Origin of the sequence: Prevotella melaninogenica (assembly GCF_018128065.1) — a bacterium.
In the GTDB taxonomy this organism is placed as follows: domain Bacteria; phylum Bacteroidota; class Bacteroidia; order Bacteroidales; family Bacteroidaceae; genus Prevotella.
This window is the reverse complement of sequence record NZ_CP072359.1, coordinates 1,325,775-1,441,117: the sequence shown is the minus strand read 5'-3', so window position 1 is coordinate 1,441,117 and position 115,343 is coordinate 1,325,775. Positions and strand designations below refer to the sequence as shown.

At 38.8% G+C, this 115,343-nt stretch carries 85 protein-coding genes and 3 pseudogenes (2 of these 88 cut by a window edge); 46 read left to right on the top strand and 42 right to left on the bottom strand.

What is annotated here, in order from left to right; translation table 11 throughout:
* The 5 genes from ftcD to J5A56_RS05760 all read right to left on the bottom strand — a co-directional run.
* Positions 1–1,250, bottom strand: the 5' portion of a protein-coding gene (gene ftcD, locus J5A56_RS05780) for a glutamate formimidoyltransferase (RefSeq protein WP_021670651.1). The gene continues 454 nt to the left of window position 1, outside the view; only the first 1,250 of its 1,704 coding nucleotides appear in the window; the start codon lies at positions 1,248–1,250; the stop codon falls past the left edge of the window.
* Positions 1,251–1,520: 270 nt separating this feature from the next.
* Positions 1,521–4,076, bottom strand: a complete 2,556-nt coding sequence (locus J5A56_RS05775; protein ID WP_021670650.1) for an ATP-dependent helicase — start codon at positions 4,074–4,076, stop codon at positions 1,521–1,523.
* A gap of 55 nt (positions 4,077–4,131) precedes the next feature.
* Complete coding sequence (gene mtgA / locus J5A56_RS05770) at positions 4,132–4,821, bottom strand: monofunctional biosynthetic peptidoglycan transglycosylase (RefSeq protein ID WP_021670649.1); 690 nt, start codon at positions 4,819–4,821, stop codon at positions 4,132–4,134.
* A gap of 610 nt (positions 4,822–5,431) precedes the next feature.
* Positions 5,432–7,486, bottom strand: a complete 2,055-nt coding sequence (gene htpG / locus J5A56_RS05765) for a molecular chaperone HtpG (RefSeq protein ID WP_021670648.1) — start codon at positions 7,484–7,486, stop codon at positions 5,432–5,434.
* Positions 7,487–7,645: 159 nt separating this feature from the next.
* Positions 7,646–9,097, bottom strand: a complete 1,452-nt coding sequence (locus J5A56_RS05760) for an aminoacyl-histidine dipeptidase (protein WP_021670647.1) — start codon at positions 9,095–9,097, stop codon at positions 7,646–7,648.
* Positions 9,098–9,174: 77 nt separating this feature from the next.
* Between J5A56_RS05760 and J5A56_RS13445 the strand changes: the two genes are divergently transcribed.
* The 3 genes from J5A56_RS13445 to J5A56_RS05750 all read left to right on the top strand — a co-directional run bounded on the left by J5A56_RS13445 (position 9,175) and on the right by J5A56_RS05750 (position 12,230).
* Positions 9,175–9,369, top strand: coding sequence for a hypothetical protein (locus tag J5A56_RS13445; protein ID WP_036918585.1), 195 nt, complete (start codon positions 9,175–9,177; stop codon positions 9,367–9,369).
* Positions 9,370–9,396: 27 nt separating this feature from the next.
* Entirely contained in the window at positions 9,397–9,999 is a 603-nt protein-coding gene (locus J5A56_RS05755) for an OmpH family outer membrane protein (protein ID WP_021670645.1), read from the top strand.
* Positions 10,000–10,349: 350 nt separating this feature from the next.
* Positions 10,350–12,230, top strand: coding sequence for an IS1634 family transposase (locus J5A56_RS05750; protein ID WP_211815446.1), 1,881 nt, complete (start codon positions 10,350–10,352; stop codon positions 12,228–12,230).
* A gap of 681 nt (positions 12,231–12,911) precedes the next feature.
* Here the strand turns inward: J5A56_RS05750 and nrdD are convergent.
* Positions 12,912–15,071: an anaerobic ribonucleoside-triphosphate reductase gene (nrdD, locus tag J5A56_RS05745; protein WP_021671614.1), complete on the bottom strand. Its 2,160-nt coding sequence runs from the start codon at positions 15,069–15,071 to the stop codon at positions 12,912–12,914.
* A gap of 497 nt (positions 15,072–15,568) precedes the next feature.
* Here nrdD and J5A56_RS05740 point away from each other — a divergent pair, with 497 nt between their 5' ends.
* Both J5A56_RS05740 and J5A56_RS05735 read left to right on the top strand, forming a co-directional pair.
* Positions 15,569–16,258 carry an HAD family hydrolase gene (locus J5A56_RS05740; RefSeq protein ID WP_021671613.1) on the top strand — a complete coding sequence of 230 codons (690 nt, stop codon included), beginning with the start codon at positions 15,569–15,571 and terminating at the stop codon, positions 16,256–16,258.
* An 80-nt stretch (positions 16,259–16,338) separates the two neighbouring features.
* Positions 16,339–16,539 carry a hypothetical protein gene (locus tag J5A56_RS05735; protein WP_021671612.1) on the top strand — a complete coding sequence of 67 codons (201 nt, stop codon included), beginning with the start codon at positions 16,339–16,341 and terminating at the stop codon, positions 16,537–16,539.
* 1,757 nt (positions 16,540–18,296) lie between these two features.
* Here J5A56_RS05735 and J5A56_RS05730 read toward each other — a convergent pair.
* The 9 genes and pseudogenes from J5A56_RS05730 to J5A56_RS05690 all read right to left on the bottom strand — a co-directional run bounded on the left by J5A56_RS05730 (position 18,297) and on the right by J5A56_RS05690 (position 30,582).
* Positions 18,297–19,109: a hypothetical protein gene (locus J5A56_RS05730; RefSeq protein ID WP_021671609.1), complete on the bottom strand. Its 813-nt coding sequence runs from the start codon at positions 19,107–19,109 to the stop codon at positions 18,297–18,299.
* Positions 19,110–19,262: 153 nt separating this feature from the next.
* Positions 19,263–20,243 (bottom strand): CapA family protein, encoded by a 981-nt coding sequence (locus J5A56_RS05725; protein ID WP_021671608.1) that lies wholly within the window; start codon positions 20,241–20,243, stop codon positions 19,263–19,265.
* Positions 20,209–22,721: pseudogene (locus J5A56_RS13920) on the bottom strand (DUF3160 domain-containing protein). The gene J5A56_RS05725 and the pseudogene J5A56_RS13920 overlap by 35 nt, the downstream one beginning before the upstream one ends.
* Positions 22,722–22,752: 31 nt before the next feature.
* Positions 22,753–23,322 (bottom strand): hypothetical protein, encoded by a 570-nt coding sequence (locus J5A56_RS05715; protein WP_021671606.1) that lies wholly within the window; start codon positions 23,320–23,322, stop codon positions 22,753–22,755.
* Positions 23,323–24,577: 1,255 nt separating this feature from the next.
* A complete protein-coding gene (locus tag J5A56_RS05710) occupies positions 24,578–26,707 on the bottom strand; it encodes a YgiQ family radical SAM protein (RefSeq protein ID WP_021671605.1) in 2,130 nt (709 codons plus the stop codon).
* 85 nt (positions 26,708–26,792) lie between these two features.
* Complete coding sequence (locus J5A56_RS05705; RefSeq protein ID WP_021671604.1) at positions 26,793–27,122, bottom strand: hypothetical protein; 330 nt, start codon at positions 27,120–27,122, stop codon at positions 26,793–26,795.
* A gap of 39 nt (positions 27,123–27,161) precedes the next feature.
* Positions 27,162–29,750, bottom strand: coding sequence for a fibronectin type III domain-containing protein (locus J5A56_RS05700; protein WP_021671603.1), 2,589 nt, complete (start codon positions 29,748–29,750; stop codon positions 27,162–27,164).
* Positions 29,750–30,310 carry a 1-acyl-sn-glycerol-3-phosphate acyltransferase gene (locus J5A56_RS05695; RefSeq protein ID WP_021671602.1) on the bottom strand — a complete coding sequence of 187 codons (561 nt, stop codon included), beginning with the start codon at positions 30,308–30,310 and terminating at the stop codon, positions 29,750–29,752. Before J5A56_RS05695 ends, J5A56_RS05700 begins: the two co-directional genes overlap by 1 nt.
* A complete protein-coding gene (locus tag J5A56_RS05690) occupies positions 30,310–30,582 on the bottom strand; it encodes a hypothetical protein (RefSeq protein WP_021671601.1) in 273 nt (90 codons plus the stop codon). Before J5A56_RS05690 ends, J5A56_RS05695 begins: the two co-directional genes overlap by 1 nt.
* 265 nt (positions 30,583–30,847) lie before the next feature.
* Here J5A56_RS05690 and J5A56_RS05685 point away from each other — a divergent pair, with 265 nt between their 5' ends.
* Both J5A56_RS05685 and J5A56_RS05680 read left to right on the top strand, forming a co-directional pair.
* Positions 30,848–32,491: a diphosphate--fructose-6-phosphate 1-phosphotransferase gene (locus J5A56_RS05685; RefSeq protein ID WP_021671600.1), complete on the top strand. Its 1,644-nt coding sequence runs from the start codon at positions 30,848–30,850 to the stop codon at positions 32,489–32,491.
* Between the two features lie 470 nt (positions 32,492–32,961).
* Complete coding sequence (locus tag J5A56_RS05680; protein WP_021671599.1) at positions 32,962–33,792, top strand: glycoside hydrolase family 25 protein; 831 nt, start codon at positions 32,962–32,964, stop codon at positions 33,790–33,792.
* Here J5A56_RS05680 and prmA read toward each other — a convergent pair.
* Complete coding sequence (prmA, locus tag J5A56_RS05675) at positions 33,716–34,585, bottom strand: 50S ribosomal protein L11 methyltransferase (RefSeq protein ID WP_021671598.1); 870 nt, start codon at positions 34,583–34,585, stop codon at positions 33,716–33,718. The two genes, J5A56_RS05680 and prmA, sit on opposite strands and share 77 nt — an antisense overlap.
* A 169-nt stretch (positions 34,586–34,754) precedes the next feature.
* Here prmA and J5A56_RS05670 point away from each other — a divergent pair, with 169 nt between their 5' ends.
* Positions 34,755–35,801: a hypothetical protein gene (locus J5A56_RS05670; RefSeq protein ID WP_021671597.1), complete on the top strand. Its 1,047-nt coding sequence runs from the start codon at positions 34,755–34,757 to the stop codon at positions 35,799–35,801.
* A 42-nt stretch (positions 35,802–35,843) separates the two neighbouring features.
* Positions 35,844–37,457, top strand: a complete 1,614-nt coding sequence (locus J5A56_RS05665; protein ID WP_021671596.1) for an OmpP1/FadL family transporter — start codon at positions 35,844–35,846, stop codon at positions 37,455–37,457.
* A gap of 270 nt (positions 37,458–37,727) precedes the next feature.
* Here J5A56_RS05665 and sucD read toward each other — a convergent pair whose 3' ends face one another.
* The 4 genes from sucD to J5A56_RS05645 form a co-directional block, all read right to left on the bottom strand.
* Entirely contained in the window at positions 37,728–38,600 is an 873-nt protein-coding gene (gene sucD / locus J5A56_RS05660) for a succinate--CoA ligase subunit alpha (protein ID WP_021671595.1), read from the bottom strand.
* A gap of 12 nt (positions 38,601–38,612) precedes the next feature.
* Positions 38,613–39,752: an ADP-forming succinate--CoA ligase subunit beta gene (gene sucC, locus J5A56_RS05655; RefSeq protein WP_021671594.1), complete on the bottom strand. Its 1,140-nt coding sequence runs from the start codon at positions 39,750–39,752 to the stop codon at positions 38,613–38,615.
* 71 nt (positions 39,753–39,823) lie between these two features.
* Entirely contained in the window at positions 39,824–40,888 is a 1,065-nt protein-coding gene (gene buk / locus J5A56_RS05650; RefSeq protein ID WP_021671593.1) for a butyrate kinase, read from the bottom strand.
* Between the two features lie 27 nt (positions 40,889–40,915).
* A complete protein-coding gene (locus J5A56_RS05645; RefSeq protein WP_021671592.1) occupies positions 40,916–41,821 on the bottom strand; it encodes a phosphate acyltransferase in 906 nt (301 codons plus the stop codon).
* 149 nt (positions 41,822–41,970) lie between these two features.
* Here J5A56_RS05645 and J5A56_RS05640 point away from each other — a divergent pair, with 149 nt between their 5' ends.
* The 5 genes from J5A56_RS05640 (at position 41,971) to J5A56_RS05620 (ending at position 49,139) form a co-directional block, all read left to right on the top strand.
* Positions 41,971–43,362 carry a toxin-antitoxin system YwqK family antitoxin gene (locus J5A56_RS05640; protein WP_021671591.1) on the top strand — a complete coding sequence of 464 codons (1,392 nt, stop codon included), beginning with the start codon at positions 41,971–41,973 and terminating at the stop codon, positions 43,360–43,362.
* 492 nt (positions 43,363–43,854) lie between these two features.
* Positions 43,855–45,771, top strand: coding sequence for a polysaccharide biosynthesis protein (locus J5A56_RS05635; RefSeq protein WP_021671590.1), 1,917 nt, complete (start codon positions 43,855–43,857; stop codon positions 45,769–45,771).
* 35 nt (positions 45,772–45,806) lie between these two features.
* Positions 45,807–46,928: a nucleotidyltransferase family protein gene (locus J5A56_RS05630; protein WP_021671589.1), complete on the top strand. Its 1,122-nt coding sequence runs from the start codon at positions 45,807–45,809 to the stop codon at positions 46,926–46,928.
* A gap of 226 nt (positions 46,929–47,154) precedes the next feature.
* On the top strand, positions 47,155–48,237 hold the full coding sequence (locus J5A56_RS05625; RefSeq protein ID WP_021671588.1) for a PCMD domain-containing protein: 1,083 nt from the start codon (positions 47,155–47,157) through the stop codon (positions 48,235–48,237).
* Positions 48,238–48,359: 122 nt separating this feature from the next.
* A complete protein-coding gene (locus tag J5A56_RS05620; protein ID WP_021671587.1) occupies positions 48,360–49,139 on the top strand; it encodes a porin family protein in 780 nt (259 codons plus the stop codon).
* Between the two features lie 90 nt (positions 49,140–49,229).
* Here J5A56_RS05620 and pyrF read toward each other — a convergent pair whose 3' ends face one another.
* The 6 genes from pyrF to J5A56_RS05590 form a co-directional block, all read right to left on the bottom strand.
* Positions 49,230–50,057, bottom strand: coding sequence for an orotidine-5'-phosphate decarboxylase (pyrF, locus tag J5A56_RS05615; protein WP_021671586.1), 828 nt, complete (start codon positions 50,055–50,057; stop codon positions 49,230–49,232).
* Positions 50,058–50,168: 111 nt separating this feature from the next.
* Positions 50,169–51,281, bottom strand: a complete 1,113-nt coding sequence (gene prfA, locus J5A56_RS05610; protein ID WP_021671585.1) for a peptide chain release factor 1 — start codon at positions 51,279–51,281, stop codon at positions 50,169–50,171.
* Between the two features lie 18 nt (positions 51,282–51,299).
* Positions 51,300–52,271 (bottom strand): hypothetical protein, encoded by a 972-nt coding sequence (locus J5A56_RS05605; protein ID WP_021671584.1) that lies wholly within the window; start codon positions 52,269–52,271, stop codon positions 51,300–51,302.
* A 6-nt stretch (positions 52,272–52,277) separates the two neighbouring features.
* Positions 52,278–53,441 carry an AIR synthase-related protein gene (locus J5A56_RS05600; protein WP_036919503.1) on the bottom strand — a complete coding sequence of 388 codons (1,164 nt, stop codon included), beginning with the start codon at positions 53,439–53,441 and terminating at the stop codon, positions 52,278–52,280.
* A 582-nt stretch (positions 53,442–54,023) separates the two neighbouring features.
* The gene (locus J5A56_RS05595; protein ID WP_021671582.1) at positions 54,024–55,292 is read right to left on the bottom strand and encodes a DUF5103 domain-containing protein; all 1,269 of its coding nucleotides are present in this window, start codon (positions 55,290–55,292) and stop codon (positions 54,024–54,026) included.
* Entirely contained in the window at positions 55,289–55,735 is a 447-nt protein-coding gene (locus tag J5A56_RS05590; RefSeq protein ID WP_036919500.1) for a hypothetical protein, read from the bottom strand. Before J5A56_RS05590 ends, J5A56_RS05595 begins: the two co-directional genes overlap by 4 nt.
* A gap of 172 nt (positions 55,736–55,907) precedes the next feature.
* On the opposite strand from J5A56_RS05590, the gene galE reads away from it, so the two are divergent.
* From galE to J5A56_RS05570, 4 genes are all read left to right on the top strand, one after another.
* Complete coding sequence (gene galE / locus J5A56_RS05585) at positions 55,908–56,945, top strand: UDP-glucose 4-epimerase GalE (RefSeq protein ID WP_021671580.1); 1,038 nt, start codon at positions 55,908–55,910, stop codon at positions 56,943–56,945.
* 570 nt (positions 56,946–57,515) lie between these two features.
* Positions 57,516–58,109 (top strand): TetR/AcrR family transcriptional regulator, encoded by a 594-nt coding sequence (locus J5A56_RS05580; protein WP_021671579.1) that lies wholly within the window; start codon positions 57,516–57,518, stop codon positions 58,107–58,109.
* Between the two features lie 78 nt (positions 58,110–58,187).
* On the top strand, positions 58,188–58,934 hold the full coding sequence (gene fabG / locus J5A56_RS05575) for a 3-oxoacyl-[acyl-carrier-protein] reductase (RefSeq protein WP_021671578.1): 747 nt from the start codon (positions 58,188–58,190) through the stop codon (positions 58,932–58,934).
* 213 nt (positions 58,935–59,147) lie between these two features.
* Positions 59,148–59,819 carry an RluA family pseudouridine synthase gene (locus J5A56_RS05570; protein WP_021671577.1) on the top strand — a complete coding sequence of 224 codons (672 nt, stop codon included), beginning with the start codon at positions 59,148–59,150 and terminating at the stop codon, positions 59,817–59,819.
* A 34-nt stretch (positions 59,820–59,853) separates the two neighbouring features.
* Here the strand turns inward: J5A56_RS05570 and mltG are convergent, their stop codons facing one another.
* Entirely contained in the window at positions 59,854–60,888 is a 1,035-nt protein-coding gene (gene mltG / locus J5A56_RS05565; RefSeq protein ID WP_021671576.1) for an endolytic transglycosylase MltG, read from the bottom strand.
* A gap of 159 nt (positions 60,889–61,047) precedes the next feature.
* Here mltG and J5A56_RS05560 point away from each other — a divergent pair, with 159 nt between their 5' ends.
* Entirely contained in the window at positions 61,048–61,692 is a 645-nt protein-coding gene (locus J5A56_RS05560) for an HAD family hydrolase (protein ID WP_021671575.1), read from the top strand.
* A gap of 245 nt (positions 61,693–61,937) precedes the next feature.
* On the opposite strand, the gene rlmH is transcribed toward J5A56_RS05560, so the two are convergent.
* The 4 genes from rlmH to J5A56_RS05540 are packed head-to-tail and all read right to left on the bottom strand — an operon-like array spanning position 61,938 to position 64,376.
* Complete coding sequence (rlmH, locus tag J5A56_RS05555) at positions 61,938–62,408, bottom strand: 23S rRNA (pseudouridine(1915)-N(3))-methyltransferase RlmH (RefSeq protein ID WP_021671574.1); 471 nt, start codon at positions 62,406–62,408, stop codon at positions 61,938–61,940.
* 1 nt (position 62,409) lies between these two features.
* Positions 62,410–62,973 (bottom strand): Maf-like protein, encoded by a 564-nt coding sequence (locus J5A56_RS05550; RefSeq protein ID WP_036919496.1) that lies wholly within the window; start codon positions 62,971–62,973, stop codon positions 62,410–62,412.
* A gap of 11 nt (positions 62,974–62,984) precedes the next feature.
* Positions 62,985–63,503 carry a KdsC family phosphatase gene (locus tag J5A56_RS05545; protein ID WP_021671572.1) on the bottom strand — a complete coding sequence of 173 codons (519 nt, stop codon included), beginning with the start codon at positions 63,501–63,503 and terminating at the stop codon, positions 62,985–62,987.
* A gap of 60 nt (positions 63,504–63,563) precedes the next feature.
* Positions 63,564–64,376 carry a Rossmann-like and DUF2520 domain-containing protein gene (locus tag J5A56_RS05540; protein ID WP_021671571.1) on the bottom strand — a complete coding sequence of 271 codons (813 nt, stop codon included), beginning with the start codon at positions 64,374–64,376 and terminating at the stop codon, positions 63,564–63,566.
* A gap of 131 nt (positions 64,377–64,507) precedes the next feature.
* On the opposite strand from J5A56_RS05540, the gene kdsB reads away from it, so the two are divergent.
* Positions 64,508–65,248 (top strand): 3-deoxy-manno-octulosonate cytidylyltransferase, encoded by a 741-nt coding sequence (gene kdsB, locus J5A56_RS05535; protein WP_021671570.1) that lies wholly within the window; start codon positions 64,508–64,510, stop codon positions 65,246–65,248.
* A gap of 554 nt (positions 65,249–65,802) precedes the next feature.
* On the opposite strand, the gene rho is transcribed toward kdsB, so the two are convergent.
* Together rho and J5A56_RS05525 are read right to left on the bottom strand one after the other, a co-directional pair.
* Positions 65,803–67,779 (bottom strand): transcription termination factor Rho, encoded by a 1,977-nt coding sequence (rho, locus tag J5A56_RS05530; RefSeq protein ID WP_021671569.1) that lies wholly within the window; start codon positions 67,777–67,779, stop codon positions 65,803–65,805.
* 331 nt (positions 67,780–68,110) lie between these two features.
* Complete coding sequence (locus tag J5A56_RS05525) at positions 68,111–69,628, bottom strand: DUF4301 family protein (RefSeq protein WP_021671568.1); 1,518 nt, start codon at positions 69,626–69,628, stop codon at positions 68,111–68,113.
* Between the two features lie 143 nt (positions 69,629–69,771).
* Between J5A56_RS05525 and J5A56_RS05520 the strand changes: the two genes are divergently transcribed.
* The gene (locus J5A56_RS05520; RefSeq protein WP_021671567.1) at positions 69,772–71,982 is read left to right on the top strand and encodes a RelA/SpoT family protein; all 2,211 of its coding nucleotides are present in this window, start codon (positions 69,772–69,774) and stop codon (positions 71,980–71,982) included.
* 402 nt (positions 71,983–72,384) lie between these two features.
* Here the strand turns inward: J5A56_RS05520 and J5A56_RS05515 are convergent, their stop codons facing one another.
* The gene (locus J5A56_RS05515; protein ID WP_021671565.1) at positions 72,385–73,257 is read right to left on the bottom strand and encodes a helix-turn-helix domain-containing protein; all 873 of its coding nucleotides are present in this window, start codon (positions 73,255–73,257) and stop codon (positions 72,385–72,387) included.
* A gap of 204 nt (positions 73,258–73,461) precedes the next feature.
* On the opposite strand from J5A56_RS05515, the gene J5A56_RS05510 reads away from it, so the two are divergent.
* The 5 genes from J5A56_RS05510 to J5A56_RS05490 are packed head-to-tail and all read left to right on the top strand — an operon-like array spanning position 73,462 to position 79,449.
* Entirely contained in the window at positions 73,462–74,733 is a 1,272-nt protein-coding gene (locus J5A56_RS05510; RefSeq protein WP_036919534.1) for a TolC family protein, read from the top strand.
* Positions 74,734–74,753: 20 nt separating this feature from the next.
* Positions 74,754–75,770 (top strand): HlyD family secretion protein, encoded by a 1,017-nt coding sequence (locus J5A56_RS05505; RefSeq protein WP_021671563.1) that lies wholly within the window; start codon positions 74,754–74,756, stop codon positions 75,768–75,770.
* A gap of 15 nt (positions 75,771–75,785) precedes the next feature.
* Positions 75,786–77,264: an ATP-binding cassette domain-containing protein gene (locus J5A56_RS05500; protein ID WP_021671562.1), complete on the top strand. Its 1,479-nt coding sequence runs from the start codon at positions 75,786–75,788 to the stop codon at positions 77,262–77,264.
* A 34-nt stretch (positions 77,265–77,298) separates the two neighbouring features.
* The gene (locus tag J5A56_RS05495) at positions 77,299–78,357 is read left to right on the top strand and encodes an ABC transporter permease (RefSeq protein ID WP_021671561.1); all 1,059 of its coding nucleotides are present in this window, start codon (positions 77,299–77,301) and stop codon (positions 78,355–78,357) included.
* 6 nt (positions 78,358–78,363) lie between these two features.
* Positions 78,364–79,449 carry an ABC transporter permease gene (locus tag J5A56_RS05490; RefSeq protein ID WP_021671560.1) on the top strand — a complete coding sequence of 362 codons (1,086 nt, stop codon included), beginning with the start codon at positions 78,364–78,366 and terminating at the stop codon, positions 79,447–79,449.
* Positions 79,450–79,863: 414 nt separating this feature from the next.
* On the opposite strand, the gene J5A56_RS05485 is transcribed toward J5A56_RS05490, so the two are convergent.
* Positions 79,864–81,012, bottom strand: a complete 1,149-nt coding sequence (locus tag J5A56_RS05485; protein WP_021671559.1) for a penicillin-binding transpeptidase domain-containing protein — start codon at positions 81,010–81,012, stop codon at positions 79,864–79,866.
* Between the two features lie 256 nt (positions 81,013–81,268).
* Entirely contained in the window at positions 81,269–81,979 is a 711-nt protein-coding gene (locus tag J5A56_RS05480; protein WP_211815503.1) for a glycoside hydrolase family 25 protein, read from the bottom strand.
* Positions 81,980–82,147: 168 nt separating this feature from the next.
* Here J5A56_RS05480 and J5A56_RS05475 point away from each other — a divergent pair, with 168 nt between their 5' ends.
* The 8 genes from J5A56_RS05475 (at position 82,148) to J5A56_RS05440 (ending at position 92,406) form a co-directional block, all read left to right on the top strand.
* Complete coding sequence (locus J5A56_RS05475) at positions 82,148–83,092, top strand: serine O-acetyltransferase (protein ID WP_021671557.1); 945 nt, start codon at positions 82,148–82,150, stop codon at positions 83,090–83,092.
* Positions 83,093–83,145: 53 nt separating this feature from the next.
* Entirely contained in the window at positions 83,146–84,693 is a 1,548-nt protein-coding gene (locus tag J5A56_RS05470) for a THUMP domain-containing class I SAM-dependent RNA methyltransferase (protein WP_021671556.1), read from the top strand.
* A complete protein-coding gene (locus J5A56_RS05465; RefSeq protein ID WP_021671555.1) occupies positions 84,683–86,893 on the top strand; it encodes a S9 family peptidase in 2,211 nt (736 codons plus the stop codon). The genes J5A56_RS05470 and J5A56_RS05465 overlap by 11 nt, the downstream gene beginning before the upstream one ends.
* Positions 86,894–87,016: 123 nt before the next feature.
* Positions 87,017–88,285, top strand: a complete 1,269-nt coding sequence (gene purD / locus J5A56_RS05460) for a phosphoribosylamine--glycine ligase (RefSeq protein WP_021671554.1) — start codon at positions 87,017–87,019, stop codon at positions 88,283–88,285.
* Between the two features lie 85 nt (positions 88,286–88,370).
* Entirely contained in the window at positions 88,371–89,315 is a 945-nt protein-coding gene (locus tag J5A56_RS05455) for a hypothetical protein (RefSeq protein WP_021671553.1), read from the top strand.
* A complete protein-coding gene (locus J5A56_RS05450; protein WP_021671552.1) occupies positions 89,288–89,740 on the top strand; it encodes a YqaA family protein in 453 nt (150 codons plus the stop codon). The genes J5A56_RS05455 and J5A56_RS05450 overlap by 28 nt, the downstream gene beginning before the upstream one ends.
* Before the next feature lie 431 nt (positions 89,741–90,171).
* Positions 90,172–91,839, top strand: a complete 1,668-nt coding sequence (locus J5A56_RS05445) for a formate--tetrahydrofolate ligase (RefSeq protein WP_021671551.1) — start codon at positions 90,172–90,174, stop codon at positions 91,837–91,839.
* Positions 91,840–91,971: 132 nt separating this feature from the next.
* Positions 91,972–92,406, top strand: coding sequence for a hypothetical protein (locus J5A56_RS05440; RefSeq protein ID WP_021671550.1), 435 nt, complete (start codon positions 91,972–91,974; stop codon positions 92,404–92,406).
* A gap of 19 nt (positions 92,407–92,425) precedes the next feature.
* On the opposite strand, the gene J5A56_RS05435 is transcribed toward J5A56_RS05440, so the two are convergent.
* A complete protein-coding gene (locus tag J5A56_RS05435) occupies positions 92,426–93,217 on the bottom strand; it encodes a glycoside hydrolase family 25 protein (RefSeq protein ID WP_021671549.1) in 792 nt (263 codons plus the stop codon).
* Positions 93,218–93,590: 373 nt separating this feature from the next.
* Here J5A56_RS05435 and J5A56_RS05430 point away from each other — a divergent pair, with 373 nt between their 5' ends.
* Together J5A56_RS05430 and J5A56_RS05425 are read left to right on the top strand one after the other, a co-directional pair.
* Positions 93,591–94,013, top strand: coding sequence for a hypothetical protein (locus J5A56_RS05430; RefSeq protein WP_021671548.1), 423 nt, complete (start codon positions 93,591–93,593; stop codon positions 94,011–94,013).
* Positions 94,014–94,188: 175 nt separating this feature from the next.
* Positions 94,189–94,869, top strand: a complete 681-nt coding sequence (locus J5A56_RS05425) for a GDSL-type esterase/lipase family protein (protein WP_021671547.1) — start codon at positions 94,189–94,191, stop codon at positions 94,867–94,869.
* A 381-nt stretch (positions 94,870–95,250) separates the two neighbouring features.
* Here the strand turns inward: J5A56_RS05425 and dnaB are convergent.
* Positions 95,251–96,770: pseudogene (gene dnaB / locus J5A56_RS05420) on the bottom strand (replicative DNA helicase).
* A gap of 99 nt (positions 96,771–96,869) precedes the next feature.
* Here dnaB and ispE point away from each other — a divergent pair.
* From ispE to J5A56_RS05390, 6 genes and pseudogenes are all read left to right on the top strand, one after another.
* Positions 96,870–97,709: a 4-(cytidine 5'-diphospho)-2-C-methyl-D-erythritol kinase gene (gene ispE / locus J5A56_RS05415; RefSeq protein ID WP_021671545.1), complete on the top strand. Its 840-nt coding sequence runs from the start codon at positions 96,870–96,872 to the stop codon at positions 97,707–97,709.
* A 23-nt stretch (positions 97,710–97,732) separates the two neighbouring features.
* A pseudogene (locus J5A56_RS05410) lies at positions 97,733–101,031 on the top strand (UvrD-helicase domain-containing protein).
* Between the two features lie 52 nt (positions 101,032–101,083).
* Positions 101,084–103,960, top strand: coding sequence for a PD-(D/E)XK nuclease family protein (locus tag J5A56_RS05405; RefSeq protein WP_021671543.1), 2,877 nt, complete (start codon positions 101,084–101,086; stop codon positions 103,958–103,960).
* 731 nt (positions 103,961–104,691) lie between these two features.
* Complete coding sequence (locus tag J5A56_RS05400; RefSeq protein WP_021671542.1) at positions 104,692–106,257, top strand: acyl-CoA carboxylase subunit beta; 1,566 nt, start codon at positions 104,692–104,694, stop codon at positions 106,255–106,257.
* A 17-nt stretch (positions 106,258–106,274) separates the two neighbouring features.
* Entirely contained in the window at positions 106,275–106,424 is a 150-nt protein-coding gene (locus J5A56_RS05395) for a hypothetical protein (protein WP_196801653.1), read from the top strand.
* A gap of 9 nt (positions 106,425–106,433) precedes the next feature.
* The gene (locus J5A56_RS05390; RefSeq protein ID WP_021671540.1) at positions 106,434–106,862 is read left to right on the top strand and encodes a biotin/lipoyl-containing protein; all 429 of its coding nucleotides are present in this window, start codon (positions 106,434–106,436) and stop codon (positions 106,860–106,862) included.
* Between the two features lie 309 nt (positions 106,863–107,171).
* Here J5A56_RS05390 and panD read toward each other — a convergent pair whose 3' ends face one another.
* Positions 107,172–107,516: an aspartate 1-decarboxylase gene (gene panD / locus J5A56_RS05385; RefSeq protein ID WP_021671539.1), complete on the bottom strand. Its 345-nt coding sequence runs from the start codon at positions 107,514–107,516 to the stop codon at positions 107,172–107,174.
* Positions 107,517–107,525: 9 nt separating this feature from the next.
* A complete protein-coding gene (gene panC, locus J5A56_RS05380; protein ID WP_021671538.1) occupies positions 107,526–108,377 on the bottom strand; it encodes a pantoate--beta-alanine ligase in 852 nt (283 codons plus the stop codon).
* 227 nt (positions 108,378–108,604) lie between these two features.
* On the opposite strand from panC, the gene J5A56_RS05375 reads away from it, so the two are divergent.
* The 4 genes from J5A56_RS05375 (at position 108,605) to J5A56_RS05360 (ending at position 113,700) form a co-directional block, all read left to right on the top strand.
* Positions 108,605–109,414 carry a glycogen/starch synthase gene (locus J5A56_RS05375; RefSeq protein ID WP_021671537.1) on the top strand — a complete coding sequence of 270 codons (810 nt, stop codon included), beginning with the start codon at positions 108,605–108,607 and terminating at the stop codon, positions 109,412–109,414.
* Between the two features lie 33 nt (positions 109,415–109,447).
* Entirely contained in the window at positions 109,448–110,893 is a 1,446-nt protein-coding gene (locus J5A56_RS05370) for a DUF4270 domain-containing protein (RefSeq protein WP_021671536.1), read from the top strand.
* A complete protein-coding gene (locus J5A56_RS05365; RefSeq protein ID WP_021671535.1) occupies positions 110,883–111,014 on the top strand; it encodes a hypothetical protein in 132 nt (43 codons plus the stop codon). Before J5A56_RS05370 ends, J5A56_RS05365 begins: the two co-directional genes overlap by 11 nt.
* Before the next feature lie 142 nt (positions 111,015–111,156).
* Complete coding sequence (locus J5A56_RS05360) at positions 111,157–113,700, top strand: ATP-dependent Clp protease ATP-binding subunit (RefSeq protein WP_021671534.1); 2,544 nt, start codon at positions 111,157–111,159, stop codon at positions 113,698–113,700.
* 404 nt (positions 113,701–114,104) lie between these two features.
* On the opposite strand, the gene imm40 is transcribed toward J5A56_RS05360, so the two are convergent.
* Both imm40 and J5A56_RS05350 read right to left on the bottom strand, forming a co-directional pair.
* Complete coding sequence (gene imm40, locus J5A56_RS05355; RefSeq protein ID WP_249112025.1) at positions 114,105–114,440, bottom strand: Imm40 family immunity protein; 336 nt, start codon at positions 114,438–114,440, stop codon at positions 114,105–114,107.
* A 210-nt stretch (positions 114,441–114,650) separates the two neighbouring features.
* Positions 114,651–115,343, bottom strand: partial view of a phospho-sugar mutase gene (locus tag J5A56_RS05350; RefSeq protein WP_021671532.1) — the end only. 1,053 nt of this gene lie beyond the right edge of the window; the window shows 693 of its 1,746 coding nt (coding positions 1,054–1,746); its start codon lies off the right edge, out of view; it ends in the stop codon at positions 114,651–114,653.

Here is a 115,343-nt window from a genome sequence, read left to right as displayed (position 1 = left end):
TCTTCCCAGCGTGCATCCCATCCTGCCTTATGGCTGGAAAGGTTGGCTACCATTGTGCCTAAGGCTGCACCTAATGCACCCATATAAGCTGAGATTGTACCACCTCCGGGTGCTGGAGATTCACGTGAAGTCTCATCAGCAAACTCTTTGACTGTTAAGTCAATGAGCTTTGGAGTCTTATTAGTATCTTCCAACAAATATTCAATAACTTTTTCACGTGGATTGAAAGGCTTCAAATCATCTAATCCCATAGACATAATAGCAATCTTGATGATGTCTTCTTCTGGAATACCTATTGAGCGTTCTTGCTTCTTCAAGAAGTAAGTTCCAGCCTCAAGGAGCGTACGCTTAGGAATAAGACCTACTATTTCAGTACCAGTCACGCGTATACCACGCCTCTGTGCACAGCGACAAACCTCGTCAAAGGCAACATGAAGAGGAGTAACGTTGATGTCGGTTATATTCATAGATACCTGTGCAATTCCGTATTCATCAATGAACCAGCCAATAGCCTTTGTAGCCTTCAATGTACCCGGTTGCATGATGACTTCGCCCTTATCGTTCTTCATTGGCTTACCAACAGGTGAACCACCTTCACGCATCGGACGACCTTTCTCTCTTACATCAAATGCTATTGCGTTGGCACGACGTGTTGAGGTTGTATTGAGGTTGAAGTTTGTTGCAATGAGGAAGTCACGTGCACCGACAGCTGTACAGCCTGTTCGTGCTAATTGCTCGTCCCATTCACGTGCACCATAGTCAGGTGCTTCTGCTGCTTCTGTCATACGCTGAGGAAGTGCTTCATACTCCCCTTTACGACAGATAGCAAGATTCTTACGTGCAGGAGTCTTGGCAGCTGCTTCATAGCAGTAGCAAGGTACCTGTAATTCATTTGCGATACGCTCAGCCAACTGGCGTGCCAATACGGCACATTCTTCTAAGGTAATGCCTGCTACAGGAATAAGCGGACAAACATCAGTTGCACCCATACGAGGATGAGCACCATGATGCTGTCGCATGTCAATAAGCTGTGCAGCCTTCTTAACACAAAGGAAAGCAGCCTCTACAACTACTGATGGTTCGCCAACGAAGGTTACAACCGTACGATTGGTTGCTTCTCCTGGGTCAACATCTAATAATTTAACACCTTTAACGCGTTCTACTTCATCAGTAATCTGCTTGATTACATCTTTGTTGCGTCCTTCACTAAAATTAGGAACACACTCGATGATTTGTTTTTCTCGTGCCATATATAACTAATATAGATTTAAACAACTGAGAGTTTAGGTTTTCGAGTGTAAAAATACAAATTAGTTTTTGTAATTCAAAACTTTTAATGTAAAAGTATTGTAACAATCTTTAGAAACTATCTTTTGACGATAAACGGAAGGGGATAGTGCTATGGTTCAGTGTTCATAAAGTGTCAAAGGGGCAGTTGTTAGATGCTTACTTCATAAATGATAAATAGGCGGTTATAAATGCTAAAATATTTATAACCGCCTATCATATTTATTACGTTATTAACCAATCACCTTAAACTTAGCAAACTTTAGTAGAAGTTGTTTTGTTCCTGTATTGCGGAACTCAACCGTGGCCTTTGTGTTTTCTCCAGAACCTTCAAGGTTTAACACTTTACCAATACCAAAGCGTTGATGTTCAATGGTTACACCAATACTGAGTCCACCTGTCGATCCTGTCGATGAAATCGAAGAGAATGACGTGTTCTCTGTTGATAATGTTCTACCGCCATTTGTTATAGCAGATGATATTCGTCTAAAGTTACCACCTTCTGCTATTAATCTGCGTTTTGCACGTTCTGACAGTGGGTCTACGGCTGTTTCTGGGCGTTTACGTCCTGTTATCTTTGGTTTTGGGTCAGCTCGAAATTGACTTGCAACTGGATTTGAGTTCTGCCATCGTGAACCCATTTGGCGATATTCTTGTCCCCACTGTCTACTACCTGTATATGCCTTATTAGGTTCGTATTCTCGGAAGTTATCTTCTGAACTATAACGATCTCGTGAACTTCTTGAACTATTGTCTTCATCCCAAGGCATCTTGCGACGTTCATGTTCAAAGACACTGTTTGCTTCGTTTTCTACATGAATTAAGGCTGAATCAAAATCGTCTAAGAAACGACTTGGCTCATCCATCTGCATTGATCCATAACGAAAACGATTCTTCGCATTAGTCAATATGCAATGTCGTTCGGCACGTGTTATTGCTACATAGAGTAATCTTCTCTCCTCTTCTATCTCGTGTTTAGAGTCTGAGGACATAGGACTTGGGAATATATTTTCCTCCAATCCAACGACAAAGACGGTTGAAAACTCCAATCCCTTTGATGCGTGAATTGTCATCAATGTTACTTTTGGTGTATCATCATCTTTCTTGTCTGCATCCGTATATAAAGCTATTTCTTGAAGATAGTCAGTGAGGTAGATATTCTCCTCACGTCCTTCCTCACGTCCAGCATCAACGAAACTTTGCATAGCCGACATAAACTCCTCAAGATTCTCCCGACGAGCTAAGTCTTCAGGTTCACTGCCTGAACGAATATCAGCGCTTAATCCACTCCCTTCAATTATATCCTTTCCAAGCTCATATGCATCTTTCAAAGCTAAGTTTTTTATAAAACCACTGATGAGTTTTTTAAAAGCAAAAAGCTTCGTCATCGTGCCCTTGTTAACATCTAATCCATATTCTATAGGGTTGAGGATTATTTCCCATAAAGAAACAGCGTTACGCTGGGCACAATCAATAATCTTTTGAACCGTAGTATTACCGATTCCACGTGTCGGATAATTAATGATACGACGGAACGCTTCCTCATCATTTGGGTTAGAAACCAAACGGAAATAAGCGATAATATCTTTAATTTCCTTACGTTGATAGAAAGAAAGTCCACCGATAATCTTATATGGAATACCTTGCTTAAGAAATTCATCCTCGAAAGAACGGCTCTGTGCATTTGTTCGATATAGAATGGCAAAGTTGCTATAATCACAATCTTCCTTGCGTTTGATACGTTTCAGTTCATTCGCAACAACCATTGCCTCTTCTCTATCACTGTAACAAGGCTTATAGATAATCTTATCACCTTCAGCTTCTTTTGAGTAAACCTCCTTTGGAATCTGCCGTTTGTTGTGTTTCATCAACGAGTTGGCAGCCTGTACGATGAGTTGTGTTGAGCGGTAATTACGCTCTAACTTAAATAGTTTTACACCATCAAACTTCTTCTGGAAGTCAAGGATGTTATCAATGTTTGCACCTCGAAAAGAATAAATACTCTGATAGTCATCCCCAACAACGCAGATACGGTGATGTGCCTCGGCTAATTGTCTAACAATACTCACCTGTGCATAGTTCGTATCTTGGTACTCATCTACTAAAATATACTCAAACTGCTGTGCGTACTTCTGTCTAATCTCTTTGTTATCACGGAAGAGTAAGAAGGTGTAAAGCAAGATATCATCAAAATCCATTGCATTTGCCTGACGACATCTTGCTTCGTATGCCTTGTAAATCATATATATTGCAGGCATACGAGCACTTCTATCGCGTTCAATAGCAGCACGGTCTGCAGCATATTGTGCAGCTGTGATCAGATGGTTTTTTGCCATTGAAATGGAGTAATGGACTGAAGCTGGCTTATACGTTTTCTCATCAAGGGCTAAGGCTTTCACAATACTCTTGATAAGTGAGCGAGAGTCATTTTCATCATAGATTGTAAAATTACTTCCAAAACCAATAGCCTGAGCCTCACGACGTAGGATGCGTGCAAAGATAGAATGAAAAGTACCCATGTAAAGGCGTTGTGCCTCTGCAGCAGTCGTTATTTGTGCAATACGCTCCTTCATCTCTCTTGCAGCTTTATTTGTAAACGTAAGAGCAAGGATATTCCATGGGGCTAAACCTTTACTGAGCAGGTAGGCAATTTTGTAAGTAAGCACACGCGTCTTACCAGAACCAGCACCAGCAATAACTAATGATGGACCTGAACAATATTCAACTGCTTCACGCTGGCTCTCATTCAGTGCTGAAAGGATTACCTCTTCTTTATCTTGATTTATCATTCTAACTTCTTTTTTTATCGAACAGAATTACTTAATTATCTAACATACAACAACTTTAATGTTCTTCAGGAAAAGCTGTAATAAAAGTCATCTGGTGTTCAATCTGTCCAATTCGCTTACGCATATAAGGTCCTGGAGTCTTGGAAGAGAATCGACGTGGATTGGGTAATGTAGCTGCTATGAGTGCACAATCTCTTCGAGTAAGCTGTATGGCTTCCTTTCCGAAATTATGTTCAGCACAGGCTTCCACACCATAGATACCATCGCCCATTTCTATAGAATTAAGATAAACCTCCATAATACGCTGTTTACTCCACAAGGTTTCTATAAGGAAAGTGAAATAAACCTCTAATCCTTTTCTTAGCCATGAACGCCCCTGCCATAGAAAGACATTCTTTGCCGTTTGCTGAGAGATTGTAGAACCACCACGTAGTTTCTTACCTTTCTTTAAATGGTCTTCGGCAGCTTTTTCGATAGCCTGATAGTCGAAGCCGTGATGTATTAGAAAGCGTTGATCCTCACTTGCCATTACTGCCACTGGCATTGATTTTGGCATTTTTTCTAAGGGAATCCAGTCGTGATAAAGCTTAACAGATTCTCCTTTACCAATCTGTTCAAAACAACGGCTAATCATCAAAGGGGTAAAGTAAACTGGGATAAAGCGATAGGCAACTACCGCCAATATTGTGGAGATAAAGGTAAGGGACAGCACCCATCTTATCACTTTAAAAAACTTCTTGATCATAGTTAATGAGTTAATTACTTGCAAAGGTACTAAATCTTATTTGATAGTAAGCGGGAACAAAGAGTTTTTTCAAATGTTAAATCTGCCTAAGAATGTCTTTTCAATAATACAAATTAACCCCTTCGTGCTGTCTAAAAAATATATCTGATAGTGGTTGGTTATTTGTTAATCTTTTACTATTCTCTTTCTTCTTTTTACAAATATGTCCTTTCTAATATAGATAGTTGTAAACTTTTTTCTTATACATCGAAATTAATACATGCTCTTTTAGCTTTTAAAAGATGCCCAATTAACTTTCAAAAGATGCCCTTTTGAGGTCTAACTAACGCCCTTTTGAAGTCCAATTAAGCACCTATTATTTTATCCGTTTGTAACTAATTGGTTTCCTGTTGGTTGCAGACTTGCTTTTAAACTGGGCTTTTCACCTTTATTTGAGGGCTTTAGTTCGAATTTATGTAATGATTTTTCACGGTTGTACCGACGTTTTTGTGACATAAAAAGAAAAGGTCCCTCCGTTAAAGCTATACGCCTATATGATAAGCATCTATGCTTTTAACGGAAGAACCTCTATTATTAGTTTTGTATACAAGTAGGAAACCTACTTATATTCTTACTTAATCAAGCTGATAGAACGCTTGAGGAACTTATCAAGTGCAGCTCCCTGAAGCATACCATTTTGTAGCAATGCCAAGTCGATGAGCTGCTGAACAACATCATTTCCCTTAGCGTATGCAGCAACAATAGCTTTCTTCTTGTTCTGAAGTTCTGAAACAGTCTTCTGGGTATTCTGCATATCATCCTTCTCCTCTTGTGTCAGTTCCTCAGACTTCTTGTTGTCCTGAGCCTGATGTAGAGCAGCCAAGCGTGCCTCCTGTCCCTTCAACTCACTGGCTACTGGCTTCAATTCCTCTGCTGTGTTAGCAGTAATATCGTCAAGCACCTTCTTTACTAATGGGTGATCAGCATTCAGAACGAGGTTGTAAGAATCAGGCAGCTGAGCGTAGAAGCCCATTCCCTGCTGGAACTGACTCATTTCCTTCATACGGCGCATATACTCGTTCTGTGTTACGAGAACTGGCTGGAAAGACTCTCCGAGTGACTGTACGTCAACTGTGAAGTCTGCTTTCTCGATAGCAGGAATCTGTGAACGGAAAGCTTCTGACAAATTGTCAGTTTCATCTGCTGACAGATTATTCTTTGGAGCATCCTCCTTCTGAATAATGCGGTCAACGATATCTGAATCAACACGAACATAACGTGTCTTTTCCTGATTCTGCTCAAGCATTGAAAGCAAAGGTACATCTAACTGTCCACTTGCCTCAATAATACTATAACCCTTCTGCTTTGCAGCCTCGATATAGCTATATTGTTCCTCCTTGTTATTTGTATAGAGATTAACGAGAACACCATCTTTGTCAGTTTGGTTGTCCTTTATGAGTGTCTTATACTCCTCAAAGGTAAAGTACTTACCATCAGTATCTTTGAAAAGAGAGAAGTCTTTTGCACGCTCGTAGAAGTCAGAATCAGAGAGCATCCCATAATTTATAAAGAGTTTTAGGTCGTTCCATTTCTCTTCAAACTCTTTACGATTTTCCTTGAAGATACTCTGCAAACGGTCAGCAACTTTCTTTGTAATATAGGTTGAAATCTTCTTCACGTTGGCATCACTCTGTAAGTAGCTACGACTTACGTTCAGAGGAATGTCTGGTGAATCAATAACACCATGAAGTAATGTAAGGAACTCTGGTACAATACCTTCCACCTGATCGGTAACAAATACCTGATTACAATAGAGCTGAATCTTATTTCGCTGCAGTTCGATATTGTTCTTAACACGTGGGAAATAGAGAATACCCGTGAGGTTGAATGGATAATCAACATTCAGATGAATCCAGAACAAGGGTTCCTCATTCATTGGGAAGAGGGTACGATAGAAGCTCTTGTAATCCTCATCCTTCAAAGTAGATGGTGCTTTAACCCACAAAGGATCAATACTATTGATTACATTATCCTCTTCTGTGTCAACCATTTTCCCATCTTTCCACTCCGTCTTCTTACCAAAGACGATTGGAACAGCCATAAACTTGCAGTACTTATTCAGTAGCTCCTCAATCTTTGACTTCTGTAAGAATTCCTTGCAGTCATCATCAATATAAAGGATGACATCGCTACCGCGCTCCTCCTTTTCTGCATCTTCAAGCGTATACTCTGGGCTGCCATCACAACTCCATTTCACAGCCTTGCTGCCTTCCTTATAACTCTTTGTTATAATCTCAACCTTCTTTGCAACCATGAAAGAAGAATAGAAACCAAGACCGAAATGACCGATAATTGCCTCTGCCTTGTCTTGGTATTTTTCAAGGAAGTCGCTGACTCCAGAGAATGCAATCTGGTTGATATACTTCTCTATTTCTTCAGCGGTCATACCAATACCATGGTCGCTGAATGTCAATGTCCCTGCTTTCTCATCCAAGCTGATGCGTACGCTTAAGTTGCCCTGCTCGCCCTTGAAGTCACCTGTTGTTGAAAGTGTCTTCAGTTTCTGGGTAGCATCCACTGCATTTGACACCATCTCACGCAAGAAGATGTCATGATCTGAATATAAGAACTTTTTGATAACGGGGAAAATGTTCTCTGTTGTAACCCCAATATTTCCTTTTTGCATAGCAATATAATTTATTTATTCTTTTTTTTGTTGTGTATATAACAAACTCCGTGCCATGATAGGAAAATATAGACAATATTACCCATCATGCAAAAAAAGAAAAAATGCCACCTTGTTCAAAAGAGCAAGATGGCACATAATTATGTTATGGATGTTTGTTTATTTGATGTTCTTAAGAATAGCGAGCAGATGATCCCATACCATTTGAACTGTTGGAATGAGAAGACACTCGTCAGGTGTGTGAACATAGCGGAGTGTTGGACCGAAGCTAATCATATCCAGCTGTGGATACTTCTCTGAGAAGAGTCCACACTCAAGACCTGCATGGATGCCAAGTACAAGTGGTTCCTTACCGAAAATGTTCTTGTATTGCTCAACTGCAACATGGACTAATTCTGATTTTGGATTCATCTTCCAAGCTGGATAGCTGTCGTCAACAACAATCTCTGCACCAGCTAATTCAAAGCATGCACGAACAGTATTGGTCATATTTACCAAGTTGCTCATTACGTTAGAACGCTGTGAAGAAACAACAGTTAGCTTGTTTCCCTCTGTCTGTATGCTTGCAACATTGCTTGATGTCTCAACCATGTATGCCAATGCTTCATCCTGACAATTGGTCAGCGGTCCATTGTCGAGTGCTTGTAAAGCAAGAATAATATTATGAGAAATCTGCTTTGGCATAACAGGTGCTGCATTTGCGCTCTCAAGATTCCATACCATTGCTGTGTCAGTAACATGGAACTCATCCTCAACTTCTGCACTGAAAATATTCCAGTCTACCTTAACAGTTTCTTTATTAGCAGATGGAACAGCGAAGAGCACCTTGCCATCACGTGGAATAGCATTGTGCAATTTACCCGAATTCCAGTAGCTCAAACGAAGGTCCATCTTAGACTGCTCAGCATAAAGGAAGCGTGCAAGCAGTTTTATTGCATTAGCACGTTTCTTATTGATGTCGTCACCTGAGTGACCACCCACAAGACCCTTCAGACTTGCCTCCATGAAGAAATAATCTTCAGGTGCATTCTCACGCTCGAAGTTGAAAACTGCCGTAGTGCTATTACCACCCGCACAGCTTACAAAGATTTGTCCTTCATCTTCTGAATCGAGGTTGATAAGATAGTTTCCTGTCATGAAACCAGCTTCAAGACCGAAAGCACCTGTCAAACCAGTCTCTTCGTCACGTGTAAAGAGGCATTCGATTGGTCCGTGCTCAATATCGTTAGAATCAAGAATTGCCAACTCATACGCCATACCAATACCATCATCAGCACCGAGCGTTGTACCCTTTGCATGAAGCCACTCACCATCAACATAGGTTTGAATAGCATCCTTATTAAAGTCAAAATCTATATCAACCAGTTTGTCACATACCATGTCCATGTGACTCTGAAGAACAACCGTTGGCACATTCTCCATGCCCTTCGTGGCAGGTTTAGAAATTAGGACATTGCCAACCTTATCAACCTTTACATCAAGGTTGCGCTCTTTAGCAAACTCCTGTAAATAACTAATCATCTGCTCTTCATGCTTAGATGGGCGTGGTATTTGGTTGATTTTAGCGAACTGCTCAAAGACACAAGCAGGTTTTAATTCTACATTTGCCATTTTTAATAATATTTTTTTTTGTAATCTTGTCGTTTTATATTACCTTTGCGGTCAATATAAATGCAAAGATAAAGAAAATGTTTATAACTTTATTGTTAACATTGTTAATAATTGCTATTGCCATGTTACTCCTTGGAGTGCGTGTGATATTTAAGAAAGGTGGAGAATTCCAGTCGCAACATATTTCGGATAATGCTTATCTTAAAGAGAAAGATATCCATTGTGTTATAGACCAGGACAAGGAAGCCCGAGTAGCAAATAAAGCATATTAAAGAAATAATTAATTAAATACAATAGAAATGAAGAAATCATTTAGCAAAATGACTGTGCTTGCAATGGCAGCATTTGCTTTTGTTGCATGTAACAATCAGCCAGCAAAAAATGACACAACAACTAACAAGACTGAAACTTCCACAGCTACTCCAGCTGCAAGTAATCAGAAGGTTGCTTATGTAGAGATTGATTCTATTATGAGTCAGTATACTTATTGGAAGGATGTAACCAAGCTTATAAAGGTTAAGGAAGCTAACATTCAACGTACACTTGCGGGCAAGCAGAAGGCTATTCAGGCAGCAGCTGCTAACTTCCAGCAGAATATTCAGGCAAATAAATACACACAGGCGCAGGCACAGCAGATTCAAGCAAGCATTCAGAAGCAGGCGCAGGATGCCGATGCGCTTCAGCAGCGTCTTGGTGCAGAGTATCAGAACGAGGTCGCTAAGTATAACAAAGCTCTTTCTGATAGTGTTCATAACTACTTGAAAGAATATAATAAGGATAAGAAGTATAGCATCATTCTTGCTAAGAGTGGTGACAATATCCTTTATGCAGATCCAGCTTATAATATCACAGATGATGTTGTAAAGGGAATGAACCAAGCTTACAAAGGTATGAAGAAGTAATTTGTGAGTTTACAGTTACTTATCAAATAGACATGTTAAACCAGTCGTAGTTTACGGCTGGTTTTATTATTTAAGGTAAGCATTCAAAATAAGAGAGATATTATCACCGATAATACAAGAAAAGTTTTAGTTTAGTTTGCTGTCACTTTTAATATTTTATGTATATTGCTGTAATATAAGAAGTTAACCCAAGTTTAACTGGCAAAAATATTTTTCATAAATATTCGGGATGTTTTGTGTAGTATCAATTTTATAAATGATTGATAATCAAGCATAGGGTATTGTAACGAGGAGTAAAATCCGAATTGTAGGACACCGTCATATCAAAATTATTTTGTTACTTTGCACTCATGCACGCAAATGTACAGACACGATTCAACCCTGCAACAGGCGACATGGCTCCTTATTATCGCATTAAGGAGTCATATCGTGACGTGCAGGGTCATGTACATTCGCTAATTCTGTTGAACATCGGTTTTGAACCTTCACTTACTGCCGTACAGGTTCGAAAAATTGCATACGCACTTACCGAACGCTTCAAAAACAGAAGTACACCCTCGCTTTTCAAGGAACATCTTGACGGACTTACTCCTATTGAACAGGCAAAGGCTGACGAATGGTGGAGCCGTATGGAGCAAGAAGGTGGAATCGATAGGTTTAACAAGGAAGAGCAGAAGTCGCTGAGAAAATATGAGAACTACGTTGACCTTGAGACGGCAAAATATACTGACGCAAGGAATGTCGGTGCTGAGTGGCTCTGCAAGCAGACGATAGACAAACTGCAATTAGAGGGTTTCCTGCGCAGAAACGGCTGGACAGAGAATACGATACACACGGCTTTGTCAGCATTGATTGTTCGCACAGTATATGCAGTTTCTGAACGTTCGTCTTATTATTATTTGCGCGATAACTCTGCTGCTGGTGAACTTTATAGTGGAGTTCCTGGCTGGACACCAGGAATCAATTCTCTATATAAAGTCACTGACAAATTATATGAACTAAAGGAACAGTTAGAGCGTCATCTGTGCAACGTTACTGACGACCTTTTTAATATAGACAACAAGTTGATGCTCTTCGACTTAACCAACTTCTATTTCGAGGGCAGTAAGCGTAACAGCGACAAGGCCAAGTTCGGTCGGTCAAAAGAAAAACGCTCTGACTGTAAGCTACTTGTACTTGCACTATGTATCAATAAAGAAGGTTTTATACGTTATTCTTCTATCTTGGAGGGTAATACAGCAGACCCCAAGTCTCTGCCCGATATGATTGACACGCTGGCAAAGAGGAATCCATCACGGACAAAGGATACGCTCGTTGTCATGGATGCAGGTGTTGCCACGGAAGAGAACTTGGAGCTGATTAAAAGAAAAGGTTACAATTATCTCTGCGTATCTCGTACGAAAATGAAGGACTATACGCTCAGTGATGATAACAGGAGTGTTACGGTAATGGATGCCCGTCGGCAGAAGATAACGCTGAAAGAGGTTAAGACAGAGGATAACAAGGATTATTATCTCGAAATAACATCTCCTTCGAAAGCTATGACAGAGTCGTCCATGAACAGGGTCTGGAGAGAGCGTTTTGAGATGGAACTGCAGAGAATAAACGATGGAATCTCCAAGAAAGGTGGAACGAAAACCTATGAAAAGGTTGTTGAACGTACAGGACGTGCCATACAGAAGTACCCATCTATAGCGAAGTTCTATCAGATAAGCTACATAAAAGATGAGAAGAAACCCAAGCAGATGCTGCGCATAGACTGGGAGATAAAAGACCTCTCCGCAATGGAATCTGGTCACGGAGTATACTTCCTCCGCAGCAATGTCAGGACACTTGATGAGCGTGTGACATGGGAATACTACAATCTCATTCGTGAGATAGAATGCACGAACAGGCAACTAAAGAATGATCTCAACCTCCGTCCTATCTATCATCAGAAAGATGAGAGAAGCGACGCACACCTCTTCTTCGGTTTATTAGCCTATTGGGTGGTAAACACCATCCGTTGTCAATTAAAACGAGAAGGAGAATCCTGTTACTGGACCGAGATTGTACGACGTATGAGCACCCAGAAGCTCGTCACAACAAAAGGGAAGAATCCATTAGGAGAGAACATCGAGATGCGCCAATGTAGTAGTCCTTCGAAGCAAGCAAAACAGATATACGATAAGTTGAACTTAAAACACTCACCATACAAAAAGAATAAAATTTGTAGGACACAGAACCCATAAGAAAAACGAGGAAAGTACGGTCACTGCAAGAAATAGGCGAAAGTGGGGGTTAAACTTGGGTTAAGTGGCTAATACAAATGATAGGAATGACAGGAAATTTAGTGGTTCTATAACGATTGTGTAAGTTGTTTGACCCGATTAGAATAATATCTGTTATATCCATAGAAAGAAGCTATTTGTTCAGTTTAGTTTTAGTGTTTTACTCTTTAGCCAACGAAATAAGATGTTTTTAAGGTCTCAATTCATACTATGTTTGTGAATGTTTACCATCATTTGCTGTGGTGCTGATACTCTGCACATGTGGTGCAGGTGCTTAACACATATGGTGCGGAGGGTTAACACCACATGTGCGGAGGGTTAAATTCACTATGATATATGGATGACAGGGGACGAATTGTGAGCAAAACGTTATAATACTAAGAATAGACAGGAGGTGTGTAGAAGCTTGTTTAGCTCAAACTCCTTTATATTTGTAGATTAATCCGTCTTTTTCTGTTCAGCCATAAAGCCATTAAACATAGGATTGCTGGCAAGGAAAGAACAATTTACCCACACGATTCGTTATAGAACCAACGTTTTGAGACGCACAATATTTTTGTGCGTCCCAAATAATACTAATAAGAATAGACTTGGGGAAAGTCTTTCTAATTAGTTTGAGAAAATATTTTGAGACAATATTTGTTATGCTTGTTCTGTTTCAGCAATTGCCTCTTTGCATGTTTTCTCGTTGATTGTATTAACAGTATATTTGTCTTCTCCTGCATAGAAACGGCGATGTGCTTCCTCCTGGCGTGGGGCAGAGAAATTACTTACTCTCTTCATGTAGCCAATGATGCGGGTGAGGTAATCAACATTTTTAGAATGACAATGTGGACATTCGTGCATATAGCGTTTATCAATATGCCCACAGTCATTACAGATAGTATTAGGAATGTTGAATGTAAAGTAATTACAACCCTCCTGTGCTGCAACACGTAATAGTTGGCGATACTGTGGTTCAGAAAGATGCTCTTCAAGATTCATGTGAAGTGCAGAACCACCTGTAAGATGTTCTATATAAGGTGCTCCGTGCAATTTAAACTTGTCAAGAATAGTCAATGAATTATCTTCTACACGATAGAAGTAGCTGTTATAACAGTTACGTGGAACGAAATAACCATCTTCAGAATCCCATTTTGCATGCTTTACTCCTACATTTTCTGCAGGGATCATCTCACAGTTGAACATTGCTTCCTTGGTACGGAAAGCCTTGTTCTGTGTTTCAATCAAGCCAAGTACAGTCTGTACAAACTTCTTGTAATCTTCATTTGGAGTGATATCAAGTCCCATGAACTCTGCAGCTTCAACAAGACCATTGATTCCTATTGTAAGATATTGTCGGTCAATATTAATATATCCTGCATCAAAGAGTGGTAACATGTGGTTGCGCAGTAATTCTTTAAGATTCTCATTGTATGCTAACTGAACCTTATGGCATAATTTGATAATATGGGTCAGGTACTCCTTATAATCAAGGTTATTGTTAACAGCATACTGAATACAACGGTTGAGGTTAATGGTCAGTACGCTCTTAGAACCAGTTGATACACCACCAGCACCGAGAGTATAGGAGAAACCATTGTCTTGGATTTCATTGCGCAGACGACAACATGAACTGAGTGAGTCAGCATTATCGCTCATATAAGTGAAGAAACTATGTCCCTCAGAATACATTTTAGCAGCAAAATCACCCCATTCCTTATCCTTGCATTCACCATTCTCAGCTAATAAAGCCATTGTCTCAACAGGGAAAGTGAGTACTGTTTTTAGACGCTCTTGGTTGAACCAAGTCATAAAGCATTTCTGCAACCATGAAAGACTCTCCCAGTCAGGTTGTGAACCATCTGGGAAGTAGAAGTCTCCAAAGAGCGACTCGAAGTATGGACGGTCGTAGTATGATATGTTCCAGAAAACAGCTTGATAATTGCGGGCACCTGTTGGCTGGTTCAATGAATAGACAATCTGTTCAAAGTAATCAGTAAGAACCTTGTCTATCGTACGCTTTCTAAGGCTGAGATCAACTACCTCATCAGCACGTTTCCAATAGTCTTTACCATATTCTTTTTGAATAAAGTAGTTCATGTACATAAGGAATTCTGGTGTTGCACAAGCACCAGCAAGCATAGATGAAACCATGAACACCATATTAATAAAGCCACCACAGAAACTTTTCAGATTAGTTGGTGCAGTAGAGTTGCCTCCAATAGAAGTTGTACCACCAATCAACCATGGGTACATTGTTATAGATGCACAATAGTTTGCGAGATTTGTCTCATCATTCTTATATATAAAATGGTGGTTGAGGAGGTCAATATATTCATCGGCTAAATCCTTACCATACATCTTCTTGATACGATCAACAAGTAATCTACGGTTGAGACGAATGAAGCCTTGTTTAGGAAGTTCACCAATAAGTGTTGCAATGTTTTTATGTTCTACATTAGCGTTGGCATCAAATTTTGAACCAGTCGCTGCATTGGAGGCTACGCAATAGTCTGAGAGGAACTTCATCTTTTCAAGTGTCTCACGGTCTTCAGTGTGTTGCTGACGATAGACAATGAAACTCTTTGCTACATGGTAATAGCCTTCTTTCATGAGTGCAAGTTCTACTTGATTTTGGATATCTTCTACCTTGATGTCGTTTTTGATATCCAGGTTAGCGATGATTTTTGATAAAGTACCTAAATCAGTAGGCTCATTGACACTTTCGAATGCCTTGAGGATGGCATTCATAATTTTGTCGAGGGAGAATCGATCCTTTGAACCATCACGCTTTGTGATTGTAAAGTTCTTCATTTCCATTGTTGTTTTATTTTTTAGGTGTTTGAAAATCTCTTGTTGCTATTCTTGGAGAATGATTTTTAATATTCTTCTTTGACTCAAAAGTTGCCAGTTTTGGATAACTTTTTTCAATTTGTTATTGTAAAAGTTTTCCCTTTCGGCAAACTTTGTGCTGCAAATTTATATAAAACTATTCATAAAACAAAGAAATTTTGAACTAAATAATATTGGATAAATTACTATTTTTCTGCATCTTTTGGCGTGTAATGTTGATGGAGTAAGGGATTGCTGTTTATTTTGCTTGCTGATTTATTTTTTTGTTTGATATTTCATTAAATCTAAAAAAGGAAGTATTTTGCTTTCTATAATGAAATATTTTCTCCTTATATCTTCCGTGATATTTCAAGAAGAATACTTTTGTATTTGACGTAGCTGATTAAATAAGCAGATTATTTTATGAGTGTTATTTGTTTCACACATATAAATAATGTAATTTTGCAAGCAAAAAGAATAAGTTTATGAAAGATATATCGTTAATAGCCTTTGATGCTGATGATACTTTATGGGAATGTCAAACCTATTTTGAAGCAGTTGAAAAAGGATATTGTAAGTTACTAAGCGGTTATGCTCCTGCAGAGGACGTGTCAAAAGCGCTGTTTGCAGTTGAAACAGCAAATATGCCGCTCTTGGGTTATGGTAGTAAGGCTTTCTTACTATCCCTCTTGGAAAATGCAATAAACGTAAGTGATGGAAAACTTAAAGCTGACGAGGTTAAGAAGATTATAGAGTTGGGAAAAGAACTTCTTAAGTTGCCAGGAAAGCCTATGGATGGTGTTGAAGAAACATTGAGAGTCTTACGTGATTCAGGAAAATATCATTTAGTTGTCTTTACAAAGGGAGAATTGCTTGATCAAGAGAATAAGTTTCATCGTTCTGGCTTAAGTTCCTATTTTGATGATATCATAGTCGTTTCAGATAAAACAGAAAAGTCATATCACCAGTTATGTGAGCAATTTTCTATTGATGTAGGACAGCTCTTGATGGTGGGTAATTCTTTTCGTTCGGATATTGAGCCAGTTTTGAAATTGGGTGGATGGGCTGCATACGTCCCATTTCATACTATATGGCAGCATGAAATTGTAGAGGAGTACGAACACCCTCACTTGTTAAAATTGGAATTTTTCAGACAGTTAAAGTACGTTTTGTAAATTGCTTTTGCTTTTCCCTTCAGAATCTTTTATGATGTTTTCATCAGGGATGAAGCATATTTGAACTAAAGATTGAGTATATGTTAGCACCACAAATTGAATTTTCAGACCGAGAGGAGCGCATTGAATTTATACAAGAACGTTTCCATTGTAAATCACCTGCATGTGGCGGATGTGGTTCATGCAACCTTCCTGACGGTGTACCTGCCACAGAGTATTTTGCTGATTATATAGATGGCAAGGTTGAATTTGTTAAACTTGCTGCAAGGATATGGGAGTAAGACGTATTTTTTTCTCCCAAATAATATAATAAAAGAATGCAATCTTAAAGACTTCTTGCTCTTCTTCATAGTAAGTCTAATTTATTGGTGTGAGCTTTTTAAGGTAACAATTATTAATACATAATTCGAGCGGAAGCTGTTCTGTATAAAATGTTTCTTTCTAAATCTCTCCCAAAGAAGAGGACTATGGCTTTTGATAGTGTTCGTTTTTCTGCTTATTGGATTATTGATTTAGACGATTTGATATGTATGGACACGGTTATTTCTGTAGGCTTTTCAAGCCCAGTTTGGCGATGGCAGGTTGGTAGAGGAAGAACTCTTCGCATCTGAAGATGTTTAAACGAAGCAAGTCTGTGGCAGTGGAAACTTTGGCTCGGACCATTCCGATGCTACGCAACAGAGAACCATTCTATCTGTTTTTATGAAGTGCATAGACAAAACTTATATACGCTTATATATTGATATAGTATGAGTATGTTTTTCAGATAGTCATAAAGGAAGGATAAACAATTAAATGACTGAATTAAACATGCAGATAGTGCCATATTATTCATAATAATGTTTCTTGCTTTCTAAAGAATAATTTGCCACTTTGTATGTTTAGATGTGTAAATTATTTTCGCCTATCTTAAAATCTATATATGGTCATTTGGCTCCTAAAAGATGCCCAATCGACTTGCAAAAGATGCCCTTTTGAAGTCTTACTAACGCCCTTTTGAGGCCCAATTAAGCATCTTTTGCAAGAGACTCTTGTAACCGTTTGATATTGTTTTAGTTACAAACCTACTTTTTATGCTTGTTTTGGACTGTTTTAAAAGGAATTTACCTGCAAGTTATGTAATGTTTTTTCAAACCCATATCATCTTTTCTAATATTAGAAAGGAAAAGTTTTTTCAACTCTTCTCTACACAACAAGTCGTCTACACATTTAACAGAAGAATCATTTTATTGCCATGTTTAGTATGATAGTTGTCAAACATTAGTCTAAGTTAGTTACAAAATAGAAGCCGATACATCATTTGATATACCGGCTTTTTCTTTTTATCTGTCAACTGTTAATCGTTCTCAACAGTGTTCGATTTAATTTCTGGTCTTTTGTCTACTTGATAATTACTAATCAAGATTAATCTTCTTTGATACAATCAATGCTTCTGCAATTACGGCTGCAATGATAGTAACAATACCGAATGTTAACATAATGTTATCCTTTCTTCTTTTGTGCGGAACCCCTTTGGCTCTGCGGTTATTACTTATTTTTCTTTGTGATTTCAATGCAAAGGTATGAAAGTTATTTGGTATAGCCAACCTTTTACGTTGTGTTTTCTGTAATATGAGGGAGTATTTGATATAAGTCAATGCTATTGATTATGGTCAAAAAGTGGCTAAAATGAGTTCAAAAAAGACATATAAATTTGTTATAGTTACTTGGAAAACGTATCTTTGTAGCCGATTAAGTATTTAAGATAACTATACATTTATGGAAAGATTAATTATTAAAAATCAGGAGTTTGACAGTAGTGTTGATGTTCGTTTCCTCGAGATTCAAAATGCACGTCGTCAAGCTTTGGCACAGAAGGCTAAAAAGCACTAAAACAAACAATTCGCTTCCATAGCTTTTAATGGTTTTATAAGCGATTTTGGAAAGAAAAAAGAGCAAGATTAATTTTATAGAAATAGAAAAGACCCAATCACTTGATGTTGATTGGGTCTTTTCTTTTTGCGATATTTTAATTATATTGATTTGTCACGATGCTTTATTAGAAGTCTACATCTTCTCCAACCTCATCGGCTTGCATCTCTAATTCTTCTGGATTGGTATCGAATGTGGTACGATAGCTTTCTTCTGTGAGCTTATCCTCGTCGAAGTCCTCGTCATCCTCATCGTCAGTATTCCTCTCTTCTTCTGGCATTATGTCATCTTCATCATCCAAATTCTTCAAGAGACTGTCGTCTTCCATCTCATCAAATGATGAAAGTTTAGTGCTGGTAACTGTTGAGGTAGGTTTTTCTTTAGCGAAAATTGCTTCTGTCCATGAACCCTTAGAAATCTCAAGAACTTCAAAGCCGTCAGCAACCTTTTTATCATAAAGACCACCAGCTTTTTTCAGACGAGCTGTTGGTAGGGTAGTTGTGCTTATATCAAAAGCACTCAAGATAATGTCCTGTACACTTTGTGGAAGACTTTCCCAGCCACCTCCAAAGTTACGTTCCAAAACCTCAATCAGCTTCTGAGCAGAAATGTGATGGATGTTTTCCCATGTTAAATCAGTAACACGCTGTATAGATTTTTTCTTCAAAGCCCACTTTACCGTGATACCTTCATCAAGTCTAACTTGACCAACTTGACAGCCACGTTCTTCGTATTTCTTAATAACCTCAGGCTTATCAACTTTTACTTCTTCTATGATAAAGGCACTTTTGATTACATCAATGTAGTGACGCTCATTATCCCTTAAATCAGCGTCACGTTCTGCTTGTGCCCAAAGGCGGAAGACATCGTTTTCCTGAATGTCCCACACATTACTTTTTGTTAGATTTTTTAACGATAGTGTTTGTCCTTGTCGTTTCATATTGTGTTTACTTTTTCATTTTTCTTTTTGGTATAACTTTGTGTAAGGCTATACCTTCAGACCTGCTGCAAAAGTATATACTTAAACGTAAACTTCCAAACTTTTTCGCTGAAAAGTTATCCAAAAGTGAGAAATAAGCACAATTTAAAAATGCTATTCACTAAGGTAGGGTACGCAGTTCTTGATTTCTATAGGTAAAGCCTTAACTTTACAGTTGTCTGTAGTGATGGAAAACTCTACTATACATGCCCGAGAATTCATCGGTTTTCGTTGGTCGAATATAAAGTTTCCAATACCGTAGTAAATAGGTTTCCCCCTATATGTCTCAATCGTTTGGAGTGTATGACTATGGTGTCCAACAATTGCATCAGCCCCTGCATCAATTAGTTTATGCGCATTTTCACGCTGTTGTGGTGTGGCTTTAAAATGATGTTCCCATCCCCAATGTAATATAAGTAGGATGTAACTATTCTTATCAGTTGTCCTCAAATGTGCAACACGTAAGATAAGACTATCTATACTCTCTTGACTAACACATGGCTTTTGAGGTAGATAGGGGAAGTTCTCTAATGGTAAACGTAGTGATGAAATTACCCAGACATGTCGTGGAGTTGTGGAGATGAGGATAGGTTTAGCCGCTTCCTCCATATTTTTACCAGCTCCAATAGGTATCATTCCTGCCTTTATAATTTGCTCTTGTGTGTCTAAAAGCCCACTTCTGCCTTGGTCAATACTATGGTTGTTAGCTAAGTTGAGGTGAGTTATCCCATGTCGACGTAATGCAGGCAACCACTCTGGTTCCCCTCTAAAGATGAAACGTTTGAACACACGTTCCCTAATTTTGGTCACTGGGCATTCTAAGTTGGCTATTACATAATCAGAAGAGTGGAATAATGAGTCGATAGCTGGTGAGAATAGGGCATCAACTCCCACCATATTAATCTTCTCTCTTACCCCTCTATCCAATAGCAAATCGCCTGTGATAACAATGTGTAAGGTGTCGTTTGTTTCTTTAAAAGTAGTCTTCTTGTTATCAATGTCATTAGCTCCTATCCAACTGAAAGATAGCAGGATAGGAGTTAATAAGCATATAATAACTTTAACAACCAGAACTATAGAATGTCTCTTCATCATCAGCACTCATTCCCTTTATAGGAGCTATAATTTCATTTATCCATGATGGCGTTCCACCTGTTGGTGACTTCTTTAATTCCTCTTGCCATTCTTCGTCCGTCATGCGTGGGTCTGAAGTCAATCGAGTGAACTCACGGTAAGAGAAAACAGAGCCACGAGTGAGATAAAGGGAGCCGTCTATCTCAACAACTACGTATATTTCGTAAGCAGGACCAACACCTTCGTAAAGTACACACATGTCTTTCATAGCCACGTTTTCACCTGTAGCAGTGAAGACATCAGCAACAACTGCAACCTTCTTGTCGGTGCTAACAACGTCTGACCAGCCCTGCAACATTTGGTTGTCTTCGCTGACAAGTTCCAAAGAGATGTTCTCTACGGTTGAACCAATGATTTCAATCTGGTTGTATTCCTCATCGGTAATCTTCTCACCATTCAACTCTTTCTTACTGATATTACGGCAGAATTCAGCCATTTCCTTTATGCGTTCATATACAGCCTTTGCCTTTTCTGTCTGTAAATTGTAAGTTGCGAGGACTTTATTCATTCTTGTTACAAGAGCAATAGCTTTCTCCCAGAACTTTACGTTAGGCTCAACATAACCTTTCACTACAGGTGGTTCTGGGCCACCATCGCCACATTCTGCCAACATAGGCTGCTTAGCATAGAGGATAGCATCGTGCTTTAATTCAACCCAAGAAGCAAGTGCAGTGTTCAAATTCTTCTTCTGCCACTGTGGAGTCTGCATGAAATAAGGTAATTGTTGTGCAGTATCACTCAATGTCTGGAGCGAATACATCCACTGATTTGCCATACAAGCCTCCCACGGAGTATTAGCAACTTTCTTGCGAGCATTGATTAACGCCTTTGGAAAATCCTTCCACTTCTGTGCTTCTTTCAGTTCATCCATGAGAATACGTTCGGCACCGGGCAATCCCATCACAGCCATCCAGTCGAGTCCCTTTGGACATGGGCGGAGAGAGATAGGGCTATCTTGATCAGTAGTTGCTATCAATGCCTCTGCATCAGGCTGATAACGTTGAGGCATAATGTCTACGGCATATTTGGTTCCATGTGTTTTCTTCAGCTCAATACGTGTCTGTTTCTTTGCTATTTCTTCAATGTTTGCTGTCAGTTTACCCATGTCTTTATTTGAAGATAATAGCTTCTCTATAGGTAAGCCCATCTCTTTAATAAGGTCTGCAACCTGTAAGAGGGTCACGTTGTCAGGTGTTCCCATGAGGTAAGTGATTGGTTTGCTCACCTTATTATATATAATCTTCAACATTGGTTGCTGGTTGAAAACATTTGTAATGAGAGCAATCTGCTTCATTTTGCAGGTTTATTCGTGCCGAAATGGGCTGTTTGCAACCACATCATGCCACGGAAGTAACGACTACAAACCTTAGAACGGGTGTAATGACCACGTGGACGGAAGAGCGAATAGGCGAACCTCTCTGCTGGAAAAGAATACTCAAGCATCTCAGAGTATGCATTCTCAGCTTCGAAAGATTTGGTGATTTCTTCCATCACCATTTTCTTATATGCTTCTGGGACATTCAATGCAGTCATTGATTTAGGTGCTTTATCATGACTGAATAGCCACGATGCCACAGCAAACCATGCTTGACCAAATTCTGCTGCAGCCTTCACTTCTACATCCTTACTACTTGTAAGTAGTTTCATCTCTGCTTCCATTTTGGAAGAGAAGACAATCATTAGGGAGTCTAAATGCTTTTCCTCCACATCACGCAGTACGCAATCAAAATAGAGATGGAATAGTTGTAGGTAGAGGTCGGTGGTTACAAAGCTTGGGAAATCATTGTAATCATTCTTCTCATATACGTGGAAAAGCTGATTATGTTCTGCTGGAACAATCGCAAAACCAGTCCGCCCTAACATATTATATAGCTTTGGATCAAATTCGTTCAGCTGGAAAGGATTGATAAGATTGTTCATATTTACCACATCCTTGCTGTCTTTTGGCTTGAAATTTAGCTTTCGTAACTCATTTTCTCTTGTACGGATACGTTCAGCAAAAGCAAGTTGTTCTTTTGTATAACGTATTGGGTAGCTTTTACCTTTCGTCTCTTCCGATTCGTATTTATCCCAAAGAGCATTGTTATACCACGTTGTCGTATTATACATAGCACGCAATGTGGCATCCTTGAAAGCATATCCTTGCTGTGCAGCAAAAGCGTTTCGCAGTGCACGCAGTTCAGCAAGATTGAATTTGGAAATATCCATCCGTGTGTCAATCTTACCTTTCAGTTTCTCCACATTGATTTTTCCTGCACCAGGAAGAATGAGAGGTGTTTTCTTTTCTTGCGTACGTTCAATATATGCATCACTTGTGCTATTATCCGTCTTTTTGCTTTGTGCCCATGTGGGAAGTGAGAAGAATAAGCATAGTAAGACAATAGCTACAGTTCTAAATATGCCTTCTCGCAATAGATTGTAATAGGAATTGTACTTCATTTTGTTTGGTTTTAATAGTTATACTTTTTCTTTATTTGTCCGATGTAAAATGTTTTATGGCTTCTTCGTGGCTAACAGCTTTGGTTAAAAATCTTACGAAAGAGAGTCCGAAATCATCCCAGACATAGTCTGCGACAACATATTTACCATCAGTGGTTGCTTGTAATGTTCGGATGTAGGGTTTGATAAAACGGAAATCGCATAGTATTCCACCCATACGAGAACCCATCCACATAGGACGTATTTTACCATTTACCTGTTTGAAGATGAAGAGTCGGCGTGCTGGCTGTGGATAAAAGCGAGTCGGTTTGATAACTCCGACGATTGCTTCGTCCTTTCCATCATTATTAACATCACCCATCGCTAATTGGTAAACAGGGTAGGGGAGTTTCCATTTAGCAATTGCTGTCCTCTTTTTTCTCTTTTTTCTCTGTCCTGTCAGTGCTGTATTCACTTCCGTTTTAGGGCATAGGCAAAGCCATGAAAGCGAATCATTGACATTCTCCAACTCAAAGGTTAATTCCTGTTGTGCCATTGTTTTCGCAGTGGTGAGAATAAGGAGAGTCAGACAGATGAGATGTTTGTATCTGTTCTTAAACATATATGGATACAAATATAGATACTTTCATGGACAAAACAAAACTTCTCTAATAAAAATCCTGATTCCACTCACGTGAAATCAGGACTGGCTGTGTGTCTTCGAAATCTCAACATTATCCTATGTTGGACTCGTGACAATACTGTTATCCTTCCCTTAAAAAACTAACCTATGTATTTCGGACTGTTATTTGCGTGAATTATTCTTGTGTGGTTAACGCAACTAAGCAGATATATGTTTCTTTTGATGTCCTTAGTAAAATAGTTCTTATCATCTCTTTCATCATTAACAAGTCTCAATTTTAAACCTTATCTTGGCTTGTGAATAATATATAGATGATAATTTCTTTATGTCTTAAATAATCTATGTTGTATTGTTGCAACATTCTTTATTTTCTATATGCAAAGATATAAAAGAACATCTTAACAAGCAAATTTTTGTTTAGATTGATATTGCTTTAACATTTAATTAACTATAATGACTACTAAACTCATCTTTTGAGGTAGTTTTCTACTGAATTCAGATTTATTTATATCTAAAACGTTATTTTCTCTATCTTCAATTCTGTTTTTAATTTTTGTTTTAAGTAGTTCTCTTTATTCTGTTTTGAGTTTAATCTCAACTTTTATATTGATAATTTAAATATAGGTGTTGAATCTGAAAAAACAGTTCACCTATCTAAAAAAGCATCTCTATAATGAACCGTGTGGGTTGTTTGCCCCAATTAGAATAATATCTGCTGTATTCATAGAAAGAAGTTATTTGTTTAGTTTAGTTTTAGCGTTTTACACTTTAGCCAGCGGAAAAGGATGTTTTAAAGTCTTATTTCATACAATGTTTGTGAATGTTTACCATCATTTTCTGTGGTGCGGATGCTTAGCACATGTGGTGCGGATGGTTAACACCACATGTGCGGATGGTTAACTTCACTATGATATAAGGATGACAGGGGATGAATTGTGAGCAAAACGTTGTAATACTAAGATTAAACAGGAGATGTGTAGAAGCTTGTTTAGTTTAACCCCCTTTATATTCGTAGATTACTCCGTATTCTTCTGTTCAGCCATAAAGCCATTAAACACAGGAACGCTGGCAAGGGAAAAACTATTTACCCACACGATTCGTTATAGAACCAGAAAAATCACACATCTGATGAGGTCTACCTGCAATGCCTCAATATATTTAACAGGGTTGTGGAATTGAGAAATAAGACGAAAAAAGGAATTATGATTTTTGCGTCATAACTCCTTCTTTCTTTTTATTTTTGTCTTCGACGATGATTACTATAGAAGTTTGGGTTAAAACTCTTTGGTTGTTTACTATTTTGTTTTGCAGATTTTTTACGATTATCCATTGGCTTTTCTTCCCGCCCTTTACGTTTCTTGTTAGGAACATCGGGCGTACTACCAACAGCCTTTGGGTCGTAAACAGCACGTGGGTGATGCTTAGGAACGTTGTCATATAGCTTAGCTATCAGATCACTACGTCCGATGCGGTGAAGCTCTCGTTCAATATCACGACGAGCCTCTGGTTTATACCAGAAGAAGAATTGTCGCTGAGCAAGCTTTTCTTTTGGCGTCTTTGCAGAGAAGATTGGTTCAAGCGTATATGGGTCATAACCCGTGTACCATGCTTCTGTGGAAACAGTCATAGGGGTAGGAGTGAAGTCTTGTACTTGCTCCAAATGGAAGTCAAGGTCTTTTGTGAGCACCGCCAACTCCGCCATATCCTCTTCTTGGCAACCTGGGTGAGAAGAAATGAAGTAAGGTATAATCTGTTGTCGCATATTCTCTTCACGATTAATGCGGTCAAAAATCTTCTTAAAGGCATAGAACTGTTGGAACGATGGCTTACGCATAAGTTTCAATACTCGGTCAGAAGTGTGCTCCGGAGCCACTTTCAATCGACCACTGACGTGGCGTGTTATCAGTTCACGAGTATATTGTTTAGCAGCTTCATTGCTCTTCTCATCCTTACTTTTGTGCAACAATAGGTCATAGCGAACACCAGAACCAATAAAACTCTTCTTAATACCTGGCAGTTCGTCAACTGCGTGATAGATTTCAAGTAGCTTCGTATGATCTGTTTCAAGATTAGGACATATCTCTGGGTTTACACAACTTGGACGTTTGCAATGCTCACAAGCCTTTTGGTTTTTACCCGCCATGCCATACATATTAGCAGATGGACCACCGAGGTCAGAGAGATAACCTTTGAAGTCGGGCATCTGCATTACCTGTTTTACCTCCTTTAATATACTCTCTTTTGAACGACAACTAATAAACTTACCCTGATGTGCTGAAATCGTACAGAACGAACAACCACCAAAGCATCCGCGATGAATATTCACACTGTGTTTAATCATCTCGTAGGCAGGGATTGTTTTTCCACGATATTTAGGGTGTGGTTCACGTGTGTAAGGCAGGTCATAAGCCGCATCTACCTCCTCTGTTGTCATTGTAGGGTAGGGTGGATTAACAACGGCATAAACGTTGTCAACAGCCTGCAGAATACGCTGTGCGTGTTTCTTGTTAGACTCCTCTTCTATGTGCTTAAAGTTCTCAGCCTGATACTTCTTGTTGTGCAAGCAAGATTCATGCGAATGAAGAACGATGTCATCATCTTTTATACCATCTGGAATATCTGCTTCTTTACAGAGATAGACGGTCTGTGGAATATGCTTCAGGTCTTTGATGTTAGCACCTTTCTCTAATTCTTGTGCAATAGTTACCACTTGTTTTTCACCCATACCATAGATAATCATATCGGCATGTGCATCACAAAGAATACACTTACGGAGGCAGTCTTTCCAATAGTCGTAATGGGTGAGACGGCGTAAGGATGCTTCAATACCACCTAAGACAATAGGAACATCTGGATATAGCTGCCTGAGAATATTAGAGTAGACAATGCTTGGGTATTCTGGGCGTAGGTCGTGTCTGCCATCAGGTGAGTAGGCATCTTCAGAACGTAGACGACGATTGGCAGTGTATTTGTTTACCATCGAGTCCATGGCACCTGGTGAGATACCAAAATAGAGACGTGGACGCCCTAACTTCTTGAAATCTCGGAAGTCTCCATGCCAATCAGGTTGTGGAACAATAGCCACCTTATAACCTGCTGCTTCGAGAGTTCTACCAATGACAGCAACTCCAAAGGCTGGATGGTCAATATAGGCATCACCCGAAAATAGGATAACGTCTAACTGATCCCAACCACGAAGTTCAACCTCCTTCTTTGTGGTAGGGAGGAAGTCAGTCAGTTGATATCTTGAAGGTCTTGACGTTTTTGTCTCATTCTTAGCAGCGTTGTCTCTTTCTTGTCGCTGGTTAACTGATGTTTTTTTATGCTGCTTTGCAGTTCTTCTATTTTCTTTTTGTAAACTCAAATGTTTTTGTTTTTAATTGAATTTATATGTGAGTATATTGTTGACTTTCAATAAATTGATACTTACTTTTATTCAATGAGTATTATTACAGTGTTTCTTTATTCTCATCTTCAACGTCTTGGTGTGTTACGATCCATTTTTTGAAGAGTACAACAAGGTTTTTGAGTCCGATGGCTTTCATATTCTGATTGTAGATGACATCAAGACACAAATCCAACAAGTCTTTATCTTTACCTGGTTCTGACTCAAGAAGACCACGAACATTGAATCTCAGTTTGTCGAGGATGTTCTCGTCAATAATACCATTGGAATCAATCAATCCAGAGAGAAGTGAATACTTCTGAATAGTCTCAAGATGATTGTCGGTAATCTCAATGCTTCGTGTTCCCGAAGCGTTTGCTTGAATTTTATACATAAGTCTTTACGCTTTTAGATTATTCCAAATTCTTTGTTGTTATTTTTTCATCAAAAAGTTGACAATGCCCTTTATGATGCTGCTGCGCGTTGTTGCATCCTTGATACACTCGAAAGGGAAGGATAATGTGAAGACACTGTTATCAGTTCCTTTATATGCTACAGCTGCTGTTCGACCATCAGCATAAGTCAATGTGCTGAAGGCGTTGTCAACAGGTAAGATGTTGTCTGGGGTGTAAGCACCATAATGCTGTTCGTTGATAGTGCGATAAACATCGAATGACATTCCCATTCCACTAACAATAGAGTTGTAGTTGTCACCGTTTGCACCATCAAAGGATATTTTGAGGTTGTTTCTCAACCAATCCTGCTCATCGACTGCTTGCATATCAGATGCAAGATAAGAGCCACTGACAAAGAGTTTGCCACGATTATTCAGATACTTAGTCAACTGTTGACGAAGTGCTGGCTTAAAGGTCTTGTAATAATACAAGCTATGGCCATCATCTTTCTCATTGCCAAGGAGTAGGTCAACCATTGCATATTTAGAAAGATTGACTTCGCCATACTCAACAGCCTTACTGTTGCAACTGACAATATTGTATTTACCTGCATGACGTAAAGCCTCAGCGTGTTCTTTTACGTAGTTGAAGTCGTTACCTGCGATAATCTTACCTACAAGTTCCTCACCGCCATAACCTAAGGCATTAGGTCCTTCCTTACCCATCATAGCTTTGTTGAAGTTGGCTTGTCTTCCTGTCCATCCAGCCACTGGACCATAGCTTAGTCCTGGGTCAGCTTCAAGGTCGAAGCCTTGTTCGGTGCTTGTGTTGACAACAGCAGGAGAAGAAAGACGATGGAACGCATTGACAATGAGGATGCTCTGACTTGCACCTTCATTGTGTAAGGCGGAAAGAGTCTCTGTTGGGAAGCTTTCACCGCCACGATTACAAGCCGTTACCTTAAAATTATAGACAACGCCAGGAAGCAACTCTATTTCAAAGTAAGGATTGCGAACATTCATACCATTATCAAAGCCTCTTGTTCCCATTGCAACATATACATTGTAGGAGGTTGGCGTTGCTGTAGGCTCACCCGCATCAGTGGTTGGTCTCCATTGTAATCTTACCTTCTTCGAAGTTACATATTCTATCTTAAAGTTTTGTGGGGCAAGGGGTTGTACAGTATAATTCTTACCATGCATATTTGCTTCATACTTCAAGATAGTTTTATAGACAGAACGAGCCAGCGTAAACTTGAAATTAGGGTCTTGCCCTAACTTAATATCAGGGAAGTTCTGATGGGAGAGAGTTTCAAGGATCGCAGATGGAACTTCGGGGAGTCGCGTCTCACTGTAGTTACGATCCCACACAGACCGTGTAGTCCAATTCATGTGGAAAGTTCTGTCTAAATCCTTCTTAACATTGGCTACCAACTGTTCTGCAAAGGTCTTTGAAACAGTTCGTGAAAGCCCATCTCCTAATGTGTTGTTACCATTTTGTGTTGTACAGATTCCTAAAGTACCTACAAAACTATCATCAGCTTTTACTCCAGCATCGCTGTGGATAGCCAAGGTAAGCTCGATAGGCACCTTCTTACCATCTTTTTTTTCAGGCAAATAACACGATCCTCCTGCAAGCCAATTTGTCATCAATGAGCGACAGTTGATATCATCGTTATAGTCATTAGAGCCATTGCTCTTGCTGACAACACTCCACGGTGCGCCAAACCATTGTGCCGAGTATCTTGCTCCTTCAAGGAAACGTGGCATACCACTCACCATTCCACCACGAACAATATTACCCATACCGCTACCAAAACGAACAGCATCAGTGGTAACAATTCCTCTGTGAGTACTATGATTAGTCAATACAACAGAGTTATTAATGCTATTACCCTTGTCAAAGTCAAATGTACCAAGATAAACCCATGTGCCACCACCCATACGTTGGTTCACACAAAAATGTGTTTCTTGCCCTTTATGGAAAACAATATATTCTGCTGCTTCGACGCTCTTCTTTTGTGTCTGATAACTTACATAAACGGCATAACGACCAGCCTCAGGGAATGTTGGTTGATAAACAACAGAATTTATTTTACTGTTACGTTTTCTTGCTTTAACCTGTCGAGCCGTACCTGCTGTAAATGGATTCTCACCATCGTTATAGCTTCCATAATGTAGAGCAAAGCCTTTAGTGGAAGTAGTTGTCCACTTCTTCTTCATACTTTCTTCTTTATAGTCGATACGACTGTCGTTATCAACTATAATCTCATTCTTTTGCCAGTCTCTTTCACGTGGTGTAAAGACAATTGCTCCTGCATTCTCAAGCATTGGAATGAGGTAAGGAAGAACTATCGTTTGTGTGTAAAGATCCTCAGTAGTACAGAACAAAATAGGTCTTTGCCATCTCCATTCTCCTTTCTTAGCATCGTAATATTTTCCATGAGATGACCAAACTGAAAGATGTCTGTTCTGTAATCCCTCTGTGATTTCATTAGGGCGAGAAATATTCTTCACCCATGGCGCATCTTCATAATTAGTTTTTCCCCATGTTGACTTACCTACTTGTGCAAAAGTGTTTGTAAACAACAATGCAAGAAGTGTGGTACACAGCAATTTTATCTTCATTATTCGTTTAATTTTCCAATCGTAAACAATTCAGGATGTTTACCCTTAAAGTCTTTGTAATACAATTTGATTTCCTTCATATCCTTTTCTACGTCACCTGATGGTGTTATCACTTTTGAGCACTCAATGAGCTTCCTTTCATAATCTAAACCAAAGAGAAAGATAGGCAGTTGTGCTTTTAACGCTATATAGTAAAAACCTTTCTTCCAGTCAGGGTTTAAACTCCGGGTTCCTTCAGGAGTAATACAGAGTTGAAACTTGTCAGCCTTCATTGCATATTCGGCTAATCTGTCAGTCATACTCGTCTTCTTATCACGCCATACAGGGATACCACCAAGTTTACGAAAGATAGCACCAAGCGGCCAGAAAAACCATTCCTTTTTCATCAAGAAGTTACTTTTCTGTTGTTCAGCCCTAACATAAAGTTGTCCTATTATGAAATCATAATTACTTGTATGAGGTGCAAGACAAATGATAGCTTTGTCAGGTAAGGTAAACCTAACATCTTTCTTCCACCCCATAAATTTATAAAGAAGCCACTTAGATATAGCCTGTAACATTATGCAAGGTTATTGAGTTGGTCAATAATCTCATTGACTTCTTTGCTGAACTTATCCTTTAAGTCTTTAAAATAGACTTTGGCCGGCATACCTGGTTGAACATGAGACACGCGTCTGATGTAGTTGCTGTGCATTACCAAGATAGCCGTGAGGATAGCCTCAGTATTGTCATTATCACGATTTTCACCATAGAGAGATGCTGCGATGCCCTCTGTGAACAAATCACCACAAATGTAATTAATGGTGCGTTTCAAATCTCTTTTGTTACTCATATTAATCCTAAATAGCTATATTCTACATATTAACGTTCAAAGATAAATAAAAAATAGAAAAGCAAAGCTTTCTTACATAAAAATAGAGTTAAAATTTTAATTTAGCTTCTTTTCTTTTCTTTTATCGGAGAAAAAAGGTAATTTTGCAGAAAATAAGCTACATTCGACAAAGTTGAAGTAAACTTCCTTTGTTCTCGTTTGCATTGTTTTAGTAGACAAAAGATATTAAACAGATTATTATATTTAAATCATTTAAATTAAACAGATGGAAATTAGCGCATTGCAGAAGGAAAGAGCAGGCTATCAGCCAAAGTTGCCTAAGGCTCTTCAGGGTGCAGTAAAGGTGCAGGAAGGTGCTCCTACACAGAGTGTTGACAATCAGGAGGACATCAAGAAGTTATTCCCTAATACTTACGGAATGCCTCTCGTTGAGTTTGTTCCAGCTGATTCAGCTAACAATGCTAAGATTAATGTTGGTATTATCCTCTCAGGTGGTCAGGCTCCTGGTGGTCACAACGTTATTTCTGGTCTCTTTGATGAGGTTAAGAAGTTGAACCCAGAGAATCGCCTTTATGGTTTCCTTATGGGTCCTGGTGGTCTTGTTGATCACAACTACATTGAGATTACAGCTGAGAATCTTCAGGCTTATCGCAACACTGGTGGTTTCGATATGATTGGTTCAGGTAGAACAAAGCTTGAAAAGGAAGAGCAGTTTGAGAAGGGTCTTGAGATTATTCGTCAGTTGGATATCAAGGCTGTTGTAATCATCGGTGGTGACGACTCAAACACCAATGCTTGTGTATTGGCTGAGTACTATGCTGCTAAGCAGTATGGCGTTCAGGTTATCGGTTGTCCTAAGACTATCGATGGTGACTTGAAGAACGATCAGATTGAGACTTCTTTCGGTTTTGATACAGCAACTAAGACTTATTCAGAGCTTATCGGTAATATTGAGCGTGACTGTAACTCTGCTCGTAAGTACTGGCATTTTATCAAGTTGATGGGTCGTTCTGCTTCTCACATTGCTCTTGAGTGTGCTTTGCAGACACAGCCAAACATCTGCTTAGTATCTGAGGAGATTGAGGCTAAGGATCAGACATTGAACGATATCGTTGAGTATATTGCTGGTGTTGTTGCTTATCGCGCAGAGCAGGGTAACGACTTCGGTGTTGTTTTGATTCCAGAGGGTCTTATCGAGTTTATTCCTGCTATTGGTCGTTTGATTCAGGAGTTGAACGACTTGCTCGCTGCTCACGGTGCAGACTATCTGAATCTTGACAAGGATGCACAGCGTAAGTATATCCTTGAGCACCTCTCAGCAGAAAACAAGGCTACTTTCGAGACACTTCCAGAGGGCGTTGCACGTCAGCTTTCTCTTGACCGCGACCCACACGGAAACGTGCAGGTATCTCTCATTGAGACTGAGAAACTCATCTCTGAAATGGTTGCTGCTAAGCTTGATCAGTGGAAGAAGGAGGGCAAATACACAGGTAAGTTCTCTCCTCTGCACCACTTCTTCGGTTACGAGGGTCGTTGCGCAGCTCCTTCTAACTTCGATGCAGACTACTGCTATGCACTCGGTTCATCAGCAGCTCAGCTGATTGCTAACGGTAAGACTGGTTACATGGCTATCGTTAAGAATACAACTGCTGGTACAGATCAGTGGAAGGCAGGAGGTGTGCCAATCACAATGATGATGAACATGGAGAGACGTAACGGTGAGATGAAGCCAGTTATTCGCAAGGCACTTGTTGAGCTCGATGGTGCTCCATTCAAGACTTTCGCTGCTCAGCGTGAGAAGTGGGCGAAGGAAACATGCTACATCTATCCGGGTCCTATCCAGTACTGGGGTCCTTCTTCAGTATGCGATCAGACTACTAAGACTCTCGAGTTAGAGCAGGCTAAGTAATAGTATATTTATAAAGAAGAAATAGGGGATAGTTATATCCTCTGTTTCTTCTTTTGTTTTATACAATATCCTGTTTGGTGCTGACCTCTTATGTTTTAAGTAGTTAGTAAACAAAGTTAAATTACTCCTTTGATTTTCAATCTATTATTATAAAATTTATACAAGAATAAAGGTGCTTGACTATGGTTGTAAGTAGTGTTTAATAGTCTTCTTTTTTGTAGTCAATAGTATCTAAAGAAACATCATATTTTCAACTTATTTAGATGGTATGCTAATTTATTTTCATGAAAATAAATTCTTTTTTTCACGTAAATAAATATTTTTCTTCATGAAAATAAATATTTTTGTTCATGAAAAGAAATCTCGAAAGTCAATTTAATGTAGAAGTAAAGTAGAACTTTAAATTATCCAAAAGTAAGAAAATGTTTATCTCCAAAGCACTTCATTCAATACTAAAAACTTGGGTTCAGATGCCAAGTTGGATGAGATGGGCAGGTGGATTGTGTCTTGCTGCTGGATATAGTTTCTTGTTCTATTATTTCTTTGTATCACCTACAGGATTTAGATGGCGTGCTATTTATGGTGATCCTGATTATCCAGAGGGCTATACGATTTATGGTATTGATGTAAGTCGTTATCAGGGTACGATTAATTGGAACCGACTTAGAAATGCGATGATAGACCGTTCGCCTATTCGTTTTATTATCATAAAGTCAACAGAGGGTGATAGTCATGTTGATGTAAAGTTCAGAGATAACTTCTATAATGCTAAAGAGTCAGGTTTTATACGAGGTGTTTATCATTTCTGGAGCAATAACTCGTCGGCACGTCGTCAGGCTTATTTCTTCCTTGCTATGGTTCATTTGCAGCCGGGAGATTTACCACCTGTTCTTGATGTTGAGCATAAACCAAAGAATATCAGTACGGAAGAGTTCCAGCAGAATATTCTGACATGGCTACATATAGTAGAAGATAGGTATCATGTGAAACCTATCATCTATACCTATTATAAGTTTAAAGACCAATATCTTTCTGATTCTCGCTTTGATGACTATCCTTATTGGATAGCACACTACTATGTTAATCAGATGGAATATCAAGGTGCTTGGAAATTCTGGCAGCATACCGATGCCGGAAGGCTGCCAGGTATTAAGGGATATGTAGATTTAGATATCTACAATGGTAGCTTCTACGACTTGCAGCAACTACTTATTCCCGAAGAGGTTACGCCCGTTCAAGCAGTAGGCAGCACCAGTCATGATTCAACAAACGTTGAACCTCTTTCAGACCGAGTTCATTAGCTTTCTGAAGGATAGCTTCTGCATCCTGTTCATAGAATCCACTCAAAATAATCTTTGAATCAGTCGTCATGACACTGACAAATTCTTCTATATCTTCAAGGATAATATTACGATTGATATTTGCCAAGATGATATCAAAGACACCGCTTACGTGTGATAAGACTCGCTTATCGCCTTCAAGCACCTCTAATTCTACACCATTTAGTTTGGCATTGTGTTCGGCATTTCGTACACTCCATTCATCAATGTCATAGCATACGGCTTCTTTTGCACCGCATTTTGCGGCAACAATGCCTAAGATACCTGTTCCACAGCCGCAGTCGAGGACTCTCTTGTCCTTCAGGTTTTGGTTCAGTAATAATGAAACAATCATTTGTGTTGTTTCATGTGTACCTGTACCAAAAGCCTGTTGTGCATCAATAACAATCTTCATTGGTATTGATGCAAGTTGAGGATAGTTAGCAATAGCCTCTTCTTCCATATTCTTGCAAATGATAGCACAGCGATTATCAATTATTATTGGGTCAAAGCCAGCTTTCTCCCATTCCTCATTCCAGTTTTTATCCTCGACTTGATTAGCTGTAAAAGATACTTTTACGTCCGGAATAGGCAAGTTTTGCATGGTCTCAGTGAGTGTTTCTTCATTGAAAAGGTCTTCTTGGCAGTAGCCAACGAGACCATCTGTCTCGTCTGTGAAGGAATCGAATCCAACTTCACCTGCAAGAGAAGCAATAATGTCTCTTACGTCCTGAGAATCAGGTTCTGCCGTAAATCTTACTTGTATATATTTCATCTTGGTGTTAAATTTATACTGCAAAATTATAAAAAATAGGGAAAAACCTACTATAGATTAGGGAAAATCCGTATATTTGCAAAGAAAGTTGTCTTATTTTTGCATTATAAAGATTGTATACATACTAATCTTGGTGTTAAAAATAAATATAATTTAAAATATAAGGTATATGAAACGATTTCTTTTGCTTTCAGTTTTGTTTGGAGCTATGCCATTGTTATCAATGGCACAAGATGACCTTTATTTTACCCCATCAAAGGCAGAGCAGTCTGCTTATCAACAGAGTATAATGGAGGAAGAACGCCCTGTCTATTATAGCGGTATCGGTAAGTCTAATGACGAATACAATCGTCGTGGCAAGTACAATTATAAGAAAATTGGAGTTGATTCTCTTGGAAATGATATCTTCATGTCACGTATCTCTACACTGCATGGAGACTCTGTAGTACTTGACACTATCTATGGAGGCTTCACTCGTAAGTATGAGAGTGGCGAGGACGACTTCGCATATAGCAGAAGAATGAGTCGCTTTGATGGCTTCTGGGGTGGCTATTATGACCCTTGGTTTGCTGGTCGCTCTTCAATCTATGTAGGTTGGGGATGGCGTTCACCTTATTATGGTGGCTGGTATGACAGATGGGATGATCCATGGTATTATGGCTACTATGGTGGTTATCCTTACTATAGCTATTATGGTCGTTATTCATATTATGGCTACTATGGCGGTTATCCATACTATTATGGTTATGCTGACTATGGTTGGTACAACCCATGGAGCAGATATTATGGCTATTATGGTGGCTATCCTTATTATGGTTATAGAAGAGGTGGCTACTATGCTTACAATGGTCATACAGGTACAGCTAATCACTGGGGTAACTCTTCAAGAGACTTTGGTTCTCAAGCAAGGAGTGGTTCCTATGACAACGGACGATCTTCTTTCTCAAATCGTCGTGGCAATGTAAACCAGTATGGAAACAATGCATCTCAGAGTAATGATATGAGAAGTTACTATGACCGCTTCGCTGGCGCACGTCAGAATGGTTTTGAGAATCAGACACGCTCTTATTCTCAGCCAGAACGCTCTACATTCTCACAGCCTTCACCAAGCTCATTTGGTGGTGCAAGAGGTGGTGGTAGCTTCGGTGGCTCATATTCTGGCGGTGGAGGCAGCAGCTCTGGTGGCTCACGCAGTACCTTCGGTAGTCATAGATAGTATTTAGGATAATGAATGTTTAATTAATAAAGAATATCAGAAATGAAGAGTAAATATATTTTCTTTGCTGTTTCGTTGTTTGCTGCTTTGTCTGCAAATGCACAGGAGACATACGAGAATGCTAAGTTAGCAGGAGAGGACTTGAATGGTACCGCACGCTACGTTGGTATGGGTGGAGCTATGGAGGCCTTGGGTGCTGATATTTCTACTATCGGTTCTAACCCAGCTGGTATCGGTTTATTCCGTCATAATAATATTAGTGTCAGTGGTGGTCTTCTTATGCAGTCAGATGGTAAGGAGTTTGCTAATGGTAAGAAGACTAACTTGAGCTTTGACCAGATAGGTGGCGTTTATTCTACTCGTACTGGACAGAAGTCTTTCCTTAACTTTGGTTTCAACTATCATAAGAGCAAGAACTTTGATTATATTCTTAATGCAACAGGTTCTTTGAGCAATAGTTCACAGAACAAGCAGTCATATATTAAGGGTATGCTTGGTAATGAGAATTCTGGTGGATTCTTTGTTCGTAAGGATAAGAATGGTGAGAATGTTGGTTATGTAGACGCTTCGTCATCATCAAATGTAGCATATACTTGGAGTCAGATTGATTACCTTTATTGGAATAATCTTATCCCTGATAAAAACACAGGAAGGTTTAACTATGAGTCGGCTACGGGCTATAATCTTGCTCGTGCAAACACTGGTTATATTGGTAATTATGACTTTGCTGTGAGCGGAAACTTCAATGATAGGGTTTATCTCGGTTTGACATTCGGTATGAAGGATGTTAATTATAGGGGATACAGTGAGTATCGTGAAAACTTAAACAATGCTGGTGGTGTACTTGTTCGTGATGAGAGAAAGGTAACGGGTTCAGGTTTTGATATCACTGCTGGTGTAATTGTTCGTCCAGTAGCTGAGTCTCCATTTAGAATTGGTGCATACGTGAAGTCTCCAACATGGTATGACTTGACGACTTCAAATGTTACTCGTCTTGTTTATGCAGGCACATCAAGTCCGGAAAAAGGTGTTAACTCATATGATTTCAAGATGTGGACACCTTGGAAGTTTGGTTTCTCTCTTGGTCACACTGTTGGCAACTACCTTGCCTTGGGTGCAACATACGAATATGAGAACTATGCTGACATCAATAGCAGGGTCAATGATGGTGGTTACTATGATTATTTTTATGGTGAGTACTATGAGTCATCAAGTCCTGATAGGATTATGAATGCTCACACGAAGGAAGTTCTGAAGGGTGTTAGCACTTTGAAGTTAGGTATTGAGTACAAGCCAGTAAGTAATGTTGCTTTGCGTATGGGTTACAACTATGTAAGTCCAAAATATGTAAGTGATGCGCAGAAAGATCCCGGTCTTGCTTCTTTAGGTACAGCTTATTCTTCTACAACAGACTATACTAACTGGAGCTCCATCAACCGTTTTACATTAGGCATTGGTTATAAAGTAAAGAAGTTCAATATTGATTTGGCTTATCAGTATAGTGCACAGAATGGGTCATTTGCTCCTTTCTCTAATATTAGAGATGTTTCTATACCTTCTGGTGCTACAACTGTGAAGGAGTCTAACATTGCAACAACCGCTGATGTCAAGAACAACAAAAATCAGTTACTCCTCACATTAGGCTATACTTTTTAAGAAATTACATGTGAATTAAAAAACGGTAAAAGGGGTATTTCTCTTTTATCGTTTTTTTTATGTTCGGAATAAGCATTGTCCAACGGATACAAGTCTCCAAACTTATTTCTTGACTCTTGACTAATAAGGAAGAGCACGTACGGTGATATGAGAGATTGGTAAACATGAAAGTAGGAGGTAAACACCTATGATTAGTATTTATCTCCTACTCGATTTAGATATAAGTTCTATATATAGTTTGTAGTTTATTTAACTATAAACGTAGTTTCTCTATTTATTTAATTGCTTCTTAAGGAGCTCAGGAATTTCGCTGGTCTCACGTGCAACAGGTACGCCAACAGCTTCAAAAGCAGCAATCTTTTCGCTTGCAGAGCCAGAACCACTTGAAATGATGGCACCCGCATGTCCCATCTGCTTGCCCGGAGGAGCTTGCTGACCTGAGATAAATACAGCCACAGGCTTTGTTACATTCTCTTTGATAAACGTAGCTGCACGTTCCTCGGCATCACCACCAATCTCTCCAATGAGTGCAATACTATCTGTCTCTGGATCATCTTGGAACATGCGAAGAAGCTCCTCGAAATAAAGTCCTACGACAGGGTCACCACCTACACCAACTGCTGTAGATTGCCCCAAACCAGCTTGTGTAAGATTATAAACTACTTCATAAGTAAGCGTACCACTGCGGCTGATAACACCAGTATGTCCTTTCTTGAAGATATTAGTAGGCATAATACCAGCCATACTCTCCTCTGGAGAAATAAGTCCTGGACAGTTTGGACCAATTACCTTTACACCTTTAATCCTTGCATAACGTTGTGCTGCGACAGCATCAAGCGTAGGCACACCTTCTGTAATACAGATGACGAGTTTCACACCACCGTCAATAGCCTCAAGCATTGCGTCTTTAGCAAAAGGTGCTGGTACGAAAATGATAGATGTGTTGGCACCTGTTGCTGCAACAGCATCCTTAACTGTGTTGAATACAGGGATACCACATACTTCCTGCCCAGCTTTACCAGGTGAAGTACCACCAACAACATTAGTGCCATACTCCTTCATCTTTGAAGCGTGGAAACTACCATCACGACCTGTAATACCCTGTACGATTAACTTTGTATCTTTATTAATTAGAATACTCATAACGCTTGTTTTTTAAAGTTTTTTGCTCAGTTCTACAGCTTTATGTCCAGCATCTGCCATACTTGTGCCGACAGTGAAGTGAGTGCCTTCGAGGATAGCTCTTCCTTCAGCTTCATTAGTTCCTGTCAGACGGATGACAATAGGGATATCTGTTTCGATAACCTTGAATGCTTCTAAGAGTCCGTTTGCAACATCATCACAACGTGTAATACCGCCAAAGATGTTGATTAACACTACTTTTACATGCTTGTCACTCAGAAGAAGCTTCATAGCCTCAACAATCTTCTCTGGGTTGGAACTACCACCAATATCAAGGAAGTTAGCAGGTTCACCGCCATAGAGCTTAATCATATCCATGGTAGCCATGGCAAGACCAGCACCATTTACCATACAGCCAATGCTTCCACCAAGATTCACATAGCTAAATCCCTTGTCTTTAGCATCGCGTTCTTTACGCTCTTCCTCGGTTGGCTCGAAGAGTTCAGCGACATCTGGATGACGGAAAAGGGCATTGTCGTCAAAGGTCATCTTAGCATCAATAGCCTTTAGTGTCCCATCTTTCAACATCACCAAAGGATTGATTTCAGCCAAGGAAGCATCCTTTTCTGTAAAAAGTTTATAGATATTCTTGAAGATTGGTACAGCCTGTTTAACCTGTGCCATGTCATCAAAGAGCTTAAAGGCTGCCTCACGTGCGAGAAAGTCGCTCATGCCAATAACAGGGTCAATGACAATTTTCTCAATTCTCTCAGGTGTTTCCTTTGCCACCTGCTCAATATCCATACCTCCAGCACGGCTTAGCATCAACATAGGACATTTTGACTTTCGATCAACAAGAATACTCATATAGTATTCAGAAGCAATATCAACGGCTTCGCTGACAAGTACTCTGTCAACGATGAAACCCTTGATATCCATACCCAAGATAGCTTCAGCATGCTGACGAATCTCAGCCTCATTACTACCAAGTTTTACACCACCAGCCTTACCACGGCCGCCTGTGTGAACCTGAGCCTTTACTACGGCTTTCTCAACACCTAATTGCTTGTAGGCTTCAACAGCTTCGTCAGGAGTACGGCAAATAATGTTGCGGTCTACTGGAAGCCCATAACTTGCAAAGAATTTCTTTGCTTGGTATTCATGTACCTTCATACGATCTGGTTTTAATTTATAAACTATGTTTTAATTGTTTAGGATTCTTGATAGTTTTTTTGTAGAAGTTCTTAATACTCCTGTGCTTTGCGTTCACCTCGAAGGACTGCTAAGGCATTTTCAGTCAATGCTTGCATTTCATCTTGACCGGGATAAACATGGATTGGTGCGAGATAGGAAAGGCGTTTTTTGAGATGCTCAATGATATAGTCAGATTTTGCCATACCACCTGTAAGCAGAATCGCATCAATATTTCCACATAATACAGCACCTTCTGCTGCAATATTCTTAGCAATGTGCCATATCATAGCAGATACAACAAGTTCGGCATGCTTATCACCAGCCTTAATCCAATTAGTTATCTCCCTAAGGTCGTTTGTTCCAAGGTGAGCAATAAGACCTGCATGACCACTCACCTTCTTCAATAACTGATCTTCTGTATATTTCCCACTAAAACAAAGACGAATCAGGTCGGCAGCAGGTAGTGAACCTGCTCGTTCTGGAGAGAAAGGACCTTCACCATCTAATGCATTATTAGCATCAATAGCCCTCCCTTGAGAATGTGCTGCAATAGATATTCCACCTCCCAAATGACATATAATGAGGTTCAGTTTTTCATAAGTTGTACCCATATCTTTAGCAAATCGTCTACCAATTGCTTTTTGGTTTAGAGCATGCCAGATACACATACGTGGCATGAGAGGAGAACCCGACAAACGTGCTTCTGGTTCCATTTCGTCTACTACACCAGGGTCAGCAATAAAACTTTTACAGCCCGGGATTTCTCGTGCAATCTCATCAGCAATCATACAGCCAAGATCACAGGCATGTTGGTGAATAGCTCGTTGCTGATCAATTATCATATGATCAGTGATGGTAAAAACACCACTTGAAACAGGTTTGGCAAGTCCACCACGTCCGATAACAGCATCAAAGTCCAAAGGAATATTTCTATTCTTCAACTCCTCAATAACAACCTGTTTGCGAAAATGATATTGGTCAGAGATACGCTTAAATTTACTCAGTTCTTCTCTGGTATGTGCAATATCAGCAACAAATACGGGCTGATCATCATTCGCAAGTGATATCTTGGTTGATGTCGATCCCGGGTTGATAGCTAAAATTTTGTATTCCATAATGTTTTAATCTACCTTATATATAGACTATCTTGAGATTAGACTCGCCAGTGCAAGGCTATAGAACTTGGATTCAATCGTATCGCCACGACTGGGGAGTACTACTGGGGCAATGGTTCCTTGTAGAATAGCTGCGGTTTCTGCGTGACAGAAAAGGGTAATAGTTTTATAAAACAAATTACCAGCTTCAATATCAGGGAAAACTAAGGCATCAGCTTCTCCGTTCACAGAAGAGACAATGTGTTTTACTTTCATTGCTTCTGTTGAGCAAGATGTAATCAAATCTAACGGACCGTCTATTATACAATTGCCAAAAGCTCCAGCTTCTTCTTTAAGTGATCTATATGATACCGTATATGGGAAATGACGTTCGTCTACTTTTTCTGAACAATGAATGAGAGCAACTTTAGGACATTCTATTTCAAAGGCATGACAAAAGTCTACGATATATTGTACTTGTGCTCTACGTTGTTTGTCATTTGGATTTGGGATAACAGCAGCATCAGTAAAGAAGAGTAATTTATTATATTCGGGTAATTTTGCTGCAGTAATATGAGTTAACACAGTATCTTTTGGTAGGATTCCTACTTCTTTATCAAGTATTGCACGTAAAAGAACATCCGTGTTAAGGAATCCTTTCATAAGAATGTCTGCTTCACCTTTTTTTACCAATTCAACAGCTTTCCGCGCTGCTTCTTCAGGTGATTCTGCATCAATTGATTGAAAGGCATTTTTCTTAGCAAAGTCTTCCCTCGTTTGTTTTGAACATACTAATATAGGCTGGATAAAACCTTCTTGCACAGCTTTAAAAAGCGCTTCTTGTGTATGGCTGTCTTCTGGCCATACAACTACAGTTCGCTTACAAATCTTCCTCTCTTTGAGAAGAAGAATAAGCTTCTTAAAGTCAGTGATAGTCTTTCTTTCTTTAGGCATAGTTAATCGATTTTCAGTTACAATTTTATAATGTGACAAAGATAATACTTTGTTTTGAAATATGCCTAATATTTAAAGAAAAAAACAGAAGAAAATTCTTTTTTTTGTGTTCGATGGTGTATATTTGCAAGTAATTTAGAGACTTTGATATGAAACGTTTGTACTTTATTATACTTGTAAGTAGCTTGTTCTCTGTGGCTACAGCACAACGTGTAGCACGGACTTATATTCCTCATGGAGCTTTTTTCTATAATAGTCAGTGGCAAGGTGTCAGTAGTGCAGACAAAGCTTCTTATTATAGAGTTTTAGCTGTTGATGACAAGGGGCAGAAGATGTTTTATGATTATTATATCACAGGACAACTACAGGCTGAGAAACATTATATAAGTATAAATAAACAGAATGATCGCAACACAGTATTGAATGGGGTGTGTAGAACATTTCATAAATCGGGTAGGGTAGAGTCTGTATTACAATATAAGAATGGTAAGGCTAATGGTCGTGCTTTGTCATTTTTCCCAAGTGGAAATATTGGAATGAAATTATCTTATCGTAATGGACTACTTGATGGTCCGTGTTATACTTATACAGAGAATGGGCGCTTAGAATACACTACTATTTGGCGTAATGGTACTAAAGTCAATGAGATAAAAGGTGGTAAAGACCATTACATTGATAAGAATACTAATGAAGATGAATTCTGTGAGCGGTATCGTCACGACGAAACTTTGATTATGGCACAATCAAAAAGTATATCTAAAGCAAGGGAAAATGTAACAACAAAAGATAAGAATGGGATAAAGGATGTTACAAAAACAAATACACCACTTACAAAAGATTCTAAAACGTTCCAACCTGCACAAGATAACTTGGTAAAACAAGAGAGTACAAAACCTGCTGATGACAATATTAAAAAAAATGCTTCAAGTCATGTGTCAACAGTAGATAAATATGTTGCTAATATAAAATACCCAGATAGTTCTGAAGAAAAAGTAGTACTGATTAAGAAAGAGAAGTCTTTAGAAATGACTATGTCACAAAAAGGAAGATTTAATTTTGCATATCTTCATAGTCTGTTAAGTAGAGAGAATGAGCGCTTAAAGGGTGTAGACGTGTTAACAGCCATTAGTCATAATTTTCTATTAAATTCTTCACAGATTATTAACGGCTTCGGTACACAGAAGGAAGTAATCTTCCATCATAACATGATTTATGATGTGCAGAATGGTAAGGACAAAGTTACAGGAACTAAGCCAAGGCAAATAGGATATTTTGGTACAATTATAGAAAACAAACTCCTCATAGAACGAATTAATATCTTCACTTGGTCAGAAGAGGAAATGTATCTTATTGCACAAGAAGCAATCAAAGCTGGATATAAAACGCTTGGAGATGTTGACTATAAGTCAGAGAATGGAAATTTTATTCTTGAACCAAACACAAAATCAATGAATTATGATGAGCATGAGATTATTGTCACTTTTACTCACCAGCCTAATCTTTATGCAGGACTTTACCATATCCAAATGGATATAAGATGAAGTAATAGAACTTTTTGGCTCTATAACGAATCGTGTGGGTAAATAGTTTTTTCCTTGCCAGCGTTCCTATGTTTAAAGGTTTTATGACTGAACAGATGAAGACGGATTAACCTACAAGTATAAAGGAGTTTTCGCTAAACAAGCTTCTACACATCTCCTGTTTATTCTTAGTATTACAACATTTTGCTCACAATTCATCCCCTGTCATCCATATATCATAGTGAATTTAACCTTCCGCACATGTGGTGTTAACCCTCCGCACCATATGTGCTAAGCACCTGCACCACATGTGCAGAGTATCAGCACAACAGCAAATGATGGTTATAGAGCCAACTTTTTAGATAAATTAAATCAAATATTAAGAGTTTGATGTATATCATTTAATATTTTTTGAGTATATTTGCATCATAAAATGAATTTTCTACTAAGAGAGAACAACAAATGCTCATTATTTATAAATGAGTAATTACTTTTAAACTATTTAAAGTGATTATGAAAGTATTTGACAAGTTATTGAATTGGTATCTTTCGAAGAATGCACTACCATATTGGGTTATTTTGGCCATAGACATTGCTATCTGTTATTTTTCAGGTATCCTTGTTTTCTGGTTTTACTATCATGGTGCAGTATCCCCTCAGCATATTCTATTATTGAGCAAAACGATATTTATGTACATGATTTTTAACCTTATTGGTTTTAGAATTTTTCGTACATACTCAGGTATTATTCGCTATTCTTCCTTTGTCGATTTACAGCGAGTCGTATTAGCAATGCTCCTTTCACTTGTTGTTGCAGAAGTAATGCATTATGTTATCTATCATTGGGACCTTGTGTTTGTTCGACTTCAAGGAAGACAGATTGCAGCAATGTATCTTGTCGCAACTATTGGTATGATGACTTTCCGTATATTAACAAAATCACTTTATGATGTTTTATTTAATACAGATAAAGGTATTCGTACACTCATCTATGGTGTAAAAGACGGTGGTGTTGGTTTGGCTAAAAATATTAGAAGTGACAAGCCTCGTAAATTTCTTTTGAAAGGTTTTATCGCTCATGACCCTTCAATAAAAGGCAAAATGCTAATGGGTGAGAAAATCTATCTTGTTGATGATAATCTTGCAGAACGTATTAAATCGTTAAAGATAAAGGCTGTTTTGGTTTCTCCATTGCAGAATGAACGTTTTCGTAATGACACGAAATTGCAAGATATACTCTTATCTCTTGGTATCCAAATCTTCATGAGCTCTACAGAGAAAGGATGGAGTCAGAATGATGATTATACTAAGGTACAGCTTAAGGAAATTAGTATTGAAGACTTGCTTCCACGTGACCAGATTAATGTTGATATGGATTCTATAGGAAATCTGTTGCATGATAAGAAAATTATGATTACAGGTTCTGCTGGTAGTATTGGTTCAGAGATGGTACGTCAGATTGCTATTTATAAGCCAGCAGAACTTATTCTTATTGATCAGGCTGAAACACCGCAGCATAATATTCGTTTGATGATGCAATTTGAATGGCCTGATATTAAAGCACATACAATTGTTGCAAGTATATCTAATCAAGACAGAATGGAGAAGATTTTCCAAACTTATAAGCCTGATTATGTATTCCATGCTGCAGCGTATAAACATGTACCAATGATGGAAAACAACCCATCAGAAAGTATACAAAATAATGTTTGGGGAACAAAAGTTATTGCAGACCTAAGCGTAAAATATGACGTTAAGAAGTTTGTTATGATCTCGACTGATAAAGCTGTCAACCCAACCAATGTTATGGGGTGTTCAAAGCGTATCTGTGAAATTTATTGTCAGAGTCTTAACAAAATGATTAATGAACAAGCAAATGGAAAGTCCACAACACAATTTGTTACCACTCGTTTTGGTAATGTATTGGGTTCTAATGGTTCTGTTATTCCATTGTTTGAGAAACAGATTAAGGCTGGTGGTCCAGTAACAGTTACTGACCCTAATATTATTCGATTCTTCATGTTGATACCAGAAGCATGTAAGTTAGTGCTTGAAGCAGGTACCCATGGAGGTGGAGGAGAAATCTTCGTATTCGATATGGGTAAACCTGTCAGAATTGCAGATCTTGCTAAACGAATGATAAAGCTTTCTGGTGCAGAGAATATTGAGATTAAATATACTGGTTTACGTGCAGGTGAGAAGCTATATGAAGAGGTTTTGAGTACGACCGAGAATACACTTCCAAGTTTTCATGAGAAGATTCGTATTGCTGAGGTACGTGAGTATGATTTTAATGAAGTAAACAAACAAATTGATTCACTTATAGCTTTGAGTCACACTTACAACGATATGGCAATCGTTGAGAAAATGAAAGAAATTGTACCAGAGTATGTAAGTAACAATAGTAAATACTCTGTTCTCGACAAATAATTTATTTGTGAGGTTGTATAATTTAAATTAACTCAATGGAATATAAGAAAAAAGATTCTTTTGCCCTTTTCTTCGATTTCTTGCGCTTTTGCTTAAAGGAAGATGCTAAGGAACCTGCTTATTTGGCAGAAATGGATTGGGATGCACTCTATAAATTTGGCAAAAAACAGGCAATTCTTGGTGTTTTATTTTATGGTATAAAGAGACTATCAAACTCGCCACATCGTCCTAACAAAGAACAGATATTTAAATGGTATAGTGCTTGCTCATTTATAGAGCAAGCTAATAGACAAACCTATAAAGATGCAAACGCACTTACAATATTATTACAAGAGAAATATGGTGTTCATAGCTGTGTCTTAAAAGGTCAAACTAATGCGTTGATGTATCCAGATCCATATATGCGTACGTCAGGCGATATTGACCTTTGGACTAATGCAAAAACATTAGACATTATACGCATTTCTCGTGAGTTAGATAAAAATGGAGAGATTGGATATCATCACATTGAACTTAGTTATTTTAAAACTCCAGTAGAAGTACATTTTTTCCCTTCATTTATGGGTAACTTATGGCATGAATACAAATTGCGCCGATATTTTGAACAATGCAAGAAGAATCAGTTTAAACATCTAACTGAGTTACCTGATGGCTTGGGTGAAATTTACACAGTAACAGATGATTTTAATCGTATTTTTCAATTGTCTCACTTGATGCACCATTTCTTTTTTGAGGGTATCGGTTTAAGGCAGATGATTGACTATTATTATTTGTTATTACGTGGTATCACCGAAGATGAACGTTTAGAAACACTTCGTATACTTAAAGATGTGGGGATGTATAAGTTTACTGCAGCTGTGATGTATGTGATGAAAGAGATACTTGGTCTACCAGACAAATACTTATTGATGAAGCCTAATCATAGAATCGGTAAAATTCTTGTTTCTGAAATATTAATGGCAGGAAACTTCGGATTTCATGATCATCGTTATTCATTTGCAGGTAAATCGGTTTACTCACAGTATTTCTTAGAAATATATAGAAACCTTCATTTTGCAATTGACTTTCCATCTGAAACCATTTGGGGACGTCCAATTTCACGATGGTGGCACATGTTATACAAAGCGTATTTGCGTCGACAATTACGCCATAATTAAAAATATAATTGTTAAGGATATGTATTCCTTTAAAAATATCGTCTTTCGTCTACTATAGGGTATAGCTAAACGAACTCTCCTTGATGTCTTTTGCCATCCTTGATGACTGCAGCAATTTTCTCTTTGCTTTGGTTATCAAAAGCTCTAATACTTTCTTATAAATATTTTTTTATGTACCTTTGCACAGATAATTCGTCTATATTTCAATAATTAATAGTACAATCTAATGAAGTTAATTAGACCTTTGGTTCTTGCAATGATGGCAGGACTTATGCTTTCTTCTTGCATTAGGGAAGAAGCTTTAAATGCAGAAGCTGATATTACAGATGTTACGGTTGACGGAACAAAACTTGTCCGTAAGCCTGTTATAACGAATAATGAAGTTCTTTTCTATGTTAATGGTTGGGAAGATTTAACCAATCTGGCACCGAAGTTTAATCTCACCGAAGGCGCAAAGATTGAGCCTGAGAATGGTACGGCATTAGACTTTACACAGCCTCAGAGTTATACAGTGACCTCACAAGACGGACAGTGGAAAAAAACTTATAAAGTTTCGTTTGTAAGTAACGATGTTGCAACAGATTTCCATTTTGAAACTCTCAAAGAAGATTCAACCAGTAAGTATCATACTTTTGTTGATAAGACCGCTGATGGTAATCTTGCAGAGTGGGGAAGTGGTAACTCTGGTGTTTCATTCCTTATGGGTAATAGTAAGGCTACTGAATATCCTACAAGTCAGGCAGAAGATGGCTATGTTGGTAAGTGTCTAAAGTTGACAACTGTTAGTACGGGTTTTCTTGGAGCTATGTTCGGTGCGCCGATAGCTGCAGGTAACCTCTTTACAGGTGATTTCCAGATTGATATGGGTAATCCTGCAAAATCAACTCACTTTGGTCGTCCATTCTACAAGATGCCAAAGGAATTGATTGGTTATTATAAGTACAAAGCTGGCGAGAAGTTCCAAGATAAGAATAAAAAGGAGATTAAGGATCGTAAGGATAGTCTTGCTATATATGCTGTGTTCTTTGAAACTGGCGATGGGGTAGAATATCTTGATGGTACTAATTCGCTGACCAGTGATCGTATTGTCCTTCTTGCACAGCTCAAGAATGCCAAGGAAACAGAAGAATGGACACGTTTCTCTATCTCATTCGAGCCTGTAGCAGGTCGTACTATAGACAGTGAGAAGTTGAAGAATGGTAAGTATAGCCTTGCTATCATCATGTCATCAAGTAAGGATGGTGCAGTCTTCAATGGTGCAGTCGGTAGTACGCTTTATGTTGATGAACTAAAGTTGTACTCAGAGTAATAGACGTTTGAAGTTGACAAGTTGGACAAGTCGATAAGTTGACAGGTTTACAAGTTAAACAAGTTAGACAAGTTATATAAGTTCACGAGTTGACATATAAAATATAAAGATAAAAAAGACAAATGAAAAAGCATATTATAACAGTTGCAATTGCTGCAATGAGCTGCACGATGACAGCTTTTGCACAGACAGATCGCACTTCTTCACTGGATGTTGCGGACCATAATGGATGGGAATATGAGGTGAAAGCTGGTGTGAACATTGGTGGTGCATCTCCTCTTCCTTTACCTGTAGAAATCAGAGAGATTAGTAGTTACAGTCCAAAATTTAATGGAACTTTGGAAGGAACTGTCACAAAGTGGCTCGGTAAGGACCAAAAATGGGGTGTTTCTGCTGGCTTGAAGTTTGAAGAGAAGGGTATGATAACTGGTGCAAATGTGAAGAACTACAGCATGGAGATCCTCAATGATGGTAGTCGTGTAGCTGGTTATTGGACAGGTTATGTAAAGACAAACTATAATACGACACTCCTCACTGTTCCTGTTATGGCAAACTATCGTATCAGTGAACGTTGGAAAGTGCGTGCAGGTCTTTACTCTGCTATCAAGTTAGATGGTCAGTTCACGGGTCATGTGAGCGATGGCTATCTGCGTGAAGGTACTCCTGTTGGTGAGAAACTGACTTTTGCAAACGGTAATACAGCTTCGTATGATTTCTCTTCTAATCTCCGTCACTTCCAGTGGGGTGGTCAGATGGGGGCAACATGGCGTGCTTTTAATCACTTTACAGTCAATGCTGATCTTACATGGGCTTTCAATGACATCTTTGAAAGCGAGTTTAAGACGATTAGCTTTGGGCTTTATCCGATTTATCTTAATATAGGATTTGGATATCGTTTTTAGTTCTCAGAATTAGAGATACATAAAAAGGCTCAGTCGACAATATCTTAGTTTTGTCTACTGAGCCTTATTCTTTATTATATAGGTATATCGTTATTTCGTGATATGCTCAAGTTCAACAGCCATCTCTTCCTGCAACTCTTTTGCCTTAACAGCTGCTACTTCTGCAAAGTCAGTGTCTGTACTTGCATAGATAATACCACGTGATGAATTTACAAGCAGTCCACAGTCTTTTGTCATTCCGTACTTACAAACCTCCTGCAAGCTGCCTCCCTGTGCACCAACGCCAGGAACCAAAAGGAAATGTTCTGGAGCTATTCGACGAATGTCCTCAAACATCTTGCCTTGTGTTGCACCAACAACATACATTAGTTTTTCGGTTGTTCCCCATTCCTGTGACTTCTTCAAAACCTTCTCAAAGAGGCGTTCCCCCTGCTTATCTTCTGTCAACTGGAAGTCATGACTACCTTTATTACTTGTCAATGCAAGCAAAATCACCCACTTTCCTTCATATTCAAGGAAAGGTTTTACGCTGTCTTCACCCATATAAGGAGCAACGGTAACTGAATCAAGGTTATACTCTTCAAAGAAAGTCTGAGCATACATCTTAGATGTGTTGCCGATATCGCCACGTTTTGCATCAGCGATGATAAAGTGGTTTGGGTGGTTTTCCTTTATGTATTGAATGGTCTTCTCAAATGCCAACATACCTTTCAAACCATAGCACTCATAGAATGCAAGGTTAGGTTTATAGGCAACACAATAAGGTGCTGTAGCATCAATAATTGCCTTGTTAAAAGTAAAGATTGGGTTATCTTCATTTTTCAAATGTGCTGGTATCTTATTGATATCTGTGTCAAGTCCTACACATAGGAACGTCTTCTTGGTGAAAATTTCGTTGATTAACTGTTGTCTATTCATAAAGGTTATCTTTTTAGATTTGATCAAAAGAGTATTTTAAGAAGCGTATGATTTATGTCCGTAAGTAATGTGCATAACAGATACACGAACCATTTGCCTCCTAAAAATGAATTATAACTCTGTTTCTTTCAACTTTTCTGCATTTTCTGCAACTGTCAAAGCATCAATCATGTCCTGAATTTCACCATTCATGAAACCTTGTAAGTCATGAGTTGTGAAACCGATACGATGGTCAGTAACACGCCCCTGTGGGTAGTTGTATGTACGAATCTTTGCACTTCGGTCACCTGTTGATACCAATGTCTTACGACGACTTGCAATGTCATCAACGTACTTCTGGTGTTCGTGGTCATAGATGTAAGTATAAAGACGACTCAACGCACGCTCTTTATTCTTTGGTTGGTCACGTGTCTCAGTACACTCAATAAGGATTTCTTCAACCTCTCCTGTGTTAGGATTCTTCCAAGGATAGCGTAGACGGACACCAGACTCAACCTTATTTACATTCTGACCACCAGCACCACTGGAACGGAAAGTATCCCATTTGATATCACCTTCGTTGATGTTTACCTCGAACTTATCAGCCTCTGGCAATACAGCTACCGTCGCTGCAGATGTGTGCATACGTCCCTGTGTCTCGGTCGCAGGTACGCGCTGCACGCGATGAACACCTGATTCATATTTCAATGTACCATATACATTGTCACCCTCAACGGCAAAGTCAATCTCCTTAAAACCACCTGCAGTACCCTCAGAAACAGAAGTGATAGAGAGCTTCCAGCCTTTCTTGTCGCAATAACGTTTGTACATATTGAAGAGGTCACCAGCAAAGAGGGCAGCCTCATCACCTCCTGCACCACCACGAATCTCCATCTGAACATTCTTAGCATCCTCAGGATCCTTAGGAACAAGCAGTAACTTGATTTCCTCCTCGAGCTTTGGCTGAAGTTCCTCATTCTCTGCTAACTCTTCACGTGCCATCTCTTTCATCTCTGCATCACTCTCGTTAGCAATAATATCTTTTGCTTCCTTGATAGTGGTAAGGCAAGTGATATAACGGTGGCGAGCATCCATAATGTCGCCAAGGTCTTTATATTCCTTTGTCAGCTTCACATAACGTGACTGATCAGCAATGACATTAGGATCGGTGATAAGCGTTGATACTTCTTCGTAACGGGCTTCAAGTCCGTCGAGTTTCTGTAATATATTGTTGTTATCTATCATAATCTTTTAAAAAGTTTCTTATATTTCTTCTGTAAACTCTTCTTCGTTAGTTGGGATATGTTTATCTATACAGTGTTTCTGTATCTCTCCATCTGACTTGGGGAATTTGTCACAAATGTTTTCTAATGCGGCTTTCGATGCTGTAAAATGCTTTTCGTCAGCCGTTAATGCTGCCTCAACAGATTTAATAAAATCTTTAAAGTTTGGATTAATCTCGCAAAGCTTACTAACTGTTTTAAAGTCTATCTGTCGGTCTTTAGCTTCTAACCAAATTTGACTCTCGTATGGATTAGCTTTTAGTAGAATGAAACCAATACCAAAAGAATGATTAAGACGTGCAAGCTCATCTTTAAGGTCTTCATTGATTTCGAAAGCAACGAGATATCCGTTATTAGCCCAACTCGAATTAGAAACAGCTTGAAAGAAACATTTCTTTAGTTCATAATCATTATCGATCTTACGTTTTAATTCATATGAATATAGTCGTAAAGAATCTTTCTTACTTATTGCCTTAAATAACGAATTACTAACAGTATTTATTTGTTCGACAAACTTTGCTCCGATTATGTCTGGATGTATCCATTTTTGATGCTCATCATCTTTCTTTGACTTTTCGTGAAAAATGGTCTTTGCCATAATTCCTTGATGATGTAAAAAACAGCAAAGAAGAGGGTGAAGGTCTCGCTCATGAAATGTTACATTAGATATATCACTCTTTTGAGTTTGCGAGGCTGTTATATTTCCTATATTCTTAGCGTAGTCACTAAGATAGTAACAATATACATTTTTCTCATTTTTAAAACGCCCAATACGAGTATCTCCTTTCTTTGCCATTGTAACCAAGTTAGCAGATACAGTTGCATCAGGAGTCTTTGCATTTATATTAAACTTAAAGATACCTTTATCTATTATATTTTGATAGACTTCCCTTGCTATTGCTCCTTGGGGGAAATCTTTCAAACTAACTAATATGGCTTCTTTTATAGTCATAATCTCTTAATATTCAAATGTGCCAAACTCACTCTTAATCGTCAAGCTTCGCTTGCCTTCTTCGATGTGTCCGACAACCTGTGCATCAATGTTGAACTCCTTACTGATAGCGATAACCTGGTCAGCAACTTCTGGACGTACATAGATTTCCATACGATGTCCCATATTGAAGACCTGATACATCTCTTTCCAGTCTGTACCGCTACAATCCTTAATGGCACGGAAGAGAGGAGGGACTGGGAACATATTATCTTTGATAACGCGGCAGTTTTCGTTTACGAAGTGCAGCACCTTTGTTTGTGCGCCACCTGTACAATGAACCATACCATGAACTTCTGGGCGCAATTCATCTAATAATCGTTTGATAACTGGAGCGTATGTGCGTGTAGGAGAGAGCACTAATTCACCAGCATTGATAGGACTTCCTTCAACCGTATCGGTCAACTTATATTTACCACTGTAAACCAACTCTTCTGGAACAGCGTGGTCATAGCTCTCCGGATAGTTCTTTGCAAGATATTTAGCAAACACATCATGGCGCGCAGACGTAAGACCATTGCTACCCATACCACCATTATAACGTGTTTCATACGTAGCCTGACCCGTAGAAGAAAGACCTACGATCACATCACCTGGACGGATATTTGCATTGTCAATCACATCCTCACGACGCATACGGCAAGTAACAGTTGAGTCTACGATGATTGTGCGAACAAGGTCGCCAACATCAGCCGTCTCACCACCAGTAGGGTAGATTCCGATGCCCATCTTACGCATATCTGCCAAGAGTTCATCGGTACCATTGATGATGGCAGAGATAACCTCGCCCGGTACAAGCATCTTGTTACGACCGATAGTTGAGCTTACAAGAATATTGTCTACTGCACCCACACAGAGCAAGTCGTCTGTATTCATTACGATAGCATCCTGTGCAATGCCACGCCATACGCTTAAATCGCCCGTCTCCTTCCAATACATGTAAGCCAGTGCAGACTTTGTACCAGCACCATCGGCATGCATAATGTTGCAATACGCTGGATCTCCGCCAAGAATGTCAGGAATAATTTTACAAAAAGCCTGTGGGTAAAGACCTTTATCAATGTTCTTGATGGCGTTATGCACATCTTCCTTGGCAGCACTTACGCCGCGCATCATGTATCTGTTGTTCATATCTTAAAAGGAGTTTTCTTCTGCAAAGGTAGCTAATATTTGTTGATTATCAGCTGAATTAAAGCATAAATTTCAGTCAAAAGAGGGCTTTTATTATTTGAAAAAAGAGTTGCCGAATTTCATTGTAGTTTTGACTTTCTATCGAAAAAAGATTTTTAGCTGCTATCTTCTTTGATAAGTTGATGATTCTTTTTGGTAATCTTTAGCAAATAGGTTACATGATTTTGATGACAAATAACCATACATAAAATATTTAACGCATGTTTGTTTGTAAAATAAATTCACATACAGCATGTCAATAGATGCCTAATAGCATTTGAATTAACGCCCAATTGGCTTGTAAAAGATGCCCTTTTGGACGCTAACTAAGGCTCTTTTGAACTCTTATTAAGCACCTTTTAAAATACGGCTCTGTAATCAGCTGAATTGCTGATAGTTACAAAGATAAATAAAATGAAATATTTTTAATGTTTTAAGACAGAAAATATTAAAAATTGTGTCATAATTTTTCAAAAGAAAAACATTAAATATCAGTTGTTTTCAAAACACAGAAACCTCTTCTTTGTACAGTAAACTAATCCTTTATTTTTTGATAAACCTCACATTGGCATAGCCAACAAGTTTATCAGTACGTCCTCCTTGCAGACGAAAATAAACGAGTGCTTGATAGCTATTTTCTGTTTGATAGTGACTATTATCAACTCTGAAAGACGAGAGTCTGCCTTGCTCATCTGTTGCAAGGAACTGATAATTATAATATCCCAACTTCAAAGGAACAACAGCCTCATAATATCCCCCTGCAGTATTATAGGTCATCTCATAAGCAGGAAGCAACCGATCGTATGTCCAATCACCATTCAAGAATATCCTGTAAGGGTAGGGGAAAGGTGTATTTAACTGAAAGTGAGTCAGTATATAATCGCTCGTTGTATTGATATCTACATTATCCGAGTTACGTATCAAGAACGCTCCATCTGCATCCTCATCATAAAGATAGTTCAAAAAAGGGGTAGTAGGGAAGAGGTTAGCATGAAAATTCTTACCATCCCAACTGATTTTATCTACTCCCATAGTAGTGACATCGGTTGAAAGAATCTCAAACTTCCTATATTCATTACCTGCCCAGAAGATATAATTTTGGTTGTGTGCCCATCGTAAACTATTTGACATGACATATTGCGGTTTACTATTCCAACGGGCATCGAGCCAGTTACGATTTTGTAATACAACTGTCTTGATTTGCTGTTGCGGATTACTCACCATGTAATTACCATAATCAACCTGCATTTCAGCCTGTTGATGTTCTCGATTAATCGACTGATCGGTTTGTGTTGTTATATTCAATCTGACCCCCATAGAGCTCTCTGCTGGCTCTGTAAGCATAAAACAAGCTGTAAGTAAAGGGCGGTCAACACTATTATCATCTTCATCATATACAGAGAGACGATAATTACCAGACAGCTTAGGACGACATTTATCATTGGGAATATCCAAATGATAATGCGTATAAAGAGTGTTTGTAAGTATTGATTCCTTTACATCATCTATTGTGTTTCCTGCAATAAAACCGTCAACGACATCGCTTTCAAAGAGTCCGACAGAAGGTTTCCAATCAGCCTCACAATGCACTAACCGATAGGTCAAACGGCGATAAGTATGCGTAAGGTCATCAAAGTCTATACACATCTTTCCATCATTGAGAACCATAATTGGTAGCTCCATCCACTTATGGTTAGCGACAACCTGCAATGAGCGAATATTATCATCATTAATCTCATGTCGCTGTGCAGAGATAGAAAGGGGGAATAAACAAGCTAAACAATAGATAAATATAAAGACTAATCTTTTCATTCTTCGTCGCTTAGTAAATCTTTGAGGAAGTTATCGAGGTCATTATCCAAATCATGCATGAGGTCGCCACCGATAATAACAAAGTCGTCATCAACAAGATAAAGCTCTGAGATATTATTCCTATCATCATCTTCAAGGATAAAGCTATAAGGCTTCATGATTGACATATTCTCTATAACGCACTTAATACGATTAAGTTCTGAACGTAAGATAGTGGCTACTTCCTGATAAAAGTTATCACTTTTGTTATCAATCCATTGACTGATAACACAGCGAGTAATCTCATTATCGCTATCATCAAAAGCCATAAGGTCACCACTGTCTTGTGATACACGCAAATGAATATCTGTCATTGGCTTATCACAATCATTAGCAGTAAATTTCTGTGCAACTTTTCTCAAAAAACGCTCAATCTGTTGCTGGGTCTGTTCAGTTTCCGTCATGTCCTTTGGTATATGTTTATTTATAACAACGGCAAATATACAAAAAGTTTTCGATTTTGTATATATGAACACTTTTTTTTACGTTCTTTTTTTGATGGTTATAAAAAAAACATTATCTTTGCATCATAACTCATTAAAATAAAATTGCCTAAAATAGGAAAATCAAAATAAAATGAAACAAACAATTCTTGTTACTGGTGGAACTGGATTTATTGGTTCGCACACAAGTGTTGAGCTGATAGAGGCTGGATATGAAGTCGTTATTGTTGATGACTTGTCTAACTCTAAGATTGAAGTGTTAGATGGTATAGAGAAGATAACAGGAGTAAAACCAGCTTTCGAACAGGTTGATCTCCGTAATTATGAAGCTGCGGAAAAAGTCTTCCGTAAATATCCAAAGATTGAAGGTATTATTCATTTTGCAGCCTCTAAGGCAGTAGGTGAGAGTGTACAAAAGCCTTTGATGTATTACAGAAACAATATTGTTTCATTATTAAACCTATTAGAACTGATGCCTAAGTACAACGTAAAGGGAATTATCTTCTCAAGTTCTTGTACAGTATATGGTCAGCCAAAGCCTGAAAATCTTCCTGTTACAGAGGATGCTCCACATCAGAAAGCAACCTCTCCATACGGTAACACAAAAGAAATCAACGAACAAATTATCTTAGATTATATTCATAGCGGTGCTGATATTAAGAGTATCGTATTGAGATATTTTAATCCTATCGGTGCACACCCATCTGCATTGATTGGTGAATTACCAAACGGTGTGCCTAATAACCTGATTCCTTTCGTCACACAGACTGCTATGGGTATCAGAAAGGAATTGACCATCTTCGGTCAAGATTACGATACACCAGACGGTACTTGTATCCGTGATTATATCTATGTTGTTGACTTGGCAAAGGCACACGTGGCAGCAATGGCACGCGTACTTGACCAGGATACAGATAAGATTGAATACTTCAACATTGGTACTGGTAGTGGAAACTCTACAAAGGAGATTGTAGAAACCTTTGAAAAGGCTACTGGTGTGAAACTGAATTGGAAGTATGGTCCACGTCGTGAAGGCGATATCGAAAAGATTTGGGGTGATTGCACCAAAGCCAATACCGTATTGGGTTGGAAAGCTGATACACCATTGGCTGATGTTCTTGCAACTGCTTGGAAATGGCAGGAGAAGCTCAGAGAAGACGGAATTATGTAGAATTCATTTTTTACGATTAATAAAAGTCTAAGATTAGTAAGCAAAACAATATTGCAGGTGTATCCTGCTTTATTTTGTGTTTGTGTTGTTGTTATCCCTCGATGTGAATCGGGGGATAATTTTTACGCCCCCAAATCACCCCTACTATTAATCAGTGCTGTACGGTAAACATTACTCTATAAGTCAGTCTTTATAGTATTCTGCTTTATATAGAATCACTATAAAGTACCTCTCTATTCATTTTCAAGCAATGTGTTGTTGCCCAACACAAGTGGTGCTCATGCTCAACACGATTGGTGTTGAGGGTTAAACACATTGCTATATGTTGATAGAAAAGAGATAACCTATACAATAATTTAATAAGAAAAAAGAAGCTGTTATCTACTATTCAGATGAGACTTATTATGCTTTTCAAAAGCTATTTTAAGGTAAAACAGAACAACCTTTAGGATAAAAAGATTAAAATATAAGAACTTTTGTTCGTATAAATTTGCGAATGTGGGATATAATCTATACTTTTGCACATTAGATTTGCGATGTGCAAATTACTAAATAGTTAATTACAAGGTTATGTCAATATCAAAAACCAGACAAAAACTTGTTGACGTGGCACGCCAACTTTTTGCAAAAAATGGCATTGCAAACACAACGATGAATGACATCGCTAAGGCATCCGGTAAAGGTAGACGTACACTCTATACTTACTTTAAGAGTAAGGATGATGTGTATTATGCTGTTATTGAGGCTGAACTGGAGCGTCTATCGGATAAGTTGGATGAAGTAGCTGCAAAGAATATCAGTCCTCAGGATAAAATCATTGAGCTAATTTACACTCATCTTAGTATGATTAAAGAAACTGTAATGCGTAATGGTAATTTGCGTGCAGAGTTCTTTAGGAATATTTGGATGGTAGAGAAAGCACGTAAAAACTTTGATGAAGACGAAATAGAACTCTTCCGCAAGGTTTATTCAGATGCCAAAGAAGATGGCGATTTTGATATTGAAAATGTTGAACTTGTAGCTGACATCACACACTATTGTATCAAAGGACTTGAGGTTCCATTTATCTATGGTCGCTTAGGTCATGGACTTACCGAGGAGTCTTCACGTCCACTTGTGGCCAAGGTTGTGTATGGTGCATTAGGAAAAAGTGGACTGAAGTAAATCATTTATTCTATTATTTTATTTCAGTTAGCTTGTATATTCATAAACTTTTAAACTAACAATATAAATCAAAACAACATGAAATTATTGGAAGGTAAGACAGCCCTAATTACAGGTGCTGCACGTGGTATTGGTAAGGCTATCGCATTAAAATTTGCAGAGGAGGGTGCAAACATTGCATTCACCGACCTCGTTATCGACGAGAATGGTAAAGCTACAGAGGCTGAAATTGCCGCATTTGGTGTAAAAGCTAAGGGGTATGCAAGTAATGCCGCAGACTTCGCACAGTCTGAAGAGGTTGTAAAGCAGGTTAAGGAAGAATTTGGTTCTATTGATATCCTTGTAAACAATGCTGGTATTACAAAAGATGGTCTTATGCTTCGTATGACTGAGCAGCAGTGGGATGCTGTTATTGCAGTAAACCTTAAGAGTGCCTTCAACTTCATTCACGCTTGTGTACCAGTAATGATGCGTCAGCGTGGTGGTAGCATTATCAACATGGCAAGTGTAGTTGGTGTTCATGGTAATGCTGGTCAGGCTAACTATGCAGCTTCAAAGGCTGGTATGATTGCTTTGGCTAAGAGTGTTGCTCAAGAGATGGGGCCAAAGGGTATCCGTGCAAATGCTATTGCTCCTGGCTTTATTGATACAGCTATGACACAGGCATTGAATGATGATATCCGTAAAGAATGGATTTCAAAGATTCCTCTCCGCCGTGGTGGTACCGTTGAAGATATAGCTAACACAGCTGTTTACCTTGGTTCTGAACTGTCAAGCTATGTTTCAGGTCAGGTCCTTCAGGTTGATGGTGGCATGAATATGTAAAGCTTCTTCCCTCCCTCCATATCGTAACGCCGAAAGGGTAGGGAGGGAAGAAATTATTTTGCTTATATAAATCTCTTTGACTCATTAAAATAAGTAGGTTAGACATTTCTACTAACACATACACTTCAGACAAAAGACTTTATTAAGCTGTTTCTCTATAATTGTTAATACCGATAATCTTTTATTTTAGAACTCTATAAGGCATTTCTTACTATGGAAGTACTTTACGAAGATAACCATATCATCATCGTCTATAAAGAAGCAGGCGAGATAGTTCAAGGCGATAAAACAGGTGACGAACCTTTATCAGAGATTGTCAAACAATGGATAAAGAAGAAATACCAGAAACCTGGCAATGTGTTTTTAGGTATTGTACATAGGCTGGATCGTCCTGTAGCAGGCTTAGTCGTCTTTGCAAAAACGTCAAAAGCACTCACAAGGCTTAATAATATGTTCCGCAATGGGGAGATACATAAAACTTATTGGACTATTGTAACACGTCCACCACTTGAATCGGAAGCTACACTAATCGACTGGCTTGTACGTAATGAGCGACAAAATAAGAGTTACGCTTATAACCATCAGGTACCAACTTCTAAGAAATCAATTTTACATTATAAAGTAATCAACCAGTCAGACCGTTACACATTATTAGAGATTAACTTGATGACGGGCCGCCATCATCAGATTCGTTGTCAACTGTCTAACATGGACTGCCCTATAAAAGGTGACTTAAAATATGGTGCTCCGCGTTCTAACCCAGATGGTAGTATCTGTTTATTGAGCCATCGCATTGAGTTTATTCACCCTGTCTCAAAAGAGAATATTTGCATAGAATCACCCTTGCCAAAGGATAATCTCTGGCAAGCTATTGGTAAATTCTAAATGCATATTTGGCTATAAGTAAACAAACCCCTTCTTAGTTAATACCATGTTCATTCAATGCTTTAGCATACTTTGCAGCATTCACTTGATGTTCTTCGTATGTCTTAGCAAAGTTATGTGTGCCGCTAAAATCCTCCTTAGCACACATATAGATATAATCATGATGAACATAATTCAGCACAGCATCAATCGCTGCCACTGAGGGAATACGAATTGGTCCAGGAGGAAGACCACGATACTTATAGGTATTATATGGATTATCAATCGTTAACCATTTCTGATAGATACGATGAGCAGCAAAATTCTTTGTTGCAAATTTAATTGTTGGATCCGCTTGCAACGGCATTTTAATATGTAGACGATTGATATACATACCTGCAATCTTTGGCATTTCTGCTTCATTGTCCGTTTCTTCGTCAACAATACTTGCAAGCGTCACAATTTCACTTTCCGTAAAACCAGCCTGCTTAGCCTTCTCTTTACGTTCAAAGTTCCAGAACTTCTTATTTTCTTCACTCATCTTATCGAGGAACTTGTCAACCGAAGTGTTCCAATAGAAGTCGTACGTATTAGGAATAAACATTGCAGGGATTGTTTCTGTTGTGAAACCATATTTCTTGCAAACTTCCTTTGACTTAAGACGTGACAGAAGTTCTGCACGTGTAAACATCAACTTTTTACTCACATCTGTAGCAAGGTCTTCTATGGTCCTTACTGATCTAATCGTAACAGTCACAGGTGCCTGAAGCCCATTAATAATATGACGTGAGGTCTGGAGAGAACCCGAAGAACCCACTACAAATCTACCAGGGCGAATCTTATCAGCATATCCCATAATACCCGCAAGTTGCTTAAAGACCCAAAAACCTTGAGGAGTTGAGATTGGTTGAAGCTTAGTATATACAGAGTCTATATTATCATCTTCATCAATGAGAACATAATTCTCCTTTCCTGTGCGAGACATTCCCGAGAAGAATAGAAAGTATGCTACACCCGCTAATACCGCAAAAATAGTAACAATAATCCAGCGGGATGTTGTCCCTTTGTTCTTTCCTTTAGATTTTACCATCGTTATTACATTATATATCCGAGGTGCAAAGTTACAATTTTAAAGCACAAAACGAGCAATGACTTGCGAATTTGATTACTTCTTTTTTGAAATTTAAGAGAAAAGATAACCTTTTGTCTGTATTATTGTGTATTTTTGTCAGAAGCAAACAAAAGAATAATGAAAGATTTTGAAACTTATATATTTGATTTAGATGGCACGCTGCTGAGCACTTTAGACGACTTGGCAGCAAGTACAAACTATGCACTTCGCTGGGCAGGGATGCCTGAAAGAACAGTAGAGGAGGTACGTATGTTTGTGGGAAATGGTGTAAAACTACTCATGGAACGTGCTATCCCTAATGGTATTAATAATCCTAAGTTTGAAGAAACTTACGGCAAGTTTCGTGAACATTACATGGAGCATAATCTTGACACAACCTGTCCATACGAAGGGATTCCTGAATTATTATGTGAATTAAAACGTCGTGGCAAAAAACTTGCTATTGTAAGTAATAAGTTCTATGCTGCAACACAAGAACTTGCAAAACATTTCTTCCCCGATACGATTGAAGTAGCAATAGGAGAGCGAGATAGCATTAGAAAGAAGCCAGCACCTGACACTGTGTTAGAAGCTCTTAAACAATTAGGTGCTTCAAAGGATAATGCTGTATATATTGGTGACAGTGATGTGGATATAATGACGGCTAAAAATTGTGATCTGCCATGCATCAGTGTACTATGGGGATTCCGTGATAAAGATTACTTAATTAAACATGGTGGTACGATATTCGTTGACAAACCTTCAGAAATTCTTAGTGATTAATACGTTTCACTCTTCTTCCTTGTCATCTATGAATGCATAATGTCATTCATAGATGATAATCACTCTTATTCATTCTACTTATTAAGGGAAGATAATAAGAGTCTTATAAATCTTATTTATCATAACTATCATTATATTAAACGCGGTAAACACATTCTGTGTACGGTCTCAACACGCATGGTGCTTACCAACAGCACAACTCGTGCTGGGCGTAAACACAATGGCATAATATAGCAAAATGAAAATCATTCATGGTGATATGGTTCACCTTTAATAATCGTACAAGCTCGATAAAGTTGTTCTGTAAATATGAGTCTAACCATCTGATGCGAAAAAGTCATACGTGATAATGAGATTTTATCATTGGCACGAGCATAAACATCTGGGGAGAAACCATATGGTCCGCCAATAACAAAAACAAGTCGACGGGCTGCATTTTGTTTTTGTTTTAACCATTTAGCATATTCAATCGAGCGAAATTCCGAACCATGTTCATCTAATAATACGACAGTATCAGATGGCTGAATTTTTTTCAAAATCAGTTCACCTTCTTTCTGTTTTTGTTGATCTTCTGAAAGGCTTTTCGTATTTTTCAATTCTGGAATTGTCGTAAGACTAAACGGCATATAATGCTCAATACGATTGACATAGTCATCTATACCAACTTTAAAAATCTTATTTTGCGTTTTCCCGACAAGGATAAGAATGGTTTTCATCTTAAAACTTCTTTAGTTCTTCCCACAATCTTTGTACAGGCAATCCCATAACATTAAAGTAGCTTCCATTGATAGATGTTACTCCTACATATCCAATCCATTCTTGGATACCATAAGCTCCAGCTTTATCGAAAGGCATGTAATGCTCTATATAATAGGCGATTTCATCATCTGATAGCTGCTTAAAAGTTACATCAGTTGTCACAGAAAAAGAATGTTCCTTACCAGTTGTCAACAAGCAAACACCCGTGATTACTTGATGCGTTCTACCGCTAATCAGTTGAAGCATACGATGGGCATCCTTCGCATCCTTTGGTTTTCCAAGTACTTCATTGCCAACAATTACCACCGTATCGGCCGTAATAACAAGGTCGATCTCCCCTATCAACGCACAATAGGGGACTGCCTTTTTACGAGCGATATAGCCAGCCACCTCAGCCACAGGTAGGTTATCAGGATAAGATTCATCTATATCAGGCAACACTTTTACCTCAAAATCTAAGTCTAATCCAGCTAAAAGTTCACGTCTACGTGACGAATTACTTGCAAGTATAATATGTTTCATTAGATTACATTTTACCAGCCAAAAGCCTTTTCGTTCAACACCCATTTCCCTTGGGCCTTCATCACCTGCTCAAGAATATCACGTGCAACACCATGTCCACCCTTACAATCACTGATATAGGTTGAGATTTCCTTGATTTCAGTACAAGCATCTTTCGGACAACAAGGACAGCCAGCACGTTTCATCACTTCGTAATCAGGAATATCATCACCTACATATATGATTTCATCCTCTTTCAAATCATACTTCTTAAGAAACTCTTCCCAGGTTCGTATCTTCATAGAACAGCTAACGTAAATATCCTTAACACCAAGATACTCATAGCGTGAACGAACATTCTCATTATGTCCACCAGTCATAATAGCAAGCTGTAAGCCATGCTTAACAGCCAACTGGATAGCATAACCATCTTTAATATTAATCGTACGAAGCGGATCTCCATTTTCATCCATCTGAATGGTACAATCTGACAGCACACCATCAACATCAAAGATTATAGCCTTTATCTTTTGCAAATCGTAGTTTATCATAAATATATACTTTCAAGTAAAAGTTTAAATCTCTATATTATAACGTATTACACGTATTTATTAGAGTTTATTATTAATCCGTTTATCGTTTAAAATAGGGCTATCTACGAGTGGATTGATACCCTTTGAAAGCAACCGATAAAGTTCCTGCAAATCTACCCTATCATTCATTAACTCCAATTGTTGGTTCATCACGTTCCTATCACCACGCACAGCAGGTCCAGTCTGTGCCTCCTTTGGACTTATTCTATGAATCTTATCAGTTGTTTCATCAATCAACGGCAACATAACATCAAACAGAATACCATGCTCATCAAGTATATCAGAAGCAACAGAATAACAGTGATTTGTGAAGTTACAAGCCCAAACAGCAGCTAAGTGTAGATACTTTCTATCTGCTGAGGACAGCGTTATTACACGCTTAGAAAGTTTATTGGCAAGACTTCTAATAACCTCTTCTGTTTCTACCGAATTACCCTCTATAAACACAGGAATATTCTTAAAACTTACATCCTTCGCCTTAGAAAAAGTCTGCATAGGGTAAAAAACACCATAACGTTTTGCCTTTCCCTCAAAACAATGCATAGGCATAGAGCCTGCTGTATGGAGAAAGAGCTTATCTCCCCTACCCTTGCAAACCTCTGAAATCAACTCGCAGAGAACACTATCTTTCACTGAAAAGATGTAAATATCAGCCTCGTCGTGAAGTTTAGAAACATCCGTTAACCATTCTGTTTCAAGTAATTCAGCTAATGCCTTTGCAGATACTTCAGTACGGCTATATACCTGACTGATAACTACACCAGCATTCTTCAACGACTTACCTAACTGTGTGGCGAGATTGCCAGCTCCAATCAATGTAACTTTCATCATGCCAACAAATTTAATAATTTTAAAGGAAATATGTCAGAAAGTCATCGCCTTTTTAATAAAGATTTACTACTTTTGTGCAAACTGATACGTTCATTGTACAGTATAATAACTTAAAATAGATAGATAAACGTATGAAATTTATTGGAATCATCCCTGCTCGCTATAACTCTTCACGCTTTCCCGGAAAGCCTTTAGCAATACTTGGAGGAAAAACTGTAATAGAACATGTTTACAGACAAGTAAGTAGTGTGATGGCAGATGTCTTTGTTGCCACAGACGACCAGCGTATCTACAACGTAGTAAAGGCATTTGTAGGTAAGGCTGTGATGACTCGTACCGACCATCAGAGTGGTACTGACAGAATTTGTGAAGCCCTTGAGAAGATAGGTGGAGACTTTGATATTGTTATCAACATACAAGGTGACGAACCTTTTATACAGAAAAGTCAGCTTGAAACAGTTATGCAATGCTTTGACGACCCACGTACACAAATAGCAACTCTTGGCAAACCTTTTGAATCAATGGAGGCTGTGGAGAATCCTAACTCACCTAAAATTGTCCTCGACAACGATGGTTATGCACTCTATTTCTCTCGCTCGGTTATTCCTTTTGTACGTGGTAAAGAAAGCAAAGAATGGCTCTTACATTTCCCATTTCTCAAGCATATCGGACTCTATGCTTATCGAGCAGAAGTACTTCGAGAAGTAAGTCGTCTCCCACAGTCTTCACTTGAATTGGCTGAAAGCCTTGAACAACTTCGTTGGTTACAGAACGGATATAAGATAAAAGTAGGTCTTACGGATGTAGAAACAATCGGTATTGACACCCCAGAAGACCTCCAGCGTGCTGAAGAAAAACTTTCCAACCTATAAATCAAAAATTGGAGGCACAAGCATCAACCTTTAGATCAATACAACTTTAGGACTACATCAGATACTCTTGTCCGAACGCAGTCTACTTTTTAAGGTGCGCTCGGACAAAAGAAAACAGATTATGAAAGAAGAAAGCTGTGTTTTTTATAAGAAAATTTATTACAAATAAAACCATTAACCTACCGTTAAAAACATCATAAAACGGTATATTTTTCGACTTTCATAACCAACTAAGCATCAATCTGTTACAGACTCATGAAATAAAAGGTGCTTAATTGGACTTCAAAAGGGCGTTAGTAAGAGTTCAAAAGGGCATCTTTTACAAGTCATTTGGGCGTTAATTCAAGTGCTATTAAGCACTCCTTGAAAAAAGAGAGTGTGAAAAATCAGGACAAAAGAGGAGATTTCTGTTTGTTAGAAACAGCATATAAACAAAAAAGTGTATCAAAAGGAAACAGTATTGTTTCATACTTTTGATACACTTTTGTTATTTACTTGAAACTATAAATCTGCTCTATTTTCAAAAAGTAAGCAAGCTCAATAGTTTGATTTCATTAATCATTCATAGACAATAGGAACTCTTCATTGTTTGCTGTACGTCTCATACGATCGTGGATAGAGTTCATAGCCTCAATAGAATTCATATCAGCAATGTACTTACGAAGAATCCACATACGGTCGAGTGTTGTACGATCCTGTAAGAGGTCATCGCGACGAGTACTTGATGCAACCAAGTTGACAGCTGGGAAGATACGCTTATTGCTCAAGCTGCGATCAAGCTGTAACTCCATGTTACCTGTACCCTTGAATTCCTCGAAGATAACCTCATCCATCTTAGAGCCAGTGTCAATCAAGGCTGTTGCAATGATAGTAAGAGAGCCACCACCCTCAATATTTCGAGCAGCACCGAAGAAACGTTTTGGTTTCTGTAAGGCATTAGCATCAACACCACCAGTCAACACCTTTCCAGATGCTGGTGCTACGGTGTTATAGGCACGTGCCAAACGGGTGATGGAATCAAGGAAAATAACGACATCATGACCACACTCAACCATACGCTTTGCCTTTTCTAATACAATACCAGCAATCTTGACGTGGCGTTCTGCTGGCTCATCAAATGTTGAAGCAATGACTTCAGCATTTACAGTGCGTGCCATATCCGTAACCTCCTCTGGACGTTCATCAATCAAGAGCATCATCAAGTAAGCCTCTGGATGGTTGACTGCAATAGCATTCGCAATGTCCTTCATTAAAATGGTCTTACCCGTTTTAGGCTGTGCAACAATCAAAGCACGCTGCCCCTTACCGATTGGTGAGAAGAGATCTACAATGCGTGTTGAAAGGTTGGTTGTGCGAGGATCACCACAGAGGGTAAACTTCTCATCAGGGAAAAGCGGAGTAAGATGTTCAAAAGGAATACGGTCACGAACCTCAGAAGGATTACGACCGTTAATTTTATCAATACTTGTCAGTGGGAAATATTTCTCACCCTCATGTGGTGGACGTACGTGGCATTCCACAACATCACCTGTCTTTAAGCCAAACTGCTTAATCTGATTGTTTGCAATATATACATCATCAGGTGATGACAAGTAGTTATAATCGCTTGAGCGGAGGAAGCCATACCCATCAGGCATTACCTCAAGAACACCATTCGCTTTGATAATATCAGAGAAATCATAGTTCGCATTATTAGCAACTGGAGCATTATCAAAGATAGGAGTTGATGGCATTTGCGTTGGAGTTGTAGGTTGATCAAACATATCATAGTTTGGAACAATACCCTGATCCTCTATTGGTAGGTCAACAACAGGAATAAAATCAGTGCCATCTCCTGGGTCACCAGTCCATATACCAGCAGGTAGAACCGGGTAACCAGCAGGTTCCATATTCATGTTGTGGGCGTTTACCTTCTCTTGAAGGCGTGCTAATAATTCTTCTTTACCTTCCCCTTCATCCTGCGTTGGTACGTTAGAGAATTGATCTTCTGGGATAAAATCCTCTGGAGCAGATGGTTCTACATTCTCTACTGGTGTCTCCTCAGCAGTCTTTTTCACCTGCTGTGCTTCTTCCTCCTTTGCTTTAAGAGCAGCTTCTGCAGCAGCAATAGCCTCTAATTCAGCCTTAGATTTTCGACCGCGATGCTTAGGAATGGATGCTAATATCTCTTCTGGTGACTTCTCTTCAGTCTTTTCTTTCTTCTCCTCAGGCAACTCTTTCTTTACCTCAGGTAGTTCTTTGAATAGTGAGGGCTGGCTTATAGCCGTATTCTTATTCTTTTGTACATCGAAATTTTCCCCTTCTTCACCATGCACCGAATAAACCCTGTCGGTATCCTTTCGTGCTATTCTGGTACGCTTACGTTTTGATTCTAAGGGATGTGCTGTACCTGCCTCTTCTGCTTGCCGGTCAAGGATAGCATAAATGAGCTTGTCCTTATCATCTCCAGGTGAATAGGCAGCACCAGTGCTCTGAGCAATTGCTTCAAGCTCAGAAACGTTTTTTTCTAATAATTCTTCTTTGCTTAACATATAAATATGTATGGGAAATTACATTTGATTGGTTGACGTTTCATAAGGTGAAACATCATTGAATGTGTCTTTTTGTGCCGCAAAGGTATAATTTTTATTTGAACCTTACAAGCTTTCTCTCATCTTTTTTGATATTATTCTGTTGACAAAGAGGAATTAATGAGAATCTTGTTTAGGATATTGTTTCTGAAGACATGATACCTATATGTCAAATGATTATTATAGTAACACTCATCGAAAATTAGATTCCCAACCATAGGAAAAAGAATTTCCAAGGGTTGGGAATAATAGAATTTATTGTGAACTTAACTAAGTCTTGTCCAGATAATCATTATTGATGCTGCTCACGTAGAAGATCATTAACAGTCTTTACGGGATTAAAGGTGCCGAGAGGTACTTCCACAAAGACCGTATTCCAATCGCTCATAGCACCATTCCATAAACCAGGAAGTTCCAAAGCTTTGAGATTGCGACCATTTTTTGACTTTGAACTGATGAAACCTGTTGATTTATCTACATATTTTGTTAAGTCAAAAGCATTGCCTTTGTAGTCTTTGATGGCACAAACAAGATCAACAGGGTTGAAGTGTGTACCTTCTGTAAACATCTTCATAGATACTTCATCATTCTTATCAATCTGCGAACTCTCAAGAATCTGAAGGCTTACTGTGCCATCGTGGTTATAAGCAAGGAAAGGACCTCCACCTGGTTCACCCACATTCTTCACCATACCACATACACGTATAGGACGGTTTAGCTTATTATAAAGGTAAACTGCCAATGCTGCATCGTCAAGAGAAGCTACATCATGCTTCTCGCAAGAAAGCTCGTTCTGCAAGAAGTTAAGCATCTCTTCAAGTTCTGTATGCGAACAATTCCCTTTGTCCAGTTTACGAAGATAATCGAAAGCACGCTCTTGTAACGCTACAAGTTTACCTGCAATAATCATCTTCCAACTGATGGTCTCTTCCTTCAAACGGTCTGGTACCACGTTATCAATATTCTTGATGAAGACAACATCAGCATCTAAATCATTCAAATTTTCAATCAATGCGCCATGACCACCTGGGCGGAACAACAATGAGTTATCCTCATTACGGAAAGGAGTGTTGTCAAGATTCACTGCAATCGTATCCGTACTTGGCTTCTGTTCAGAGAAAGAAACATTAAAGTTCACCCCATACTTAGCTTCGTATTGAGTCTGCTTGTCAGCAACCTTTTGCTTAAATAAAGGTAAGTGTTCGTGTGAAACAGTGAAATGAACGTGAGCTTGCTTGTTACTTTCTGCGTATCGTGCTGCTTCCACCAGGTGTTCTTCCATTGGAGTCCGCATCCCATCATTATAAGAATGGAACAGTAGCAAACCCTTAGGTAGCTGTCCGTAATTCAGTCCTTCCTTATTTAATAGCGTTGCAACAACGACTTTGTATTGTCCGTCAGCAATCAGTTCATCTACAGTCTTGCCTTCTAACTGTTGACATTTTGCTGATAATTCCTCAAAGAAAGCAAACTTGTGAATATTAGAGAAGAACTCCTTCTCAAAATCACTTACTGGAACCTCGTTGCTTCCATTAAGGAAAGCAAAGAGATCTTTGAACATACGACTTGCTGCACCAGATGCTGGGACAAACTTAACAACCTTGTGTCCTTCTGTCTGATAACGCTGCCACGTGCGACAAGCATCCTCACAAGCATCCTTATCAAGTACTATAACCCCCTTCGTCGGTGTTGCAGCGCCTTCAAGTTTCAGATAAGGGAAACCTCTTTTGAAGTCTTCCAATTGTCTGTTTATCTGTTCCTCACTTATTCCTTTGTCTTGAATCTGTTTTAGGTCTTCTTTCTTTAACATAATAGTAAGGTGTTAAAAAGATTGTATTATATCTGCAAAAATAACGAATTAAAATGAAATAAAGAAACTATTTGACACATTAATTTTTAATTATATCAATTTTCTTCGTATCTTTGCCTCTGAAAAAAGAATGTATTATGTCTATGGAAGAGAAATTCATTTATACGGATAAAGAAAGAGAATTATCTGAACAGATACTCGAAGCGTTAAAAGATACACTTGGGCAAACGTTTTATGAGACAGATCTTCCTAAGTTGCGCGAACACCTGAATAAGGCTGTATCAGACAATAACATCCATCGTAATGTATTCGGGTTAAACCCTATTCTTTGCTCATTGCAGACAGCAGAAATTGCAGTTAAGAATATCGGCTTAAATCGTGACTCCGTTATTGCCATTCTTCTGTATCAGAGTGTTCAAGAAGGAATCCTCACACTTGAGAATATCAGTAAGACGTATGGCGATGGTGTGTCAAAAATTATCCATGGGCTTATACGTGTTCAGACACTTTATCAAAAAACTCCAGTTATCGAAAGTGAAAACTTCCGAAACCTTTTGTTGTCTTTCACCGAAGACATGCGTGTCATATTGATTATGATAGCCGACCGCGTCAACCTTATGCGGCAGATTCGTGACGTTGAGAATAAGGAAGCACAGCGAAAGGTATCCGAAGAGGCAAGTTATCTTTATGCACCATTAGCACACAAGTTAGGCTTATATCAATTAAAGAGTGAGTTAGAAGATCTTTCCTTGAAGTATCTTGAACATGATGCCTACTATCATATTAAAGATAAGTTGAACGCTACAAAGAAGGTGCGTGATGCTTATATTAGCAGTTTCATCAATCCTGTTAGTGAACAACTTAAAGCTGTGGGACTTAAGTTTCACATTAAAGGTAGAACGAAGTCAATTCATTCTATCTGGCAGAAGATGAAGAAGCAGAAGTGTCCTTTTGAAGGGATTTACGATCTGTTTGCTATTCGTATCATTCTTGATTCCCCTGAAGATAAAGAGAAGATGCAGTGTTGGCAGGCATATTCTATTGTGACGGATATGTATCAGCCCAATCCAAAACGTTTGCGCGATTGGCTTTCTGTACCAAAATCCAATGGCTATGAATGTCTGCATATCACCGTACTTGGTCCTGACAAGAAGTGGGTTGAAGTACAGATTCGTACAGAACGTATGGATGAGATTGCTGAACATGGTCTTGCTGCACACTGGAGATATAAAGGGGTGAAGGCAGAAGGCGGAATGGATAACTGGTTAGCTTCTATCCGTTCAGCTCTCGAGGCTGGTAACAATCTTGAAGTGATGGACCAGTTCAAGTCTGACCTTTATGAAAAGGAGATTTATGTCTTCACGCCAAAGGGCGATCTATTAAAGTTCCCTAAGGGGGTAACAGTGCTCGACTTTGCTTATCACATTCACTCAAAGATAGGAAATCAATGTGTTGGAGGAAAAATCAATGGTAAGAATGTTTCCTTCCGTACCGAGTTGCATAGTGGAGATTCTGTCGAGATTTTAACTTCAACCACACAGAAGCCTAATCGTGATTGGCTGAATATCTGTAAGTCATCACGTGCGAAAGCAAAGATACGTCTTGCATTGAAAGAAACTCAGATTAAAGATGGTCTTTATGCCAAGGAATTGCTCGAACGTAGGTTTAAGAATAAGAAGATTGAGATAGAAGACTCTACCATGGGCTATCTCATTCGTAAGTTGGGTTTTAAGGAGGTATCTGAATTCTATAAGCAGATTGCTGATGAGAAACTTGATCCTAACTATGTCATTGAGGAATATCAAAAAGCTTACAACCACGTTCATAATCTCAACCAGCCGAAGGAGGCTGAAAGTGCAGAGAACTTTGAATTTGAAAGTCCTACAACAGAGTATCTAAAGAAGAATGATGATGTCCTCGTTATCGACAAAAATCTCAAAGGCTTGGACTTCTCCCTTGCAAAGTGCTGCCATCCTATCTATGGTGATCCCGTCTTTGGCTTTGTGACAGTTAGCGGAGGTATCAAAATTCATCGTGAGGATTGTCCAAATGCACCAGAGATGCGCAAGCGTTTTGGCTATCGAGTTGTTAAGGCACGTTGGAGTGGTAAGGGTACATCTCAGTATGCAATCACATTGCGTGTCATTGGTAATGACGATATTGGCATAGTAAGCAATATTTCAAATATCATTTCCAAAGACGAGAAGATTGTAATGCGTTCTATCAATATCGACTCGCATGATGGTCTTTTCTCTGGTAACCTCGTGGTTCTTCTTGATGATAATTCTAAATTGAATATGCTCATCAAGAAACTCAGAACTGTCAAGGGCGTTAAGGAAGTAATGAGAATATAAAATAATATAATGATTTTTGCCCCCATCCTCTACCCTATTACTGCGGAGAGAATGGGGGCTTTTTTATTTGTTGCAATCCTATTTTTGTATATTTTGGTAGATCAGGCATCTATGTATTTATTGTGCAAAGTTGTGAAATATTATTACAAAAGTTTTATTGTAAAAGCTGAATTTAAGGTGAAATAATGCACTTTTTAATAGTGTTGTAACTATCATATTATCAGAATGTTATGAAAGTGCGTTTCAAAAGGTGCCTAATTGGACTTCAAAAGGGCGTTAGTAAGGTGCTTAAAGGGCATCTTTTACAAGTCAATTGGGCGTTAATTGAAGCCCATTTAAGCATCAATTGAAATTCTGTTTGTGAATTTATTTGACAATTAGAAGTAGTATTAAGGTGGACTTTTATCTTTTTGTTGTATTCTGATAAGCAAGCGGTGTCATACCCGTTTCACGTTTAAAGAATTTAGAGAAGGTTGATGCACTGGGAAAGTTCATGTGGTCTGCTACTTCATAAGCCATCATTCCATTGTATTTCAGTAACAACTTAGCCTCTTGTACAGTGGCACGATTAATCCAATACATCACACTCCGTGTGCTTGCTTTCTTTATAATGGCAGATAGATGATGCGGTGTGATATGAAGCTGGGCAGCATAGAACGGAATTGAGCGTTCCTGTTTACAATTTTTATATACGAGTCGTTTAAATTGCAGGAACAATTCTTTCGTACGATACAACCCCTCTCTTGCAAAGTTCTCTACTTCAGATTCTTTAATTTCTTGTATGTCAGATACAATGGTTTTCAAAATGTTATGTACAGTTTTCCTTCGATAGGGAGAAATCTTCACGATGTCCCATAGAAGTAAAAACATCCTTAATAGTCTGTCATAGTCTGTCGGTGAAGGCTGATGAATAATTTCTTCGGGTATATTTATGTTATCTCTAACTACGATAGCAGCAACTTGAGCATCATCAGAAATCTCATTTACTTCAACAATAGAATCGCCAGGGACAAGAATAACATGCCCTTTCTTAATATGATAATCCTGCAGATTGATACATACCTCACCGCTTCCTTCCATCACAAGAATGATGCGAGGTTCAGCTATTTGGAATGTCTCATTTACATTAATGATAGGCAGCTGTTGTAACGTTCCATTTAAAATGAGTATCAAATCGTCGTTTACGAAAATATTGTCTTGTGCTCTACACACCTCTTCAATTTCAATATCTAAATTGTTAACCGAGACATAGTTTACAGCCTTTGAATTATCCATAAGATTTTCTTATTGTATGACTTGATTGCAAATTTACTATTATTTCTTTGGCAAAAAGAATTATTTTAATAATAATCGTACAATTAGAAAATTTAATGCACCTTAAAGATAATCAGATAAATAAATGAATATATTAACTTTGTCATTATAATATAACAGATAACAATTTTAAGAGTTAACAATTATAAGAAAGTTATGTTCAGCATGAAAAAAAACATGTCAAGCCTTTGCTTGATAATGATAACTTGCACATGTCATGCACAGTCGTTAGATGTGTGTCAACAGGCAGCGGAGAAGAATTATCCTCTTATCAAGCAATATGACCTAATAAATCAGACGACTCAATTGACGGTTGACAACATTCAAAAGGGATGGTTACCACAGGTAAATGTATCAGCACAGGCTACCTATCAAAGTGCTGTTGCATCGTGGCCAAAGAATCTTCAGCAGGCGTATCAGCAGATGGGACTAAATATGAAAGGTCTGAGCAAGGATCAATATAAGATAAGTGTTGAACTCCAACAGACGATTTATGATGGTGGTGCTATCAGTAATCAACGTAGAATTATAGAGCAGGAAGGAAAAGTTCAAAAGGCACAAACGGAGAGTAACCTCTATCAGGTGCGTTGTCGTGTCAACGAGATGTACTTCTCACTTTTATTACTTGATGAACAGATTAGATTGAATGACGATGTAAGGACATTGTTAGAATCGAGCGAAAAGAAACTTTCAGCAATGGTTAAAGGGGGGATAGCTGCCACAAGCGACTATGATAACGTGAAAGCAGAACGGTTAGGTGCAGAACAGCAAGGTGTGAGTTTGAAGCAGCAAAGGCAGATGTTGCAGCGTTTGTTAAGTACCTTTTGTGGGATAGAAATAAGCAATATTCATAAGCCTGTACCCATCACAAACAGTACGTCAGCGAACAATCGCCCCGAATTACGTTTGTACGACCAGCAACTTAAACTTACAGAAGCTCGGGAGAAAGCGCTTGATGCGCAGTTACGACCAAAGTTAGGACTATTTGCGCAGGGTTACTATGGTTATCCTGGACTGAATATGTTTGAGGATATGATGAGTCGAAAATGGAGTCTGAATGGTATCGTAGGAATAAAACTATCGTGGAACGTGGGCGCTCTTTATACCCGTAAGAATGATAAAAACCTGTTGAGTATGCAACGAAATCAGATTGAGAATGCACGAGAGGTGTTCCTCTTTAATAATAAACTCGACGAGATGCAACAATTGGAAAATATCAATCGCTTCCAAACCATGATGAATAGCGATGCGGAAATTATTTCTTTGCGTACGAATGTACGAAAGGCTGCTGAATCAAAATTGGCACATGGTATCATAGATGTCAACAGCTTGTTGCGTGAAATCAACAATGAGAATGCAGCCAAAACTCAACAAACCATTCATGAGATTGATATGCTCAAGGAAATGTATAACCTCAAGTACACCTATAATAAATAAAAAATAATATTAGAAGAGATATGAAGAAAACAATGATATTTGCCGCAATGATTATGATAATGGCATCTTGCGGAAAGAAAGATAAAGACTTTGACGCAACAGGAACGTTCGAAGCTACAGAAGTGACTGTTTCTGCCGAGGCTACAGGACAACTCATGAACTTCCAAGTTAGCGAAGGACAGCAGCTTAACAACGGACAGTCAGTAGGTAATATAGACTCCCGACAGCTGACGTTAAAGAACGAGCAGCTGGCAACAAATAATGAACAATTAGTAGCAACGCATGGTCAACTTGAAGCAAACAAGCGTCAGTTGGCTGCAAACAGGCAGGCAACAGCAAGCAAGCAACTTGACCTTGAAAAGCAGGTGGCATCCATTCGTCAGCAAATAGCCAATCAGCAACGTGAACGTGAGCGTTTCGCTGAACTCCTTCGTGATGGTGCTGTACCACGAAAGCAGGTTGATGACATTGATTATCAGATACAAGTCTTGCAGAAGCAACTCCTCGCAACGAAAGAACAGATAGCCAGTCAAAACGCTTCACTGGCTGAACAGGACAAAGGAATTACCGCACAGATTGACGGCATAAGCTCACAACAGGCTGGAGTAACAGCCCAGCAAGCAGGTGTGCGTAGTCAGCAGGCTCAAATAAGTGATCAAATAGCCCACTGTTGGGTGAAGAGTCCGATAACAGGGACGGTTTTGGAGAAATATGTTGAACCTGGCGAATTTGTCTCCGTAGGTAAACCTTTGTTCAAAATTGCCGATATTAAGAATATGTTCATTCGAGCATATATCACCTCAGAACAGCTGAAGAGTGTATGTATAGGACAGAAAGTTAAGGTGATGGCAGATTACGGTGGTGGTTCAAAAAAGAATTATGAGGGTGTTGTGACATGGATATCAAGTCGTTCAGAGTTCACACCAAAGACTATTGTTACGGATGATGAACGTGCCGACTTGGTCTATGCTATTAAGGTTAAGTTCGTCAATGATGGCTATGCAAAGATAGGAATGTATGGTGAGGTAAAGTTTTAAGAGGTCTTATACACAATGAACGCAATTGAAGTAAACAACGTGTCAAAGCACTATGGCAAAATACAAGCTTTAAAAGATGTGAGTTTCTCTGTGCAGAAAGGTGAAGTTTTCGGGCTTATCGGACCAGACGGTGCGGGCAAGACAACGATGTTTCGTATCCTATGTACGCTGCTTCAGCCCGAGAATGGTACAGCTACTGTCGATGGCTATGATGTAGTGAGTCAGATGAAAGAGGTGCGCAAGCGAGTTGGTTATGTGCCAGGTAGGTTTTCGCTCTATCAAGATTTGACGGTAGAAGAGAATCTTCGTTTCTTTGCCACACTCTTCAATACGACGGTAGAAGAAAACTATGACTCCATAAAAGCTATTTATTCTCAGATAGAACGTTTCAAAGATAGGAAAGCAGGAGCACTCTCTGGTGGTATGAAGCAGAAGTTGGCACTGTGCTGTGCGTTAGTTCATCAGCCAAGTGTTTTGTTTCTTGATGAGCCGACAACAGGTGTTGATCCTGTCAGTCGCAAGGAGTTCTGGGAAATACTTGGTCATTTAAAAGAGCGTGATATTACTATCATTGCTTCCACACCTTACCTCGATGAGGTGAGAAACTGTGAACGTGTAGTTTTTCTTTCTGAAGGAGTTGTGAAGGGAACAGGCTCTCCTAATGAGATTCTTAACGAGTTTAGAGATATATTTAACCCACCTGGTATTGAACGAACGCTCATTACTAATATAGAAGAAAAGGAAGATAAAGAGGTTGAAAACGTTATAGAGGTGGATCATCTTGTCAAAGCATTTGGTAGTTTTAAGGCAGTTGACGATATCTCTTTTTCGGTGAAGAAAGGTGAAATCTTCGGCTTTCTTGGTGCTAATGGAGCTGGAAAGAGTACGGCGATGCACATGTTAATAGGTTTGAGCCAGCCCACGAGTGGTACAGGTAGAGTTGCAGGCTTTGATATTCGGACCGAGTATGAGCAGATAAAACGTCATATTGGTTATATGAGTCAGAAATTCTCGCTTTATGAAGACCTCACTGTCGCTGAGAATATCAGCCTTTTTGCAGGAATATATGGTATGCAGGATGATGAGATAAAACGTAAGACCGACGACTTGTTGCAACGACTCAATTTCTCAGACCACCGAGATTCATTGGTATCAAGTCTTCCTTTAGGATGGAAACAGAAGTTAGCTTTCTCTGTAAGTATCTTCCACAAGCCAAGCATTGTCTTCCTTGATGAGCCCACTGGAGGCGTTGATCCTGTCACACGTCGTCAATTTTGGGAGCTTATCTATGATGCTGCAGAGCGTGGAATAACAGTATTTGTCACTACGCACTATATGGATGAGGCTGAGTACTGTGACCGAATTTCAATCATGGTTGATGGCAAAATCAAAGCATTGGGTACACCCAACGCATTGAAGAGAGAGTTTAATCAACCGGATATGGACCATGTTTTCACCTATCTTGCACGTCAGGCAATGCGTAGTTCTGACTAATCAAGAGATATGAAATAATAAACTTATAAAAAATATGCGTCGATTTTTATCATTTATAGTCAAGGAAACGAAGCATATCACTCGCGACAAGCGAACGATGCTCATGCTCTTTGGTATGCCTATTGTTATGATGCTAATCTTTGGTTTTGCTATTACCAATGACGTAAAGAATGTGCGGGTTGTTGTCGTGATGGACAATGCTGATTATGCTACGCAGCAGGTTATTAATCGTTTAGCAGCATCAGAATACTTCAAAATAACAAAGACGGTGGCCACTCCTATAGAAGCCAAGCAGATTATTCAAGCGCAGAAAGCAGATATGGCGATTGTTTTTGCACCCGATTTTGCGAGTCGGAAAAGTGGCTATCAACTTATTGTCGATGGTACAGACCCTAATATGGCACAACAATGGAGCACTTATGCAAATGCTGTTATAGCCAATATTGACGGAGAAATCGTCAATACGAAGATGCTTTATAACCCACAATTAAAATCGGCTTATAACTTTGTTCCTGCTATCATGGGTACTTTGCTGATGTTGGTTTGTGCGATGATGACGTCTATCTCTATTGTTCGTGAGAAAGAAAAAGGCACTATGGAAGTACTTCTTGTTTCACCAACAAGTCCCTTGATGATTGTTGTGGCAAAACTAATTCCATATTTAGTGTTGGCCTTCGTTATCCTTACAGTGATACTCCTTATGTCCGCTTTTGTGCTTGGAGTGCCATTACAAGGTTCCTTGTTATGGATATTTGTCATTTCAGCAATATATATTCTTTTGGCACTCTCATTAGGTTTACTTGTCTCAACTGTGGCAAAGACGCAGCTTGTTGCTCTGCTATTATCAGCAATGGTGTTATTGATGCCAATCATCATGCTGTCGGGTATGGTGTTTCCTATTGAGTCAATGCCAGAAATATTACAATATATATCGGCAATAATCCCCACGCGCTACTATAACAGTGCAATGAGAAAACTGATGATTATGGGTGTCGATATAAAAGAAGTTTATTTTGAACTAATGGTTCTCATGGCAATGCTTGTAGGTTTGTTATCCCTTGCTTTAGCTAATTTTAAAGTACGATTAGAATAGAAAACTATGATATTGAAATATCTTTTAAGGAAAGAATTTACGCAGATACGTCGCAATTCGTTTCTACCACGATTGATAATGATGTTCCCTATTTCGACCATGTGTATTATGCCTTGGATTATGAATATGGAAGTAAAGAATATTGCAGTAGATGTCGTAGATAATGATCATTCCACACGATCACAGTTGTTGGTGCAGGAAATTGCTCATAACACCTATTTTCTTTTTCATGCGTTGCAGCCTGATTATGCAATGGCTGTCAATGATATTGAAAAGTCAAAAGCTGATATTGCGCTTGTGATACCACAAGACTATGGTCGTGATCTTTCTTTGGGAAAGAAACCAGAGGTGCTTATCGCTGCCAATGCCGTCAATGGAACAAAAGGATCTATAGGCGCGGTTTATCTATCTCAGATTGTTACAGCCAATGCACAGCCCTCGGCTAAGGCAATTAAAGAAAAGGTGTCTACATTATTCCTCTTTAATAAACATCTTGATTTCAAACTCTTTATGATACCTGCTTTGTTTGCAATGGTAATGATGTTGATGACAGGTTATTTGCCAACACTCAACATTGTAAGCGAGAAGGAAACTGGCACGATAGAACAAATGAATGTGACACCTGTGAGTAAATGGGACTTCATTATCTCTAAGCTGATTCTCTATTGGCTTATTGCCCTCTTCATCGTTACCGTCTGCCTGCTACTTGCCTGGCTATTGTATGGTATAACTCCAGTGGGCAATGTTGCACTCATCTATTTGCTTTCGATGTTGTTGGCACTGTTCTTTTCTGCGTTCGGACTGATTGTTTCAAACTATTCTGATACTATGCAGCAAGCTATCTTTGTTATGTGGTTCTTTCAAATTATTATCTTGCTGCTCTCAGGCTTGTTTACACCGACGCGCTCTATGCCATCATTGGTCTATCTTTCCACTTATATTAACCCTGTAAGCTACTTCATTGATGCCATTCGAACGGTATTCATACGAGGTGGAAACTTCAGTAGTATAGCTCATCAAGTTCTTGCTCTGTCGGGTATTGGACTCTTTATGGGTGGTTGGGCTATAGTTAGTTATAAAAAGAATAATTAAGTCATCTCTCTTTATCCATCTTCATCACATGTGTTTATGCCCAACACATGTGGTGCTGTTGGTAAACACCATATGTGCGGAGGCTGAACACCATGCAAAATAACATGGGTATAGAGCCTTGTTTGCATACGGAAAAGAAAGTTTCTGCCTAATACAAAACTCTTTTAGTAAGTCAGTTGTTTTCCAAAAATCAATATCGACTATTCCTGAATAGTTATGCTTGTTGTTTTTTTTGCAATTGTTAGATTATCAATTAACTGCATAATTCTGAAAGAAAAGCTACTTCATTAAGGTTTTAAAGGGCATTGATAAGACCTCAAAAGGGCATCTTTAAGAAACCAATAGATGCTTAACAGAAATGTTATTAATCATCTATTGGGTTTTAGTTGTATGATTTTTATTGTTATCGTTAGATTATTTGTCCATTGTGTTAATGTGCTCAATGCGTTTTGCCATGGCTTGTGACCTTGGACTTAGTTTCCCTTTAAGATACTTCTCCATAACCAAGCCAGCTATTGGTGCAGCTACATCAGCACCAAAACCACCATGCTCAATATAGACAGAAATGGCAATTTTCGGCTCATCCATGGGTGCAAAGCCGATGAAAACAGAGTGGTCTTTCCCTGCATTCTCTGCTGTTCCTGTCTTTCCACAAACTGGGTAGGTTGTTCCCTTGAGTACTGTTGCTGTTCCCCTTGTAACAGCTAATCGCATTCCATCAATCACACTTGCATAAACGTAAGGAGGAATCTTAGTTTGTCGTGGAGTCAAGAATCGTGAAGGCAGAGGTGACCAATCCACGTTCTTATGAATATGTGGCGTGAAGAAGTAGCCGCGATTAGCTATTGTTGCTGCTAAATTGCAGAGCTGTAACGGTGTTGCTGTTATATCCCCTTGTCCCATACCAGCCCACATGATGGTCTTTGGGTCCCAGTTGTTCTTATAACGACGTGAGAGATAGTTCACATTGGCTACTAAACCGCCCTTTTCGCCTACCATGTCGATACCCAATGGTCCACCAAGTCCCATACTGGTAATGTATTCCCACCAAGTAGTAACAGCCTTCTCCTTTGAACCATACTTCTGTGTGTTGTTTAACATAGAGAGGTAGGACTTCAGAAACCAAGTATTACAAGACACTGCTATAGCTCCATGTAGTGCTTCTGGCGAGTAATGAGGGTGGCATTTCACCTTTATATTTCCGTCACGAAAACCATCATGGCAGGCAATCTTCGTTTCTGGTTTGACAATTCCTTCTGCAAGAAAAGTCAGTGCTTGCGCAGGTTTAATTGCTGAGCCAGGAGGATAAGCAGTCGCAATGGCAAGAGCATCATTAGGACCCGTAGGTGAATTTGTCACCATACAGAGAACTTCTCCCGTTGCAGGATCAATCGCAACGATACTCCCCTTCTTACCTTGCATCAGTTCTGTTCCAAGTTCTTGAAGCAAAGGACGAAATGTTAGCGGTGGGGTTTCGTGATACTCTTGTGCTCGAACATTACTTATAGTAAAAAGTAATAATAATAGTATTGCTGCTCGGAATAATATAATTATCTTGTTCATAGTTGTTTTACACATATTTATTAAATTCTTTATTGATGTAATATTTGCTATTAGTTTATAGTACTTATGACTCAAAAAACTGTTGATATTTTCGTCTTTTAGAGGCTATTATACGCTCCTACCCTTCCTGTTAAAAAGAGCAAATCTTGATCATCTAAGTTTTATACGTTACAAAAGTACAAATAAATTATTCGCTTGACATATCCTTTCCCTTGTTTATGTTTCATTTACAACAACCCTAAATAATTGTAAATAGCTACAAGCGAATGTCTGCAAGGGATGTTCCTAACATGAAACGATTAAGGTCAACATGTCCTGAAATACCACGTATTTTACCACGATCTGAGAATTGCCAGATGTTATGTCGCCCTATGCCTTTAATAGATGGACGCACAGAACTATACCTACTTATGAAAAGGAAGTAGTTATTAAAACGAGGGCTAAGATGAGAATTATAAAACTTTACATGTGAATAAATAAGTGGTTTCTTTCCATACTTCTTTTTTATTAGTTTCGTAAATAAAGCAACGCTGTCTTGTACTTGTTTCTTACTCCAGCGTTTTACACCCTCGCGTTCTACGTCAATCATAGGAATCAAGTCTTGCTTGTGCCCTCTCATCGTTTTCTGAAAATTACGAAATTGAGACCTAATTGATGTTAAGCAAGAAAGATAATGATAAGAGCCACAACGTAAGCCTTGGCGTCGTGCAGCTTTGATGTTCTGTTCATAGTTCTTGTCTTTCACGCTTGTTCCTTGTGTAGCTTTGATATATACAAATTGTATTTGTTTGTCTTTTGCCACTTCTTTCCAGTTAATTTTGCCTTGATGATGTGATACGTCAATACCATCATATTGACATTTTATGTTTTGTGAAGACCTATGAGAAGTGGTTGATGCAGATGCTATTACATAAATAGCTGACAAGAAAATAGTATGAATGGAACGTTGAAATATTTTGGATTTCATCATTTAAATATTTGAAACATTTTGAATAAGATTCTTTTAGAATATAAATTATCCTGTAATGGTGCTTGAAAAGCACTGCAAAATTAGCATATTTTTCTTGAACAAACTCATAAAAAACCGATAATAATCATTATCTTTGCAACGTAATTACATCTCGATACAGTATCAATGAGTAAACAAGACATCACTCAGCAGCTCGTACAGACTATTGATAAGCTTTCTGATTCAGAAGCTTTGCAGGGTATTTGCCATGAGCATCGTGATGGTGACCCTTTGCCATCAGCTGTTGAATTGGAAGAGATAATAATGCTCTCACGTTCTATTCTCTTTCCAGGCTTTTATGGTCGCTCGTCGGTAAATTTTGAAACTATCAAATACCAGATAGGTGTAAACGTTGAACGACTACAAAAGCTACTCTGTAGACAGATAATGGCAGGACTATGTTTCAATGAAGACTGCCATTGCCCGAATGCTGCTGACACACGTCGTTGTATGCAAGAAGAGGCTGATAAGATAGCTGGACGTATCATTGCTAAGTTCCCAGCCTTACGTAAAATACTTTCAACAGATATACAAGCTGCTTTTGATGGTGACCCAGCAGCTGCCAATGTGGGAGAAGTCATCTCATGTTATCCAGCTATCAAAGCTGTTATAAATTATCGTTTGGCACACGAGTTAGTATTGGAGAATGTGCCACTTATCCCACGTATGATTACAGAAATGGCGCATTCAGAGACAGGTATTGATATCCATCCTGCTGCGACCATTGGTACACATTTCACCATTGACCATGGTACTGGTGTCGTTATTGGCGCAACTTGTATTATTGGAAATCATGTGAAGCTCTATCAAGGTGTGACCTTAGGTGCTAAAAACTTCCCACTCGACAAAGATGGCAATCCTATTAAAGGAATAGCTCGGCATCCTATCCTAAAGGATAATGTTGTTGTTTATGCCAATGCAACAATCCTTGGTCGTATTACGATTGGGAAAGGCTGTGTCATAGGAGCCAATGTTTGGGTCACGAGAGATATGCGCCCATGCTCTAAGAAGTACAAACAAAACAAAACAGATATCCTCGATACCGACTTTGAATATGGTGGAGGAATATAATATTCTGTCCAACGAATCATTTAATATCGTAAATAAAAATACTTATAACATAAATGCAAGAATTTGAACTTATCGCCAAAACCTTCATGGGTTTGGAGCAAGTATTAGCAAAAGAGCTGACACAGTTAGGTGCCAATAACGTACAGATAGGACGCCGAATGGTGTCGTTCACAGGTGACAAGGAAATGATGTATCGTGCTAATTTCCAGTTACACACAGCTATTCGTATCCTTAAACCTATCGCACATTTCAAGGCGAAGAGTGCTGAAGATATGTATGATCAGGTAATGAAGATTGATTGGAGTAAATATATCCTCCCTGGAAAGACCTTTTCTGTTGACTCTGTTGTTTATTCTGAGGAGTTCACAAATTCACGCTTCGTTACTTACAAGGTCAAGGACGCTATTGTTGACCAGTTCCGTGAACGCATAGGTACGCGTCCAAATATCTCTGTCAGCAATCCTGATATTCGATTGAATATTCATATTGCAGAGGATAATGCTACGCTGTCGTTGGACTCAAGTGGTGAGTCACTGCATCGTCGTGGCTATCGTCAAGAGAGTGTTGAGGCTCCATTGAACGAGGTTTTGGCTGCGGGTATGATTCTTATGACAGGCTGGAATGGTGAGACTGATTTCATCGACCCAATGTGTGGTTCTGGTACATTGCCCATAGAGGCTGCTCTTATCGCCCGTAACATTTCTCCAGGTGTGTTCCGTAAGGAGTTTGCATTCGAGAAATGGCCTGATTTCGATCAGGAATTATTCGACACAATATATAATGATGACTCACAAGAACGTGAGTTCACACATCATATTTATGGTTATGATACTGATATGAAAGCTGTCAATACAGCTCGTATGAATGTTGCAGCAGCTGGTTTTTCTCGATATATAACCATTGAACAACAGGACTTCAAAGACTTCACACAACCAAATGAAAAAAGCATCATCGTGATGAATCCTCCCTACGGTGAGCGTATTTCTACACCAAACTTGCTTGGGACCTATAAGATGATTGGTGAACGATTAAAGCATCAATTTATGGGGAGTGAGGCTTGGATCCTATCTTATCGTGAGGAATGTTTCCGCCAGATAGGATTAAAACCAAGTATTAAGATTCCTGTTTACAATGGCTCTTTAGAGTGTGAATTCCGTCGCTACCAGATGTTTGATGGTAAGATGAGCAACTTCCGACATGAAGGTGGTGTCGTAAAGACTGAAGAAGAGAAACGTGAGATGGCTCAGAAGCATCGCTTTAAGAAAGAACGTGAGTTTAAGAAACGTCTTGATGAAAACGAAGAGAATGCTGAAGCAGATATTCGTTCATTTACTTTCCATAGCTTAGAGCGTAACAAATTTAGCGGTGGTAAGTTCCGTGAAGACCGTGAGCGTCGTCCTCGTTTCGATCGTGATGTGGAAGACCGCAAACGTTCTTTCAGAAGAGGAGACAACGACCGTAAGCGTTCATTCCGACGTGATGACGACCGTAGACGCTCATTTAACCGCGATGATGACCGTAAGTTTGGCGGTAAAAGGTTTGATAAATCTAACAAGCGCGGAGGATTCCGTGGTAAAAACACATATAAACATGAAGATTAAATCATTTATTGGTCTTGTGGGGCTTTGTGCCTTCACAGGACTTTTATGTCCTACTGAAAGTATGGCACAAAAGCAGTTTACACTTGAGGATTTGAACTTTGGTGGTAAAAACTTCTACAACATGCGCCCTGAGGCGCGTTATCTCACGTGGTGGGGAGGGAAATTAGTTCGTCAAGACCTTAACAACTGTTCGTTAGTTGACCAAAAGACAGGTAAAGAGGCGGTACTCTTTTCACTGGATGATATCAACAAATGGGCTGGATTGTCAGCTTCTGATGAGGTTATACGTCATCTTTATGGTGCTGAGTTCCCTTATGCAGAACGTCCTATTGTAATGGTTCAGAATGGTAAAGAGGACCTTTATATTAACTTTAAGGAACATAAGTTAGTACAACGATTGAGTCGTCCTTCTGCCCTTCAGGCTCGCGATTGGAATAAGGTTTCTGGTGCTACTGCTTTTGTTAAGGATCATCAGTTGTATGTTACAGATGCGAAAGGAACTGAAAACCAGTTGACAACAGATGGTTCAAAGGATATTGTTTATGGTCAGAGTGTACATCGTGATGAGTTTGGTATCAACGGTGGACTTTACTGGAGTCCAAAGGGAAATCGTTTGGCTTTCTATCGTATGGACCAAAGTATGGTTGCAGACTATCCGCTAATTGATGTTCCTGAATTAGATTGGAAACCTGTAAAGGGGGAGTCACGTGCAGCCAAGGCTGATATTATAAAATACCCAATGGCAGGTGAAACTTCTCATAAGGTAACTGTCGGCGTATATAATCTTACAACAGGTAAGACTATTTATCTTCAAGCAGGTGACCCAACTGATCGGTATTTTACTAACATCGCATGGAGTCCAGACGAGAAGACAGTCTATATGTTTGAACTTAATCGTGATCAGAATGATTGCCGATTGGTTTCTTATGATGCTACTACGGGAGCTAAACTACAGGAGCTCTATCGTGAGACGGATGCAAAATATGTTGAACCATGTCATCCTATTCAGTTCTTACCATGGAATGACAATGAGTTTATCATGCAGAGTCAAAAGGATGGTTACAATCATCTTTACCTTTTCAACAAGGATGGTCGACAAGTTAAACAGATTACAAGTGGCAAGTGGGTTGTGATGGATGTACTCGGCTTCAATAGCAAACAGAAGAGTATTGTTTATGTTTCTAACGAGTGTAACCCTATTCAGCGCAATGTTTGGCTTGTTAGTGTAGCATCAGGTAAGCGCACATTGCTTGATAATGGTCGTGGTTATCACTATCCAAAGTTAAGTCAAGATGGTAATGCTATTATGGATAGTTACAGTGAACCCTCTGTGCCTCACAAGTATGAAATCATTAGTTTGGATAGTAAGCCACAGCGTCATGATTACTTTACATCTGCTAATCCTTGGGTCGGATATACAGTTCCTAAATATTCAAATGGTACGATAAAGGCTGCAGATGGTAAGACAGACTTGTATTGGCGTATGGTGAAGCCAGTTAATTTTGATCCTAACAAGAAGTATCCTACAGTCATCTATGTATATGGAGGTCCTCATGCTCATAATGTTGAGGCTTCATGGAACTGGGGTTCACGTGGTTGGGAGACCTATATGGCACAGAAAGGCTACCTACTTTTCATTCTTGACAACCGTGGTAGCGAGCATCGTGGAAAGGAGTTTGAACAGGCAACATTCCGTCACCTTGGTCAAGAGGAGATGAAAGACCAGATGGAAGGCGTTAAATACTTAAAGTCTCTTCCGTACGTTGATCAGAACCGTATGGGTGTCCATGGATGGTCATTCGGTGGATTTATGACAACTTCATTGATTACTAATTATCCTGATGTTTTCAAAGTCGGCGTTGCTGGCGGACCTGTTATCGATTGGAAATGGTATGAGGCTATGTATGGTGAGCGTTATATGGATACTCCACAGACTAACCTAGAAGGATATGCACAGACCTCACTCCTAACAAAGGCAAAGGACCTTAAAGGTAAACTTCAGATTATTATAGGATTAAATGATCCTGTTGTTGTTCCTCAGCACGCTTATTCCTTCTTGAAGGCTTGTATTGCAGCTGGCACACAACCAGACTTCTTCGTTTATCCAGGTGAGCCCCATAACATGCGTGGACATCAAAGTGTACACTTGCATGAGCGTATTACTCAGTATTTTGAGGATTATCTGAAGCCTTTAAAATAGTGTTTGATGATAATTAAAAGTACGCTTTATCATTGCTTATAATCGTATCTAACAATTAATAAATACCCTTGTGCAGCAAGTCTGCACTCCCCTCCTTTCATCGGAGGGGCTGGGCAAAGCTTTATGAGAATATTACTTTTAGGTAGCGGCGGGCGCGAACACGCCTTAGCATGGAAGATTGTACAGAGTGCAAAGTGTAGCAAACTCTTCATCGCACCAGGTAATGCTGGTACGAGAGCAGTTGGTGAGAACGTTGCAATCGGAGTAAATGACTTTGATAAACTGAAGGACTTCGTTGTCAAAGAGAAAGTTGATATGGTTGTTGTTGGTCCTGAAGACCCATTGGTAAATGGTGTTTATGACTGCTTTAAGGAAGATAGCCGTACCGCGAATGTTCCTGTTATTGGTCCTTCAAAAGCTGGTGCAGTACTGGAAGGTTCAAAAGACTTCGCCAAAGCATTTATGAAACGTCATAACATTCCGACAGCAGCTTACGAAACATTTGATGGTACGACTATTGAGGAGGGTATGCGATTTCTTGAAACGCTCAAGGCTCCTTATGTCTTAAAAGCCGATGGCTTGGCAGCTGGTAAAGGTGTTCTCATTCTTTCTACGCTTGAAGAAGCTAAAAAAGAGTTGCGTGAGATGCTTGGCGGTATGTTTGGTAATGCTTCAGCAAAGGTTGTTATTGAGGAATTCCTTTCTGGTATTGAGTGTTCAGTATTTGTCCTCACAGATGGCACACACTACCAGATATTACCAGAAGCAAAGGATTATAAGCGCATTGGTGAACATGACACAGGCTTAAACACAGGTGGTATGGGTAGTGTTACTCCTGTTCCATTTGCCACAAAGGAGTGGATGAGAAAAGTAGAAGAGCGCATTATTCGTCCAACCGTTGATGGCTTGAAGACAGAGGGTATTGATTATAAAGGCTTTATCTTCTTTGGTTTGATTAATGTTAACGGTGAGCCAATGGTAATCGAGTACAATTGTCGTATGGGTGACCCAGAGACTGAGAGTGTCATGTTGCGCTTGAAGAGTGACATCGTTGACCTCTTTGAAGGAGTTGCTGAGGGTAACCTCGATCAACGACAGGTTGAATTTGATTCACGTTCTGCAGTCTGCGTAATGCTTGTCAGTGGTGGTTATCCGGAAAAGTATGTAAAAGGTTATCCAATTACAGGACTTGAAAAGATTGAAGGCTCTGTTGTCTTTCATAGCGGTACAGCAGTGAAAGATGGTCAGATTGTTACTGCAGGCGGTCGTGTTATCGCTGTGTCTTCTTATGGTGAGAACAAAGAAGAAGCACTTAAGAAGAGTTTTGCAGAAGCTCAGAAGATTGATTTTACAGATAAATACTTTAGAAGAGATATAGGACAAGACTTATAGTCTTAGCTTCTTAAAGGAAAGGAGATAACTTTTAAGTTCTATGATATAGCATTACTTATATGGCTATCTCCATATATTATGTATTATGCAACAAAAACGCATTCAAAATCGAATAGCAGAAAGCCGCTGGACACAAGCATACGTTGTCTCAGCGGCTGCTCTTGTATGGATTGTAGCAGGCTTATATAACCTTGCTGTAATAGTACCAGGTATTTGCCTCTTGTTGTCTACTTATCTTATGATGGAACTGAATAATGCCAATGCACTTATTCGTATCTATAGTAGAATGGTTTCATGCTCGTTTTTGGTTTTTGCTACCATGGCAGTCTTCATGTTTCCCTCTATTCAAGCGGCTATCATCATGTTGGGCTTTGTTGGCTTCTATACTTTTGCATTTCGTTGCTATCAGGATACACATGCACCAGGTTGGACTTTCTATGCTTTTTTCTGTATAGGTATGGCAAGTATCGTTTGGGTACAAGCTTTATTCTTCCTTCCTATACTTTGGATCATTATGCGTACAAATATTCTTTCGATGAGTCCTCGCAATTTTGTTGCTTCTTTACTCGGCATAATACTTCCTTATTGGTTCTATGCTGGATATTTGGCTGTCAAAGGAAATATAACTATCCTTTTAAATCATTTTGCTAAGATTACAGTGTTTGCTGAGCCATTCAATTTTAAATTATTGAATATTAATCAGATATTAACATTGTCATTTGTACTAATATGCGCAATGATAGGTATTGCTCATTTTATAAACCAGAAGCGTAATGACAATATAAGAACACGTTTGTTCTATCAGATTTTTATAACAATAGATGTCGTAACAATAGTTTTTATGTTCCTCCAACCTCAGCACTATGATGCTTTGTTGAGTGTAATGATTGTTACAACAGCACCTTTAATAGCACATTTCTTTGCGCTTACACGTACAAGGATAACCAATTGGATGTTTCTGATTCTCTTATATTCAGCTCTTATCATCACCCTATTCAACTTATGGATTTTTTTACACAATTACTCGTAGATTATGGTTATTGGGGAATGTTTTTATCAGCATTCCTTGCAGGTAGTTTCTTACCTTTTAGTAGCGAAGCGGTGATGCTTGCGTTACTTGCAGCTGGAGTAGACCCCATTTTATTACTTGTTTATGGAAGTATCGGTAATGTATTAGGAGGAATGCTAAATTATGGTCTTGGCAGATTGGGTAAGCTGGAGTGGCTTGAACGTTATTTCCATGTGAAGCAATCGTCTTTAGACAGAGCTTATCGTTTTATGGGTGGACGAGGCGCATGGATGGGCTTCTTTGCTTTTCTTCCAATTCTTGGCAGTGCTATCACCATTGTCTTAGGACTCACACGTGCTAATATTGCTTTGTCGGTTTTGAGTATTACAATCGGCAAGGTGCTGCGTTATGCAGTTTTGATTTGGAGTGCAAACTCCTTATTTTAGTATGCTTTAACTAAAGAATATGTCATTCCATTTATTAGAGATTATTGTTCTCTCCAATAAACCCTAAATAGTTTACTCTTTCATTGTCAACTCCTTTGAATATATAATGCTAAACATAATTATGTTAATGCTTAACACAATTGGTGTTTGCCAACAGCACGGATGGTGTTGGGCATTAGCACATTGGTATTAAAGGGCAAAAATGGTTAACAATAGTCATTATAATGAATGGTATGGCACCAAAGATTGACTAATCATGGAAATGTAGGCGAACACCAGATATAAAAAATAGTCTTTCCGATAAGAAATTAAGTGAAATTGTTTCTTTGTCAAAACGATATTAAAAGCATAAAACTTTTTCCACAAGAAGTAGTTATATTCAAATTTTATTTTTATCTTTGCGACAATAACTTTATAAAAAGAATATAACTATGAAATCTGACATTGAAATTGCACGCTCATGTAAAATGAAGCCAATTGAGGAAGTAGCAGCTACGGTTGGTATCCCAGCTGATTCCTTAGAACATTATGGTAAGTATATGGCGAAAGTTCCTCTTTCATTGATTAATGAAGAGCGAGTAGCTTGTAATCGCCTTGTGCTTGTTAGTTCAATCTCCCCTACCCGTGCTGGTATTGGTAAAACTACTGTTAGTATAGGTTTATCAATGGCATTAAATCGCATTGGTAAACGTTCTGTTCTTGCTCTACGTGAGCCAAGTCTTGGTCCTTGTTTCGGTATGAAAGGTGGTGCTGCTGGAGGAGGATACGCACAGGTTGTGCCTATGGAGAAGATTAACCTTCATTTTACGGGTGACTTCCATGCTATCACGAGTGCACATGATATGATTGCCGCCTTGCTTGATAACTATATTTATCAGCATCGAAGTGAAGGTTTTACATTAAAACAGATTCTTTGGAGGCGTGTTTTGGACGTAAATGATCGTAGCCTTCGCAACATCGTTACAGGTCTGGGAGCTTCTACAGATGGTTTACCTTCGCAATCAGGTTTTGATATTACGCCAGCAAGTGAGATAATGGCAGCATTATGTCTCGCCGACAGTGAGCAAGACCTCCGTCGCCGTATTGAGAATATGGTTTTGGGTATCACCTTTGACGACAAACCATTTAGAGTACGCGACCTTGGCATAGCTGGTGCAATAACAGTACTTCTGATGGATGCTATTAAGCCTAATCTTGTTCAGACACTTGAGGGAACACCAGCCTTTGTTCATGGTGGACCATTTGCGAATATAGCCCATGGCTGTAACAGTTTGGTTGCAACCAAGATGGCGATGTCAGTAAGCGAATATGCTATAACTGAGGCTGGTTTCGGTGCCGACCTTGGGGCAGAGAAGTTCTTGGACATCAAATGTCGTAAAGCTGAGATACTTCCTCGTGCTACTGTTCTTGTTTCAACTTTACGTGGTTTGAAGATGCATGGTGGACTTGTTGACGGTGCGTCACGCGAACAGGAACGTCAAGCACTTGTAGATGGCTTTGCAAACCTTGATCGTCATGTTGAAAATATGCAACGTTTTGGACAGCCAGTAATTGTTACACTTAACAAATATGGTGACGATACAGAGGAAGAAATTGCACTCCTTGCTGATCATTGTAAAATGTTGGGTGTTGGTTTTGCTGAAAACAATGTATTCTTGAAAGGTGGTGAAGGCGCAGAAGAATTAGCCCATCTTGTCGTAGAAACGATTGATAAGCATGGAGCGAAAGAAATCAACATGACTTATGCTGATGATGATAGTATTGAGGAAAAGGTAAACAAGATTGCCAAGAATATTTATGGTGCTCGTTCTGTTATCTTTAAGAAATCGGCGCTCAATAAGCTCGCTCGTATTAAATTATGGGGAATGGAACGATTCCCTGTCTGCATAGCTAAGACACAATTCTCTTTCAGTGAGGATCCAAAACAGGTGGGTGTAGCTAAAAACTTTGATATCACCATCCGTGACTTTGTTATCAATGGCGGTTCTGAGATGATTGTTGCTATTGCTGGCGAAATGATGCGTATGCCTGGTTTACCAAAAATACCTCAAGCTGAAAAGATTGACATTGTACGTGGTCAGATAGAAGGTTTAGCTTAGTAGCAATCAATGATTTTAATTTAAATCTATACTTGTCTGGTTTTCTATGGCTCATAGATAAACTGGACAAGTTTTCTCTTGACACGTGGTGTTATATTACCAGATATAATTTAGATTGTTAACTACAATAATATGAAAACAAAGACCCTACTACTAATCTTCTTTTCTGTCATCCTCATCGGTGCAATTATTTGGTGTGTCAATGTACCTTACCGTGAGGTAAATTTGAATGATAACTTACAAACGCTTCGGAAGAACGAAACTTGTTTTTCTGTTCATGAGTTATATAAAGATAAAGATTGGGATACAATGATAGTTATTAAGCCTTATGATAGTCGTACAGCTTCTGATGAGAATATCGATATGGGCTATGCTGGGGACAGGGCTGCCATCCTTGACAATACTTTGTTTGATAGTATCTGCACGCTTCTATTCATTAAGGGAAACAAGCTCGTTGCCTTCTCAAGTATCTATCGTAATGTAACCGATTTTAATTCGCTGAATAAAGCAAGCTATAAGTCAACTGACAAAATCTGTATCGTCAATAAGATTGTAACCGATTGCTGATAAAATCAGTACAATCTCCTTATTTTGGCATCTTGAAATCATCTACGGACACGCCTTCTCGTAGCTGGTTAATGTCTACGTATGTCCATATTCCTCGAACTCTACCACGCTTACTTAATTGCCATATATCATATTTAGTACCAATCAGTTGTGGTTGAATATTATAGTTTGCAATGAACAGATGATAACGATTAAACTCTGGATAGAGATTCTGTTGATAATAGGTTTCATTGGTATAAATCATTGGTGAGTGCCCTGTTCGTTCCTTTATTAGTCGGATAAACTCGGCAAGATTCTTCTGAATGGTTTCACGTCCCCAATTGCGTGTGCCATCTTTCTCAATATCAACAAGTAATAGTAAGTCTTGTTGACTAAGGTCAATGTTTGCAAGAAAATTATCTACTTGACGTTCCATAGAGGTTCGATAAGTTAGAAAGTGGTAAGAGCCTACTAATAAGCCTTTTTCTTTGGCAGACTTAAAGTTCTTCTTATAGAACGGATCAACAATAGAACTACCTTCTGTTGCCTTGATATAGACAAAGCGTAGTTGTGAATTCTCCTCAACAAGCTCATCCCAATGTATTTTCCCCTGATGGCGTGAAATGTCAAGACCATCAAAATCATTAGTGTAAGGACCCTTTGTAATATCATGATAAGGCCATTCATTACTAACAACAGTACGACGTTTATGCCATGGTTTTAAGTCAATGATAAGGACAACTATCAGCACCGCTAATGCAGCACAGAACCACCACCAAAAACTGTATTTACTGCGCCCTTGCTTCTTGCGCCTACGTTTACGCTTTATCATCTATTATCTTGACTTATAAAGGCTGTCTGGATTTATCAAGCATATTAGTGAGCAAAGCTTCAACAACATGCTATCTGAAAACTTAAATTCATTACAAAGGTAAACATTCTTTTTCAATGCTACAAATTGCTTATAGTTCAAAAATATTATGATTTCATCGACTCCGAGCAACTAAAGTTTACTTTTATTCCATCTTAACCTCATTCTTAACTTTATAAATTAAATGTTAAAGTCTTGTGTATCAGGATTATTTTTCGTAACTTTGCAACGTTAACATGAAACTGAGGCGTGGTAGTAACTCATTCTCACATAGGAACACGCCGTAGAGAGTAGCTCTATTGACCTACTCTTCCAAGGTTTCGGAAAATTTTTAATGATGAGAATTTTAAAAGTAGTAAGTATTTGTTTCTTAATGATTTTCGCTTCACATGTTGAAGTGTCTGCCACAACTGATGGTTTTGATTGGGAACCAGTAATGAAAGCAATCATTCAGATAGAAAGCAAGGGTAATCCAGCAGCCGTAAATGGTTCTTATGTTGGTGTACTGCAGATTTCACCTGTTTTGGTAAGAGAGTGTAACAACATTCTCAAGAGTACTGGTAGTAACAAGCGTTATTCACTTTCTGATCGATTTAGTGCTACGAAGTCAAAGGAGATGTTTGTAATCATCCAGAGTTTCCACAATCCATTGAACAGTATTGAGAAAGCTATCCGTTTATGGAGCGGAGGTATTCGATATAACGTAGCAAAGACACAAGCTTATTTCCGAAAGGTTATGCGTTACATGAATTATTAGAAGCTACAATTATTTAAGAATCCTCTTATTTAAAAGTCAGGCTATCCTTTCCTATGGAATAGATAACCGGACTTTTCCTTTTATATCTCTATCTTTTTCCTTAATTTTGCAGTTAGGAATATATCAGATTAATACTCTGTATTCTAATAGTTTGACGTGGTAAACAAGTGTTTATATGAAGAAAAAAATATTATTCTGTCTCATTCTTTCAGTTACTACCCTATCAATACAAGCCCAGAACGTTACGTTTCATGGCTCAAAACACTATAATATCAAAGTGAATCAATTCAATCAGGAGGGGGCATTGCCTAATAATGCTATTGTCATGTTGGGAGATAGTCATTCTGAATATGGCAAAGACTGGAATCGATTCTTTCCGAATGAAAAAAAGATAATCAATAGAGGAATTATTGGCGATGATAGTCGAGGAATTCTTAAACGATTAAATCAGATTTTACCTTATAATCCCAGTAAGATATTCTTTGAGTGTGGAACAAATGATTTAAGTCATGGATGGACGGTTGAGCGTACATTTCAAGGTGTTATTAATGTTATTAAGACGATTCGTAAAACGTGTCCAAGAACCAAACTTTATATACAAAGTCTTTTACCTTTAAATGAAAATGTTGGTATTTGGAAACTACTTAAAGGTAAGGAAGATATGATAATTCAGTTAAATGAGAAGTTAAAGCGTTATTGTACCGCCAATAATCTTGTTTTTATCGACCTTTATCATCCACTTTTAGGTATTAATTCTAAGGAAATGCATCCTGACTATTGTCGTGATGGTCTTCATCTTACTAATAAAGGATATGAGGTCTGGGCGAATGCCATTCGCACATATATCAATGAATAAACTTAGAATTTAATTTTTACAAAAATATAAATTTTAGTAGATAGAGTAGAAATTATTAGCAAACTTGCTATTGTTTTGTTTTCGGAAATTACTCTGTTTTGTAAAATTAAATCATATCTTTTGATTTTATTGAGGCTTAATTGCATTCAAATTAACGCCCAATTGGCTTCTAAAAGATGCCCTTTCGAAGGCTTACTAACGCCCTTTTGAAGCCCAACTAAGCACCTTTTCTTTTCGCATTTCACAACTATTTGACATCTTGTTAGTTACAAATACAAAAAATAACGGCTAATTTGAACTAAAATAGAGTTCATTAGTCGTCATTTTTGTAATATAATTTCACAACTCTTATGCGGATTGTGACAAATAAATCCACTTTGTTTAGAAAGGTGCCCTCACATCTCCTGTTGGAGGTGGTGGTATCGGATCGTCATTCATTTTGCTGCCAATAATCTCACCTCCCAATGGATCATTAGGTATTGGAGCTGCCAAGTCCAAATCTTCAGGGTTAGCAAATCGAGTGTATTCACCACGGAAGTTAAGCAGCACGTCACCCGTTGCACCTTTACGGTGCTTCGCTATAATAATCTGTGCCATACCATGAAGATCGTTTCCATGATCATCTTGCAGAATATGGTAATACTCTGGACGGTGCACAAAGAGAACCATATCGGCATCCTGCTCAATGGCTCCAGACTCACGCAAGTCACTTAATTGTGGACGTCTACCCTCCTTCGGGTCGCGCTGTTCTACAGCACGACTTAACTGCGACAGTGCTAAGATTGGTATATCCAACTCTTTCGCAAGTCCTTTCAAGGAACGGCTAATCGTAGAAACCTCTTCTTGACGACTGTTAAAACGCATACCGTTAGCATTCATCAACTGCAAGTAGTCAATCATCAAAACCTCTATTTTATGTTCGCGCACTAATCGACGTGCTTTTGTGCGAAGTTCAAAGATAGAAAGTCCTGGTGTATCATCAATATAGATAGGTGCACCTTGCATCTTTCGGATATTTGAGTCGAAGCGTTCCCACTCGTCAGGTGTGAGCTGTCCATTAAGAATCTTGTTGCCAGGTACAGAGCAGACGTTTGAAATCAAACGATTGACAAGCTGCACGTTGTTCATCTCAAGAGAGAAGAAAGCAATTGGTTTACGATAATCAATGGCGATATTCTTTGCAATACTAAGCGCAAAGGAAGTCTTACCCATAGCAGGACGTCCTGCAATAATGACTAAATCGGATGCTTGCCAACCTGCGGTAATCTTATCCAAGTCATGGAAACCACTTGGAACACCTGTTAAGCTACCTTTGTTGTTTGCAGCCTTGAGAAGCAGTTGGTGGGCTTGCTCAACAACTGTATCAATTTGCACATAATCCTGAAGCATGTTTTTTGAGAAATCTCAAACAGAGCACCCTCAGCTTTCTGCATTAACTCATCAATATCTACGGTTTCATCAAAAGCATCAGTCTCTATCATTGATGCAAACTGGATAAGTTGACGTGCCAAGAATTTCTGTGCAAGAATATGTGCATGATACTCAATGTGTGCAGAAGAAGCAACGTTAGAACTTAACTCCACGACATAAGCAGGTCCACCAATATCTTCGAGTGTCCCTTTGTGACGGAGCTCTTCAACCACAGTCATAATATCTACAGGTTTCTGCTGTAGATTCAAAGATTGAATAGCCTCATAAATCTTTTCATGTCGAGATTCATAGAATGTTTCTGGTTTAATGATTTCAGAGACAACTGTAAAGGCATCCTTGTCAATCATAAGCGCACCTAAAACAACTTTTTCAATGTCAGTTGCCTGTGGTTGGAGATGACCGAATGTCGTATCAATAGGAGCTTGCTTGGTCCTACGAGTGCTTTTATTATTATTACTTCTTTCTGGCATACGTTGGCAAAATTACAAAAAATATTCCATTTCTAACATTAATCTTCTAAGCTTTTACTATCTTTGCAGAAAAGAATCTTTAAATTATATTTTCAGACTATGATTACCTTTCCTTGTTGTAAAATCAATCTTGGTTTAAATATTGTTGCAAAACGTCCTGATGGATATCATGACCTTGAAACAGTTTTTTATCCAGTACCTTTATGTGATGCCTTGGAGATAAAGAAGATGGATGACGAGTTTCCCTCTCCTACTCCTATTGACTTAAAGATAACAGGTAATGTTGTGGAATGTAATGAGAGTAAGAATTTAGTTGTTAAGGCATATCGTCTTCTTGCTCAGGATTATAAACTTCCTCGTATTCATGCTCATCTTGTGAAGAGAATCCCAACGCAAGCTGGACTTGGTGGTGGGTCTGCTGACGCTGCTTATATGATCCGACTGCTTGATGAGCGTTTCCGACTAAATATGGGTAATGCGGAGATGGAACGTTATGCAGCTCAATTGGGTGCTGACTGCGCCTTTTTTATCACTTCAGAAATGGCTTATGCAACTGGGATTGGAGAGATTCTTACTCCAGTAGACAATGAAGAGAATAATTTAGAGGGGTATTACCTTGCTCTTGTAAAACCTAATGTGGCTATTTCCACAGCTGAAGCATTTGCTGGTATTACGCCTAAAAAGCCTATCAAGAATTGTCGTGACATTGTCCGTCAACCAATTGACACATGGCGCGCAGAGTTGACTAATGATTTTGAAAAGCCTATCTTTGCAATACATCCTATATTGGCTACCGTTAAAGAAAAACTGTATGAACAAGGAGCTTTGTATGCGCAGATGTCGGGAAGTGGCAGTACTATTTTTGGTATCTTTGGACAGAACCCAAGAAATATAGAGGAACTCTTCCCCGATATGTTCACCTATTGCGTCAGACTCTAATATCAATCTTTACTTAATTTATGGTGGAAAAAGCATTAACAGTTTATAAAGCATCAGCGGGTTCTGGTAAAACCTTTACTTTAGCATCAGAATATATTACCTTAGTAGTAAGAAATCCACAAGATTATAAGAAGGTTCTTGCTGTTACCTTTACTAATAAGGCAACGCAGGAAATGAAAACAAGAATTCTTTCTCAACTGTACGGTATTGCCCATAATCTGCCAGATTCGCAGGCATATTATGAACAGGTATTACAGAAGAGTGGATTTCCTGAGCAAACAATTCGTGAGAATGCTGCTGAAGCGTTATCACTGCTTACCCATCATTATAATGAATTTCGTGTACAAACGATTGATGCCTTCTTTCAGTCTGTATTGCGTAATCTTGCTCGTGAGTTGAATCTTACGGCTAATCTTCGTATAGACCTTAATGATGAGCAAGTAGAGGCACAGGCTGTTGATGAATTGATTAATAGTCTTGAAGAGGGGGAAGAGGTTCTGAGTTGGATTCGCGATTATATCGATAAGAATATAGAAGATGACAAAGGTTGGAATGTCATAGGACAGATAAAGGACTTTGGAAAGAATATTTTTAAGGATTTCTATAAAGACCATAAGGCCGAACTTGATAATCTGTTCAGTAATGCTTCCTTTTTTAACGATTTCATCACGGATTTGCGTAAGAGACGTAAGGATAGTCCAAAGAAGGTAAAAGAGCATGCGGCAAAGATGCTTCAAAAATAAGTGATGCTGGTGTTGATACAAGTTACTTAATCAAAGGACTGTATGGATATATCGCTAAATTGGCAGAGAATGAACCTTCTGATGATGGACCCTCTGCAAATGTGTTGAAATGTCTTGATAGTCCAGATAATTGGTTATTGAAGAAATGTCCAGTTAGAGAGAAAGAGCGTATCGGTGCTCTTATATCTGAATCATGGCATGATGATTTATTACTATTAGAAAAGTATCGGAAAGAATGCTGGTGGGAGTATCAATCCAGCAATCTTACACTTAGGCATCTTTCTCAACTTCGTCTTTTACATGCTATCTCAGAAGCAGTTGATGAGATAAACAAAGACACGAACCGATTTATGCTAAGTAACACGCAGTCATTGCTTAGCACCTTAATGAAAGATTCTGATACGCCTTTCGTTTTTGAGAAGATGGGAGCTTACTTGAAGCATATTATGATTGATGAGTTCCAGGATACAAGTACTATTCAGTGGAACAATTTCCGCAAGTTACTTGATAACTGTATGGCACAAATAGAATCTCATAACTTGATTGTCGGCGATGTTAAACAGAGTATTTATAGATGGCGTCAAGGTGATTGGAAATTGCTAAATAATATTGAGCATGACTTCTCTAACGAACAAATAAAGATTGAACCGCTTGACACGAACTATCGGTCAGAAGAGAATATAATACGATTTAACAACGCTTTCTTTACGTATGCTGTAAAGCAAACGGTGGAAGAGTTGGAAAAGAATAATATTAAAGACGCTGTTCAATTAAATGAAGCTTACAAAGAGATTGAACAGAAACCAAGAAAGGAAAGCAGACAGGGATGTGTACGTGTTAAGCTCTTTCATTATAATAAGAGTATCGCTGGAGAGTATAAAGAGAATGTTCTTAATGAACTTGTTGGTAACATAAATGAACTACTTTCTCGAGGTTATAGACAAAAGGATATTGCTATCCTTGTTCGATCAAAAGGCGTTATTCAAGATATTGCGGATAAATTCTTTAAAGAGTTTGGTACAGATGTTAGTATTGTCTCCGACGAAGCTTTCCAATTAGATGCTTCGTTAGCTGTCAATATTATTATTGCTGCTCTCCGCCTACTTATGCATCCAGATGATAAGCTTACAGAGGGTAAGTTGATTAAGCTCTATCAGCAACAAGTTTTGCAGACAGGGAGAGATAGTAATGCTTTGTTTGTTGATGCCAGTACTAATGATATAAAGTATTTTTTACCAAACGATTATGTTGATAACTTTGAGTCTTTGTTAAGGCTATCGCTTGTTGACCTTGTAGATGAGATTTATTCGCTCTTTAATCTTGGCAGTCTTGAAGGTCAGAGTGCATACGTATGTACATTCTACGATACACTGAATGAGTATTTGAGAGACCATCCTGCTGATATTGACGATTTCATCGAAGAATGGGAAGACACTCTTTCAAGTAATACTATTCAAAGTGATGAAGTTGATGGAATACGCTTGATAACTATTCATAAGAGTAAAGGTCTTGAATATGATAACGTTCTGATTCCATTCTGTGATTGGGAGTTAGAGAAAACAAATGGTAATACAATATGGTGTCCAGGTGATGATAAGGAGAAACCTTATGGTGAATTACCGTTGATTCCAGTTGATTTTTCCAAAAAGATGTTAGGTACTGTCTTTGAAGACGATTATAAGGAGGAGCATCTACAAAATACAGTTGATAACATGAACTTACTTTATGTTGCCTTTACACGTGCTGGAAAGAATCTATTTATTACTGGGAAAAAGGCTTCTAAAACAACTTTTACTAAACTACAAAATGGTTATACGACTACAGATCGTTCACAGATTATACAATTAGTTATCAATGAACTTGCTAAGGAGTTGACTGGAGCAACAATTGATGATGCTGGTGGAAATGAACCCATCAGCTTTGAATTTGGTACTCTGTCGGAGTGTGTTAAGCGTGTAGAAAAGGATAAGTCTACGGAGAACCCTTTTGAACTCACTCCTAAGACATATAAGTTAAAGATAGAGACTTTCCCCCACCCTGTTAGCTTCAGACAAAGTAATAAGAGTCATGACTTTATCAATGGTGAGGATATTGACTCGTCAGATGCAAATCGTTATATAAAGGTTGGTAATATTCTTCATCAACTTTTCTCTACGATTCTCACTGAGACTGATATAGAACCACGCTTGAAGGAGTTAGAACAAGAAGGAGTTATATATAATGATGATGTTACGTCAAGAGAGTTGAAGGATAAGATAGCAAATGCTCTGAGCAATGACAAAGTGAAGGATTGGTTCAGTTCACGATGGAAACTCTTTAATGAATGTACTATTCTTGATTACGATAAGGAGAGTGGAGATATACATGAATATCGCCCCGACCGTGTAATGACCGATGGAAAGGAGATAATTGTGGTAGACTTCAAGTTTGGTAAGCCACGAGATGAATATTACGAGCAGGTACAACGCTATATGAGTTTACTAATGCGTATGGGTTATGAAAAAGTGTCTGGCTATATTTGGTATGTTGTTAGAAATGAAGTTGTACCAATTTCTTCGCTTCCACAAAAGGTTGAGTAATGCATATTACTTACTTCATTAATTTTCTTAACAAGAGTTTTTATATACAATTATGAATACATTTCTCGAACACGTAGCAACAGATTTGCTGAAAAAATATGGTAATGACATGGCGCATATAGCTGTTGTCTTTCCTAATAAGCGTGCTGCACTCTTTCTAAATCAAGCCTTAGCACAATTAGCTGATGGGCCAGTATGGAGTCCTGCGTATATAACCATATCTGATTTCTTTCGTCAACATTCAGAACTTACCATTGCTGATCCTATTAAAAGTATTTGTGATCTCTACAAGAGTTATGTTGAAGTTACAAATAATACAAAGGAAACTTTAGATTACTTCTATGGCTGGGGGCAACTACTCTTAGCTGACTTCGATGATATCGACAAGAATATGGCAGACGCTGAGAAAGTATTTTCTAATATTAGTAACCTTAAAGAATTAGATGATATAAGTTATCTTAACGAAGAGCAGAAAGCAGAATTACGCCGTTTCTTTGCTAATTTTGACGATAATCCAGAGGGGATTAGAGAACGTTTCATTACCCTTTGGTCTAAGCTAAATGATATATATAATGATTTTAAGCAAAGACTTAGAAATCAAAAACTTGCATACGAAGGTATGCTTTACCGTGATGTTGTTGAGAAACCACAGATAAAAACACAATATGAACATTATGTTTTTGTCGGTTTCAACGTGCTTCAAAAGGTAGAGCAAGTGCTTTTCAAACAATTCTTAAAGGAAGAAAAGGCAAGTTTCTATTGGGATTATGATCGTTATTATATGAAGTCAATGAATGAGGCAGGTAACTATATTCGTCGTTGGCTTGATAAATTCCCCAATACTTTGCCTAACGATAATGATGAATTGTATGATAATTTAAGTAAGAAGAAGGAGATAAATATTATCTCTGCACCTACTGAAAATCTACAAGCACGCTATATATCTGAGTGGTTACGAGAGAATGAACGATATAAAGATGGTAAACGTACAGCGATAGTTCTTTGTGATGAACACTTGTTGCAGACCGTTATCCATTGTATACCTGATGAAGTAGATACGCTAAATGTTACAACAGGTTATCCTCTACAACAAACTCCGATTGCATCGATGGTTTCGCAACTTTGGGCATTGCAAACAGAGGGTTATTCTCTTCAGGAACAGAGCTACAGACTTCATCACCTCAACAGAGTCTTGCGACATCCTTACGGAAAGTATCTTACACATGATGTTGACGGAATTATCGAACGATTAAATAGCAAACGACAATTTTATATAAAGCCAACAGAAGGTATATTTTTTGAATATTATCCAAGTGACAAACAGCATCTACCTGCTTTAGTAAAGTGGTTAGCAGAAACTGTCCGTTTCATCGGAGTGAATGGCGCAACTGATAAAGATCCACTCTTTGAGGAGTCTGTTTTTCGTATGTACACCTTACTCACACGATTGTTAGAGTTGATTGGGAATGGTGATCTTGAAGCAGACAAGATTGTCTTCCGTCGTCTTTTAACCCAACTTATAGCTTCTACCAGCATTCCTTTCCATGGTGAGCCAGCCCGTGGGGTGCAAGTGATGGGCGTGCTTGAAACCCGAAACCTTGATTTTAACCATGTCCTTGTACTCTCTTGTAATGAAGGAAATATGCCAAAGGGGGTTGATGATGCTTCCTTTATTCCTCATCTTATTCGTAAGGCATACGACTTAACAACCATTGATAATAAGGTTTCAATCTACAGCTACTACTTCCACAGCATGATTCAGCGAGCAAAAGATGTGACTTTCCTTTATAATAATTCTACGCAAGGTAGTCATACTGGTGAAATGAGTCGATTCATTTTACAACTAATGGTAGAGTGGAATCATCCAATTCATCGACTAACCTTGCAAGCTGGACAAGAGCCTATGCGTTGTGAAGCAGAAGTGGTAGAGAAAAATGACGCAGTACTTAAAAGACTCGATGAAATCAGTTATTTTTCACCAACTGCTATTAATACCTATATAGGTTGTCAACTAAAGTATTACTTTAAGTATATTGCGGGTATAAAAGAACTCGATGAAATCGACATAGATGACGTTGATAATCGTATGTTCGGTAATATCTTTCATTCGGCAGCACAGCTCATGTATGAAAAATTATTACCAAGAGAAGTTATCACAACAAAGAACATAGATCACTTGTTAAAGACAGGGAAAAGTACCCAATCGCTTACATCTGGGTATGCTGAACTTACATTGGATGATATTGTTGATGAAGCATTTGCGACAGAACTCTTCCACCAACCGAAAGAAAACAGAAAGCATCCAAAGCTCAACGGACTTCAACTTATCAATCGTGAGGTAATTATAAAATATTTACATCAATTACTGCGAATAGATCGTCGCTCTGCTCCATTGCGTGTAATAGGTCATGAATTCTCTGTTAAACGTTCATTGATAATTAATGTGAATGGGTTGGAGAAGCAAATAGAAACAGGTGGACGCATTGATCGCTTAGATGAGATACTTGTTGATAGTGATAACGCACGCTTACGTGTAGTAGACTATAAGACAGGTGGAAAAGTTGCAGAGTCACTTCAATGTGTTGATGACATGTTTGATGATAAGAATATAAGTAAGAAGAGTGACTACACTATGCAAGCAATGCTTTATAGTCTTATTGAGACAACAAATGATTCTGAACATAATCCTAATCATCGTGCAGTAAGTCCTGCTCTGCTCTTTATACAACATGCAGGTAGTGAAGATTATAATCCAGTGCTGTCAATAGGTAATGAGGAAATAACCGATGTTACCGTATATGAGGATGATTTCTTTAAAAATCTCATAGAGAAGCTCGAAGAAATACATAATCCTAATATACCTTTTGCACCTACGGATAATACAAATAGCTGTAAATACTGTCCCTATAAACAGATATGTGGACGATAAGTTATAGTTATGACACTCTTTTTTCGACTTACAAAGAGTAAAGTGAATCGAAAAGAGTATCTCACCTTATCTTAAGAGTACATTTATCAAATTAAAAAAAAACAAAGAAAAAATCTACTAAAAGCAAACATAGTATGGTAAAATATCACAACAAAAAGAAGAAGAAAAAGCACTTAAATTAATCAAAAAGCAAGCATTTTAAGTACATTTATAACTGTCTCGTTTTCAAACAGCTACAAAACAGCATAGCAAAAGGTGCTTAATTAGACTTCAAAAGGGCGTTAGTAAGGTCCTTAAAGGGCATCTTTAACAAGTCAATTGGACGTCTTTTAGGAGCCAAAAGAGCCTCTTTAATTTTTCAACATTTGAATTTTTATTACAGAACCAAAGTAAAAGAGATAAAGAAACAGATAATAACTTCCCTTCAATTTATCTATAATTCAATAGAAAAATATCAGCATCATAATAGCATGTGACAGATGGTGCATGCCTACAAAGCTCCAGCTTTTTCGCACATAGCTATGTAATTAAAGACAAATTGAAGTCATTAAACATAAAACCTTAACAATATTTAAAGAGGTGAAGATAACTATCTCCACCTTTTTTAGTAATTTTGCATTTAATTCTGTTATAAGGACTTTTTAGCCCATTAGAGAAAAATGAGCAGAAAGCTACAAATGAAAATTAAAGTAAAATATAAGAAGCTATAAATAAGAAAATAAATTCAAATTATGAGTAAGCAAACAGAAAAGATCAAGGCACTCGTGGAGAAGCGCGAGTTGGCACGCTTAGGTGGTGGTCAAAAGGCCATCGACAAGCAGCATGAGCGCGGAAAGTACACTGCACGTGAGCGTATTGAAATGCTGGTTGACAAGGGCAGCTTTGAGGAATACGATATGTTCAAACTCCATCGTTGTCATAACTTCGGTATGGAGAAGAAGCAGTATCTCGGTGATGGCGTTGTTGCTGGTTCTGCAACTATCGACGGTCGCCTCGTATACCTCTATGCGCAGGACTTCACCGTAAACGGAGGTTCGCTTTCTGAAACAATGGCTCAGAAAATCTGCAAGGTAATGGATATGGCTATGACCAACGGTGCACCAGTCATCTGTATGAACGACTCTGGTGGAGCACGTATTCAGGAGGGTATCTCTGCTTTGGCAGGTTACGGCGAAATCTTCGAGCGTAACATCCTCGCTTCTGGCGTTATCCCACAGATTTCAAGCATCCTTGGTCCATGTGCTGGTGGTGCAGTTTACTCTCCTGCACTGACAGACTTCATCATCATGAAAGAGCAAACAAGTTACATGTTCTTGACTGGTCCTAAGGTGGTGAAGACCGTAACTGGTGAAGATATTGATGCTGAGCACCTCGGTGGCGCAAGCGTTCATGCTTCAAAGAGTGGTGTAACAAGCTTTACAGCTAAGACAGAGGAAGAGGCAATGGATCTTATCAAGAAGCTCCTCTCTTACATTCCTTCAAACAACCGTGAGGAAGCACCACGCACTGAGTGCACCGACCCTATTGACCGTAAGGAAGACCTCTTGAACGAGATTATCCCAGACGATCCAAACCAAGCATACGATATGTACAAGGTAATTCAGGCTGTAACTGACAACGGAGAGTTCTTCGAGGTTCAGCCAAAGTTTGCTAAGAACATCATCACTGGTTTCGCTCGTTTCAATGGTCAGAGTGTTGGTATCGTAGCTAACCAGCCATCAGCTTACGCTGGTGTATTGGACGTAAACGCAAGCCGTAAGGGTGCGCGCTTCGTTCGTTTTTGCGATGCTTTCAATATTCCTATTGTTTCACTTGTTGACGTGCCGGGCTTCCTCCCAGGTACAGGTCAGGAGTACAACGCTGTTATCCTTCATGGTGCACAGTTGCTCTATGCTTATGGTGAGGCTACAGTACCAAAGATTACTATCACACTGCGTAAGAGCTATGGTGGTTCACATATCGTTATGGGTTGTAAGCAGCTCCGTTCTGACCTCAACTTCGCATGGCCAAGTGCAGAGATTGCCGTTATGGGTGCATCAGGTGCTGTTGCCGTTCTCTGTGGTAGAGAAGCTAAAGAAGTTAAGGAACAGGGTGGCGACGTTAAGCAGTTCCTCGCTGAAAAGGAAGAGGAGTACTCAGAGAAGTTTGCTAATCCATATCAGGCAGCACAGTTCGGTTATATTGATGATGTTATTGAGCCACGCAATACCCGTTTCCGCATTTGTCGCGGCTTAGCTCAGTTGGCACATAAGAAGCAAGACTTACCAGCTAAGAAGCATGGATGTATGCCAATGTAATAAGGAGGCGCACGACTATGGATAAAAACGTATATGCAGCAATTGCAATGGCACTCTATGAGTTTGCCGGAAACAATGTTCACGATAACGAGCCAGGCATCATCACTATTCTGCCAAAGCAGACAATGTGGGATGCTAAGTTCGAGGTAATGACAAAGAAACCATAATAGACAACAATGAAAGAATTCAAATATACTATCGACGGCAAGGAATATAAAGTCGAGATTGGGGAGATTAATGCCGAGAATGTTACAGAAGTAACTGTCAACGGTGAGCAGTATGCAGTACAGATGGAACAGCCTGCTGAACCAGAGAAGAAGAAGGTTGAGCTTGGCAAGCCAGCTGCTGCTGAAGCAAGTGAGGAGTCAGCTCCTGCTGTTGCTATCAATAGCGCTGCTGCTGTTAAGGCTCCACTTCCAGGAACCATCACATCTATTGAGGTTGCTGTTGGTCAGGAGGTAAAGGCAGGCGATACGGTTGTTGTCCTTGAAGCTATGAAGATGCAGAACAACATTGAAGCTGAGAAGGATGGCAAGGTGACTGCTATCGCTGTGAAGGTTGGTCAAGCTGTGCTTGAAGACGACCCATTAGTTGTTATCGAATAAATTCAGGTATCAGCTGACTGATAGTCACTGGTGCTATTATCATTTTCTTGAGAGGGTATGTCATTAGGCATACCCTTGCTTTTTTGATAAAGTAACGTAATTTGTAGATATAAAAAACACACAATCACACCCCCTGTTCAAAACTATAAAATCATCTACTCTCTCTTATAAGTCTCAATTTAATAAGTAAGTAGTAGCTTTGAATTATTTTGAATAACGAAATGTAATTGTGTGATATGAAGGTAGGGATTCTATATCCAATTCCTACCAAACCATTAGGGTAAACCTTATGTAAACTCGGTTCTCAATTTACAATCTGTTGCCTTCCTTCGGAAATACAACAGAAGGTTTGAAGGTCTTTGCCTCTTCAAAATCCATGAGTGCATAAGAGATGATAATCACCTCATCGCCAACAACAACCTTACGTGCGGCAGCACCATTCAGACAAATACAACCAGAGCCACGCTCTCCTTTAATAATATACGTCTCAAAGCGTTCACCGTTGTTATTATTGACAATTTGAACCTTCTCACCTGCTATCATATTAGCAGCTTCCAATAAGTCTTCATCAATGGTAATACTACCCATATAATGAAGGTTTGCCTCTGTGACAGTAGCACAGTGCAACTTACTTTTTAATACTTCTATCAGCATCTTTTCTTATTATCCTCTATACTTTATGTGGTCAATAAGACGAATGGGTGTATGACCACAATAAACCGTAATACAACCTACAACATACGCTTTCCATGTATTCACTTCGAGGAGCGTGTTGCCATCTACAATATCAAAATATTCAACCTCAAGTCCATCAATAGCATTAATATCTGTAACAACTTTATCATGTGTTTCAGCAACGCTGTGCGTCTTAGAGAATTCAACACTCTTACTTAACGCCTCGTAAATCTTCGGTGCTATAGCCCGCTCATCAGACGTTAACAACATATTGCGGGAGCTCATTGCTAATCCATCATCTTCACGAACGATTGGGCATTCCACAATCGTAAGTTTGTCATTCATGCCAATAAAATCTACAAGGCGTTTGATAACGGCAATCTGCTGCCAATCCTTCTCGCCAAAATAGGCTCTGTCAGGATGAACAATATAGAATAATCTGCTGACAACTTGACAAACACCATTGAAATGACCAGGACGTTTGGCACCCTCCATCACCGTTGATTGTGGTGGAAATTCGAATTGACGATTATCAGGTTTGGGGTAGATTTCCTCAACTGAAGGAGTAAAGACGTAGTCAGCTCCACATGTTTCAAGAAGTTGACAATCAGCTTCTAATGTACGAGGATAACGCTCTAAGTCACCCTTATCATTAAACTGGGTAGGATTAAGAAATACAGAAACGACCGTTACATCATTCTCCTCAACGCTTTGTTTCACAAGTGATGCATGACCATTATGTAAAGCACCCATCGTAGGCACTAATCCAATTGTTTTGTTTTCTTTACGACAAGAGAACAGTTCGTTCTGAAGTTCAACAATCTTTTGAATAACTTTCATTAGTCACTAAATTTTTTATCACTGCAAAGTAACAACAAAATAATTAAATAGACGAGATTTTAATTAAATAATCTCAATATGCCACACTTTTTATTTGTTTTCAATCGAAAGCAAGAGTTGTCTCGTTTTTTTTTAGTACCTTTGCAGAAAGTAAGTTGCGCATTGAAAATTATCGTTCTTTGCGTTTGCTTGCAATAGTTGCAGAAATAAAAATTCTAACATAAAGAATGGGAAAAAAAGTATTATTTGTTAATCAAGAAATCTTGCCTTACGTGCCAAAGACAGAGATGTCATTATATGGCTCAGAAATGCCACACATCATGCAGGAAGCTGGATATGAAATCCGTACTTTCATGCCAAGATGGGGAAATATCAATGAACGCAGAGGGCAGTTACACGAAGTCATTCGCCTTTCAGGTATGAACTTGATTATAGACGATACAGACCATCCATTGATTATCAAGGTGGCAAGTATTCCGCAGACACGTATACAGGTTTATTTCATTGATAATGAAGATTATTTCCAAAAGCGTCCTGCAATGACAAAGGACGAATTGGGTAACGACTATACCGACAATGGCGAGCGCGCTATCTTCTTCGCAAGAGGTGTGTTGGAAACAGTAAAGAAGCTAAGATGGACTCCTGATGTGATTCATTGTCAGGGTTGGATGTCTTCAGTTATTCCATTCTACGTGAAGACTGCCTATAAAGATGAACCACAATTTGCCAATTCAAAAGTTGTAACCTCAATCTTTGCAGACCAGCCACAAGATAGCTTAGGAACCAACTTTAAGCATTGTCTTGAGTTCCGTGATGCGAAAGCAAAACACTTGAAGAACTATGGTGATGACTTCAACTTCATGGAATTAGGTAAATTAGCTATTGACTATTCAGATGGTGTCATTGGTACCAGCGATAAAGTTAATGCAGATCTTATCAACTATGCTAAGACAAATGACAAGCAACTTTTGGAACATACAATCGATGATACTGAACTAAAAGAGAAGTATTCAGAGTTTTATAACAAATTGTTCTAAGATACTTAGATTTATACAATTAAGAAATTCTAAATGAGAAGGAAATTTATTGCAGCTTTAATGCTTGCAGCTTGTATCGGAATGGTATCATGTGATGATACCACAGATACCCTTGGAGGTTCACTTATTGATAATGGCGATAAACTCTCTATAAAGGCAGACACCTTCAACGTAGCTTCTGAGACAATGGTTGCTGGTAGTGTTTTTGCACGTTCAGCAACTGGATATTTGGGTAGAATGGTTGATCCAGAAACAAACACAACTGTTACGGGTAACCTTATGTCACAATTCCATGTACTTAGTAAATATGAATTGCCAGCAAAGGACTCTATTATGAGTCGTGATGCAAACAATGAGATTATTGCTGACTCATGTGATATAAGACTTTATTATAGCTCTTATTATGGCGACTCACTTAGCCAAATAAAGCTAACAACATACGAACTCTCAAAGCCTGTTGAGGAAGGCATAACATACTACTCTAACTTCGATCCTGAAGCACAAGGCTATATCCGACCTGTCGCACAAGGTGGTATTGCCGAGAAACGTTCGTTTACACTGACAGACTATACAGAAGCGGATAGTATCAGAAAAAAGAAAGGTTATAATCGTAATATCATTTTACGCTTAAATAACCAGTACAAAGATAAAAATGGAGTAACCTACAACAACTATGGTACCTATCTACTTCGCAAGTATCTGCAGACCCCATCTGCATTCCGTAATCCTTATCGCTTCTTACATGAAATCTGTCCAGGGTTCTATTTCAAGATAGATGGCGGTTCTGGTTCAATGGCACATATACAGGTTGCACAGTTGAATATTTACTTCAAGAACAAGCAAAAAGGAAAGGTATCCGCAATATCAACCAACTTTGTTAGTACTGAAGAGGTTCTTCAGCTAACTAACTTCTCTAACGACAATACGAAATTACAGCAGTTAGCAAATGAGTCAGGTCACACCTATCTCAAGACTCCTGCCGGTTTGTTTACGAAGTTAACATTGCCTGTATCTGACATAATGTCAGGACATACAAGCGATTCTATCAACTCAGCTAAGGTTGTACTCTTCCGAGAGAATAATAGTTCGACATCCGATTATCAGTTTGGAATACCACAAAATGTTGTGATGGTTCCAGCAGATAGCCTACAATCATTCTTTGCAAACAACCGATTGCCAGATAACAAGACATCGTTTATTGCTACTTATAATAAAACAACGAATAGCTATGTATTCAATAATATTTCGGGAATTATCAACTTCTTCTCACGCAACACTTCAATGCCTGCATGGGGTAAGGTTGTGATAGTACCAGTAGAATTACAGACCGTAACACAAGGCACGGGCAATAATAAGAAAACTATAATAACTAAGGTTTCCCATAATATGAGTCTATCAAGCACAAAGCTATTGGGCAACACATCTACTGGTAAGAATATTCAGATTTCAATTATATACGGTAAGTTCAATGGCAGATAACTTCTTAGAACGTCATCGTGAAGAGTATGAACAGCGCAAAGTGGCTTGGCTGCGTAAGAAGAAGCACTTGGAACGACAACCAAAGACAAGACTTCAGAAGCCTGACGATGAAGCACTGTAGCAAAATATAAGATGGAGAATCGGACCTACAATATACGTGTATGTCCGATTCTTCGCCTTTTGGCACATCTTTTGTATATAATACCCTACTAATACAGGACATATTGTCCATAGATAAAAGTAAAGATAAGAAAGTTTAGGATATGATGAATCAATTCTCCCCAAAGGTTTCTGAAATTCTATCATTCAGTAGAGAAGAAGCGGAACGACTGACAAGTAAATCGGTTGCTCCTGAGCATATCATGCTTGCTATTCTTCGAGAGAAGTCAGGACCAGTATGGGAACTATTCAATCAATGGAAGATTGACATAGATAACATAAAGAAAGAAATAGAAAGAAGTATTCTGGAGGAAACTACTGAAACCAACACTTCAGTACCTGATATGCTTTTAAACGAACAAGCAAATAATATATTGAAATTAGCTGTGCTTGAAGCTCGTTTACAGCATACCCAAACAGTAGATATTCTTCATCTTTTCCTTGCTATTCTGCACGATTCTTCTAACAATGGTGCAAAGCAAGTAATGGAAGAAAGTGGATTCAATTATAACAACGCAATATCGATGTTACAGAAACGCGCAAATCAACCAAAGAATGGTATAGGAATGGCTGACGAAGAAGAAATGTATGATGATATGATGTCATCTTCATCGTCTGACAGCAGTAATAATGCCAAGACAACACAGGCTCCTCGTACAAAATCTAAGACACCAGTGCTCGATAGTTTCGGAACCGACCTTACTCAAGCAGCTGCCGAGGGAAAACTCGATCCAGTTGTAGGCAGAGAGAAAGAGATTATGCGTGTCAGTGAGATTCTTGGTAGAAGAAAGAAGAATAACCCTATTCTCATTGGTGAACCAGGTGTTGGTAAGAGTGCTATTGTTGAGGGTTTGGCACAACTCATCGTGAAGCATCTCACCTCACCTATTCTATTCGAAAAACGTGTCATTACTCTTGATTTGACTGCTGTGGTGGCTGGCACGAAATACCGTGGTCAGTTTGAGGAACGCATCCGTGCGTTGATTAAAGAAATCGAACAGAATCCTGACATTATTGTCTTTATTGATGAGATTCATACACTCATCGGAGCAGGCTCTTCACCAGGCTCGATGGATGCAGCCAATATCCTTAAACCAGCTTTGGCAAGAGGCACAATACAGTGTATCGGTGCAACAACACTCGATGAGTACCGTAAGTCTATTGAAAAAGACGGAGCATTGGAGCGCCGTTTCCAGAAGGTACAGGTTGAGCCAACGACAGTTGAGGAGACGCTACAAATTCTTGAGAACATCAAAGACCGTTACGAGGCACATCATCATGTAAGTTATACTGCGGATGCTTTGAAAGCCTGTGTGAAGTATGCTGACAGATATATTACCGACCGTTACTTCCCTGATAAAGCAATAGATATTATCGATGAAGCTGGTTCACGTATCCATCTGCAACACGTAAAGGTGCCTCAGTCCATCCTTGACATTCAGAAGGAAATAAAGGTTGCACATGAGAAGAAACAGGCTGCTGTAAAGAATCAGAACTTTGAATTGGCTGCAAGTTTCCGTGATAAACAAACAGAGTTGGAACAGACACTGAAAGACGAACAGGAGAGATGGCAAAAAGGTGACACCGAGGACAAAGTTGAAATCAATGAGGAAGCTATTGCTGACATTGTTTCAATGATGACGGGCGTACCAGTCCAGCGTATGCAAGAGGCGGAAGGTATTCGTCTGAAGAATATGGATAGAGAACTCAAGCAAGTTGTTGTTGCACAGGATGCTGCCATTGATAAAATGGTAAAGGCTATCCAACGCAACCGCGTAGGCTTAAAAGACCCAAATCATCCAATCGGAGCATTTATGTTCTTAGGTCCTACAGGTGTGGGCAAAACCTATCTTGCTAAGCGATTAGCAGAGATGATGTTTGGTTCTGCTGATGCTCTGATTCGTGTTGACATGAGCGAATATACAGAGAGTTTCAACACCTCTCGCCTTGTTGGTGCTCCTCCAGGATATGTTGGCTATGATGAAGGTGGACAACTGACAGAGAAAGTACGTCGTCACCCCTACTCTATCGTCTTACTTGATGAGATTGAGAAGGCACATGGCAACGTCTTTAATATGCTTCTGCAGGTACTTGACGAAGGTCGATTAACTGATGGCAATGGACGATTGATAGACTTCCGCAACACAGTTATTATTATGACATCAAATGCGGGTACACGTCAACTGAAAGAATTTGGACAAGGTGTCGGTTTTAAAGCCACAAACCTAAATGGTCTTTCACAGAGTGAGGGCGACAAGGAACGTGCACGTGCCATTATCCAAAAGAGTCTGAGCAAGCAGTTTGCTCCAGAGTTCCTCAATCGTTTGGATGAGATTATCACCTTCGATCAGTTAGACCTTGAGGCAATAAAGAAGATTATCAATATTGAGCTCAAAGGTCTCTTCAAGCGTGTTCACGAGTTGGGCTACGAAATGGAGATAACTGACGAAGCCAAAGAGTTTGTAGCAACAAAAGGTTATGATGTACAGTTTGGTGCGCGCCCATTAAAGCGTGCTATCCAGAATCATATTGAGGACGGACTGAGCGAACTGATTCTCTCTGGCGATATCAAGTCTGGCGATACTATCAAAGTATCTAAAGAGAAAGATATTGAGAAACTGAAGTTTGATGTTGTATCAGCTGAATAAAATCTAAGGGAAGGAATAAACATCTCCTACCCTTACCAAATTTGTAATATAAAAGTCATCTTTAAAGAATGAATTGATGCTTAGTTGCATTTCAATTAAGCCTTAATTGACGTTCAAAAGATGCTTAATTGAAGCCTTAAAGGTGCTTAGTTAGACTCTAACTAAGCACCTTTTCTTATGCTGTTTTACAACACATTGATTGACTGAAAGTTACAAACACGGTTAAAAAGGCTCTTTATTAAGAAAAAACATGTAGAATGCCGAATTATATTGTAATAATATTTCTAATCCCTGCACTCAGTTTCTACTTTTAGCTTTCATTCTGAAACTATGCCTGAACCAACTAATCAACCAAAAACTGCACTGCCTTTTCGAGAAAGTATTCGATTATTCTAATTAATCTTCTATGACCAAGGAAAATAAGGTCCTATCACAAAAATGATTTTGTAAGTCCTTATGTAAGATTCAGATTTATTGCAACTGTTTTGCACATAATTGTAATATGATTCACTTGGAGTCCTATCATAATACCAATTATCATCTAAGCCCTCTATTATAGAATCATTCAAACTATATACATCACCACCTAAAATTGGAATCAATAAAAGTTTGCATAGTTGCACTATTTTAAGTGCTTCATGGTCTGGAAAAGCATAACCTTCAATACCTAAATGCTTCAAGGAATAATATTCGGAAATATCATTATCTTGAATAATTGAAATTATATCATTCTTTTTCATTTACAAGAGACTAAATAATCTATGACTTGAAAGGCTAAAAATCAAATAGCGTAGCCTGCTAAAAGAGATAGAAAGCTATCAAAAGAATTATATATAGAAGGCATAGAACAATAAAAACAGGAGTTTCCACAAATAAAACTTTATAGAGACTCCTGCTTTAATTATAATATCAAGCCCTCTCAAATATTATCAAAGGCTAAGAACAGCCAATTACAAACCCAAACTCTTCTTAATAGCCTCAATCTTCTCGCCTACACGCTGCTCGCAAGCAGGGAAATCAGAAGCTGAGTTCATTGTATCCTTAATCTCAAGATAGAACTTAATCTTTGGCTCAGTACCTGATGGGCGTACGCTCACCTTAGTACCATCTGTGCAGAACCACTGGAGAACATTGCTTGTGTCAGGCATATCCATCTTCTCCTTAGAACCGTCAGCCTTTGTTATCTCAAGACTCTGGAAGTCCTTATAAACATCAACAACACTACCGCCAAGCTCCTTTGGAGGATTAGAACGGAAGTTCTTCATCATCTGCTGGATTTCATCAGCACCACTCTTACCAGGACGCTCAACATTGATTGTGAACTCGTGGCTATAGCCGTACTCCATATAGATATCCATAAGAATATCATACAAAGTCTTACCGTGATCCTTTGCGTATGCACAAATCTCTGCCAACAAAGCACAAGCACTTACTGCATCCTTATCACGTACGAAGTCTTCTGCAAGGAAACCATAACTTTCCTCACCACCACCGATGTACTGCTGTTTGCCCTCAGAGAGTGCAATCTCACGTGCAATCCACTTGAAACCAGTGTAGCAATCGCGCATCTCTACGTTCTGCTTCTCAGCAATCTTACGAATTACCTCAGTTGTAACAATAGTCTTTACGATGAAATCAGTTGG

Coding starts and splice junctions, on each gene's coding strand:
- J5A56_RS05775 (WP_021670650.1), bottom strand. CDS start 4,076: ATGATAAATCAAGATAAAGAAGAGGTAATCCTTTCAGCACTGAATGAG.
- mtgA (WP_021670649.1), bottom strand. CDS start 4,821: ATGATCAAGAAGTTTTTTAAAGTGATAAGATGGGTGCTGTCCCTTACC.
- htpG (WP_021670648.1), bottom strand. CDS start 7,486: ATGCAAAAAGGAAATATTGGGGTTACAACAGAGAACATTTTCCCCGTT.
- J5A56_RS05760 (WP_021670647.1), bottom strand. CDS start 9,097: ATGGCAAATGTAGAATTAAAACCTGCTTGTGTCTTTGAGCAGTTCGCT.
- J5A56_RS13445 (WP_036918585.1), top strand. CDS start 9,175: ATGTTTATAACTTTATTGTTAACATTGTTAATAATTGCTATTGCCATG.
- J5A56_RS05755 (WP_021670645.1), top strand. CDS start 9,397: ATGAAGAAATCATTTAGCAAAATGACTGTGCTTGCAATGGCAGCATTT.
- J5A56_RS05750 (WP_211815446.1), top strand. CDS start 10,350: ATGCACGCAAATGTACAGACACGATTCAACCCTGCAACAGGCGACATG.
- nrdD (WP_021671614.1), bottom strand. CDS start 15,071: ATGGAAATGAAGAACTTTACAATCACAAAGCGTGATGGTTCAAAGGAT.
- J5A56_RS05740 (WP_021671613.1), top strand. CDS start 15,569: ATGAAAGATATATCGTTAATAGCCTTTGATGCTGATGATACTTTATGG.
- J5A56_RS05735 (WP_021671612.1), top strand. CDS start 16,339: ATGTTAGCACCACAAATTGAATTTTCAGACCGAGAGGAGCGCATTGAA.
- J5A56_RS05730 (WP_021671609.1), bottom strand. CDS start 19,109: ATGAAACGACAAGGACAAACACTATCGTTAAAAAATCTAACAAAAAGT.
- J5A56_RS05725 (WP_021671608.1), bottom strand. CDS start 20,243: ATGATGAAGAGACATTCTATAGTTCTGGTTGTTAAAGTTATTATATGC.
- J5A56_RS05715 (WP_021671606.1), bottom strand. CDS start 23,322: ATGTTTAAGAACAGATACAAACATCTCATCTGTCTGACTCTCCTTATT.
- J5A56_RS05705 (WP_021671604.1), bottom strand. CDS start 27,122: ATGTATAAAATTCAAGCAAACGCTTCGGGAACACGAAGCATTGAGATT.
- J5A56_RS05700 (WP_021671603.1), bottom strand. CDS start 29,750: ATGAAGATAAAATTGCTGTGTACCACACTTCTTGCATTGTTGTTTACA.
- J5A56_RS05695 (WP_021671602.1), bottom strand. CDS start 30,310: ATGTTACAGGCTATATCTAAGTGGCTTCTTTATAAATTTATGGGGTGG.
- J5A56_RS05690 (WP_021671601.1), bottom strand. CDS start 30,582: ATGAGTAACAAAAGAGATTTGAAACGCACCATTAATTACATTTGTGGT.
- J5A56_RS05685 (WP_021671600.1), top strand. CDS start 30,848: ATGGAAATTAGCGCATTGCAGAAGGAAAGAGCAGGCTATCAGCCAAAG.
- J5A56_RS05680 (WP_021671599.1), top strand. CDS start 32,962: ATGCCAAGTTGGATGAGATGGGCAGGTGGATTGTGTCTTGCTGCTGGA.
- prmA (WP_021671598.1), bottom strand. CDS start 34,585: ATGAAATATATACAAGTAAGATTTACGGCAGAACCTGATTCTCAGGAC.
- J5A56_RS05670 (WP_021671597.1), top strand. CDS start 34,755: ATGAAACGATTTCTTTTGCTTTCAGTTTTGTTTGGAGCTATGCCATTG.
- J5A56_RS05665 (WP_021671596.1), top strand. CDS start 35,844: ATGAAGAGTAAATATATTTTCTTTGCTGTTTCGTTGTTTGCTGCTTTG.
- sucD (WP_021671595.1), bottom strand. CDS start 38,600: ATGAGTATTCTAATTAATAAAGATACAAAGTTAATCGTACAGGGTATT.
- sucC (WP_021671594.1), bottom strand. CDS start 39,752: ATGAAGGTACATGAATACCAAGCAAAGAAATTCTTTGCAAGTTATGGG.
- buk (WP_021671593.1), bottom strand. CDS start 40,888: ATGGAATACAAAATTTTAGCTATCAACCCGGGATCGACATCAACCAAG.
- J5A56_RS05645 (WP_021671592.1), bottom strand. CDS start 41,821: ATGCCTAAAGAAAGAAAGACTATCACTGACTTTAAGAAGCTTATTCTT.
- J5A56_RS05640 (WP_021671591.1), top strand. CDS start 41,971: ATGAAACGTTTGTACTTTATTATACTTGTAAGTAGCTTGTTCTCTGTG.
- J5A56_RS05635 (WP_021671590.1), top strand. CDS start 43,855: ATGAAAGTATTTGACAAGTTATTGAATTGGTATCTTTCGAAGAATGCA.
- J5A56_RS05630 (WP_021671589.1), top strand. CDS start 45,807: ATGGAATATAAGAAAAAAGATTCTTTTGCCCTTTTCTTCGATTTCTTG.
- J5A56_RS05625 (WP_021671588.1), top strand. CDS start 47,155: ATGAAGTTAATTAGACCTTTGGTTCTTGCAATGATGGCAGGACTTATG.
- J5A56_RS05620 (WP_021671587.1), top strand. CDS start 48,360: ATGAAAAAGCATATTATAACAGTTGCAATTGCTGCAATGAGCTGCACG.
- pyrF (WP_021671586.1), bottom strand. CDS start 50,057: ATGAATAGACAACAGTTAATCAACGAAATTTTCACCAAGAAGACGTTC.
- prfA (WP_021671585.1), bottom strand. CDS start 51,281: ATGATAGATAACAACAATATATTACAGAAACTCGACGGACTTGAAGCC.
- J5A56_RS05605 (WP_021671584.1), bottom strand. CDS start 52,271: ATGACTATAAAAGAAGCCATATTAGTTAGTTTGAAAGATTTCCCCCAA.
- J5A56_RS05600 (WP_036919503.1), bottom strand. CDS start 53,441: ATGAACAACAGATACATGATGCGCGGCGTAAGTGCTGCCAAGGAAGAT.
- J5A56_RS05595 (WP_021671582.1), bottom strand. CDS start 55,292: ATGAAAAGATTAGTCTTTATATTTATCTATTGTTTAGCTTGTTTATTC.
- J5A56_RS05590 (WP_036919500.1), bottom strand. CDS start 55,735: ATGACGGAAACTGAACAGACCCAGCAACAGATTGAGCGTTTTTTGAGA.
- galE (WP_021671580.1), top strand. CDS start 55,908: ATGAAACAAACAATTCTTGTTACTGGTGGAACTGGATTTATTGGTTCG.
- J5A56_RS05580 (WP_021671579.1), top strand. CDS start 57,516: ATGTCAATATCAAAAACCAGACAAAAACTTGTTGACGTGGCACGCCAA.
- fabG (WP_021671578.1), top strand. CDS start 58,188: ATGAAATTATTGGAAGGTAAGACAGCCCTAATTACAGGTGCTGCACGT.
- J5A56_RS05570 (WP_021671577.1), top strand. CDS start 59,148: ATGGAAGTACTTTACGAAGATAACCATATCATCATCGTCTATAAAGAA.
- mltG (WP_021671576.1), bottom strand. CDS start 60,888: ATGGTAAAATCTAAAGGAAAGAACAAAGGGACAACATCCCGCTGGATT.
- J5A56_RS05560 (WP_021671575.1), top strand. CDS start 61,048: ATGAAAGATTTTGAAACTTATATATTTGATTTAGATGGCACGCTGCTG.
- rlmH (WP_021671574.1), bottom strand. CDS start 62,408: ATGAAAACCATTCTTATCCTTGTCGGGAAAACGCAAAATAAGATTTTT.
- J5A56_RS05550 (WP_036919496.1), bottom strand. CDS start 62,973: ATGAAACATATTATACTTGCAAGTAATTCGTCACGTAGACGTGAACTT.
- J5A56_RS05545 (WP_021671572.1), bottom strand. CDS start 63,503: ATGATAAACTACGATTTGCAAAAGATAAAGGCTATAATCTTTGATGTT.
- J5A56_RS05540 (WP_021671571.1), bottom strand. CDS start 64,376: ATGATGAAAGTTACATTGATTGGAGCTGGCAATCTCGCCACACAGTTA.
- kdsB (WP_021671570.1), top strand. CDS start 64,508: ATGAAATTTATTGGAATCATCCCTGCTCGCTATAACTCTTCACGCTTT.
- rho (WP_021671569.1), bottom strand. CDS start 67,779: ATGTTAAGCAAAGAAGAATTATTAGAAAAAAACGTTTCTGAGCTTGAA.
- J5A56_RS05525 (WP_021671568.1), bottom strand. CDS start 69,628: ATGTTAAAGAAAGAAGACCTAAAACAGATTCAAGACAAAGGAATAAGT.
- J5A56_RS05520 (WP_021671567.1), top strand. CDS start 69,772: ATGGAAGAGAAATTCATTTATACGGATAAAGAAAGAGAATTATCTGAA.
- J5A56_RS05515 (WP_021671565.1), bottom strand. CDS start 73,257: ATGGATAATTCAAAGGCTGTAAACTATGTCTCGGTTAACAATTTAGAT.
- J5A56_RS05510 (WP_036919534.1), top strand. CDS start 73,462: ATGAAAAAAAACATGTCAAGCCTTTGCTTGATAATGATAACTTGCACA.
- J5A56_RS05505 (WP_021671563.1), top strand. CDS start 74,754: ATGAAGAAAACAATGATATTTGCCGCAATGATTATGATAATGGCATCT.
- J5A56_RS05500 (WP_021671562.1), top strand. CDS start 75,786: ATGAACGCAATTGAAGTAAACAACGTGTCAAAGCACTATGGCAAAATA.
- J5A56_RS05495 (WP_021671561.1), top strand. CDS start 77,299: ATGCGTCGATTTTTATCATTTATAGTCAAGGAAACGAAGCATATCACT.
- J5A56_RS05490 (WP_021671560.1), top strand. CDS start 78,364: ATGATATTGAAATATCTTTTAAGGAAAGAATTTACGCAGATACGTCGC.
- J5A56_RS05485 (WP_021671559.1), bottom strand. CDS start 81,012: ATGAACAAGATAATTATATTATTCCGAGCAGCAATACTATTATTATTA.
- J5A56_RS05480 (WP_211815503.1), bottom strand. CDS start 81,979: ATGAAATCCAAAATATTTCAACGTTCCATTCATACTATTTTCTTGTCA.
- J5A56_RS05475 (WP_021671557.1), top strand. CDS start 82,148: ATGAGTAAACAAGACATCACTCAGCAGCTCGTACAGACTATTGATAAG.
- J5A56_RS05470 (WP_021671556.1), top strand. CDS start 83,146: ATGCAAGAATTTGAACTTATCGCCAAAACCTTCATGGGTTTGGAGCAA.
- J5A56_RS05465 (WP_021671555.1), top strand. CDS start 84,683: ATGAAGATTAAATCATTTATTGGTCTTGTGGGGCTTTGTGCCTTCACA.
- purD (WP_021671554.1), top strand. CDS start 87,017: ATGAGAATATTACTTTTAGGTAGCGGCGGGCGCGAACACGCCTTAGCA.
- J5A56_RS05455 (WP_021671553.1), top strand. CDS start 88,371: ATGCAACAAAAACGCATTCAAAATCGAATAGCAGAAAGCCGCTGGACA.
- J5A56_RS05450 (WP_021671552.1), top strand. CDS start 89,288: ATGGATTTTTTTACACAATTACTCGTAGATTATGGTTATTGGGGAATG.
- J5A56_RS05445 (WP_021671551.1), top strand. CDS start 90,172: ATGAAATCTGACATTGAAATTGCACGCTCATGTAAAATGAAGCCAATT.
- J5A56_RS05440 (WP_021671550.1), top strand. CDS start 91,972: ATGAAAACAAAGACCCTACTACTAATCTTCTTTTCTGTCATCCTCATC.
- J5A56_RS05435 (WP_021671549.1), bottom strand. CDS start 93,217: ATGATAAAGCGTAAACGTAGGCGCAAGAAGCAAGGGCGCAGTAAATAC.
- J5A56_RS05430 (WP_021671548.1), top strand. CDS start 93,591: ATGATGAGAATTTTAAAAGTAGTAAGTATTTGTTTCTTAATGATTTTC.
- J5A56_RS05425 (WP_021671547.1), top strand. CDS start 94,189: ATGAAGAAAAAAATATTATTCTGTCTCATTCTTTCAGTTACTACCCTA.
- ispE (WP_021671545.1), top strand. CDS start 96,870: ATGATTACCTTTCCTTGTTGTAAAATCAATCTTGGTTTAAATATTGTT.
- J5A56_RS05405 (WP_021671543.1), top strand. CDS start 101,084: ATGAATACATTTCTCGAACACGTAGCAACAGATTTGCTGAAAAAATAT.
- J5A56_RS05400 (WP_021671542.1), top strand. CDS start 104,692: ATGAGTAAGCAAACAGAAAAGATCAAGGCACTCGTGGAGAAGCGCGAG.
- J5A56_RS05395 (WP_196801653.1), top strand. CDS start 106,275: ATGGATAAAAACGTATATGCAGCAATTGCAATGGCACTCTATGAGTTT.
- J5A56_RS05390 (WP_021671540.1), top strand. CDS start 106,434: ATGAAAGAATTCAAATATACTATCGACGGCAAGGAATATAAAGTCGAG.
- panD (WP_021671539.1), bottom strand. CDS start 107,516: ATGCTGATAGAAGTATTAAAAAGTAAGTTGCACTGTGCTACTGTCACA.
- panC (WP_021671538.1), bottom strand. CDS start 108,377: ATGAAAGTTATTCAAAAGATTGTTGAACTTCAGAACGAACTGTTCTCT.
- J5A56_RS05375 (WP_021671537.1), top strand. CDS start 108,605: ATGGGAAAAAAAGTATTATTTGTTAATCAAGAAATCTTGCCTTACGTG.
- J5A56_RS05370 (WP_021671536.1), top strand. CDS start 109,448: ATGAGAAGGAAATTTATTGCAGCTTTAATGCTTGCAGCTTGTATCGGA.
- J5A56_RS05365 (WP_021671535.1), top strand. CDS start 110,883: ATGGCAGATAACTTCTTAGAACGTCATCGTGAAGAGTATGAACAGCGC.
- J5A56_RS05360 (WP_021671534.1), top strand. CDS start 111,157: ATGATGAATCAATTCTCCCCAAAGGTTTCTGAAATTCTATCATTCAGT.
- imm40 (WP_249112025.1), bottom strand. CDS start 114,440: ATGAAAAAGAATGATATAATTTCAATTATTCAAGATAATGATATTTCC.